This window comes from Kribbella sp. NPDC058693, assembly GCF_042715335.1.
Lineage (GTDB): Bacteria > Actinomycetota > Actinomycetes > Propionibacteriales > Kribbellaceae > Kribbella > Kribbella jiaozuonensis.
In genome coordinates, this window is sequence record NZ_JBHXSQ010000003.1 from 111081 (window position 1) to 221308 (window position 110228).

The following is a 110228-nucleotide window of genomic DNA, read 5'->3' on the forward strand; positions in this document are numbered from 1 at the left end:
CACACGCAGACCATACCATACGGTTTGGTATGGTCATCAGGCGTCGGCGACGGTGAGGGCTTCGGCTTCGGTCTCGGAGTGGTTGGTGGGGACTCGTAGGTGGGAGAGGGGCTTCCAGCCGGAGGCCAGGACGCCGACGGCCAGGAGGACGGCGATTGCGCCTACGTAGAACGGGAGTTGGATGTTGAACTCCTCGCCGAGCTTGCCGGCCAGCCATGGTGCGACGGCGCCGCCGGAGAAGCGGACGAAGGAGTAGGCCGCGGAGGCGGTGCCGCGCTCGACCGGAGCGGCGGACATGACGGCCTCGGTGATCAGAGTGTTGTTGATGCCGAGGAACAGCCCGGCCACGACCACGCCGATCGCCAGGACCGCCTTGTGGTGGGCGAAGAGGCCCATCACCGCGAGGTCCGCGCTGAACAGCAGCAGCACGGTCATCGCGACCGGCAGCGTGCCGAACCGGCGCTGCAGCCGCGGCGCCACGAAGACCGAGGTGAATGCGAGACACAGACCCCAGCCGAAGAAGATCAGGCCGATCTGCCGCGCCGACATCGCCAGCGGGAACGGGGTGAACGCGAGCAGCGTGAAGAAGCCGAAGTTGTAGAGAAGCGCGGTGACAGCCACAGTCGCCAGCGACCGGTGCCGCAATGCCTTCAGCGGCTCGAGGATCGACGTACGGCGGGCTTCCGGTGGCGAGGCGGGTAGCAGGAATGCGGTCGCGGCGAGCGCGATCGTCATCAGTACGGCGACGCCGAAGAACGGGCCGCGCCAGGAGATCGTGCCGAGCTCACCGCCGACGAGCGGGCCGGCCGCGATGCCGACGCCGAGGGCGGCCTCGTACAGGATGATCGCCTCGGCGACCGAACCGGCGGCCGAGTTCACGATCGTGGCGAGGGCGGTCGCGATGAAGAGCGCGTTACCGAGGCCCCAGCCGGCCCGGAAGGCGACGATCATGCCGATGCTGTTGGATGCGCCGGCCAGCGCGCTGAAGACGACGATGATCGCCAGGCCGATCAGCAGCGTGCGCTTGGCGCCGATCCGGCTCGAGACCGCGCCGGTGATCAGCATCGCGACACCGATGACCGCCATGTAACTGGTGAACAGCAGCGAGACCTGGGACGGGCTCGCGTGCAACTGCTCGGCGATCGGCTTGAGGATCGGGTCCACCAGGCCGATGCCCATGAATGCGATCACGCAGGCGAACGCGACCGCCCAGACGGACTTGGGCTGCTTCAGGAACGATGAGTTGCTCACCGGGGCGTGTCCTCCAGAGGTTCGAGGGTGAGGAGTTTGTGGATGACGGCGACCGCGGCCTGCAGTGTGGTGAGGTCCGTCGCGGAGAGTTGATGAAGCCGGGAGGCCAGGGCGACCCCGGCCTGCCGCCGGGCGCTGTTCAGTTCGGCGAGGCCGGCATCGGTGAGGCTGATCAGGCTGGCGCGGGAGTCGGCCGGGTCGGCCGCGCGACGGACCGAGCCCTGCTCCTCCAGGCGTTGGACGAGATTGGACATCGTCGGCTGGGAGCATCGGTCGGCCTTGGCCAGCTCGCTGATCCGGGCCTGGCCCAGCTCGTCCAGCCGGCCGAGCACGCGCATCGCGGCATGCGGCAGCGTGTTCACGTCCCGGGTCGCCATCCGGGTCAGTCGCGACGACGCGACGACGACATCCTCGCCGAGCCGAGTCAGATCCGTAGCAATCACACTGACAAATATACATAGGAATGCTATGTATATCCACAGGAGTGAACGAGATCACCCCGCAGCCCGAACTCAGGCGACGGCGGGCGCCGCGGCGCGGGCGAAGAGGCGGTCGAACACCGCGACCCGGTCGAACTGCAACGCGTACGCCCGTGCGCGCCGCTCGGCCGCCGCCCGCTGCTCGTGGGTCCAGTCGCACACGACCTCGTCGAGCACGGTCCGCAGCGTGGCCGGGTCGTGCTGCGGCACCAGCAGAGCCGTATCGCCGACGGCCTCGGGTACGCCGCCCGTCGCGCAGGTGATGATCGGCCCGCCGCCGGCGAGGGCCTTCTCGACCAGCGCGATCCCGAACGTCTCCACGAACTCCGGCTGCTCGCGGGTCGGCAGCACGAACGCCGCGCTCCCCGCCATCAGCGCCGGCTTCTCCGCGTCGTCCACGTCGGTCAGCACCCGCACCCGCTCGCCCAAGCCCAAGGCCGCCACCCGCGCCACTACCGCAGCTTCGTGCGGACCGCGCCCGGCCAGGACCAGCGGCATCCGGTCGGCCGACCGTGAGCCGGCGTACGCGTCGATCAGGTCGTCGATGCCCTTCGCCGAGGCGATCCGGGACAGGAACAGCACGTACCCGTCCCTCGAAAGGCCCCGGCGGGTAAGGGTTTCGGCGATCCTGTCGTCCGTGAGTGACAGGTAGGTCCAGGAGTCGACGGCCGGGTAGGAGATGGCGATCCGCTCACGGCACCGCTGCGCGAACGTCGTACCGTGCATGTCGTCGAGGGTCGCCGCCGAGGCCACGATCAGGTCCTTGGTGTACTCCGACACCGCCACGCAATGGTCGGCCGCCAGGTAGACCGACAGGATGTGCGCGGCCGCCCCGAACCTGCCGCTGGACACGCAGTCGCGCACCACGTTGGTGATGTCGGAGCCAACCGCCTCAGCCACTGTGACGACCTGTGCGGGCCCGATCAGGCGCGCCACCTGGACGGCCTCCTGTACGGCGATCGTGTGCGGGCTCAGGTACAGCGACATCGCTACCGTCGGCACTCCGTCGCTGAACAGCTCGATCAGCCGCCCGATCAGCCCGGACAAGTAGCGCCCGTCCGGCACCCGGTAGTCGCCAACCGGCGAGGGCCGCTCCACCGTGATGCCGGGGCTGTACGGCAGCACGCGATCGAGTGGTTTCAGCGGCAGCCCGGCCGCCTCCAGCGCATCCAGCGGCCAGGTGACGATCCGTACGTCGTCGAACCCGCGGGTGAGCGCCACCTCCGCGAGGCACCGTGCCTCACCGGAGTGCCCGCAGATCACCGGGTCGGCGCGGACCACGATGACCAGCCGCCGGTTGGGTGTGGACGAAACGAGTGTGTTGTCAGCGATGTTCATGCCCACCTCCAGTGGTGTGCAGCGGGTCGGATGTTGATGGTGGCCGGACCCGGGAGCCCCAGCGGGACGGCTGAGGGCCGAGCTCGATGTGCAGGTTGCGGATGTGCCGTAGTTCCCGGCCGGAGATCCAGGGGCGCTCGAGGGTCTTGCCGTCCACCGCGACGGACTGGACGTAGGAGACCGGTCCGCCTGCCTCGACCGGCTCGAATCCTGTGGTGGTGATCGACAGCTCGCCGTCCGGCAGCCGGCTGGTGGACTCCGCCACGGCCGGCGCGCTCAGCAGGAACAGGTTCTGCCCGGCCACCGGGAACAGCCCGAGCGTCGCCCACACGTACCAGGCGGACAGGCCGCCGGAGTCGTCGTTCCCCGGCAGCCCGCCCCGGCCGGTGCCGAACTGGTTGGCGACCGCGGCATGCACCACCTCGGCGGTCCGGTCCGGGCGGCCGGCGTAGTGGTAGGACCACGGCGCCTCGTAGTCAGGCTCGTTGTTCAATCCCTCGAACCGGCTCAGTCCGTACCCGGTGTTCATCTCACCCACGCTCGGCGCCACACCCGGCTGAGTGACCGGACCGGCGTCGTACCCGAAGAAGCGGTCGAGCAGCCCCACGAATGCCCCATCGCCGCCGGCGAGCGCGATCCGGGCGCGCATGTCGTGCAGCAGCCGGAAGGAGTAGTTCCACCGGCCGCCCTCGTAGAACGTCGAGTCGCGCAGTAGGCCGGTGTCCGGGTCGTACGCCGCCTGCCAGCCCTGGGCGAGGTCGCCCATCTGCTGCGCCAGCGTCCGGTCGCGTACCTTGCGGGCGATCGCCGCGGTGCAGTGGTAGGCGTACGCCAGATCGAGCGTGTGGCTGATCGGATGCGCCACACCGTGCACCAGGTAGTCCTCGCCGTACGTCCGGCGCAGGTCCATCTCCAGGTGCACCATGGCCCAGTCCCAATCGATACCGGGAAGATCCAGCTGGCACAGGTCGGCGAAGAAGGTGTGGGCGAGGGCGCTGCCCTGCCGGGAGAACCGGTCGGCACCCTTGGCCATCCGGTAGCCGATCGGCAGATTGCCCTCCTGCTCGCAGATCGACAGCAGCGCCCCGGCCAGCTCTACGGAACGCTGTGGGAACAAGGTGTTCATCAGCGGCAGTTGGGTGCGGTAGATGTCCCACATCGTGCAGATGTCGAACGCGTAGGGACCCTCGGTCGTCCACGACGGGCTCTCGTCCGGGGCGAAGCACGGCTTGACCAGCGAGTGGTATAGCGCCGTACCGAAAACCGTTGCCTGGTCGTCGGACTCGGCCTTGATCGCCACCTTGCCGAGGTGGTCGCGCCAGGTGGCTGCCGTCTGATCGCGCCGCCCGTCGAACGTGACCTGGGTACGGCCGACGTCCGCGTGCAGGTTGTCGCGGGCCTTCTCACACCCGCGCAGGGAGAACCCCAGCCGCACCTCGACGGTCTGCTCGGCCCGCGAGGGACCCATGAACATCAGCCCGAACGGCCGCAGTGTGGTCGGCCGGATGTAGTCGAAGTCGAGGCGGGTACCGCCGGGCATCAGGCGCCGGTCGTACCACAGCAGCTGCCGCCAGCCGGGGGCGTCGACCTCGAGGTGTACGGCGAGCGGCACCCCCTCGACGTGGATCTCGCCCTGGGCCACGCCAGGCTCGAGCATCGCCAGGTGCGCCTTCAGTGGCACGGTCCGGCTGTGCGGGATGGCCAGGCCGCCGGTCGAGGCGTCGATGACGATCCGGGCGGCGTCATCCGCCGGGAACGTGTACCGGTGGACGGCCGACTTGGGGCCGACCGTCACCTCGCAGTGCACCCCCGAGCTCAGCGTTGCCGCGTAGTAGCCGGGCTCGGCCACCTCCTCAAGCAGGTCCCAGGTGGTGCCCAGGTCGTCGAGCGGCCCGAGCATCGGCGTGACACGGAAGTAGTTGTAGTACTTGCGGATCGCGCCGGTGCCGGATTGCTGGAAGTGCGTGAAGCCGGAGGCGACCGGGCGGTCGTACAACAGGTCGGGCACGCCCTCGGTGTTGAAGTCGTACTGCCCGTATCCGGTCGGGTAGGCGCCGGAGTACGGGCAGGCCGACACCATCCCGAAGGGGTGCATGGCACCCGGGTGGGTGTTGCCGACCTGGGGTTTTGGCCACCACCAGGTTGCCGCCAGACCCTGAGGCGTCGGCAGATCGGTGGCGCCGGTCCCGATGAACGGGTCGACGTGCTCGTACATCGGCTCACCGCCTCGCGCGGCTGTCGTGGACTCTCAAAGTAGGAAGCGCATGTTTCAGCCGCATGACCGAACGAGACGCGCAGGTTACGACCGCGCCGCCGCGATCCGCGCCCCCGGCCGAGGAAGCTGGGGGATACTGGTGATTCCGGCCGGTTGGAGGGGGAGGACATGAGCTCGCTCCGGATCGACGCGGAAACCGCGATCATCCTGCGCGAGGCGTTCCACAAGATCCAGGCGCTGGACCGGACCGATCATCACGGGCTGTACGACTACGTCCGCGGCGTTGCGTGCAAGCTCGCCCGCGTCGACACCTTCTACATCGGCTTCCTGCAGGGCTCGAACCGGGTGCGCTTCCCGTACGGGTACGACAGCGGCAAGTTCGACGATCCGGCCACGCACACGTACGGTCCGAACGGCCAGACGGCTTGGTTGCTCAAGCATCGCCAGACCTATCGCTTCGCGTACGACAACGGCGACGTGCTGAATGCGGGTGTGCCGTGCGGCGACACCAGCAAGCAGTCGGCCGACGCGGTCACGGTGCCACTGTTCCGCCAGACCGGCGAGCTGGTCGGCATGGTGTCGATGCAGAGCTACGCGCCGGACAGCTACGACGACAACGCGGTACGGGCGTTCGAATGGCTGGCCGAGATGGTCGCCCGGGTGCTGGGCCGTGAGGACGAGGACCGTCAAGCACTGCGTCTGCTCCCGGCCGGCGAGGACACCCCGAACGTGCTCACCTCCGACCACGTCATGGAGTACCTCTCCAATCGGATCGCTTCACTGCGCACGATCGCGGGCGATGCGCTGGACGCCGGAGTGATGGCGGATGCGGTCAGGGATCGTTTGGCCGAGTTGATCCTGACCGCGGAGCAGACGCAGTCCGAGCTGATCGAGATGATGCTGGACGTCGACGAAGGTCCGGAGCGACGTTTCACCAGTCTCACCCGTGCGCAGCAGGGCGTCGCGCTGCTGCTGGTCGAGGGCTACGACAACGACCAGCTCGCCACCGAGCTCGGCATCAGCCTGAACACGGTGAAGTCCCACCTCAGCACGATCCTGCGCAAATACGAGCTCGACAGTCGAATGCAGGTGGCTGACGACGTACGGCGGTATCTCGCCCGCTGAGTCCCGTCAGAGCTGCTCGGCGATGGCTTCGGCGGAGTCGGCCGGGCCGTTGGCGGCGGCGTACAGCTTCTGGATTCGTTCGGCGGCTTCGTGATGGGTCTCGGTGTCGAGCATCTGGGTAGCCAGCTCGGTGAGGGTGCCGGGGCGGGCGCGGCGGGCGGCGCCGAGGCGTTCGACCAGGGCGATGTTGAGGTCCTGCTCGATGTGCAGAGGGATGCCGAGGAGCGGAGTACCGCTGGCCATGGCGGTCTGGACGCTGCCCTGGCCGCCGGTGGTGACGGCGAGGTCGACCTGTGGCATGACGAGATGGCTGGGGAGGACGCCCTCGACGAGGATGCTGTCGGTGGCCAGATCGCCGAGGTCGTGGATGGTGCCGGCGACGAGGATTCGTACGTCGAGGCGGCTCAGCTCGGCGATCGCCGTACGGACCTGCGCGGGCGGGGTCGACGTCATGGCGAGGTAGACGGTCGGGCCGGGGCGGTCGAGGAACGACTGCACCCTGGCCGGCATCGGGAGGTCCAGTTGGGCGAACAGTGGTCCGACCGCGCGGAGTCGTGCGCCGGCTCGATAGCCCTTGCCGGGAGTCCATGCAGCCAGATCGGCGGCCGAGATCCCCAGCACTTCCGGAACCTCGGGCACCAGCGAGAGATCGCCGAGCAGGAGCGCTGCCAGGCTTGGGATCTGCTCGACGCCGAGCTCGGACGCGACGCGGTTGAAGCCACCGCAGTACGCCGTGATCCGGTTGGGCGACCTGTTGATCAGGAACCGGGCCAGCCAGTCCGGTGCGTGCTTCAACCGCGGAGCGACCGGGTGGGTCGGCGCCGGGAGCAGGCGACGCTCGAAGATCGGCGGCACGAAGCTTCCGGCGTGTTCGGTGATCACGCGTACGCCGGTCAGCCGCGACGACAGCAACGTGGTCAGCGTGAATCCCGTGACAGCGACCGTGATCCCGTGAGCGCGGAAGTACTCCGCCTCGGCCGCGACGTACCTCCGGATCTCGGCGTCGTCGTACATGCTCTGCCGGGGATCGCCGAGGCCGACGGCCGAACCGACGAAGGCGGCGGCGCGGGTGGCGGACAGTCCCGGACCGATGACGTCGTACTCGATCCCGGCCTCGGTCAGCAGGCGCTCGTGCGGACCGCCGTGGGTGGCGACCCGGACCTCGAGGCCGAGGGTGGTGAGGGCCCGGTGGAGCTCGAGCATCCGGGAGGTCTCGGACAGGTAGGCGCAGTGCGGCAGTAAGCAGATCACGGTTGCCCCCTTCGATGTTGATAGGTAATATATTGCCTATGTCCTCCAGGAGCAAGAAGCTGTTCGGGATCGGGGCGGGTTCGGAGTTGGCGCCGTCGGTGCGGGCTTTCCGGACGACGTTGGTGCTGGCGCAGAAGCTGCGGTACGAGATGGACGAGCGGCTGCGGGCGGACGGGTTGACCACGCAGCAGGCCGCGCTGATCACGGCCGTGAAGGCGATGGGGAAGCCGTCGCTCGCGGAGGCCGCGGCCGCGCTGGGGAGCACGCATCAGAACGTCGCGCAGATCGTCGCGGCCCTGCAGCGCAAGGAGTTGCTGGCGGTCGAGCCGGATCCTGCCGACAAGCGTCGCAAGTTGCTATCGGCAACTAACCACAGTTCGGCGTACTGGCGGCAGCGGGACGCGGGCGATGTCGCGGCGATCGACGACTGGTTCGCCGACCTGAGCCCGGCCGAGCTCGATACGTTCTGCGAGTTGGCCGAGCGTGTGATCGAAAGAGTCGGTCGTGATTAGGGCGGCGCTCGGCAGCACGGTGTTCTTCTTCGCTGCACCGTGCATGGTCGGCGGCGTGATCCCGTGGTGGGTGAGCGGCTGGGCGGCGCCGCGGTTCTGGCCGGGATTCGTCGTGGTGGCGATCGGGGCGTTCGTCGTACTGCGGGCGTTCGTGCGGTTCGTCCGGGAAGGTCGCGGGACGCCGGCGCCGGTCGCGCCGACCGAGGAGTTGGTGGTCGGCGGCGAGTATCGCTTCGTCCGCAACCCGATGTACGTCGGCGTCGTCACCGCGATCTTCGGCCAGGCGCTCGTCTTCCTCGACTGGCGAGTCGTTGTGTACGGCGTGATCGCGTGGGCCGTGATGGCCGCGTTCGTGAAGGGCTACGAGGAGCCGATCCTGCAGGAGCAGTACGGCCGGCGGTACGAGGAGTACCGCCAGGCCGTGCCTGCCTGGGTGCCTAGGTTCGCACCGCTCGGCCGCGGGCGTCGCGGAACAGGTTGACCGGGATCGGCCCGCGATGCAGGACATGCGGGATGTCCGCCCAGGGGAGCAAGGGCTCCGTGGCGTTGAGAGTGCGGAGTCGGTCAAGGGCCTTGGCTGACGGCGTGGACAGAGTGGCCACGGTCTCCGCGCTGTAAGGGATGTAGTCCTCGGCCGGTTGCGGACGGAACAGCGGGTCGTGCCGTTTGAGCAGGATGCAGGTCTGGCGCGGGTCGAGCAGGTCGGCGTCGATGGTCCAGTAGGGGAGCGAGCCGGGGCCGATCCGGCCGGACTCGCGAAGCGCGTCGAAGATCGGCGCCGGGTGGACCGGTGACAGGAAGACGACATCGGTCCAGGTGCAGTCGAGGAGCGGGATCGGACGGCTCAGCGCCTGCGGGCGATCGGCGTACTTCTTGGCGTGGCGTTCGTACAGGTCGGGATAGAGATCGCGGAGTTGGTTGAGCGGGAGGATGTCGTCGCCGCGGATGTCGCCCGCGGCCTTGTAGAGAAGTGTCGGCATACACAAAAGCCTCCGAACACAGGAAGTCTGCGTCAGAGGCTTGTATATATAGATTTTATCGGATGACAGGGCCAGGTACGTTGACCGGCATGGACAAGCGCTTCCTCGGCCGGACCGGCCTGCAGGTCACCGAGCTGTGCCTCGGCACGATGACGTTCGGCAGTGAGACGGACGAATCCACCGCCCACCGGATCATGGACGAGTACGTCGCCGCGGGCGGCACGATGATCGACACCGCCGACACGTACTCCGCCGGCTCCTCCGAGGAGATCATCGGCAGCTGGCTGAAGAAGCAGAACCGCGACGACCTGGTGATCGCCACCAAGGTGTACGGCGAAGCCGGGCCCGGACAGCCCGTTCGCGGCGCCGGGCGGAAGCACATCCTCGCCGGAGTCGAGGACAGTCTCCGGAGGCTGCAGACCGACTTCATCGACCTGTACCAGATTCACGTCTTCGACGACGCGACCCCGCTCGAGGAGACGCTCAGCACCCTCGACGCGCTGGTCACGAGCGGCAAGGTCCGCTTCATCGGCGCGAGCAACCTCACCGGCTGGCAGTTGCAGAAGGCGATCGACCTCTCCCGCGGGCACGGCTGGGAGCCGTACGTCTGCCTGCAGCCGCTCTACAACCTGCTCGACCGCGACGCCGAGCTCGACCTGATCCCGGTCTGTCTCGCCGAAGGCGCCGGGGTGATCGCCTGGAGTCCGCTGGCCGGCGGCTGGCTGTCCGGGAAGTACAGCAAGGACGCCGGCGGTCCGCCCGAGGGCAGCCGCAGCAACCAGGCCGACTGGGACGCCCACGACAACGACCGCACCTGGCGCGTCCTGGATGCGGTGCGGGCGGTGGCAGACGAAGTACGGCGTACTCCGGCTCAGGTCGCGCTGCGCTGGGTCGTGCAGCGGCCGGGGCTGACCGCACCGATCATCGGCGCCCGCACTCCGGAGCAGCTCGCCGACAACCTCGGCGCGACCGGCTGGAGCCTCACCGACGAGCAGATGGACCGGCTGACCGAGGCTGCCGACCGCCCGCTCCCGTACCCGCACAACATCCTGCAGCTGCCTCAGTTCGTCCGCGGTCAGGGCTGATATCTGCAGCTGTGCAAAGTTGCAGCATTAATAGTTTGCACTGACTGCAAGTTTTTCTTACCCTCGTTGTCATGGGGGCTGAGGGTGGGTTGCGCGAGCGCAAGAAGCTGCAGACACGCGCCGCGCTGGCCGACGCCGCATTGCGGCTGGCGTTGGAGAAGGGGCCGGACCACGTCACGGTCGAGGAGATCGCCGAGGCGGCAGACGTCTCGGTGCGGACCTTCTTCAACTACTTCCCGCACAAGGAGCACGCGATCCTCGGGCGCAATCCCGAGCACCTCGAGCGGGCGCTGGAACGGATGCGGACCGCGCCCGCCGAGGATTCGCCGCTGACCACGATGTGGTACGCCGTCCAGGACGTCCTGCGCGACCTGGAGAACGACGGCGAACTGTCCCGCCGGGGTGAGCTGATCATGAGCTCCCCGACCCTGCTGTACCAGCTGATGCTGTCGAGTATCGACGACGAGCGGCAACTCACCGCCGCCCTCGCGGAACGGATGGGCGAACCGGCCGGCTCCACCCGCCCGGCGCTGATCGTCAGCGCGGCCGGCGCCGCCTGCCGGGTGGCGATGGAGCTGCACAAGGCCGCGCCTGGCCGGCCGGTCCTCGAGCTCGTCCGCGAAGGCTTCCAACTACTTGCCCAAGGCATCGATCCTGCCTTCGACCAGAGAGGTATCTCATGACGACGACGTCTTCATCCACGCCGGAACCGGCGGCGGATGAGGTCACCGCCGCTGTTGCACTCACCCCGCGGCAGACCGTGCAGGCCATGTCCGGTCTGATGATGGGGCTGTTCGTGGCCATCCTGGCCGGCACGATCGTGTCGACCGCGTTGCCGCGGATCATCCACGACCTGGGCGCGAGCCAATCCTCCTACACCTGGGTCGTCACGCTCGAGCTGCTGACGATGACGGCCACGGTGCCGTTGTGGGGCAAGCTGGCCGACCTCTACAACAACAAGCTGCTCGTCCAGCTGTCGCTGAGCTTCTTCGTGGTCGGTTCGCTGGTCGCGGGCTTCGCACCGAACATCGAAGTGCTGCTCGGCAGCCGGGTCCTGCAGGGTCTGGGCGGCGGCGGTTTGACCGCGCTCGTGCAGATCGTGATGGCGGCGATCATCCCGCCGCGTGAGCTCGGCCGGTACTCCGGCATCTTCGGCGCGATCTTCGCGTCGGCGACCGTCGGCGGACCGTTGCTCGGTGGCTTCCTGGTCGACTCGCCGCTCGGCTGGCGGGCCTGCTTCCTGGTCGGCGTCCCGTTCGTGCTCGCGGCGATCATCCTGCTGCAGCGGACGTTGAAGCTGCCGACGGTACGGCGAGAAGTGAACATCGACTGGTGGGGCGCGGTCCTGATCATGGGCGGCGTGAGTACGTTGCTGGTCTGGTCCTCGTTCGCCGGCAACAAGTTCGACTGGGTCTCCGGCTGGAGCTTCGGGCTGGTCGGGGCGGCGCTGGTCGTGCTGGTCGCCGCGGTGCTGGTCGAGCGGCGGCACCCCGAGCCGATCATCCCGATGGACCTGTTCCGCAACCGCACAGTGACGCTGTCGATCATCGCCAGCGCGCTGGTCGGTGTGTCGATGTTCGGCGGTTCGGTGTTCCTCGCGCAGTACTTCCAGATCGCGCAGGGTTACTCACCGACCAAGGCCGGCCTGATGAGCCTGCCGCTGATCATCGGCATGATGGTCGCGTCGACGATCGCGGGTGGGCTGATCACGAAGTACGGCCGGTGGAAGATCTACCTGGTCATCGGCAGCGTGCTGCTGCCGATCGGGCTGGCGCTGTTCGGCACGATCGACGCGCACACGTCGAAGTACATGCTGTGGACGTTCATGCTCGTGCTCGGTGTCGGCATCGGCCTGGTCATGCAGAACCTGGTGCTTGCGGCGCAGAACGACGTACCTGCTCGTGAGTTGGGCGCGGCGACATCGGCGGTGAGCTTCTTCCGCAGCATGGGCGGCACCATCGGTGTCAGCGTGCTCGGCGCGATCCTGGCCAACAAGGTGACCGAGACACTCAACCCGGGCGGCGCGTCGTCCGGCGGCGGTAGCGCAGTACCGAACATCAAGGACCTGCCGGAGCAGGTGCGGACGGTCGTCGAGAATGCGTACGGCGACGCCACCGCGGATCTGTTCATGATGTCGGTGCCGTTCGCGATCCTCGCGCTGGTCGCGGTCCTCTTCATCAAGGAGAAGGCCCTGCTCACCACTTCGGGAGCCGAGCGCCGCGCTGCTGAGGAGCCTGACATCCTGGATGCATGATCGTCGCATTCAGCATCAGCCCGTCGGCCGGTGACGAGACCGGAGGTGTGAGCGAGGCGGTGGCCGAAGCCATCCGCGTCGTCCGCGCCTCCGGTCTTCCCAACGAGACCAACGCGATGTTCACGAACATCGAGGGCGAGTGGGACGAGGTGATGGCCGTCGTGAAACAGGCCGTCGACGCGGTCGCCGCCGTCTCGCCGCGCGTGAGTCTGGTTCTGAAGGCCGACATCCGGCCCGGGTACACCGGCCAGCTCACCGCCAAGGTCGAGCGGATCGAGCAGGCGTTAGTGGACTGAGTTCAGGACGCCGACCACGTCGTCGTAGCGGTTCTCGCGTTCGGCGTGGCGGAGGAAGCGGACCCGGTCCACCAGGACCTCGTCGGTGTCGGGCTGGTGCTGGAGGATGCTCATCGTCTCGTCGAGGTACTCGTCGAGGGGCATCGCGCGCTCGTCGTTCTCCTGGTTCATCAGCGTGGTCTGCACGGCCGGCGGGACGAGCTCGATCACCTGGATGCCGGTGTCGGCGAGCTGGATCCGCAGGCTCTGGGTGTAGCTGTGGATCGCGGCCTTGGTCGCGCTGTACGTCGGCGTGATCGTCAGCGGCACCGAGGCGAGACCGGAGGAAACGGTCAGGATCACCGGATCGGTCTGCTGCAGCAGGTACGGCGTGAAGGTCGCGATCGCCCGGATCGTGCCGAGCAGGTTGATGTCGATCGTCTGCTCCGCGGTCGGCAGGTGACCCGGATCGCGAAGGTCCTCGATCTGCATGATGCCGGCCATCGTGACCAGCACGTTGACGTCGTAGGTGCTCGTCACCTGCTCGAACGCGGCCGTGATCGAGGCGGGATCGGCGACGTCGAGGTAGATGCCCTCGATGCCCTCCTCGGCGGCGATCGTGTCGAGCAGGTCCTTGCGGCGGCCGCTGATGATCACGGTGTTGCCGAGGTCGCGGAACCTGCGGGCGAGCTCGAGGCCGATACCCGACGTACCGCCGGTCATGAAGATCGTGTTCCCGGTTGTTTTCATGGCTCCAGCCTGCGACCGGATGCCGATGGCAACCAGGCCGCGCTCAGCCACTGCTCCGCAAGCAGTGGATAACGCCCGTACGCCGTGGACACTGGACGTATGGAGTACGCCGAGCTGTCCGACTTCCTGCGCAAACGCCGGGAGGCCCTGCAACCCGAAGACGTGGGCATGCCCCGCGGACGCAGGCGCCGTACCCCCGGTCTCCGCCGCGAGGAGGTCGCCGCGCTGGCGTCGATGTCGGCCGACTACTACAGCCGGCTCGAGGGCGGACGCGGCCCGCAGCCGTCGGTCGACATGCTCGGCGCGATCGCCCGCGCGCTCCGGCTGACGCTCGAGGAGCGCGACCACCTGTTCCTGCTGGCAGGCCACGGTACGCCGCCGCGGACGACGCGGGCCTGCCACGTCGACCCCGGCATGCTGCGAATCCTCGACCGGCTGCACGACACCCCCGCGATGCTGCTGAACAGGTGCGGCGAGGTTCTCGCGCAGACGCCGGCGCACGTTGCGTTCGCCGGTGAGCTGACCAATTTCCAGGGCATGGAACGCAGCGAGGTCTACCGCTGGTTCGTGCATCCGGAGACCCGGGCGCTCTACGCGGAGCCCGAGCTGACCACCCACAGCAAGCTGCTCGTCTCGATGCTGCGCACGACCGCCACGATCGACGGCCCCAAGTCGTACGCCGCGTCGCTGGTGAAGGCCCTGCAGAAGCTGAGTCCGGAGTTCGTCGAGATCTGGGATGCGCACGAGGTCGTCGTCGCGCACAGTCAGACCAAGCGGTTCCGGCACCCGGCGGTCGGCGACCTCGAGCTGTACTGCGAGCTGATCGACAACCGGGACGGGCAGCAGACGCTGATCGTGTTCACCGCGGAACCGGGCAGCGAGAGCGCGGAGAAGCTGCAGTTGCTCAGCGTTCTGGGCAGTCAGGCGATGAACTCTGGACAGGGCTTTGATCGGGAGTTAATTTAAGTCCTGAAATTTCATAAGGTTCTGACGGAAAGGTCCGCCCCCATGCTTTCCGATCGATTTCGCCTGCCCGCATTCCTGCTCGCTCTGGTGCTGCTGATCAGCGGGCTCACCTCGACCGCGGTTGCCAAGGTCGAGGCGACCTTCAACGTGCTCGCGTTCTACAGCGGCACCTACGACGCCGCGCACATCGACTTCGAGAAGGAAGCGAATCAACGCTTCCCGCAGTTCGGTGCGCAGAACGGGTTCTCGTACACCTCGACCAACAACTGGGACCAGCTCAACAACCTGAGTGCATCGCAGTACCAGGTCGTCATGTTCCTCGACGACTCGCCGCATACCGATGCGCAGCGCAACGGGTTCAAGAACTACATGGACAACGGCGGCGCGTTCTTCGGCTTCCACGTGTCGGCGTACAACGACGCGAGCGGCGGCTGGCCGTGGTTCAACAACACGCTGCTCGGCACCGGCCGGTTCGTCTCGAACACCTGGGGACCGACCGCGGTCACGCTGAAGGCCGAGAACCGTTCGCACCCCGCGCTGGTCAACACCGGCGCGACGTTCCGCTCGTCGGTGAGCGAGTGGTACAGCTGGCAGAACGACCTGCGGAACAACCCCGACATCCAGATCCTGGCGTCGATCGACCCGTCCAGCTTCCCGGTCGGCACCGATCCCAACCAGACCTGGTACTCCGGCTACTACCCGATCATCTGGACCAACAAGAACTACAAGATGATCTACGCGAACTTCGGCCACAACGCGATGAACTACGACACCAACACCCGGCTCTCGTCGACCTTCGACAGCCCGGCGCAGAACCAGTTCATGATGGACGCGCTCAAGTGGCTCGGTGGTGGCGGTACGACGCCGCCGGTCGACCAGCCGTCGCCGACCGCGTGGTACCAGGTCGCCAACAAGGGCAACGGGAAGTGCGTCGACGCCCGCGCGGCCGGTGTCGCGAACGGCACGGTCATCCAGCAGTACACCTGCAACGGCACACAGGCGCAGCAGTTCCAGTTCCAGCCGACGTCCGGTGGGTTCACGCGGGTCAACAACCGCAACGACGCCACGAAGGTGATCGATGTGACCGGGGTGTCCGCCGCGGACAACGCCGGCCTGCAGCTGTGGACGTACAGCAATGGCAACAACCAGCAATGGCAGGCCGTGTCCGAAGGCAGCGGCTACTTCCACTTCGTCAGCCGCTTCAGCACCAAGTGCCTGACGGTCCCGGGCGGCTCCACGGCCGACAGCACCCAACTCGTCCAACTCACCTGCAACGGAAGTGCCGCGCAGTCCTTCAAGCTGACATGAACGGCGGTTAGATTGCCGCGCATGAGAATCCTGCGTGTGGCCGCTTTGGCGGCAGGAGGTTTGCTGTTGATGTCTCAGGTCATCCCCGCCCAGGCGCACGGCGGGCCGTCGTACCGCTGGGAGTTGACGCCGACCGGAAGTACGGCGCAGTTCCGCGGGCTGGCGGCGGTCAGCAAGGACGTCGCCTGGGTGGGCGGGACCGAAGGGACGGTACTGCGAACCGTCGACGGCGGGAGGCACTGGCAGAACGTCAGCCCGGCCGGCGCGTCGGCGCTGCAGTTCCGCGATGTGGAGGCGTTCGACGCGAAGCGCGCGGTCGCGTTGTCGATCGGGACCGGCGAGGACTCCCGGGTCTACCGCACCGCCGACGGCGGCAAGTCCTGGACCGAGACGTTCCGGAACACCGACCCGAACGCGTTCTACGACTGCTTTGCGTTCAACGACGACAAGCACGGGCTGGCGATGAGCGACCCGGTCGACGGGAAGTTCCGGATCGCGGCGACGTCGGACGGCGGCAAGTCGTGGAAGGTGCAGTCGAACGCCGGGATGCCGGCCGCTCTGCCCGGTGAGTTCGCGTTCGCGGCGAGCGGGACCTGCCTGGTCGCCGGACCTGGCCGTACTGCATGGTTCGCGACCGGTGGCGGCGATCGGCCGCGGGTGTTCCGGACGAACGACGGCGGCCGGCACTGGCGGGTCTCGGACTCGCCCATGGCCAGTGGCCTGGCGGCCGGCATCTTCAGCCTCGCGTTCCGGAACCCGCTGTTCGGCATCGCGGTCGGCGGTGACTTCGAGAAGCCGGACGAGGCGGTGAAGGCGGCCTCGATCACGTACGACGGCGGTCGGACCTGGAAGCTCGTGCCCGCGGACAAGGCGCCGAAGGGATACCGCAGCGGCTCGCACTTCGTGCCGTGGTCGCCGTCGACCGTTGTCGCGGTCGGACCGTCCGGGAGCGACGTGAGCTTCGACGGCGGGCGCAGCTGGAAGCAGTTCTACGACGGCAGCTTCGACAGCGTCGAATGCGCCGGCCACGGCTCCCACGCCGGCTGCTGGGCTTCAGGCGCGAAGGGCGCCGTTGGTCGCCTGGTGCACTGACCGTTCAGACCGGCGACACTCGCTCGTTGTGCGAGTGTCGCCGGTTTTCCGGAAGTATGAGCGCATGCGTAAATTGCTAACGGTCCTGGTGGGGTTCCTGATCGCGGTGCCGACCGTTGCCGCTGCCAATCCTGACGCCGCGCGGCCGGAGCGGCCGCTGACGGTGATGACCTACAACATCCATCACGGCGCGGGGATCGACGGGGTCCTCGATCTCGAGCGGATCGCCGTACTGATCGAGCAGTCCGGGGCCGACGTGATCGGGCTCCAGGAGGTCGACCGGCACTGGGACGTGCGCAGCAACTGGGTGGACCAGCCGGCCTGGTTCGCCGCACGGCTCAAGATGCACTACGCGTACGCCGCCAACCTCGACCTCCCGCCGGTGAACCCGGGCGAACCGCGGCGCCAGTACGGGACCGCGATCCTGTCGAAGTACCCGATCAAGGACTTCAAGAACACACTGCTGCCGCGGTACCCGACCGGCGAGCAGCGTGGTCTCGCGGTCGCGAAGATCAAGGTTCGTGGGGCCGACCTACGGTTCGCGAACACGCACCTGACCAGCAACAACAACGCCGAGCGGCTGGAGCAGGCGCAGAAGGTGGTCGAGCTGCTCGGCAAGTCGAAGACCCCGACGCTGCTCGTCGGCGACCTGAACGCGACGCCGGAAGCGCCGGAGATCAAGACCCTGACCGCCGTGTACGACGACACCTGGACCGAGGTCGGGGTCGGGCCGGGCTACACGATCGAGGCAGGCAACCCGACCAAGAGGATCGACTTCCAGCTGCACAGCGCCGGCCTGCGCGCGGTGAAGGCCGCCGTACCGGTCACGCCGGCGTCGGACCACCTCCCGGTGGTCGCCTCGTTCGCCCTCCGCTGAACCCCTGACGCGTCACAAAACGCCCTCCGGCTCCGGCCGGAGGGCGTTTTTGTGCGCCGACCTGCACCTTCGCGGAATTACAAGCTTGTAGTTTGTCAAGTCGACACACGGGTGAAACAAAGTTACTTGTGTGAAAGCTGTTCCCAATGGGGCTGTAGGCAACTAGTGTCACGTATGTGGTCCAGGAGGACCAAAAGTTCACGAACCCTGGGGAAGGGGTTCGTGACCGGCGGAAGGAACGATCCCGATGCGGACGCCCCTCAGGGCCACGTCCGGCGGACGGGTCGGGAGCACTGGGAAGACCGGTAGGGCACTGCTCTCCGGGGTGCTCGCGATCTGTCTGGCCGGCACGATGGTCATCCAGCCCCTTGCGGCCGAGGCTGCCAAGCCGAAGCCGCCGGTGATCCCGTCCAAGGCCGCGGTCGAACGGGCCAAGCAGGCCGCCGCCTCCAAGGCCGCCCAGGTCGCGACCATCGAGCGCCAGCTGGCCGCGGCGAACGCGCGCCTCGAGCAGCTGGGTATCGAGTCCGGCATCGCCGACGAGGCGTACAACGGCGCCGTCTACCGGCTCCAGCAGGCCAAGGCCGAGGCGGCTGCCGCCGCGGCCCGGGCGACCGAGGCAGAGAAGACGCTCGCCACCCAGCGGGCGCAGATCGGCCGCTTCGCCGCCGCGTCGTACCAGGGTGGTGGCGACGTGGCGAAGATTGCGCCGCTGTTCACCGCGAACGGTCCGCAGGATCTGCTCGACTCTGCAGGCGCGGCGCGCTCGGTGTCCGCCGCGATGCAGGGTTCGTACCTGCGGTTCTCGGCGACCCAGGTGATGACCAACCTGTTCAAGGTGCAGGCCGACCAGGCGGTCGTGAAGGTGAAGAAGGCGACCGACGAGGCGGCCAAGGCGAAGAAGGCCGCCGAGGACGCGGAGGCCGCTCAGTCCGCGGCCGTGACCGCGATCGGGGTGCAGCGCACGCAGTCGATCGCGCAGCTCGCCGTACTGCAGAACACGTCGGTGAAGGTGGCCGCCCAGCGGCAGCGGGGACTCGAGGAGCTTGCGCGACAACGAGCTGCCGCTCTCGCCGCGAAGAAGGCCGCCGAGCTGAAGCGCCGGATCGCCGCCCGTGAGGCCGCGGAACGCCGCGCCGAGGCCGCCGAACGGGCCCGGGAAGCAGCCGAGGAGGCTCGCCAGGAGAAGGAAGAGCGGAAGCAGAACCACGGCAAGAAGCCGCCGAAGCACCACAAGCCGAAGCCGAGCAACGACAACAACGGCGGTGGCGGCAATGGTGGCGGGCACAGCTCGGGCGGTAGCGCGCGGGACGCGATCAACTTCGCGCTGAGGCAGCTCGGCGACATGTACCTGTGGGGCGCGACCGGGCCGTCGCGCTGGGACTGCTCAGGTCTGACCCAGGGCGCCTGGGAGCGGGCCGGTGTCCAGCTCCCGCACTACAGCGTCGCGCAGTACGAACAGATCCAGCACATCGACGAGGACGAGCTGCGGCCGGGTGACCTGATCTTCTGGGCGACCAACCCGAGCGACCCGGGGACCATCCACCACGTCGCCATGTACCTCGGCAACGGGCAGATGATCCACGCGCCGCGGACCGGGAAGCCGGTGCAGATCGACAGCGTGTACTACTGGATCCCGCCGAACTTCTTCGGCCGTCCCTGACCACTTACTCCCTAGACCAGCCGGTGTCCGCCGTCGGCGTGAAGAACGGTGCCGGTGATGAAACCATTGCGCAGCAGGGCGATGATGGCGGCCGCGATGTCCTGGGTCCGGCCGATCCGGCCGACCGGGAGGCGGTCCGCCATCGCGGCCAAGGTGGCGGGCGCCGCGTCGCCGGCGACGTCCTGCCAGATCGGGGTGTCGACCCAGCCGGGGGACACCACGTTGACCCGGATCGGCGCGAGCTCGACCGCGAGCGCCGCGGCCAGTGAAGCAAGTGCGCCGTTGAGTGCCGCGAGCAACGATGCGCGCGGTCCGGGGCGGTACGCCGCGATCCCCGACGTGAACACGATGGAGCCGCCGGGTTCGAGTACCGACGCGCCGTGCTTGGCGAGCAGCAGCGGTCCGAGCAGCTTGGAGTCGACCGCGGAACGGGCCGCGTCGACGTCGTACTCGCTGATCGGCTGGTAGGCGCCGCCGACGTCCGCGGCGGTCGTGACGATGTGGTTCACCTTGCCGGTGGTGGCGAAGAGTCGTTCGATATCGCGCTCGATTCCGAGGTCCATGGCAACGGTCTGTACGCCGAGCTCCCGGCGTACGGCCTCGAGCTTGCCGGGTGAGCGGCCGGCGATCGTGACTTCGCTGCCTTGGGCAACGAGTTCGGCGGCGAGAGCGCGGCCCATGCCGGAGCTGCCGCCGACGATCACTACGTGTTCCTGCACTGAATCTCCTTCGGTGGTTGACGTTTCGAGCCAACCACCGGACGAGTCAGTCGACCACGACTTGTTGGCTAACGATCGTTAGGCCCGGGCTAACAGTCATCGCCTGGAGTACCGGGTTGCGCGAATCGGCGCGCCAGGCAGCGGCGTACCGGGCGATCAGCGGGCGGCCTTCGATGGGTCGCCAGACGACGTCCGGCGTCGCGGCGCGACGGGATCCGAGGCTGATCGCGGACCTCCGGACGAGCAGCGCCGAGCGGAGCTGCGAGTGGCTCATGCTGATGTCACTCAGCCGTATGCCGGGGCCGAGCCGGCGGAGCAGATCGTCGTGGAACTCCGGCGCCGCCGCGCGCGGGATCCAGATCAGCTCGAGCCCGGTCAGGTCGTCGAGGGTGAGCACCGGACGGGCGGCCAGTGGGTGGGTCGCAGTCAGCAGCACGCCGAGCTCCTCGACGGCGAGGTGTTCGGAAGTTATTGCCGGGGGCAAGGTTATCGGCGTACGGACCAGGCCGAGGTCGATCTCGCCGGCGGTCAGCATCCGGAGCTGATCGGTGGTGGTGCCGGCCTCGAGCGTGACCGTGCTGTTCGGGAAGCGTTCGGTGGCGAGCTGTTCGAGGGCGGCGGGGAGCCAGCCGGGGATGCCGTTCAGCAGGCCGAGCCGCAGGACCGGTTCGTCAAGGCCGGCGGCCCGGCGCGTGTCCTTCAGCGCCAGGCCGGCCGCCTGGATGGTTTCGCGGGCGCGGGCCAGGAAGACCTGGCCGGCCGGGGTGAGCTCGACGCCGCGGCTGTGCCGGATCAGCAGCGTCGTACCGACCTCGCGTTCGAGCTGCTTGATCTGCTGGCTCAGGGTCGGGGTGGAGATGTACAGGCGTTCCGCGGCCTTGCCGAAATGCAGCTCCTCGGCGACGCCCACGAAGTACCGCATCTGCCGAAGCTCCACCCGGTCATGGTTTCACGGGATGGCGATCAGGCGGCCGAGGTTTTCACGGGCGTCGAGGGCTTCGTGGATCCGGGCCACGTCGGTGAGTGGGTGGGTGGCGTGGACGACCGGGCGGAGGTCGCCGGACTGCCAGCGGCGGATGACCTCGGCGATGTCGGCGCGGGCCTCGTCGGGGCGAGCCTGCTGCCAGCCATACAGGGAGACGCCGGTGAGGGTCCGGAGCTGGAGACCGAGCACGGGGACGGCTGGGACCTCGGTGGTGATGGCGCCGTACGAGACCATCCTGCCGAGGGGCTTCACGAGTTCGAGGCCCTGGTCGAAGACCTTGCCGCCGACCGCGTCGAGGACGGTGTCGACGCCGTCCGGGGCGAGGGCGCGCACCTTTGCCGGCCAGTCGGGGTCGGTGAGGTCGACGGGCTCGGCGCCGAGGTCGCGGATGAAGTCGAGTTTCTTGGCGGAGGACGCCGTACCGATGATCGTCTTGGGGTCGTAGAAGCGGGCCAACTGAGTGGCGAGGTGGCCGATCGTGCCCGCGGCGGACTGGATCAGGACCGTGCCGCCGGCCGGGACGTGACCTGACTCGAGGACTCGGAGTGCGAGCGGGGCGGTCAGCGACATCATCGAGGCCTCGCCCGCGTCGGCATCGTCGGGGATCGACGCGAGGAACCCGGCGTCGGCGACGGTGTAGTCGGCGAAGGCGTCCACGGTGAGCGCCGAGACGCGCTGGCCGACGGCCACGCCGGGCGGGGTGTCCGCGCCGAGCTTGACGATCCGGCCGACGACGTCGCCGGTGAGGGTGCCGGGGAGCGGACGGTCCCAGGGTGAGCCGCCGCGACGGAGTACGGCGTCGATCGCGTTCGCGCCGATCGCCTCGGCCTTGATCAGGACCTGGCCGGTGCCGGGTTCGGGTACGTCGACCTCCTCGAGCTGGAGGACTTCGGGGCCGCCGTGGCGGTGGAAGCGCACTGCGCGCATTGTGGGATCTCCATATCGTGGGAGCTATAAATAATAGGAGACTCCCACGATAACGCCAAGGGTGAGCAATGCCAATAGAGTTGGGGGGTGAAGAAAGGGCCGACGCATCGGCTGGCCGACCGGGTGCTGTGGGCGCTGGGGAGGTCGAGTCAGCATGCCCAGCGGCTGGTCCGGCAGCACATGACCGAGGCCGGTGTCCGGACGCAGCACTATCACGTGCTCGCGAGCCTGGCCGACGACGGCGAGGCTGCTCAGGCGACGCTTGCCGACCGCATCGGCTTCGACCGAAGCGATCTGGTCACGCTGCTCGACGAGCTCGAGGAGCTGAAGTTGCTGGCGCGGCGGGTCGACCCGGCCGACCGGCGCCGCAAGATCGTTGCCATCACCCCGGCCGGCGAGAAGCAGCTGGACGCGATGGACGAACTCATCCTCGCCGCCGAGGCAGACCTGCTGGAGCCGTTGACGGCAGCGGAGCGCAAAACCCTGCTGGGCCTGCTCCGCCGCCTGTCAGGCGATTAGTGACCTTCGGTCTTCAGACGCTGGAAGGAGGCGGTGATCTCGGCCTCGGCGTCGGAGCGGCCGACCCAGGTGGCGCCTTCGACCGACTTGCCGGGCTCGAGGTCCTTGTAGACCTCGAAGAAGTGCTGGATCTCGAGCCGGTCGAACTCCGGCACGTGGTGGATGTCGCGCAGGTGCTCCTGGCGCGGGTCGCCGGCCGGGACGCAGAGCACCTTGTCGTCGGGGCCCTTCTCGTCGGTCATCCGGAACATGCCGATCGCCCGGGCCTTGATCAGGCAGCCGGGGAACGTCGGCTCGGTGAGCAGGACGAGCGCGTCCAGCGGGTCGCCGTCCTGACCGAGGGTGTCCTCGATGAACCCGTAGTCGGACGGATACTGGGTGGCCGTGAACAGCGTCCGGTCCAGTCGGAGCCGACCGGTCTTGTGGTCGAGCTCGTACTTGTTGCGGGTGCCCTTGGGGATCTCGATGAAGACGTCGAACTCCATACGGCAGATACTGTCACGGTTCCGACCGACCGAATGACAGGAGCAGCCAGGTGGCACGACCTGCCCGTGCGGCATTCGTCACGCTGCTCACCACGGCGCTGTGCACCAGCATGGGCGCCGGCCTGGTGAGTAGTGCAGACGCCGTACCCGGATCAGTCCGGACCACCCAGCAGGCACCGCCCGTTCTGGCACCCGCGACCACCGAGGGCGTCGCCCCGACGGCGGCCGGGGTCGGCAAGGCGCTGGCTGCTGTCCTCAAGGACCCGTCACTCGGCTCGCACCACGGTGTCTACGTGTACGACGCTTCCCGCGGCAAGCCGGTGTTCTCGGTCGGGGCGGCGACGCCGTACACGCCTGCGTCGACTCTGAAGCTCCTGACCACGGTCTCGGCGCTGGCGACGCTGGGGCCGGACCACACGTTCGCCACCAAGGTCGTGAGCGCGGGTAAGGGCTCGATCGTCCTGGTCGGCGGTGGCGACCCGCTGCTCGCGGTGAAGCAGGCAACCGACTACCCGACGCGCGCAACGCTGCAGACGCTCGCGGCGAGTACTGCGAAGGCGTTGAAGGCGCAAGGCGTCACGCGGGTCACCCTCGGGTACGACTCGTCGCTGTTCACCGGTCCGGCGGCCAATGCGAACTGGGAAGCCAACTACATCCCGGAGGGGATTGCCGCGCCGACGACGGCGCTGTGGGTGAACGAGGGCCGCATTTCACCAGGTATGGCCAAGCGGGCGACCTTGCCGGCTCAGGCCGCGGCCACCTCGTTCTCGAAGTTGCTGGGTACGTATGGGATCACGGTGGCGCCGACCGTGAAGGCCGCGACGGCTCAGGCCAAGGTGGCGCCGCTGGCGCAGGTGAAGTCGCCGACGCTCGGGCAGATCGTCGAGTACATCAACCAGCACAGCGACAACGACGGTGCCGAGGTGCTGCTGCGGCAGGTCGGCATCGCGACCGGCAACGGCGGTTCGTACGTCGGTGGGGTCAAGGGTGTGCGCGCCACGCTCACCAAACTCGGTCTGGATGTCAGCAAGGCCCGCATCTACGACGGCAGCGGTCTGACCCGGGCGAACAAGGTCCCGCTCGACCTGCTCGCCGGTGCGGTCCGGGTGGCGATCTCCAAGGACCACCCGGAGCTGCGGCATCTCCTGAGCGGACTCCCGATCGCGGGCTTCAACGGAAGCCTCAGGGAGCGGTTCACCACCGCTGGGACCGGCACGGGGACCGGACTGGTCCATGCGAAGACCGGCACGCTGACCGGTGTCCACAGCCTCGCTGGGTACGCCCGTGACCGCTCCGGCACGCTCCTGGTGTTCGCAGTCGCCAGCGACAGCGTCCCGGTCCCGAAGACCCTCGACGCCCGTGCGGCCCTCGACCGGACCACGGCTGCATTGGCCAACTGCGGCTGCTGATCAGCCCCACATGTTGGGACATAGCACTAGGGTCGTTGTATGAGTACGGCTGAAGGCGAGACCACGACCGAGATGGTCGACTGGCAGCTGGCGACCGGTGTGGCGCGGAAGTTGTTGCGCCCCGGGCCGGCGGTCAGCCGCGCGGAGGCGGACCAGGTGGTCGCGGAGCTGCGGCAGTTCGCGGCCGAGTCCGAGGGGCACGTACGCGAGTTCACCGGGCTGCAGGCCACGTCGGCCACCGCTCCGGTGGTCATCGTGGACCGGCCCGGCTGGGTGCAGGCGAACGCGGACGGCTTCCGGACCGTGCTGCAGCCGCTGGCGGACAAGCTGCGCGAGAAGGCGGACCGGACGGCCGGCCTGTCATCGGCGGTGGGCTCGCGGGTGACGGGGATCGAGGCCGGTGCGCTGCTGGCGTTCCTGTCGTCCCGGGTGCTCGGCCAGTTCGACCCGTTCTACCCGGCACAGCCGGACCCGGATCGGCCTCACCTGACCGGTCGGCTGCTGCTCGTGGCGCCCAACGTGATGCACGTGGAGACCGAGCTCGACGTCGTACCGCGGGACTTCCGGCTGTGGGTGTGTCTGCACGAGGAGACGCACCGGGTGCAGTTCACCGCCGTGCCGTGGCTGCGGGACCACCTGCGGTCGGAGATCGCCCTGTTCCTGGACCAGGCCGAGCTGGACGCGTCGGCGTACGCCGCGATGTTCCGGGAGGCTGTGCAGCGGCTGGGACGGTCGGTGCGCGGTGAGGCTGAGCTGAGCCTGGTGGACCTGATGCAGTCTCCGGAGCAGCGTGCCGTCCTGGACCGGCTGACAGCGGTCATGTCGTTGCTGGAGGGCCATGCGGACTTCGTGATGGACGGAGTCGGCCCGTCGGTCATCCCGACCGTCGAGCACATCCGGTCCAAGTTCACGTCCCGCCGGCAGAGCGGCAACCCGGTGGACCAGCTGCTGAAGCGGCTACTCGGGCTGGACGCCAAGCTGCGGCAGTACAAGGACGGTGCGGCGTTCGTACGCCGCGTGGTCGACCAGGTCGGTATGGAGGGCTTCAACCGGGTCTGGACCGGCCCGAACACGCTGCCGACCAAGAACGAGATCGCGAACCCCGATGCCTGGGTCGCCCGACTCCACGGCTGAGTCAGGCGTGGAGGAGCTGGTCGAGCGCAGACGAGGGAAGCTGCACCCGGCCATAGCTCGCGCCCGGGAGGCCGTCCGGGCGACGCTGGCCGAGCTGCCGCAGGGGACCACGGTTCTGGTCGCCTGCTCCGGCGGCACGGATTCACTCGCTCTTGCGGCCGCGACCGCCTTCGAGGCGCCCAAGCTGGGCCTGCGCGCCGGAGCGGTCGTCGTCGACCACGGCCTACAGCCGGACTCCGCGCACGTTGCCGCGACCGCAGCTGAGCAGTGCCGGACGCTAGGGCTCGACCCCGTCCAGGTGCGCGCGGTGGAGGTCGGCAGCGACGGCGGTCCGGAGGCTGCGGCTAGGGCTGCGCGGTACGACGCTCTGCGGGACGCGGCGGACGAGTTGGCAGCGGACGTCGTACTGCTGGCTCACACTCGTGATGACCAGGCCGAGACTGTTCTGCTCGGGCTCGGGCGTGGCTCCGGGGGTCGGTCGCTGGCGGGGATGGCTCCGGCGGTCGGCCGGCTGCGCAGGCCGTTCCTGGAGGTACCGCGGGCCACTACCGCGGCGGCGTGCATCGCGTCAGGGCTCCGGCCGTGGCATGACCCGCACAACGACGACCCGCAGTACACGCGGGTGCGGGTGCGGCACGAGGTGCTGCCGGTGCTGGAGGAGGCACTGGGGCCTGGCGTGGTCGAGGCGCTGGCCCGTACGGCCGGACTGCTCCGGGCAGACGCCGATGCGCTCGACCTACTCGCTGCGGACGTTGCCGAGACCGCACTGAGCCGTGCCGAGGGCGAGGTACGCGCGGACGTCGGCGTACTGACTGATGAGCCCACTGCGATCCGGACGCGGGTACTGCGGCAGGCCGCGCTGGAAGCCGGTTGCCGGGCCACTGACCTGACCGCGGGGCACGTCGCCGCGGTCGACGCGTTGGTGACCGACTGGCGCGGCCAGCGCTGGATCGACCTACCACAGGGCGTCCGCGCGATCCGCAAGGGCGGATTCATCATCCTCGGCCCGGATGTGACAGGCTGACGGCTGTGGATGCGGCGGACATCGAGAAGGACCTGACCAAGATCCATTACACCGAGGACCAGATCCTCGCGAAGCTGCGGGAGCTGGCAGCGCGGATCGAGGCCGACTACGAGGGCAAGGACCTGTTGCTGGTCGGTGTCCTGCGTGGTGCGGTGATGGTGATGGCCGACCTGGCCAGGTCGTTCAGCCGGCACGTGGAGATGGACTGGATGGCCATCTCGTCGTACGGCTCGGGCACCAAGTCGTCGGGTGTGGTGCGGATCCAGAAGGACCTCGACACCGACATCACCAACCGGCACGTGCTGATCGTCGAGGACATCATCGACACCGGGCTCACGCTGAGCTGGCTGGTCAGCAACCTGGAGTCACGCAAACCCGCCTCGCTCGAGCTGTGCACCGCGTTCGTGAAGCCGGACGCCGCCAAGATGCGGGTCCCGGTCAAGTACGTCGGCCTGGAGCTGCCGGACGAGTTCGTCGTCGGCTACGGTCTGGACTACGCCGAGAAGTACCGGAACCTGCGCTGTGTGGCCACGCTGGCCCCGCACGTCTACTCCTGACCGGCTCCCACAAGGCAGACTTGGTGACGGCCTGTACAACGGGTCGTACTGTCCTTTGGTGACCCTCGTGCTGTGTTGTCTTGTGCGACACGAGACACTTGGACTGGTATTACCGTCACAAGCCCGCCACACCCGGGCCTGCCGAGCTAGGAGGGACGGGGCCTAGGCCCCGATCATGGACGTGAAGCGCATCTTCCGCGGACCCCTGTTCTGGATCGTCGTCGCCTTCCTGGGCGTTCTGGTGATCGGGCAGCTCCTGACCGGCTCGACCGGGTACAAGACCGAAGCCACCGGCCAGGTCGTCCAGCTGATCCAGCAGGCCAAGTCGTCGAGCGACAAGACGATCAAGTCGGTGACGCTGATCGACCCCGACCAGGAGATCCGGGTCGAGAAGACCGACGGCACCAAGCTCCGGGCGCACTGGGTCGACGGCCAGGCCGAGACGCTGGGCACCGACCTGCAGTCCCTGTTCCAGGACGGCAAGATCGAGCGGTACGACGTCGAGAACCCGAAGCCGAGCTTCATCGGCCAGGTGTTCTCCACGCTGATCCCGTTCCTGCTGATCGCGGTGGTCTTCATCTTCTTGATGAACTCGATGCAGGGCGGCGGCTCGCGGGTGATGAGCTTCGCCAAGTCGAAGGCCAAGCTGATCACCAAGGACACCCCGAAGACCACGTTCGCCGACGTCGCCGGCTGTGACGAGGCGGTCGAGGAGCTCGGCGAGATCAAGGAGTTCCTGCAGGAGCCCGGCAAGTTCCAGGCGGTCGGCGCGAAGATCCCGAAGGGCGTGCTGCTCTACGGCCAGCCGGGTACCGGTAAGACGCTGCTGGCCCGCGCGGTCGCCGGCGAGGCGGGTGTGCCGTTCTACTCGATCTCCGGTTCGGACTTCGTCGAGATGTTCGTCGGTGTCGGCGCCTCGCGCGTCCGCGACCTGTTCGAGCAGGCCAAGACGAACGCCCCGGCGATCGTGTTCATCGACGAGATCGACGCCGTCGGCCGGCACCGTGGTGCGGGCCTCGGCGGTGGTCACGACGAGCGCGAGCAGACGCTGAACCAGCTGCTGGTCGAGATGGACGGCTTCGACGTCCGCGGCGGTGTGATCCTGATCGCGGCCACCAACCGGCCCGACGTGCTCGACCCGGCGCTGCTGCGCCCGGGCCGGTTCGACCGGCAGATCGCCGTCGACGCGCCGGACCTGCCCGGTCGGACGCAGATCCTCAAGGTCCACTCCCGCGGCAAGCCGATGGCGCCCGACGTCGACCTGACCGCGGTCGCCCGCCGTACTCCGGGTATGACCGGTGCCGACCTGGCCAACGTGCTGAACGAGGCGGCCCTGCTGACCGCCCGGTCGAACGCGCAGGTCATCGACAACCGCGCGCTGGACGAGGCGATCGACCGCGTGATCGCCGGCCCGCAGCGCCGTACCCGCCTGATGTCGGACAAGGAGAAGGTGCTCACCGCGTACCACGAAGGTGGACACGCGCTGGTCGCCGCGGCCCTGCCGCACTCCGACCCGGTGCAGAAGGTGACGATCCTGCCGCGTGGCCGCGCGCTCGGCTACACGATGGTGATGCCGGACGAGGACAAGTACTCGACCACCCGGTCGGAGATGCTGGACAAGCTGGCCTACATGCTCGGTGGCCGTGCGGCCGAGGAGATGGTCTTCCACGACCCGACCACCGGCGCGAGCAACGACATCGAGAAGGCGTCGGCGCTGGCCCGGGCGATGGTCACGCAGTACGGCATGACCGAGCGGCTGGGTGCGATCAAGTTCGGCCAGGACAGCAGCGAGCCGTTCCTGGGCCGTGACTTCGGCAGCCAGCGGAACTACTCCGAGGAGATCGCGGCCGCGGTCGACGAGGAGGTCGGCAAGCTGATCCTGAACGCGCACCAGGAGGCCTTCGACATCCTGGTCGAGAACCGCGCGGTCCTGGACCACCTGGTCGAGGAGCTGCTCGAGAAGGAGACGCTGGACAAGCACCAGATCGCCCGGATCTTCGAGCCGGTGATCATGCGGGAGCGGCGGCCGGCCTGGACCGGCTCGTCCACCCGGGTGCCGTCCGACCAGCCGCCGGTGATGCCGACCGGCAGCAACGGCCGCGCCGAGCAGAACGGTTCGCTGCACGACGTACTGCCGGGCGGCTCGGTCGGTCCGGACGAGGCCATCCGGCCGACGGACTACGGCAGCGGGCCGACCCCGCCGAACAAGCAGTAGCAACAACTCGAGCGCCGCCACCCATCGGGTGGCGGCGCTGCTGTTTACAGTGGCCGGATGACCTCACCGAATTTCGACCACGAGCGGGCGGCACGCGCCGTACGGGAGCTGCTGTTCGCGATCGGGGAGGACCCGGACCGCGAAGGGCTGCGGGACACGCCGGACCGGGTGGCCCGCTCGTACGCCGAGATCACCGCGGGGCTCGGTCAGACCGCCGAGGACGTGCTGACGACCACGTTCGCGCTCGAGCACGACGAGATGGTGCTGGTGAAGGACATCGAGGTCTGGAGCCTGTGTGAGCACCACCTGGTCCCGTTCACCGGCGTCGCGCACGTCGGCTACATCCCGAGCCGGGACGGCCGCATCACCGGACTGTCGAAGCTGGCCCGACTGGTCGACGTGTACGCGAAACGACCGCAGATCCAGGAACGGCTGACCACTCAGGTCGCCGAATCGCTGGTCGAGATCCTCGAGCCGCGCGGCGTGATCGTGGTGATCGAGTGCGAACACCTGTGCATGACCATGCGCGGTGTCCGGAAACCGGGCGCGAAGACGATCACCTCCGCGGTCCGCGGCCAGCTGCGCAACCCGGTCACCCGCGCGGAGGCGATGAGCCTGATCGTCGGCTGAGCCGTAGCCCCGGGCCCCCTGACTTCGTTGGAGTTTAGGAGTCCGGCACTATGGACATTCTGTCGCTGAGCGTTTACTTTCCGTAGTGGCACTCGGCCAACGGGGACCAGAGTGCCGGTGTGAGGAGGACAGGATGTCGGGGCGTTTCCGGGTCGGCGCCGCATTGGCCGGGGTCGTCGTCCTGACGGCCGGCGGGCTGGTCGCGGCCAACTGGGCCACCGCGGACACGCGGACCAAGACCCCCCAGAAAACCACCCAGAAGCAGACCGAGGATCCCCTGGTCGCGGAGACCCTGGAGTCGCAGCTCGGGTCCGACTCGGGTGTGGTGGGCAGCTACTACGACAACGGCGAGCTGATCGTCGCCGTGTCCGATCTCGCGACGGCCCAGCTGGTCCGCCAGATCGGTGCGATCCCGCGCCTGGTCCGCTTCACAGCCCGCCAGTTGAACGCCGTGCAGGGCGAGCTGAACAAGCTGGCCATGACGTCCAGCGCGGGCAAGGTGCGCTCGTGGTACGTCGATCCCGTCTCGGGGACCGTGGTCGTCTCGGTGCCGAAGGGCGCGCACGATTCGATCACCAACCGGTTCCTGTCCCGCGCCGTGGCGAACGGCGAGCGGGTGACGGTCCGCCAGGTGGTCGGGACGATCCGCCCGACCGCGGACGACTTCAGCCTGCGCGGCGGCGTACAGGTCGACAAGAACACCGGGTACGTCTGCTCGCTCGGCTTCAACGCCCGGACCCGCAAGGGCAACCGGATCTTCCTGACCGCGGGCCACTGCACGGCGGGCAAGCCGTCGTTCTCCCGGAACGGATACATCCTCGGCAACACGTACACGTCGAGCTTCCCGGGCAACGACTTCGGCTCGGTCGGCGTGATCGAAGGCTGGGACCAGCAGGGGTACGTCGAGGGCTGGGGCGCCGGCAACGTCGCGGTCAAGGGGCTCGCGGACGCCACGGTCGGATCGACGCTGTGCAAGTCCGGGAAGAGCACCGGCTGGACCTGCGGACGGATCGTCGCGAAGAACGTCACGGTGAACTACGGCAACAACCGGATCGTCCGCGGCCTGTTCCAGCACACCGCCTGCGTGGAGGCGGGCGACTCCGGCGGCGCGAACATGACCGGCAACTATGCGCAGGGCATCACCAGCGGCGCGGCCCTGCTCAACGGCCAGTGCCTGGAGAAGTCAGGCCAGACCAACGAGTCGTACTCGCAGCCCATCGCCGAGGTTCTGCAGTCCACCCAGTCCCGCCTGATCCTCGCCAACTGAGCCCGGCCGAGCTGCTGCCGGCAGAAATGTGCGGCTGGTTGCTGGACTGGGGGATGCGCCTACTACGGTGTGTGGGTGGGAAACGGATCGCGGGTTCACGTGGACGGGTTGCCGGGCGTCGACCGGTGTCTGGTCATGGGCGTTGTGAACGTGACGCCGGACTCGTTCTCGGACGGGGGCGAGTGGTTCGAGCCGGCCGCGGCGATCAAGCACGGGCGCGAGTTGCTGGCCGAAGGCGCCGACCTGCTGGACGTCGGCGGCGAGTCGACCCGGCCGGGTGCCGTCCGGCCGTCGCCGGAGGAAGAGATCCGTCGCGTCCTCCCGGTGATCGAGACGCTCGCGGCCGAAGGCGCGATCATCTCCGTCGACACGATGCGGGCCGGGGTCGCGGAGCTGATGCTCGACGCCGGCGCCACGATGATCAACGACGTCTCCGGCGGGCAGGCCGATCCGGACATGCTGGCGCTGGTGGCCGAGCGCAGGACGCCGTACCTGTGCATGCACTGGCGCGGGCACTCGATCGACATGCAGAACCGGGCCGAGTACGACGACGTGGTCGCCGAGGTCATCGCCGAACTGGGCGAGCGGCTCGACGTACTGCGGCAGGCCGGCATCGACCTGAACCGGGTCGCGCTCGACCCCGGGCTCGGTTTCGCGAAGAACGCGGACCACAACTGGGAGATCCTTCGCCGGTTGCGGGAATTCGCCGTACTGGAAAGACCGTTGCTCATCGGTGCGTCCCGGAAGACGTTCCTCGGTAGGCTGCTCGCCGACGAGCAGACCGGCGAACCCAGACCGGCCGTACGACGAGACGATGCGAGCGTGGCCGTGACCGCCCTGGCCGCCGCAGCTGGTGCCTGGTGTGTCCGGGCGCACGCGGTGGCGCCGAACGCGGACGCGGTCCGGGTGGCGAAGAGATGGGGAACGGTATGACGGACGGACCGCGGCAGGGCACCGGTGGCGATGGTGCACGCGGTGCCACCGTCGAGGACGTCGTACTGAATGCGAACACCGCGTTCTACAACGCGTTCGAGGCCGGCGACCTGGACCTGATGGCGGCCGTCTGGCTGCCGGAGCCGGATCCGGTCTGCATCCACCCCGGCAACGCGGCGATCTCGGGGTATGCCGAGATGATGCGGGCCTGGGCGATGATCTTCGCGAACACGCCGTACATCCAGTTCTTCCTGACCGATGTGCAGGTCCGGGTAGATGAAGACGTGGCATACGTCACGTGTACGGAGAATGTCCTGTCCTCGGGTGAAGGTGCCCCCGAGGACGGCTTCGCCGGTGGCAAGGCGCTCGCCACGAACGTTTTCCGTCGAACTTCTAGCGGCTGGCGGTTGTGGATCCACCATGCCTCCCCGGTACTGTCGTCGTCTGGGGGCCGACAGGAGGAGGCGGAATGAGCGGTCCCGTTGTGATTCCTCCTGATGTGATCGAGATCCGGGGCATCCGCGGTTTCGGGCGCCACGGGGTGTTCGAGCACGAGCGGGCCGACGGACAGGAGTTCGTCGTGGATGTCCGGCTGGAGCTGGACACCCGGGCCGCTGCGGCCTCCGACGACCTGGCCGACACCGTGAACTACGGGGTGGTGGCCGAGCAGGTGCACGCCGCGATCGAGACCGACCCGGTAGACCTGATCGAGACCCTCGCCCAGCGCATCGCCGATCTCTGCCTCGCCGACAAGCGGGTGACAGCGACGGCGGTCACCATCCACAAACCCTCGGCGCCGATCTCGGTGCCGTTCGACGACGTTGTCCTGACCGTGCAGCGCAGAGCCGGAGAATCCTCGTGACTGAGACCCCTAGTCCCCACGTCATCGACGCGGACACCCTGAGCGGTGGTCTGAAGCCGATCCGTCAGCTGATCCTGTCGCTCGGCAGCAACCTCGGCGACCGTGAGGCGAACCTGCAGGGCGCGGTCGATGCGCTGCGGGACACCCCGGACGTCGTGGTGGTCGAGGTCTCACCGGTGTACGAGACCCAGCCGATCGGCGGTCCGGACGAGTCCGGCCCGTACCTGAACATCGTCCTGCTCGCCGACACCACGCTGAACGTCGACCTGCTGCTCGAGCGGGCGCAGGCGATCGAGCAGGCGTTCGGCCGGGAGCGCAGCGTGCCGGGCGCGCCGCGGACCCTCGACGTCGACCTGATCACCTACGGGCAGAAGACGATCGAGACCGAGGAGCTGACGATCCCGCACCCGCGGGCGCACGAGCGTGCGTTCGTCCTCGCGCCCTGGCTCGACATCGAGCGGGACGCCGTCCTCCCGGGCCACGGCCCGGTCTCTGAGCTGCTGGCCAAGGTCGGGACCGACGGCGTGACCAAGCTCGACATCGAGCTGCAGTAGTGGTGTCCGGCGGTACCGAGCCGGGGCAGGCACCCCGGGACAAGCAGCAGCCGCCACGTCCGGGCTCGGTGCGGCCGACGTCACGCCGGCTGCTGGTCGCGATCGCCGTACTCGGGGTCGCGATCGGCGTCACGATGGTGAAGGCGATCGAGGCCGGTGGTGGAGTGGCGCCGGCGGTGTCGTGGCTGACGCTGGTCGCCTGGGCGTTCCTGGCCGCGTTGCTGTTCGCCGCGGCCCGCAACACCCACCAGCGGATCCAGGTACGCCGGGAGCGGGTCGAGCCGTCCCGTGCGGTGTTCCTGCTGATGATCGGGAAGGCGAGTGCGTTCGTCGGCGCGTTATGTGCCGGTGTTTACGCAGGGTTCGCGTTAAGCTTCCTGCAGGCGATGGGCTCTTCGGGCCCTCGTAACCGTGTGATCATGGCCGCTGCGGCGGCGGTGATCTCTGTGCTGGTCGTCACGGCCGGATTGTTGCTCGAACGCGCGTGTCGTATTCCCGAGGACCCCGACGAGACCCCCTAACATGTCGGTCCATGGGGTCAAGGGGTAGCCGCCGTCGAACCAGGACCACCGTTCTCACCGTTGCCAACGCATCTCTGATCGTTGTCTGCCTGGGCGTGAGTGTCGCGCTGTTCTCGCAGAATGCCTGGATTCTCCGGGCCGCCGCGGTCGGTGCGGCTCTGGTCGCGATCGCCGGCGCCGTCCTGTTCCGCCATCAGCTGCTGGTCGAGCGGCTGGCCCATTCCGACGAGCGCGCGCAGGTCGCGCAGGAGTACTCGCGGATCACCAGCGCCCGCGTGGTCGAGAACGCGGAGTTCGTCGACCTGATGCAGCGGCGGCTGGACAAGATCGACCAGCGCCTGGACAAGATCGACGAAGAGGTCGCCACGGTCGTTGCCGCCGGCGACAAGCACTCGCAGGCCGACGCGCCGACCGTCGTGGACCTGAAGCTCCGAGGTCTGGCCGCCTCCTGAGCCGAGGCCCATACTGCGGTAATGGGGCTGGATGCGAACTACCCGGCTGTGACGATGAACGATCCGAACGGCCATGTCACGGTCTACAACGAGGACCATCTGCCGATCGGTCAACTCGGTCCGACGCCGTACGAGTCACCGTCGGTAAACGTCACCTGCCGCCGCAAGGCGTGGGACGACCTCTACTGGTACCGCCTGCTGAACCCCGAGGGCTTCCCGTTCCCGGCGACCGAGGCCTACGTATCAGCCGACGAAACGCATGACTTGAACCCCGGCCAGCCGTATCCCATCCCGGAGTGCGCCTCCGGGTGCCCGATCAAGATCGGGCAAGCAGCAGCCGTCGGCGCACTGGCCATCGGTGGAGTCGCAGCGGCCGCCGCCTGGCGCCGCAGGCGCCGCGAGGTGGGGCTCGCCTGAGCCCCCCACCCCGCGCGGGGCGCGGCGCCGATCGCTTCGTGGACGGATGCGAGCGGCGTGTGGGTGCTTGCACGTAGGTTCTGTGGTGTGGATCTTACGAAGCTGCTGAAGGTTGCTGAGGCTGCGGTCCAGCGTGGGCGGGTGGTTACGCAGACGCGGGCGGTGGGGGAGTTGACGTCCAAGGGGGATCGGGACATGGCCTCCGAGGTGGACTTCGCCGTTGAGCGGGAGGTGCGTGCGTTCCTCGAGCGGGAGACGCCGGAGATCGGGGTGCTCGGTGAGGAGGAGGGCGGTGCGACCGACGGGACCCGCTGGGTGCTCGACCCGGTCGACGGCACGGTCAACTTCATCCACGGCGTACCGCTGTGGGCGATCTCGCTCGGACTCATCCACGAAGGACGGGCCGTCGCGGGCGTGATCGACCACCCCGCCCTCGGTACGACGTACGCCGCCGCCGAAGGCCTGGGCGCCACCTGCAACGGGAAGACGATCCGGGGCAGTGAGTGCACCGACCTGGCCGACGCATTGGTTGCCGTAGGCGACTATGCCGTCGGGCCGAACGCCGAAGCGGTGAACGCCGACCGCCTCGCCCTGACCCAGCGCCTCTACCCGCGCGCCCAACGCCTGCGGATGATCGGTACGGCGGCGACCGCGCTCACCTGGACCGCGAACGGGTTCTTCGACGCCCTGATCATGTTCTCCAACAAGCCCTGGGACACGATGGCCGGCGTGGCGATCTGCCGCGAGGCCGGCGTCACGGTCCTGGACCTCGACGGCACCGACCACGCGCCGGAGTCCCGCGGCGTCTTCGCCGTCGCCGACGGCATCCGCGAACCGCTCCAGGAACTGCTCAGCTAAGGGTTATCGATGTCGACACTCGGAATCATCGGCAGCGGCAACATCGGGTCCGTGGTCGCATGGCTCGCGGTCGACGCGGGCATCGACGTGGTGATGGCGAACTCTCGCGGCCCCGAGAGCCTGGCCGACAAGGTCCGCGACCTCGGCGTCCAGGCCGGCACTGTCGAGGAGGCCGTGCGGGCCGGGGACTGGGTCCTCGTGACGATCCCGCTCGGCCGGTACGCCGACCTGCCGGTCGAACCGTTCGCGGGCAAGGTCGTGCTGGACACGATGAACTACTACCCGCACCGCGACGGCCGGATCGATCGGCTCGACCGCGAGGAGGTGACGACCGCGCAGCTGCTCCAGGAACACTTGCCCGAGGCCCACACCGTGAAGGCGTTCAACAACATCAGCGCCCGCAACATCGTCACGCTCGCCCGGCCCGCCGACGCCACCGATCGCAGCGCGCTGCCGATCGCCGGCGACGACGCGGACGCGAAGGCCGCAGCCACGGCGCTGATCCAGACCCTCGGGTACGACGTGGTCGATGTCGGCCCGCTGAGCGAGAGCTGGCGGTTCGAGCCGGAGACCGCGGCGTACGTGACGCCGTACCTGTCGAAGGCGAGTACGGCGAAGCAGCGCGCCGCCGGGCACGCCGACCCGGGGAAGCCGCTGCCGGTGGCCGCGCTCGTACAGCTGATCGCCGGCGCACACCGCCCGCCGGTGGCCGGGCGCGAGTTCTGACCTGCTACTTGTCGATGTCGCCGACGACGAAGAACATGCTGCCGAGGATCGCGATCATGTCCGGGATCATCGTGCCGGGCAGCAGGGCCGGCAGCGCGGAGATGTTGTTGAAGCTGGCCGAGCGGAGTTTCAGCCGCCAGGGCGTCTTGTCGCCGCGCGAGACCAGGTAGTAGCCGTTGATCCCGAGCGGGCTCTCGGTCCACGCGTAGGTCTGGCCCTCGGGGACCTTGAGGATCTTCGGCAGCCGGACGTTCACCGGCCCGGCCGGCATCGTGGAGAGCTTGTCGAGGCAGGCGTCGACCAGGTCGAGCGAGACCTTCACCTGCTCGAGGAGGACCGAGAAGCGGGCGTAGCAGTCGCCGTCGGGCCGTGTCACCACGCGGAGTACGTCCTGGAGTTCGCCGTACGCGAGGTAGGGCTCGTCGCGGCGGAGGTCCGCGTCCACGCCGGACGCGCGGGCGATCGGGCCGGAGACGCCGTACTGCGCGATGAGTTCGGGAGCGAGCTTGCCGACGCCGATCGTGCGGGCGCGGAAGATCTCGTTGCCGAGGATGATGTCCTCGATATCGGGCAGCCGCTTGCGGACCGCCGCGGACGCTGCGGACGCGCGACCGAGCCAGCCGTACGGGAGGTCCTCCTTGAGGCCGCCGACCCGGTTGAACATGTAGTGCATCCGGCCGCCGGACAGCTCCTCCATCACCGCCTGAATCGTCTCGCGCTCGCGGAACGCGTAGAACACCGGCGTGATCGCGCCGAGCTCCAGCGGGTACGAGCCGAGGAACATCAGGTGGTTCAGCACCCGGTTCAGCTCGGCCAGCAGGGTCCGCAGCCAGACCGCCCGGTCCGGTACCTCGAGGCCCATCATCCGCTCGACCGCGATCACCACGCCGAGCTCGTTCGCGAACGCCGACAGCCAGTCGTGCCGGTTCGCGAGCACGATGATCTGCCGGTAGTCGCGGACCTCGAACAGCTTCTCCGCGCCGCGGTGCATGTAGCCGATGATCGGCTCGCAGCTGACGATCCGCTCGCCGTCCAGCGTCAGTCGCAGCCGGAGTACGCCGTGGGTCGCCGGGTGCTGCGGACCGATGTTGAGCACCATGTCGGTGGTCGGCAGGTCCGATCCGGCTCCACCACGCTCGTAAGCAGGGTCGAATCCGGCGGCCCCAGCCCCGACTCCAACGACTCTTTCGGTACTCATGCCCCCTATCGTGACAGGCTGGGTACGTGGATGACCTCTTCGCACCCTCGGATGTCAGCTGGACGCCGGTGTCGCCCAAGCTGGCCACGCTGCGCCGGCTGAACGCGTCGATCGTGGCTGGGCTGGCCGCGATCGTGGCCCTGCTCGTGCTCGGACTGACGCTCGGCTGGCTGTACGGCGTCCTCGCGGTGGTCGTGATCGCGCTGGTACTGGGCTGGGCGTGGATCCTGATCGGCCGCAACCAGCGGTCCTGGAAGTACGCCGAGCGCGAGGACGAGCTGCTGGTCAGTCACGGGATCATGTTCCGCGAGCTGGTCGTCGTACCGTACGGCCGGATGCAGTTCGTCGACGTGACGGCCGGGCCGCTGGAGCGCGCGTACGGGATGGCCACGGTCGAGCTGCACACCGCCACGCCGGCCACCGACGCCAAGATCCCGGGGCTGCACCCGGATGAGGCCGGCCGGCTGCGTGACCGGCTGTCGGCCCTCGGCCAGGCGCAGGCGTGGGGCCTGTGACCACACAGACTCCCGAGCTGGTGGGGCAGCGGCTGCACCCCCTGACCCCGTTCGTCAAAGGCTGGGGGTACTTCGTCGTTGCCGCCGTCGCTCTGGTCAACAACGAGGGCCTGCGGCAGAACCTGACGTTCGCCGGCATCGGACTGGCCGCCGTACTCGTCGGCGGCATCCTGCTCGGCACATTGTCCTGGTGGTTCACCAAGTGGCAGCTGACCGGCGATGCGATCCGGGTGGACAGCGGGTTCCTGTTCCGGCGTACCAGGATCATCCGGTTCGACCGGATCCAGGCGATCGACGTCGCGCAGCCGTTCGTGGCCCGGCTGTTCGGTATGGCCGAGCTGCGGATGGATGTGGCCGGTGGAGGTAAAAGCGACGGCAAGCTGAGCTACTTCAGGTACGACGAGGCGCAGAACCTCCGTACGACGCTGCTGGTCCGCGCGAAGGGCCAGCAGGCCGCCGAGCAGCAGGAGAGCGAGCAGCAGGCCGAGGCCGAGGCTCCGCCGCTGCTGACGGTTCCGACCAGCCGCCTGCTCGGTGCGACCCTGCTGTCGTCCACCGTCGTCGGTAGTGCCGGCGCACTGATCTGGTTGATCGTCGCGACGATGGTGCTGAACTTCCACATCGGTCTGTTCGCCGGTCTGCCGCTGCTGCTCGGTGTGGTGCAGCCGATCTGGAAGCAGGTCGTCGGCAACCACGGGTTCACGCTGTCCGAGACCCGCCACGGACTGCGGACCAAGCGCGGGCTGTTCGACGTACAGCGGCAGACGATCCCGCCGGGCCGGGTGCAGGGTCTGCTGATCACCGAGCCGCTGATCTGGCGGCTGATCGGCTGGTCCCGGGTCGAGCTGGACATCGCCGGTGTGGCTGGTCAGAAGGAGGACGGGGACAACGAGCGCGAGGGCGCCCAGCTGCTACCGGTCGGTGAGCGCAGCGAGGTCGCCTATGTGCTCTCCCAGGTGCTGCCTGGGTTCGACCTGGCCGGCATCCAGATGCACATGGCACCAGAGCGGGCCAAGCGCCTCCGGCCAATCGGCTGGCGCTATCTGTCGTACGGCGTCGACGATCAGGTGATGGTCACCACGCGGGGCTGGGTGAGCCGCCGTACGTCGATCGTGCTGCACCACAAGACGCAGTCGGTACGGATGGAGCAGGGACCGCTGCAGCGGCGGCTGGGGCTGGCCAATGTGCATGTGGACACCCCGCTCGGCCCGACCGATGCCATTGCCTTGCACCGCGACCAGGCCGAGGCCGCGGCGCTCGTGCAGGCTCAGGCGGACAGGGCGCGCGAGGCACGGCGTACGGTGTCGGCGCCTCTCGCGGTCCAGACCCAGCCGAACCCGCCAAGGCCGGTGGATTCGAGCAGCTCGGCGGCTTCACCGGCCGAGGACAGCTCGGACAGGTAGCGCATCGGCTCCGTCTGCGCGAGGTGGAGGGGTGGTCTGGTTGCGCTGACGCCCAGGGCTTTCAGCGCGTCACGCTGGCTGAGGATCGTGCCGCCGAGGGAGTCCAGGGCTACGTGTGCGGTGATGTCACAGGTGCCGTCCGGTGTCGGGTCACACTCGCGGCCGTTGCGGAAGCCGGTCAGGGTTCCGTACGGCGGCCTGCTGTCGCGGACGTGGCCGTAGTCGATGGCGATCGCGACGCTGTCGTCGGTCAACCGCCGGACCACGTCCTGCCAGGCGGTGTCGCGGGTGATGCCGACCTCGGCGCGGTCACCGGGCTCGCCGGGCCGCCACTCCCGCAGCCAGTCGAGATCGTTGCCCTCGACAACATCACCCGGAGTCAGGTCGGCCGACAGATAGTGCGGCACGCCTTCGTCGTCCCACTCGACGATCTCGCACGGGATGTTGTCGAGCCACTCGTTCGCGATCACCAGCCCGGTCAGACGGTCGGGGAGTTCGTCGTCCAGCTCGACATCCAGGACGGACAGCCCCTCGGCGCGTAGCACTTTGCCCAGCTCGCCTGACCCGGCGCCGATGTCGACGACCGTAGACAGCTCGAGAAGGTGCGCGAGGCGGGCGATGGCCTGACCGAAGAGCGGGGACGCGTGCACCGACGTACGGAAGTGCTCGGACGGGCGTTGACGGCGGTAGAAGCCGTCGACGCCGTACAGCGCCTGCTGCCAGGCGTCTCGGAAGGTCATCCGAGCGGTACGGCGCCGAACTGGTGCCACGCCCCGTCCGCGTCCTCACGCCACAACCCCAGCTCGGTCAGCTGCACTGTCGGGGCCGGCGTCGCGGCCAGAGCGGCCTGCGCCTCGGCGACCACGGCCGGACCGCCCTCCGTGGACGACGAGATGGTCAGGTGCGGCTGCGCGTCCGGGAACTCACCGCCGTACGGCGGGCACTCCGGGAAAGCCGCGAACACGCTCTGGAGCAGAGAGCGCACGGTGTCGAACGGCTCCGGCTTCAACCAGGCCGTGCCGTTCGGAAACTGACCGGCTGTCGGGAAGCTGAGTTCAAACGGCTGCACGGACGAGACAGCAGACCGTAGCCGAGCGACGTCGGCGTCAGTGGGCTCCGCGACCCACGGGACCAGCACGGTCACATGCGGTGGGATCAGCTCGGTCAACGGCACCTGTGGCCGCGCACTCGACCGGGACACCGCACGCCAGCGGTCCGTGTACGCCGCCAACTCGGGAACTGTGATCAGAATCGCGGTCAATCCACTCCGCTCTGCCCACGCATCACTCACCCGCACATGCTCTCATCACCTACCCTGACAAGTAGATCGTCTGGTACCCCGCCGTGGGACTGGAACGAGAAGAGAGTGAGTGATGGAACGGATCGGCTTGATCGGAGCCGGCCGGGCCGGGACCGCCGTGGGAGCAGCCTTGGCGGCAGCCGGACATCGGTTGGTGGGAGTCACCGCGCGTTCGGACGCGTCCCGGGACCGCGCTGCCCACCTTCTGCCCGCAGTACCGGTGCTGCCCGCCGATGCGGTCACGGCACTCGCTGACGTCGTACTGGTCGCAGTACCGGACGATCTGATCCATGACGTGGCGCAGACGCTGCCGTTGACGAGTGCGCAGTACGTCGTGCACCTGTCCGGCGCGCACGGGTTGAGCCCGTTCAAGGGACTGGCTGCGACACCGGTCGCGCTGCATCCCTCGATGACCTTTCCGGGCGGCCTGGTGCCGCTGGACGACGTCATGTTCACCGCGACCGCCCCGGACGCAGCTCGTTCGGTTGTGGAGCGGCTGGTGAAGTCGCTCGGCGCACAGGTCCAGTGGGTGGCCGACGAGCAGCGGGCGAAGTACCACGCCGGTCTCGTGCACGGCGCGAACCACCTGACCACGTTGGTCTCCCAGGCGATCGCCGTACTGCGGGAGGCCGGCGTGGCGGATCCGGTGGCGACACTGCAGCCGTTGCTGGCCGCAACCCTCGACAACACGCTGCGATCCGGTCATCATGCGCTCACCGGGCCGATCGCCCGCGGCGATGTCGACACGGTGGCAGCACATCTGACAGCACTACAGGGACTGCGGGACCGGACGGCGACGACGTACGCCGAGCTGGCCCGCGCGACGGTGGAGATGGTGGTGGCGGACGGGCGGCTGGACGCGGAGACGGGCCGCCGGTTCATCGAGGTGCTGGACGGGCACCGGGCAGGAGTCCCAGGGCAGGATCGGACAGGGGAGACACCGGGATGAGACTCACCCAGACCAAGGCCGAACTGCGAGCAGCGGCCGCGATCCGGCCCCGGGCGGTTGTGATGACGATGGGGGCCCTGCACGAAGGCCATGCGGCGTTGCTGGCCGAGGCCCGCGAGCGGGTCGGACCGGACGGCAGCGTGGTGCTGACGATCTTCGTGAACCCCTTGCAGTTCGGGCCGTCGGAGGACTTCGACCGGTACCCGCGGACGCTGGCCAGCGACCTGGCGATCGCCAAGAACGAAGGTGTCGACCTGGTCTTCAACCCGTCGCGTGACGAGCTGTACCCGAACGAGCCGTCGATCACCGTGCATCCGGGCCCGTTGGCGGACGAGCTCGAAGGGGTGTTCCGGCCCGGGCACTTCTCCGGCGTACTCACCGTGGTGTCGAAGCTGCTGCACCTGACCGCGCCGGATCTCGCGCTGTACGGCGAGAAGGACTACCAGCAGCTCACGCTGATCCGCGAGATGGTCTGCGACCTGGACATGGACGTCGACATCGTGCCGGTGCCGACCGTACGTGAGCCGGACGGACTCGCGATGTCCTCACGCAACCGGTACCTGAGCGAGACCGAGCGTGACGAGGCGCTGGTGCTGTACCGCGCACTGAGCGCCGGCGCGAAGGCCGGGATGAACGGCCCGGACGCGGTCATGGCCGCGGCCCAGGCCGAGCTGGAGGCCGTTCCATCGGTGAAGATCGACTATCTGGCCCTCCGCGCACCCGATCTGGGCCCGGTCATCGGCCCCGGCGAGGCCCGGATGCTGATCGCCGCCCGCGTGGGTCTGACCCGTCTCATTGACAACATTTCCATCACCCTGCGATGAAATCCGTTGATACGGTCCCGGAATGACCGCACCCGCAGTCCCACAACGGTTGGCCGCGCCTGAACCCGGCTGGACCGACTCAGTTGACGTGGTGGTGATCGGTTCTGGCGTTGCTGGGCTGTCCGCTGCGCTGAAGGCGCGTGAGCTGGGCACCGTGCTGGTGGTGACCAAGGACGTTGTCGCGTCCGGCTCGACGCAGTGGGCGCAGGGTGGCGTTGCCGCCGCGCTCGACCCGGAGGACTCGCCCGAGGAACATCTGCAGGACACGCTCGTCGCAGGCGCCGGGCTCAGCGACCCCGAGGCCGTCCGGGTGCTCGTCACCGAAGGCCCCGACGCGGTGCGCGACCTGATCGAGCTCGGCGCACGCTTCGACACCATGGCCGACGGCGAGATCTCGCTCGGCCGTGAAGGCGGGCACCACCGCAACCGGATCGCGCACGCCGGCGGCGACGCGACCGGCGCGGAGATCGAGCGAGCCCTGGTCGCCGCGGTCAAGCGGGCCAAGGACATCCGGCTGATCGAGCACGCCCTCGTCCTCGACCTGCTCACCGCCGAGGACGGCGGGGTCGCCGGCGTCACGCTGCACGTGATGGGTGAGGGCCAACTGGACGGCGTCGGGGCGATCCGCGCCCGGGCCGTGATCCTCGCCTCCGGCGGTCTCGGACAGTTGTACGCGGCAACGACCAACCCGAGCGTGTCGACCGGTGACGGAATGGCGCTGGCGTTGCGGGCCGGGGCGAAGGTGCGGGACCTGGAGTTCATCCAGTTCCATCCGACCGTGCTCTGGCTGGGCAAGAGCGCGAAAGGCCAGCAACCGTTGGTATCTGAGGCCGTTCGCGGCGAGGGTGCGTTCCTGGTCGACGACACCGGCAAACGGTTCATGCAGGGCCAGCACGAGCTCGCCGACCTCGCGCCGCGGGACATCGTGGCGAAGGCGATCATGCGCCAGATGATTGCCACCGGCAAGGATCACGTCTACCTGGACGCCCGGCACTTCGGCGACGAGAAGTGGCGGGTGCGGTTCCCGACGATCCTGGCATCCTGCCGGTCGCACGGTATCGACCCGGTGCGTGAGCTGATCCCGGTCGCACCGGCCTGCCACTACTCGTCCGGCGGCGTGTGGACCGACCTCAACGGTCAGACCTCGGTGCCCGGCCTGTACGCATGCGGTGAGGTGGCCTGCACCGGCGTACACGGCGCCAACCGCCTCGCCTCCAACTCCTTGCTCGAAGGGCTCGTGTTCGCCCGCCGGATCTCCGCGCACCTCGCAAACGGTCTGCCCGAACGGCGTGAGCCGGTCGTCGACGTCCGTACGCCGGGCCTCGTCGACGCGGACGTCGTACCCGAGCTGCAGCGAGCGATGACCGTCGGCGCCGGCGTGATCCGGAGCGCGACCGGTCTGTCCGAGGCGGGTGCGGCGATCGGCAAGCTGATCGAGCAGCCGGCCGACGAGCCGGGTACGCCGGGATGGGAGGCGACGAACCTGGTCACCGTGGCGTCCGCGCTGCTGGCCGCCGCGACCGCCCGGGAAGAAAGCCGTGGCGCGCACTGGCGCGAGGACCACCCGGATCGGGATGATCTGCACTGGTCCGGCAGTCTGGACCTGACGCTGCCTGCCGTGGCCGAGCGGGCTGTGCCCCAGGCCACGTTCGTTCCCCACGTTTCCGAGGAGAATCACCGGCATGGATGAGACAGTCGACCGGGATTGGGTCGTTGACCTCGTGCAGGCAACCATCGAGGAGGACCTGGCCGGGGGTGTTGACGTGACCACCACGGCCACCGTCGACCCGGACCAGATCTCGGTTGCCGAGCTGGTCGCGCGCGCGGACGGCGTGGTCGCCGGTCTGGAGATCGCGGAGCTCGTATTGCGACTGGTCGCCGCCCCGGACGAGCTCGAGATCGAGCACTCCGTGCGTGACGGCGCGTCCGTGCAGGCCGGTGCCGTCCTGATGACGGTCCGCGGCAAGACCCGGCAGCTGCTCACCGCCGAACGCACCACGCTGAACCTGCTGTGCCACCTCAGCGGTGTCGCCACGCTGACCCGGCGCTGGGTGGACGCGGTCGCGGGCACCGGTGCGGTCATCCGCGACACCCGCAAGACCATGCCGCTGCTGCGGTCGTTGGAGAAGTACGCCGTCCGCTGCGGTGGCGGCAAGAACCATCGGATGGGCCTGTCCGACGCCGCGCTGATCAAGGACAACCACGTGATCGCCGCCGGCGGGGTCGCGGAGGCGTACCGGCTCGTGCGCAAGGCGTACCCGGACATCTCGATCGAGGTCGAGGTCGACTCGGTCGACGACGCGCTGATCGCGGTCGAGTCCGGCGCCGAGCTGATCCTGCTCGACAACATGGACGTCCCGCAGCTACGCGAAGCGGTCGAGAAGGTCGGCGGCCGGGCGCGGCTCGAGGCCTCCGGCGGACTGACCCTGGACAAGGCCCGCGCGGTTGCCGAGACCGGGGTCGACTTCCTCGCGGTCGGCGCGCTGACGCACTCGGCGCCGGTGCTCGACATCGCGCTGGACCTCAGGGAGGGCTGATGTTGCTGGCCGTCGCCGTCGAGAACACCAGGACGCTGGTCGGCCTGGTGTTCGAAGGCACGGTCAAGCGGCATTGGTGGGTCGGTACGGACCCCCGGCGTACGGCGGACGAATGGGCCGTGCTGCTGCAGGGCCTGCTCGCCGGTGAGTCGCCGGTGTCCGGGATCGCCGTGTGTTCCGCCGTACCGCATGTGCTGCACGAGCTGCGGGACGTCGTCTCGCGGTACTACCAGGACGTGCCGAGCGTGGTGGTCGAGCCGGGCGTGAAGACCGGGCTGCCCGTACTCGTCGACAACCCGCGTGAGGTCGGCACGGACCGGATCGCGAACGCGCTCGCCGCGGTGCACAAGTACGGCGCGCCCTGCCTGATCGTCGATGTCGGCACGGCGATCACGATCGACGTGGTCAACCCGGCCGGCGCCTTCATCGGCGGAGTGATTGCCCCAGGCATCGAAACCGCGACCGACGCGCTCGGGTACGCGGCCGCGCAGTTGCGCCGGGTCGAGCTGGTCCGGCCGCGGTCGGTGGTCGCGAAGAACACCGTCGAAGCCCTGCAATCCGGTGCGATCAACGGCTTCGCCGCACTCGTCGACGGCCTGGTCGCACGGATCCGGACCGAGCAGTCTCTGAACGCGGAGAGTCCCGTCGTGCTCACCGGCGCGCTGGCTCCGCTCCTGATCGACCAGCTGACGACGCCGGTCCGCGACGAACCGTTGCTGACGCTGCACGGTCTGTACCAGGCGTACGCCCGCAACCACGGCTGAGGTTTTACCCTCTTGTGCCCTTGAGGTGATCTGCATCACCATGAGGACAGCCATATTGGGGGGAAACCATGAGAGCTACGTATCGGGTACTCGCAGGTCTTATTTCGATCGGCGTTCTGGTTCAGGCGATGGCCATCGCGGTCGCCTGGTTCACCGCACTGAAGGATGTCGACGGCGGTCTGGTGATCGACAAGAACTACGACGGCAACTGGGGTCACAGCCTGCACGGGATCGTCGGGTCGATGATCATCCCACTGCTCGCGATCCTGCTGCTGATCGTCTCGTTCTTCGCGAAGGTCGACGGCGGCGTCAAATGGGCGTTGTACGTGTTCGGTCTGGTCGCGCTGCAGATCGCGTTCGCCTTCGCGGCCTTCGCCGCGCCGGTGATCGGCGCGCTGCACGGGGCCAACGCGCTGGCGCTGCTGGCGGTGGCAGGTATGGCCGCCCGGCGAGCCGCCGGTGCACCGGCCACGGCAGCGGCTCCGTCCACCGAGGCGACCGCTTAGATGCCTTTGGCAACTGACAGGCGGTGGCCGTGAAGTTGCGGCTGCCGCCTCGCCGGGTGCTGGTCGGGCTGCTCGCGACAATCGTCGTATTGACGCCGATCGTGTTCTTCTGGGCGCGGAGCCTGGTCCCGAACGACCTCTCGCCGATGTCGATGGGGTACGCCGACTACGGCGGCGGGCCGGCGTCGGAGCATGAGCACCACGGGGTCGACGTCAGCGAGCTCACCGGGCCGCCCGACCAGAAGCCCGATGTCGCCGTGGATCTGGTCGCGCGCAAGGAGCACTTCGACATTCCCGGCCGAGGTTCATTCGACGGGTACACGCTGAACCACACCTCGCCCGGGCCCCGGATCGTCGCAAAACAAGGCGATCTGATCCAGGTCACGCTGCACAACGACAACCTGCCCGACGGCGTCACCCTGCATTGGCACGGTGTCGACGTACCGAACGCCGAGGACGGTGTCGCGGGCGTCACGCAGGACGCGGTCCAGCCGGGGCAGTCGTACGTGTACCGCTTCGTGGCGAAGGACGTCGGCACATACTGGTACCACTCGCACCAGATCGCGCACGAGCAGGTGCAGAAGGGCTTGTACGGCGTACTGATCGTCCAGCCCGCACCCGGTGACGTGATCGCCGCCGTGCACACGTACGACAAGATCCGCACGGTCAACGGCGAGTACGGCGAACGCCGGGCAAAGGCACCGGGTCCGACGGCTCGCGTGCGGGTGATCAACACCGACAACGGACCGATGTCGATCTGGGTCGACGGGGCGTCGTACAAGGTGGTCGCGGTCGACGGGACCGACGTGAACGCGCCGACCGAGGTGAGCGGGAAGAAGGTGCTCGTGACCGCCGGCGGGCGGGTCGATCTGGAGCTCCGTACGGACAAGCCGGTGCGGATCGGGCTCGGCGGTGGACCGACGACGCTGGTGATCGGGGACGGCGACGCGCCGACCGGGACCGAGCCGACGGACCGCGTCGATCTGCTGACGTACGGGTCACCGAAGGCGATCGGCTTCGACCCGTCGAAGGCGACGCGGGTGTTCCGGTACGACATCGGCCGGCGGATCGGCTTCTTCGACGGCAAGCCCGGGCTGCGGTGGTGGACGATCAACGGGCAGCAGTACCCGGACGTGCCGATGTTCGTGGTGGACGAGGGCGATGTCGTCCGGATGACGATCAAGAACACCTCGGGGCAGGTCCATCCGATGCACCTGCACGGCCACCACCTCGTCGTACTCAGCCGGAACGGAGTGAAGGCGACCGGGAGCCCGTGGTGGACGGACTCCCTCAACGTCGAGGACAAGGAGTCCTACGAGGTGGCCTTCGTCGCGAACAACCCGGGCATCTGGATGGACCACTGCCACAACCTGCCGCACGCCTCACAGGGCCTGATCACACACCTGATGTACAACGGCGTCAGCACGAAGTTCCACCTCGGCGGCGGGACGGACAATCACCCCGAGTAGATCGGCCGGCCGACGATCAGCGCAGTACGGAGGGTTTCGGGCAGGTCGTTGAACGCCGAGTCGGGCTGCGTGCCGGTGGCGTCCAGGGTCTTGGAGAAGAACGCCCGCGCCGCGGCGGCCAGCGCGACGTCGAGTACGTCGGCGTCGGTCAGACCGACCGCTTTCAGTCCGTCGACGTCCGCCTGGGTGACGGTGTCGGCTCCCAGTGCGACCTTCCGGGCGAAGGCCATCACGGCCTGGTCGACCGGGTTGTTCGGCGGCTCGTCGACGAGCGCCGCTACCTCTTCGGCGGTGTAGAACTTGTCGGCCAGTACCTGTCCGTGCGCGAGGCTGCAGTAGCTCGACTTCAACGCGGTCGCGGCGGCAAGCGTGGCCAGCTCGTAGCGGCGCAGGTCCATGGACTCCTTGATCGCGCCGTTCAGCTGCTTCCACGCGTCGTACACGGCAGGTCGGGCCGCGAACGTCCGGACGAAGTTCGGCACGTGCCCGGCCGGCGCACGGTTCGCCTCGAAGAACTCCGGTTCTTTCGGTGTGTCGATGAATGCCATCGTGGTTCCCCCCTCTGTGGCTCCTCTCACGGTAGGAGCGTGATACCGATCCGGCAACGGCGATGGGAATCCGGTACTCCTGACTGGGTATGGTTCACGAGGTTCGGTTGTGAGGCAGCCTGAGACGAGGTGGTACGGGTGCGGCGGGTGTTTGCCGTGGCGCTGGCAGTGGTCGCCAGTGCGACCTTGCTGACCGCGTGTGCCTCGGATCCGGCGCCGACCGATGTGGCGGTCGCCTGGGCGCCCAACGGCCGGGCGGCGGTGCTGGTGACCTGGAAGGACGCCGGCCAGCCGAACCGGATCACGATCGAGGGTGTGCTCAGCGAGAGCCCGTCGTACGTGAAGTACATCCCGGCCGGTGACCCGAACCGCTGGGAGATCCCGACCTCGGCGTTCCCGCCGGACGGGAACTACAAGGTCGCGGTGGCGACCGGGACGTCGCAGGGCGGCGTGACCAGCAAGCTCACCAAGTCGCCGGTGTTCGACACCGACGGGCCGGTGCGGCCGAGCGCGGCCGCGGTGGCTCCGCAGGGCCGCGGCGTACTGATCAGGTGGTCGGTGCCGGTCGCGCCCCAGGACTTCACCCCGAACGATCCGCTCGACATCAAGGGCAAGAAGACGCAGCGGTACGTGCCGATGATCGGTCGGCCCGGCCAGATGCTGAAGGTGATCGGCCCGGCGACGACGTCGAACCGGCAGGTGATCAAGAGCATCAAGCCGCCGTACGTCTTCCAGCTCCGCACGGGGAACGAGTGGAGCACGCAGATCGGTGGACAGGTCCTCGGTCTGACCAGCTCGATCAGCGGCGCGGTGCCGCCGCTGGCCCAGTTCAGCGTGCCGATCCGGGTTCGCGGCCGCGTCATCCTCCGGACCGCCGGCTGCGAGCTCGAGAGCCCGTGCACGAGCCAGCGCGCGACACCGGCCGGCGTGCCGGTGGTGGTGCTGACCCAGGTCACTCCGGGCGCCCGGTGGACCCCGGCGGCACGCGGTACGACGACGGGCGGTGGGTACTACGACATCGCCGTACCGACCGGTGGGAGTCGGCCGTACAAGATCACCGTGCCGGTGTACTCGAAGGCGGGCATGATCACCGGGACGTCGACGAGCAGACCGGCGTACACGAAGAGTGTTGTCCGGGTGGCGTCGGCCGGGTTCGCCGGTGGGGACACGGCGAAGAAGGCCGGGTCGATGGTGACGATCTCGGCGACGGTCAAGCCGGCCATGAACACGACGGTGATGCTGCAGGCCTGGAACCGGCAGACCCGCACCTGGGCGAACCTCAAGGCGATGGCGATGCGGCAGGGCCAGACCGCACTGGCGTTCAAGGCCGGGCAGCCGGGCGACTTCGTCTACCGGTTCGTGATCCCGGGCGCGATGATGTTCGGTCGTCCGATGCAGGGCATCACCACGGCGGGTCTGCAGCTACACGTCCGCTGACTCCGCCGGCGTCGGCGCCGGTACTTCGGTGTGCTTGCTCCGCTTGCGGACCTTGTGGACGACGTAGAACGCGACCACGACGACCGCGATCCCGACCAGCGCCCACAGCGACACCCGGCCGAAGATCTTGTCGGCGTTGTCACCGATCTTGTAGGCGACGATGCCGATGGTCGCGGACCAGGCGATACCGCCGGCGGCGTTGGCGGCCAGGAAGCGCGGGTAGTGCATCCGCAGCATGCCGGCCATCGGGCCCGCGAAGATCCGCAGCAGCGCGACGAACCGGCCGAAGAACACCGTCCAGACGCCGTACTTGTGGAAGTACTTCTCGGCGCGGACGATCCGGTCCTCGGAGAAGTGGTGGAACCGGCGGCCGAGTCGTTCGAACAGCCGGCGGCCGGCCTTGCGGCCGACGAAGTACCCGATCGAGTCGCCGATGATCGCACCGGCGGCCGCCGCCAGGATCACGAACTCGATCCGCAGATGGTGCTGTGAGGCGAGCAGTGCGGCCGCTACCAGGGTGGTCTCACCCGGCAGCGGCACCCCCATGCTCTCGACGCCGATGACGAGTCCGACCACCAGGTACGCAAGGACCGCCACTCCGGTCGGGATGGCGATCGCCTGCGCGAGCAACAGAGGTTCCCCCATGCACCCATAGTGACATCGAGGGACAACCGATTTGGTGACGGGGCAACTATGTCCGGGGAATCTCAGGGTTGTGCCCGTTCCCCGACGGGATCGGCGGCGGCGGGATCGAGGGGATCGGCGGTATCGGCGGTATCGGCGGGATCGAAGGGGTGGCGGGCGTCGTCTCACCGGTGAACGCCTTGGTGACGTTCTGCAATGCCGTGGTGACCTCGGACGGGATGACCCAGAACGTGTTGCCGGGTCCCTTGGCGAGTTCGGGCAGCATCTGCAGGTACTGGTACGCGAGCAGCTTCGGGTCCGGGTCGTTGCGGTGGATCGCGTCGAACACGGTGTCGATCGCCTTCGCCTGACCCTCGGCGCGGAGGATCGCGGCCTGCCGGTCACCCTCGGCGGTCAGGATCCGGGACTGGCGCTGGCCCTCGGCGTTCAGGATCGCGGCCCGCTTCTCCCGCTCGGCCCGCATCTGCTTCTCCATCGACTCCTTGATCGAGGCCGGCGGCTCGATCGCCTTCAGCTCGACCCGGTTGACCCGGATACCCCACTTGCCGGATGCCTCGTCGAGGACCCCGCGGAGGATCGAGTTGATGTGCTCGCGCGATGTCAGCGTCTTCTCCAGGTCCAGCGCGCCGATCACGTTCCGCAGGGTGGTCACAGTCAGCTGCTCGATCGCCTGGATGTAGTTCTGGATCTCGTACGCCGCCGCGCGCGGATCGGTGACCTGGAAGTAGAGCACGGTGTCGATGTGGACGACCAGGTTGTCCTCGGTGATGACGGAGTTCGGCTGGAACGAGACCACCTGCTCGCGCAGGTCGATCAGTTGCCGGGGCCGGTCGATGAACGGGATCACGATGTTCAGCCCGGGCTCCAGCGTGCGCAGGTACCGGCCGAGGCGCTCGACGTTGCTCGCCCTGGCCTGCGGGACGATCCGGACGGTCCGCAGTACCAGCACGACCGCGAGCAGTGCGACGACGATTCCGATGATCAGTTCGGCCATGGCTCCTCCTGAGGATGGACGAGGGCGGTGGCCCCCTCGATGGCGAAAACGTCGACCCGGGTGCCCGCGGGGATGTGCAGGTGGGGGTCGTACGAACGGGCGCTCCACTCCTCGCCGCCGATCCGGACGCGGCCCGCGTCCCGATCGCAAGGAGCGAGCACCACGGCCTCTCGTCCGATCAGGGCGGCCACCCCGGTGCGCAGATGGGGGTGTCCGGTCAGGTGCCGACGCGCTACCGGCCGGACCAGAACGGCCAGCGTGGCGGCGGTGACTGCGAAGGCGAGCACCTGGAAGCCGATGCCGAGTCCGATCCCGGCGATCGCGCCCGCGGCCAGCGCCGCGAGGGCGAGCAGGAGCAGGTCGAAAGTCGCAGCCATCAACTCAGCCGTGCCGAGGACGGCGGCGACGATCACCCATAGGACCCAGGACTGCATCACAAGTACCTCTACTTCGAAGGTACTCCTGGATACGTGGTTGTGTAGCTAACGGTTCAGCTCTGTTCGGGCGGCTTCCCGGTCGGCACGATGGCCACCAACGTGCTCACCGTCCGGGTGCCGGCCGGACGCTCGGTCGCACTCCTGCCCTTGCGGTACTTGTCGATCAGCGCCGTGACCTCATTGGCGAGGTCGGTCGCCTCGTCGTGGGTCAGCCACAGCCTGCTGCGACTGAGCGAGCTGAGCTCCTCCCACGGGTCGTCGGCCGGCAGTTCCTCGAACTGCTCGATCAGCCGGTCGACGTAGCCCCGCATCATCGCCTGGGTCGCCAGCCGGCCCGCACCCTCGGACTGCGAGGCGATCTTCAGTCCCGTGCCCAGCGCCCGCCACGGGCGCTCGCGGCCGTCCTCGGAGCTCTCGGCCCGCTCGATCAGACCCCAGCGTTCCAAGGCGCGCAGGTGATAGCTGGTCGCCGACGGGGTCAGCCCGGCCAGCTCGGCACACTCCGTCGCGGTCAGCACCCGGCCGCTGTAGAGCTCGTCGATGATCAGCTGCCGCGCCGGGTGAGCGAGTGCCCGGATCGCCCGCGGGTCCGAGATCTCCACCCGTTTCTGCTTCGCCACGATCGTCACCCTACCTGTTGACGACGGTAGATGTGAAGCATTAACTTCATATCTATGAAGCAAACCCTTCAGACTTCGATCTGGTCGCACCGCGACATCCGCCTGGTGCTGCCGGCCCGTGCGCTCTCCTATGCAGGTGACTCGATCGCCCTGATCGCGTTGATGCTGCGCGTGTCCGACGGCCACGGCCCGGCCGCGATCACCGCTCTCCTGCTCGCGTTCGCCGTACCGACCGTCGCGATGATCCCGTTCGCCGGGCGGATCGTGGACGGGTTCGATTCGCGTACGGTCCTGGTCTGGTCGGGTCTGCTCCAGGTCGCCGCGGGCGTCGGTCTCGCCTTCGTGCACGACCTGATCAACACCCTGCTTCTGGTCTGCGTTCTTCAAGTAGGACAGGCCGTTGCCGGTCCTGCGTGGGGAGCGCTGATCCCGCGGATCGTCGGCGAGGAGCTCGTCGGCCGGACCACTGGTACCAGCCAGGCGCTGATCGGTGTTGCGACGCTGGCGGGCTCCGCGGCCGGTGGCGTGCTGGTCGGAGCGGCCGGGACCCGTGGCGCTCTGCTCGTCGATGCCGGGACCTTCCTCGTCCTGGTCCTTGTCGCACAGCTGGTTCGGACTCGCCGTCGGCCGGAGCCGACCGCTCCGCACGAGCGTGGGGGAGTGTCTGCCGGGCTGCGTGCCATCTTCGGCGACGACGTACTGCGGATCCTGGTGCCGGCGCTCTGGGTGTTCGTCCTCGCCGGCGAGGCTGTGAATGTCGTGGAGGTCTTCCTGATCACCGGCGAACTCGGCCTCGGCCCCGGCCTGTACGGCGCTGCGGGCGCGGCCACCGGCGCCGGTGCGATCCTCGGCGCCTGGTACAGCGGCCGGCTGCGTGACGACCGGGCCCGGTCCCTGGCGGTGGTCGCCGGGATGGCGGCGATCGGCGGGTCCAGTGTGCTGATGGGTCTGGCCGGGAACTTCGTGACGCTGATGATCGGGGCCACCACGATCGGCATCGGCAGCGGGCTGCTGAACGCGGCGACCAGCGCGCTGGTGGTGATGCGGTCGTCCGAGTCGGTCCGCGGCCGGGTGCTCGCGGCCCTGAACGGGACGGTCCGCTCGTTCAGCATCCTCGCGATGCTGCTGGGCGGTCTGGCCGGTGCGCTGCTCGGTCCGCGCGGGACGTTCGTGACCGGCGGGGTGGCGTGTGCGGTGGCGTCCGTTGTCGTCGGAGCGCTGGTCCTGAGGATCAAGCACGGAACAAAGGATTCGGAGCTGGAGGTGGTCAGTCACTAGCCTTAAGCTATGACTGATACGCACGTGGACCCGGTGAACCCCGACAACGGGCAGGACGACCTGCCCGAGCAGATGCGGGTTCGCCGGGAGAAGCGTGACCGGCTAGTGGCCGAAGGCGTCCCGCCGTACCCGATCTCGGTGCCGCGGACGCACCTGCTGAAGGACCTGCGGGCGAAGTACGACAGCCAGGACCTGGAGCCCGACACCCGGACCGGCGAGCAGGTCGCCGTGGTCGGCCGGGTGATCTTCCTGCGCAACACCGGCAAGCTCTGCTTCGTCCGGCTCCGGGAGGGCGACGGGACCGAGCTGCAGGTGATGCTGTCGCTGGCCGACCTGGGCGAGGAGGGGCTGGCCCGGTTCAAGCAGCTCGTCGACATCGGCGACCTGCTGGCCGTTCAGGGCGAGGTCATCACCAGCCGGCGCGGCGAGCTGTCGGTGCAGGTGACCGGGTGGCAGCTGGCCGCCAAGACCCTGCGCCCGCTACCGAACGAACACAAGCCGCTCAGCGAAGAGGCCCGCGTCCGGATGCGGTACGTCGACCTGATCGTCCGGCCCGAGGCCCGCGAGATGGTCCGCGCGAAGGCAGCCGTGCTGAAGGCGCTGCGCGCGACGTACGACGAGCACGGCTTCGTCGAGGTCGAGACGCCGGTGCTGCAGCTGACCAACGGCGGCGCCGCGGCCCGTCCGTTCAGCACGCACCTGAACGCGTTCGACCAGGAGATGAAGCTGCGGATCGCGCTCGAGCTCGACCTGAAGCGGGCGATGATCGGCGGCGTCGACCGGGTCTACGAGATCGGCCGCACGTTCCGCAACGAGGGGCTGGACTCCACCCACTCGGCGGAATTCTCGATGATCGAGGCCTATCAGGCGTACGGCGATTACGACTCGATGGCCGAACTCATCCAGGAGCTGATCCGGAACGCCGGCCGTGCGATCGGTCGTACGACGATCACTGCGCGCGACGGTTCGACCATCGACGTCGAGCAGCCGTTCCGGCACGCGACGCTTTTCGGGCTGCTCTCCGAAGCGGTCGGCGAGAGCGTCGACGTGACCACCGACCTGGCCACTCTGACCAAGTTGGCCGAGCAGCACGACGTCGAGCTGCAGCCGGGCCGGAATGTCGGTGAGATCGCCGTCGACTTGTTCGAGAAGCTGTGCGAGCACACGCTGATCCAGCCCACCTTTGTCCGCGACTATCCGGAGTCGGCACGGCCGTTGGCCAAGCCGCACCGCGAAATTCCGGGCCTGGTCGAGGCCTGGGACCTGTTCGTCAACGGCGTCGAGCTCGGGGTCGCGTACTCCGAGCTGAACGACCCGGTGATCCAGCGCGATCGCCTGGTGGCACAGTCGTTGCAGGCCGCGGCCGGTGACCCCGAGGCAATGGAGCTGGACGAGGACTTCCTCCGCGCGATGGAATTCGGGATGCCGCCGGCCGGTGGCATGGGGATGGGCTTGGACCGGTTGGTGATGCTTCTCACCGGGACCGGTATCCGGGAGACCATTCTCTTCCCGTTGCTCCGGCCGGAATGACGGTCCGAATCCCCCGTCAGATCGTTGCATAGCACAACGGACTGGTTCCGCAAATCCGGGGTCGAATGCATTCCGGTCCAGCCGCTTACGAGTGGGATGAATACTCAAAGTTACGATGGCTGTGCGGCGTCGATGAATGACACGAACCCGGTTTGTGCGGTACAAATCAGGTGCTAACAATTCGGCAGGGGGATTGTGCCCGATGGCGGGCGCGGAAAGGTTGTCATCGATGGCGCAAAGGGTTCAGGTGGTTCTCGAGGACGATCTCGACGGCGGTAAGGCCGACGAGACCGTCACCTTCGGGCTGGACGGAACGACGTACGAGATCGACCTGTCCAAGAAGAACGCCGCAAAACTGCGGGACGCACTGGCCGCTTATGTCGGCTCGGGGCGCCGGGTCTCCGGCCGCCGCGGCGGCGCGGGCCGGACGCGGGGCCGGGGCCGCTCGGCGTCGGACTCCGCCGACATCCGGGCCTGGGCCAAGGAGAACGGCTACGAGGTCAGCGAGCGAGGCCGGATCTCCGCCGAGGTGCGCGCGGCGTACAACGAAGCCAAGTAACTTTTCGACCGCCGGTCCCGGCTCCCTTCATTGGGATGCCGGGACCGTCCGCATTCCGGTTGTTTCACAGAGTGGGACACGGCGTGTCGGATCTGGTGACTGACCGGACAGGTAGTTGGGGAAATTCGCTGGTGGCGAACACGCTGTCTGATCGGGTCGGAGTGGGAACACGCTGGTGATCAGTGCGGTTGTTCCCTTGTGATGCCACCCGGGCAGTCGATGGAAGCGTGATCGGATGTTCGCCGAGAGCGAGCCTGTCGGCGCCGGGGACTAGCATGCATGTACGGGGGTCGGCCAACACGGCACGTCCGACTCCTCTGAGGCAAGGAGCGCTTTGGCGATGTTTGAACGATTTACGGACCGCGCCCGTCGGGTAGTCGTCCTGGCTCAGGAAGAGGCCAGGATGCTCAGCCACAACTACATCGGGACCGAGCACATCCTGCTCGGCCTGATCCACGAGGGTGAAGGGGTCGCCGCCAAGGCTCTCGAGAGCCTGGGTATCTCGCTCGAGGCCGTTCGTTCCCAGGTCGAGGAGATCATCGGCCAGGGGCAGCAGGCCCCGAGCGGGCACATCCCGTTCACCCCCCGCGCCAAGAAGGTGCTGGAGCTCTCCCTGCGCGAGGCCCTGCAACTGGGCCACAACTACATCGGCACCGAGCACATCCTGCTCGGCCTCATCCGCGAGGGTGAGGGTGTCGCAGCGCAGGTCCTGGTCAAGCTCGGTGCGGACCTGAACAAGGTCCGGCAGCAGGTCATCCAGCTGCTGAGCGGTTACCAGGGCAAGGAGACCTCGACAGCCGGTGCGCCCACCGAGGGTGCGCCGAGCAGCTCCCTGGTGCTCGACCAGTTCGGCCGGAACTACACCCAGTCCGCTCGTGAGGCGAAGCTCGACCCGGTGATCGGGCGCGAGATGGAGATCGAGCGGGTCATGCAGGTGCTGTCCCGGCGGACCAAGAACAACCCTGTCCTGATCGGTGAGCCGGGTGTCGGCAAGACCGCCATCGTGGAAGGTCTGGCCCAGCAGATCGTCCGTGGCGACGTCCCGGAGACGCTGAAGGACAAGCAGATCTACTCCCTCGACCTGGGTGCCCTGGTGGCCGGTTCGCGCTACCGCGGTGACTTCGAGGAACGCCTGAAGAAGGTGCTCAAGGAGATCCGCACCCGCGGCGACATCGTGCTGTTCATCGACGAGATCCACACCCTCGTCGGGGCCGGTGCGGCCGAGGGCGCGATCGACGCCGCGAGCATCCTGAAGCCGATGCTGGCCCGTGGTGAGCTGCAGACCATCGGCGCGACCACCCTCGACGAGTACCGCAAGTACGTCGAGAAGGACGCCGCGCTGGAGCGCCGGTTCCAGCCGATCCAGGTGGCCGAGCCCTCGATCGCACACACGATCGAGATCCTCAAGGGCCTCCGCGACCGGTACGAGGCGCACCACCGGGTGACGATCACCGATGCCGCGCTGGTCAACGCCGCGCAGATGGCCGACCGGTACATCTCGGACCGGTTCCTGCCGGACAAGGCGATCGACCTGATCGACGAGGCCGGGGCCCGGTTGCGGATCCGCCGGATGACGGCTCCGCCGGACCTGCGCGAGTTCGACGAGAAGATCGCGACCGTTCGCCGGGAGAAGGAGTCGGCGATCGACGCGCAGGACTTCGAGCGCGCCGCGCGGCTGCGCGACGACGAGAAGAAGCTCATCAACGCGAAGTCCGAGCGGGAGAAGCAGTGGAAGGCCGGCGACATGGATGTCGTCGCCGAGGTCGACGAGGAGCTGATCGCCGAGGTGCTCAGCACCGCGACGGGCATCCCCGTGTTCAAGCTGACCGAGGAGGAGTCCTCCCGGCTGCTCGACATGGAGAAGGAACTCCACAAGCGCTACATCGGCCAGGAAGACGCGGTCAAGGCGCTGTCCCGCTCGATCCGGCGTACTCGCGCCGGCCTGAAGGACCCGCGTCGCCCGAGCGGCTCGTTCATCTTCGCCGGCCCGTCCGGTGTCGGTAAGACCGAGCTGTCGAAGGCGCTGACCGAGTTCCTGTTCGGCGACGAGAACGCGCTGATCAGCCTCGACATGTCGGAGTACTCGGAGAAGCACACGGCCTCCCGGCTGTTCGGCTCGCCTCCGGGGTACGTCGGCTACGAAGAGGGTGGCCAGCTGACCGAGAAGGTCCGCCGCAAGCCGTTCTCCGTGGTGCTGTTCGACGAGGTGGAGAAGGCCCACCCGGACATCTTCAACTCGTTGCTGCAGATCCTGGACGAGGGTCGTCTGACCGACGCCCAGGGCCGCGTGGTCGACTTCAAGAACACCGTCATCATCATGACCACGAACCTGGGTACCAAGGACATCGCCAAGTCGGTGAGCCTCGGCTTCTCCCAGGCCAACGATGTCGGCGGCTCGTACGAGAAGATGAAGGCGAAGGTCACCGAGGAGCTCAAGCAGCACTTCCGGCCCGAGTTCCTGAACCGTGTCGACGAGATCGTGGTCTTCCACCAGCACACGATGGAGGACATCGTCCGGATCGTGGACCTGATGGTCGCCCAGATCGAGCAGCGGCTGAAGGACAAGGACATGGGGATCGAGCTCACCCCGGCGGCGAAGAAGCTGGCCGCCGAGCGTGGCTTCGACCCGGTCCTGGGTGCCCGTCCGTTGCGTCGCGCCCTGCAGCGTGACATCGAGGACGTGCTGGCCGAGAAGATCCTGTTCGGGGAGCTGCGTCCCGGCCAGATCGTCCTGGTCGACGCGATCCCCGAGGGCAAGGTCAACGACGACGGCGTGACCGAGTTCTTCACCTTCAAGGGCAACGAGAAGTCCTCGGCGTCCGACCTGGAGCTGACCGACCTGACCGCCGGCGGCGGCACCGGTCCGGCGTCCGGAGTGCAGGACTCGTAACCACGGCGAACCCAGAAGGCCCCGCTCCGGCGGGGCCTTCTGCATGTCCGGCGACACGCTCGATTTGCGCGGATGCTACTGATTGGTCGTATCGTCCTGCGGAGCGTGACCACTTCGATACAGGAGTGGGTCGCGCCCGCCAACGTATCGATGGGAAGATCGCGCAACTGCTGATGAAGCAGTTACCTACCGCCTGTCTACCGCGTTGTTAACCCTGTGAGCACGCTGTTCGGACCCGGACTGTCGGAAAGGGGGCCGGGGATGGAATCATCTCGTCGCATGGACGCTCCGCGTCTGCCCCTGACCCAGGAACCGGTCGCTGACACCGGTTCCTTTGGCGTGCGGCAGGCCGGCGGCGTACTGGAGCGGGCCCAGCGGATCGCGGACACGTTGCGCGAGCAGGCCGAGCACGAGAACGACCTGGCCCGCGACGAGGCCGGCCGGATCCGCGCCGAGAACGAGCGCCTGAAGGCCGAGGCCGAGGCCGCCGCCCGCAAGCTCCGGACCGACGCGATGACGGCCGCCCAGCGGGTCCTGAACGACGCGGAGCGGGCCGCCGAACAACTCCGTACCGACTCCGAGGCCGAGGCCGAGCGGGTCCGCTCCGAGGCCGAGGAAGCCGCCGACCGGCTGCGCGCCGAGTCCACCGCCGACGCCGATCGGGTCCGGCGGGATGCTGCCGCGGCGGCCGACAAGCTGACCGCCGATGCGAACGCGGAGGCCGAGCGGGTCCGTTCCGAAGCTACCGCGATCGCGGAGCGGCTGAAGACCGAGTCGGAGTCCGCCGCCGAGCAGCTCCGCGCCGCCGTCGCCGACGAGGTCGCGAAGCGCCGGTCGGAATCGGAGGCAGCGGCCGAGAAGCTGCAGATCGAGAGCCAGGCGAGCGCCGACCAGCTGCGCGCCGAGTCGCAGGCCGCGGCGCAGCGCCGGATCGCCGCTGCCGAGAGCGAAGCGGCTCGCGTCAAGGAAGAGGCCGACGAGCTGCTCGAAGAGGCCCAGCTGGCCCGCGAGTCGGCGCAGTCCACCGTCGAACGGGCCGGCAAGGAAGCGCAGCAGCTGGTCTCCGACGCCGGCGAGCAGGCCGCGCTGGTGTCGCAGGCCGCCGCGCGCAACGAGGCCGCCCTGATCGCCCGGGCCGAGTCCGAGGCCGGCGACCTGCGGGCCGCGGTCGAGCGCGAGGTCGAGGTGGCCCGGGAGAAGTCCCGGCGCGAGATCGGCGAGGCGCATGCCGAGATCGAGCGGCTGCGCGGCGAGAACCGGACCGAGCTGGAACGCCGTACGGCGGAGCTCGAGGAGACCGAGCGGGCCAAGCTGGCCGCGATCTCGCTGGAGATCGACAAGCTGCGGGCCGAGGCCGTCGCCGAGATCGCCGAGCGCAAGGCCGAGGCCGAGGCCGGCAACGAGCGGCTGATGGCCGACGCGAGGGCCCAGGCCAAGCTCGTCGTCGACTCGATCGAGGCGGACCGCCGGACCGCGTCGGGCGAGGCGCAGCGGATCGTCGAGGACGCGAACAAGGTGGCCGAGGCGGCGATGGCCGAGGCCGAGAAGCAGACGCTGTGGAGCAAGAAGACCGTCGACGACCTGATCGGCGCCGCGGAGACCGAGGCGCAGTCGATCCGCGACGCGGCCGCCGCCGACGCCACCGAGCTGATGCGGCAGAAGCGGGCGCACCTGCGTCGCGTCGTCGGCCGCTCGACCAGCCGCCTGAAGCAGACCCAGGACGCGATCGCCAAGGAGAACGCCGAGCTGACCGCGCTCGCCGAGACCACGCTGTACTCCGCCGGCGAGCAGGCCGAGGCGACGCTGGCCGCCGCCAAGCAGGAGGCCGAGAAGGTCACCGCCCAGGCGCAGGCCCGGGCCGACCGGCTCAAGGGCGCGGCCGCGAACGACGCCCGCGAGATCATCGAGCGGGCCAACCGCCGCGAGGCCGAGGCGGAGGCCGCGACCCAGCATCTGCGCGAGCGCGCGGCCAACGACCTGGCCGAGGCACAGCGCCAGTCGCACGAGCTGATCCGCAGGTCGCGGGGCGAAGCCCAGCAACTCGAGGCCCAGGCCCGCGACCACGCCGATAGTCTTCGGGCACAGGCACGAAAACTTCTCGCCGAAGCCGAGGCGAGGGTCGCGGCGTTGAACCAGCGCCGTGATGAGATCACCAAGGAGCTCACCCAGCTTTCGGGTGTGATCGAGGCACTCGCTGTACCGGGGTTCCGCCCAGGTGGTGGAATGTCCTCCAGTGAGGGTTCCACGGGGGAATCAGGATGAGGACGTGACAGTCAGATCCTTGTCAGTGACAATGTGTGATCCACCCACCCATCGAAGTGAGCATCGGAAAACATGAGCAGTGAAAGCCCAACCCCGTTCCGTACCGTTCTGCGTGGCTACGAGCCTGCCCAGGTGGACCAGCACATCCGTGAGCTGACCACCTCTCTGACTGCGCTGCAGCAGCAGTCCGAGCAGCTGCAGCGTCATGTACAGGAGCTGCAGTCCCGCACGGACGCAGCGGAAGCGGCCGTCATCTCCGCCCAGGAGGACTCCAAGGACCGCACGCCGACCTTCACCGAGTTCGGTGAGCGCGTCGCGAAGATCCTGTCGCTGGCCGATGACGAGGCCCGTGACCTGGTGACCCGCGCCCGCACCGACGCGGAGGCGATCGTCGCCGACGGTGAGTCGCACGCGAAGAAGGTCCGCAAGGAGGCCGAGCAGTACTCCCTGGACTGGAAGAGCGAGGTCGACGCCGAGGCCGCCCGGATCCTCGAAGAGGCCCGGACCCAGGCCGACGACATGCGCGACGAGGCCGAGCGCGACGCCACTGCGCGCCGCAGCGAGGCCCAGGCGCTGTACGAGCAGGAGCGGGCCAAGTCCGCTCAGGCCGCGGCTGCCTTCGAGACCACCCTGGCCGAGCGCCGGGGCAAGGTCGAGCAGGAGTTCGCTGCCCGCACCGCGCTGGCCGAGCAGCAGCTGGCCGCCGTCACCGACCGCGCTGCCCAGGTGCAGCGGGAGGCCGACCGGTCGCGTTCCGAGGCCGAGCGGTTGTCGCAGCAGCAGCTGGCCGACGCCAACCGGCAGGCCCAGGAGATCGTCGCCGCCGCGAAGGACAAGTCCGAGCGGATCCGCGCCGAGTCCGAGCGTGAGCTCGCCGCCGCGACCCAGCGTCGCGACAGCATCAACGCGCAGCTGACCAACGTCCGCCAGATGCTGGCGACGCTGTCCGGCAGCCCGGCGATGCCGCTCGACCTGCTCGCCGACGACGAAGAAGAAGCCGCCGGCAAGAAGAACTGAAGCAGGATCGAAGAGGCCGGCTCGAGTCGTCGAGCCGGCCTCTTGCTATTCGGGCAGCCGGTAACGCTTGCGGGCCAGCGGTTCTACGAGGCCGTCGGCAACTAATCCGTCCAGCGCACGTTCGCGTTGGACGGCGTCGGGCCAGGACGCGTCCAGCTTGTCCTTCGGCACCGGCGTCGACGCGGCACGCAGTACGGCGAGCAGGCGGCCGCGGGCTTGGCGGTCGGTGCCCTCGTACGTCTGGCCGCGGCGCGGCGGGCCGTCGTACGGCGGACTGCCGGCGCGGACCCAGGCGCACTGCGAGCGGATCGGGCAGTCGGCGCAGTTCGGCGTACGGGCGGTGCAGATGAGGGCACCGAGCTCCATCGAGGCGACGGCCCAGCGGGCTGCTGTTGCCTCGTCAGCGGGGAGCGCACTGACGGCCAGGCGCTGGTCTGCTGCGGTGGGGGAGATGGTCGGCTGAGCGACACCGGTCAGGGCTCGGGCGAGGACCCGGCGGACGTTGGTGTCGACGACCGCGTGACGCCGGCCGAAGGCAAACGATGCGATCGCGGCGGCGGTGTAGGTGCCCACCCCGGGCAGTGCGAGCAGTGCGGCGTGGTCGTCCGGTACTTCGCCGCCGTGGCGCTCCACAATCGCCTGAGCCGCCGCGTGCAGCCGCAGGGCGCGTCTGGGGTACCCGAGCCGGTCCCAGGCCCTTACAGCCTCACCAGGGGCCGCTGCGGCCAGGTCCACCGGCTTCGGCCACCGCTCCAACCAGCTCCGGTACGCCGGCAGCACCCGATTCACCGGCGTCTGCTGCAGCATGAACTCACTCACCATCACCGCCCACGCCCCGGCATCCGCCTCCCGCCACGGCAGCACGCGAGCGTTGGCGTCGTACCAACGCAGGACTGGCTCGTGGAGAGCAGTGGCCCCGGTCATGGGGCCTCCCGGCCTGGACTGAGGAGCGGAGGGAGCGAAGCGACCGGAGCGACGAGGGAAGGCCGGGAGTCACAGCCCCATGACCCACCGCGACGGAGTCGCGGCCAACAGCACAGCGGCGAGCCTGAGTGGTCCAGCACAGTGCCGATATTAGAGTGCGCTTCATGAGCAGCCTGCTCCGTCCGGTCGGGCACCTGCCCGCCAGCGTGTACTGGTTCCGCCGGGGACTGGTGCTCGCGGTCGTAGTCGTGCTGGTCTTTCTGATCTCCCGGCTCTTCTCCGGCGCCGGCGACGCGCAGAACACCGCCGCGACCGACCCGCAGCCGAACCCGTCCGGCGCCCCGCCGGCCTCGGCCCCGAGCACCTCGTCGAGCACGACGCCGTCCCGGACGCCGACTCCGAAGCCGACGAAGACCACGCCGCCCGCGGACCTCGCCTGCAAGGGTTCCGACGTACGCATCGACGCACTGCCGGGGAACCGGAAGATCGTGTCCGGCTCGGTGCTGAACTTCGTCGTCCAGCTGGCCCCGGTCGACGACGAGTGCAAGGCAACGATCAGCAACGACAAGCTGACCGTGACCGTGACGTCGGGCAACGACCTGATCTGGAGCACCAGCCAATGCAGCAAGGTGATCCAGACCGCGATGCTGGTTGTTGCCAAGGGCAAGCAGGCGGCCGTCACGGTGCCGTGGAACGGGCGCCGTTCCGGGCCTGGCTGTCTACCGGGTCAACCGGTCGCCAAGCCCGGAACGTACGTCGTCAAGGCCGAGTACGACGGCCACCTGTCGAGCGCACAAGCCTTCCAGGTCGTCTGATCAGGCCGCTTCGGCCGGCTGCGTCGCGGCGTCCGGCTTCTTCTGCAGATGCGACGGCGCCACGAACAGCAGTGCCGCAACCAACCCGATCAGCAGTACTGCGGCCGGCAACAGCAGCGACTGTGCCATCGAGTCACTGAACCCCTGCCGCACCGCCTCCGGCAGCTTGCCGCCGGCAAAACCTTCAGCCGCGGCACCACCCGGCATAGCCGGTAGGTTGTGCGCCAGCCGCGACTCCATCAGTACGGCGATGCTCGCACTGCCCAGCACCGCGCCGACCTGGCGAGTCGTGTTGTAAACACCAGCACCGGCGCCGGCCTGATGCATCGGCAGGTTCCGCGTGGCGGTGGTGCCGATCGGCGCCCACATGAAGCCGTTGGCCACACCAAGCAACGCGATCGGCAGCAGCAGCTCCCAGATCGCCACGTCCGGCTCGATCACCTGGCTCATCCAGAACATCGACACCGAGCAGCACAGCAGACCGAACCCGGCGATGAACCGCGGCGGCGTACGGTCGACCAGCCGGCCGACGAACGGCGCCAGCGCACCGGAGATGACCGCCATCGGCACCAGCAGCAAGGCCGACCTGGTCGGCGACAGACCGCGGACCGCCTGCGCGTACAGCATCAGCGGGAACGCCATCGCGGTGATCGCGAACCCGACCGTGGTGATCGCGACGTTCGCCAGCGAGAAGTTTCGGTCCTTGAACAGGCCCAGCGGCAGCAACGGCTCGCCGCGGTTACGGGACTGCCAGACGACGAAGATCGCCAGTACGACGATCCCGGAGATGATCAGACCCCAGACCGTGATCGGGCCCTTGATCTGGCCCCAGTTGTACTTCTGCCCCTCCTGGATGCCGAAGACCAGCAGGAACAACCCGAGCGCGCTCAGCACGACACCGATCAGGTCGAACTTGTGCTCGTGCGTCGGGAGGTCCGGCACCAGCCGCAGCGCCAGGAAGAAGCCGACCACGCCGACCGGGGCGTTGATGAAGAAGATCCACTGCCAGCCGAGCCCGTCGACGAGCACACCGCCGAGGATCGGGCCGACCAGCGTCGCCACGCCGGCCGTCGCGCCCCACAGGCTCATCGCCCGGCCGCGCTGGTCCGGCGGGAAGATTCGGGTGATGACGGCCATCGTCTGCGGCGTCATCATCGAGGCGCCGAGACCCTGGAAGACCCGGGCCACGATCAGCATCTCGATCGAGTTGGTGAGCCCGCACCAGACCGATGCGAGCGTGAACAACGCCAGTCCGGCCAGGTAGAGCTTCTTCGGTCCGATCCGGTCACCGAGGCGTCCGGTGATCAGCAGCGGTACGGCGTAGGCCAGCAGGTAGGCGCTCGTCACCCAGACCACGGTGCCGACGTCCGACCCGAGGTCCTCGAGGATCGCGGGGGTCGCGACCGAGACGATGGTCGAGTCGACCAGGATCATGAAGAAGCCGAGCACCAGCGCCCACAGTGCGGGCCACGGCCGCACCTCGGGCCTCACTGCGTCTTGTCGGGTTGCCATTCCAGGTCCTTGCTCTCGATACGTTCGATGGTGGTGGTGAGCCAGTCGCGTTCCGCCCTGACCTGCGCGCGGATGTAGCCGGCGGCGAGCCAGTACGGCTCGGGCACGTCCCGGGCCTGGGCGCCGGCCACAGCCTTTTCCACGTCGGCCAGCCAGAAGTCCAGATCCTCGATCCGGCGGCGGAACCGCAGTACGGCGTCCTCGGCGTCGAGGTTGTGCGCCTCGGCCAGGAACACCGGGAAGACCGGGTACTCGTAGGCGAAGGTCTCGATCCCGCTCTCGACCCGGCGGACCAGCGCCTCGCTGCCGGCCGGGGTGATCTCGTACGTCGTCCGCTCGGGCCGGTTGCCGGCCCGCTCGGTGCCGATCGCACGGACGTACTCCTGCCCGGCCAGCCGCTCGACCGTGTGGTAGAGCGAACCGGGCCGGACCTTGACGATCCGGTGGTTGTGCCGGCTGACGAGCAGTTGGTACATCTCGTAGGCGTGCATCGGCTTCTCCTCGAGCAGCGCCAGCACCGAGATTGCCAGCGGGGTGAGGTCGGCCATGATCCTCCAGTCGGATTGTTCCGCGCCAAATGTTCCATGTGGAGTATTCGCCTGAGCGGGCGGAAATGCAAGACGCCTCCGGTTCTTTCACGAACCGGAGGCGTCGGGTGACTGAGAGTCGTCAGACGTAGCGTTCCAGGATGCTGGACTCAGCCAGCCGGGACAGGCCTTCGCGGACCGTGCGGGCGCGGTTCTCGCCGACGCCCTCGACCGTCTGCAGGTCGTCGATGCTTGCCGCGAGCAACTTCTGCAGGTGGCCGAAGTGGTCGATCAGCCGGTCGATCACGGCACCCGGGAGCCGCGGCACCTTGGCCAGCAGCCGGTACCCGCGCGGGGTGACCGCGGCGTCGAGCTGCTCGGCGCCGCCGAGCTGCAGGGCGCGGGCGACCTGGCCGATGTCGAGCAGGTCGGTCGGGCTGACCGCGTCCAGCTCGAGCAGTACGTCGTCCGCCGTCTTGGCCCGGCGACCCGTGGCCGGCGGGAGGTAGTCGCGGACGACCAGCTCGCGTTCGCCGGCGACACCGGCGACGAGCTCGTTCAGCTGGAGGGTGAGCAGCCGGCCGTCGGTGCCGAGCTCGACGACGTACCCGTCGATCTCGGTGGCGATCCGGCGGACCATCTCCAGTCGTTGCGCGACCGCGGCCACGTCCCGGACCGTGACCAGGTCCTCGATCTCGAGCGCGGACAGCGTGCCGGACACCTCGTCGAGGCGCAGCTTGTACCGCTCGAGGGTGGCGAGGGCCTGGTTCGCTCGGGACAGGATCGCGCCGGAGTCCTCGAGCACGTACCGCTGGTCGTCGACGTACAGCGCGATGATGTGCATCGACTGCGAGACCGAGATCACCGGGAACCCGGTCTGCCGCGCGACCCGGTCGGCGGTCCGGTGCCGGGTGCCGGTCTCCTGGGTGACGATCGACGGATCCGGCATCAGGTGTACGGCGGCCTGGATCAGCCGGGTCGCCTCGCGGTCGAGGACGATCGCGCCGTCCATCTTGCTGAGTTCGCGCAGTCCGGTCGCGGTGAACTCGACGTCGATCTCGAAGCCGCCGGTGGAGATCGCGTCGACGGCCTTGTCGTGACCGAGCACGATCAGTGCGCCGGTCCGGCCGCGCAGGATCCGTTCCAGGCCTTCGCGCAGTTCGGTGCCGGGCGCGACCGCCGCGAGCGTCGCGCGCAGGCGGGCGCCGGTGCTGTTCTTGTCCGTGTTCGGTGCCACGGAACCTGAGTCTATGCGGTTACGCGGACGCAGTTGTGCGGATATCTGCCGCTCGGCCGGACGCACGCGGTGTGACGCGGTCCGCAGTTGCGGTTGCGCGTGCACCCGCCCGTGCATCCGGACCGTGCAGTACTCGTTTCCCGCGTGATCACGCGCAACCGGCGTACGACGCTTGTCGCGTCAGGGGCAGCGGATGACCTGACCGGCGTACGACAGACCGCCGCCGAATCCGAACAGCAGCACCGGCGCGCCGGACGGGATCTCGCGCTTCTCGACCAGTTTCGACAACGCGATCGGGATGCTCGCGGCCGAGGTGTTGCCGGACTCCACGACGTCCTTGGCGACCACCGCGTTGGTCGCGCCGAGCCGCTTCGCGAGCGGCTCGATGATGCGCAGGTTCGCCTGGTGCAGCACGACGCCGCCGAGGTCCTCCGGCTTCAGCCCGGCCTTCTCGCAGACCTGCTGGGCGATCTCGGGCAGCTGCGTGGTGGCCCAGCGGAAGACGCTCAGGCCCTCCTGCTGGAACGGGCCCTCGCGACCCTCGATCCGGACCGCGTCGGACATCTCCGGCACCGAGCCCCAGACCACCGGGCTGATCCCGGGGTCCTCGTCGGCGACCACGACGGCAGCGCCGGCGCCGTCGCCGATCAGTACGCAGGTGGTGCGGTCGGTCCAGTCGGTCCAGTCGCTGAGCTTCTCGACGCCGATCACCACGGCCTTCGACGCGGCGCCGGCCCGGATCGCCTGGTCGGCGGTGGCCAGTGCGTACGCGAACCCGGAGCACGCGGTGTTCAGGTCGATCGCGGCCGGGTTGCCGAGGCCGAGCCGGGCGGCGACGCGGGCGGCGATGTTCGGCGAGCGGTCGATCGCGGTACAGGTCGCGACGACCACGTAGTCGATCTCGGCGATGTCCAGGCCGGCGTTCGCGATCGCCTTGTCGGCGGCGCGCCAGGCCATCTCGTCGACGGACTCGTCCGGGGCTGCGATCCGGCGCTCACGGATACCGACCCGGCTCTGGATCCACTCGTCGTTGGTCTCGACCATGGTGGCGAGCTCGTCGTTGGTGAGCACCCGTTCCGGCTGGTAGTGGCCGAGCGCGACAACTCTTGATCCGGTCATCAGGTGCTCCTGCAGTCATCCGGGGGGCTATCCAGGTCCGACGACGAACCCGGCGTGGGGGCGCCCCCAGGGTACGTTCCCGATTGCGGGTCTGTTGATCCCCCTGTCCACCCTGTGGCGGGGAACACAGCCGTCAGGCGAGACCCGCGGCCATCAGTGCGGAGGGCAGATCCGGGGCGGCGAACGTGCGCAGGCCGTACTTCTTCTGGATGTCCATCGGCTTGAGATCCTTGCTCCGGTTCGGGACGTCGGCCGGGACGATCGCCTTGGTGAACCCGAGCCGGGCCGCCTCCGCGAGCCGCTTCTCCAGACCGCCGACGCGCCGGACCTCGCCGGCCAGGCCGACCTCACCGATCGCGATCAGCCCGGGGTGGATCGGCTTGTCCATCACCGAGGACGCGACCGCGATCGCGACGGACAGGTCCGCGACCGGCTCGGTGATCTTCACGCCGCCGACCGTCGCGACGTACACCTCTTTGTCGGTCAGCTTCAGCCCGGCGCGATTCCCGAGTACGGCGAGGACCATCGCGACTCGCGACGACTCCAACCCGGACGTGGTCCGGCGCGGCTGTGGTGCGGCGGACGGTCCGACCAACGCTTGTACTTCGGCCAGCAGCGGCCGCCGGCCCTCCATCATCACCGTCACGCACGTCCCCGCGACGGGCTCGGCGTGCTCGGACACGAACAGCCCGGTCGGGTCCGTCACCTCGACGATCCCGGTGTCGACCATGTCGAAGCAGCCGACCTCGTCGGACGGGCCGAACCGGTTCTTCGTCGCGCGCACCATCCGGAACCCGGAGTGCCGGTCGCCGTCGAACGCCAGTACGACGTCGACCAGGTGCTCGAGCATCCGCGGACCGGCGATCGCGCCGTCCTTGGTGACGTGGCCGACGAGCACGACCGCGATGTGCCGCTCCTTCGCGAGCCGGACCAGCGCACCGGTCACCTCGCGGACCTGCGTCACTCCACCCGGAGCGCCGTCGACCTCGGGATGCGCCATCGTCTGCACCGAGTCGATCACCAGGAACGACGGCTCCACCGCGTCGATCTGCCCGACCACGGCAGACAGGTCGGTCTCCGCGGCGAGGAACAGTTCGTCGACGAGCGCGTCGGTCCGGCCGGCGCGCAGCCGCACCTGGGCAGCTGACTCTTCGCCGGAGACGTAGAGAGTCCGCTGGCCGCCGCGTGCCGATTGCGCCGCGACCTCCAGCAGCAGAGTGGACTTGCCGACACCGGGCTCACCGGCCAGCAGGATCACCGCACCCGGGACGACGCCGCCGCCGAGCACGCGGTCGAGCTCGCCGATGCCGGTCGGGCGCGACTCGGCCTCGATCGCGGAGACCTTGGCGATCGGCATCGCGGGCGACGACACCGGACCCGCGGTGATCCGCGCGGCCTTCGGCGCCCCGACCTCGGCGACCGTGCCCCAGGCCTGGCACTCACCACACCGCCCGATCCAGCGCGCCGACGTCCATCCGCACTCAGAGCACGCGTATGCCGACTTGCCCTTCGCCTGTGTCGCCGCCTTCGCCATGGCACCAACCTAGACGGAGGGTCGGACAAATCCCTTCAACGTCGTGAGGACCCGCCCCAACCAGCCGACTGTGCGGTGCGGTGCATCGTCCGCGACGACCGGCAGGTCTGCGGTCTGGCGGGCGGCGTCGAGGTACTTGGCGAGGATCTCGCTCTCGGTCCTGCGCAGCATCGCGCTCTGCTCGAGGAGTTCGAGAGCGTCGGTCAGATGACCGGCGGCAACTTCTGCCGAGCCGAGGTGTTGCAGGCAGCGGGCGTGACCTTCGACCTCGTCGATCTCGGCGTACAGGTGAGCGGCGTGGTCCCAGCGACCGACGGCCTCGTGCTTGTTGCCTTGCATCCATGCGGCCACACCCATCAGCTCGAGTGCGTGTGCCTGGCCGCTCAGGTCGCTTGCGGCTGTTGCTCGGGCGACAGCAGGTCGCAGGTGGTCCAGCGCGCCCTCGGCGTCCTGCTGGTAGAGGTGCACGACGGCGAGGTTGATGGCGATCGCCACGTCGGCCGCGAGGTCCGGACCGGGCCGTTTGAGCCGTGCCTCATCGAGCCGGTCGCGTGCGTTGAGGACGGCCTCGTCACGGTCGTTGCCCGCAGGAGAGCGGTCCGCGCGAGCCAGTGACAGCAGTGCTCGCTCGACCTGCCGTCGTGTGGTCATCGCGGCGGCAGTCCGGGTGTGGGTGGCGATGTTGTCGGAGATGCCCAGCCGGGTGCTGGCCGTGTCCAGGTCGCCCAGCATCCGGTACGCCGTTGCCGCGCGCGCCGCGGCGAGCTCAGCGAGATCACGGCGACCGCACACCTCGGCCGCGGCATTCAGCAGGTCGCTGAGCTGGAGTAGTGCATCCGGATCGGCACGCCGTACGTACCAGGCCTCGAGGGCGTCGCAGATGCGGGCGAAGTCGTCGATGGTGTCGACGTGCGGCTTCTCGGCCATCAGCAGTTCGCGGAGCCACTCCTCGTGCAAGGCGTACCACTCGGCAGCCGCCATACCGCCGCCGTGGGAGCCGAGCGCGATCATCCACTGCTCGGCCTCCTCGGCGGTCGCGTGCAGTTCCGGAGCGCTGTCGCCGCTGTGCTGCCAGGAGCGTCGGATCGCCGGCCCGTACTGGATGATCGTGATCGCTCCGAGCAGCACGGTCACCCCGAGACCGATCAACTGCACCCAGCCGCCGCTGTCGAGGCTCTGGTTGAGCATCTCCGACGCCAGCCCGGTGAGCAGCGCGGACGCCACTGTGCCGATGACGAAGCGGAATCCGCGCGTCTGGTACGGCGACTCCTGCTTCTCCGCCGCCTTCTCTTCCTCCTCGCTCATGGCCGACTGCCTGTCGTCAGCCCGCGTACGACGGTCCGCCAGAACGACAGCATCAGAACCGCGGGCACGATCGACGCGACCACGGCCGCGGCGGCGACCGGTCCGCTCGATGCCGAGAACTGGCGCGCCTCACCCCACAGCACCAGCGACAACGGCGTCGTGCCCGGTCCGCTGATCAGGAACCCGACGATGAAGTCGTTCCACACCAGTGCAAACTCCAACACCGCAACGGCAATCAGTGCGGGACGGTACGTCCGCTGCACAGTCGCCAGTACGGCGCTCTGCCGCACCGGACCCTGCAACGCCTCGGACACCAGCGCGGGTGGAGCAGATGCAAACGCAGACCGCAGCAGCAGCACAGCAAATGGGAGACCAGCAGCTGCATGCACCAGTGCGAGTGCCATCCGGGAGCCGGCCAGTCCGGCGGCGTCGATCGCATCGCGCAGGGGAGCGGCGTACATCTGCACTGGAGTCACGGCGAGTACTACGAACACCGCCATCACGGTCCGGCCGACGCGCATCGGCAGACCGCCCCACGCGACCAGATAGGCCGTCGGTACGGCGATCACCAGCAGCACGGCCGTGGCGGCGCTTGCGATGATCAGCGTGGACAGGAGAGCTCGAAACAATCCGACATTCGCCGCGGCGGCGAAGGACGAGAAGCCCAGTCCCGACGCAGACCACCAGCCACGCACGCCTGCTTCTTCCGGCGAGTGCAGCGCGGTGATGACGAGTACTACGGCCGGGAAGATCCACACCAGCGCCACTGCGAGCCCGATCAGCCAGCCGAACCGCCGTACCGAGCGTCGAGGCTTCGGCCGCCCCAGTGACGGGTCCGGTCGTACTACGGTCACCGGCATCGCCCATCGCCGCCGGCGCAGTCCGCGTACGCCGATCAGCCCGACCGCCGCGACGATCGCGAACAGTACGACGCCGAGTGCCGCCGTACGGCCGCTGTCGTCACCACTGGTCGTCGCTCGCCACCAGTTCAGCCCGAGTACGTCGGCGGATCGCTGCATCGACCCCGGTACGACGATCAGCACGAGATCGAAGACCCGCACTGCCGCGATCACCACCGTCAGCGTGACCACTCCGGCGATCGGCCGCAGCAGCGGGATCTCCAACGCACGCAGTCGCCGCCAGCCCCGGACGCCTTCTGCAGTGAGGGTTCTGGTCACGTCGTCCGGTATCGCGTCCAGACCGGCGCGGAAGAGCGACACGACGTACCCCAGCCAGGTCCAGCCGAACGCGGACACCAGCACGAGCCAGAACAGCCCCGGTCCGAGCCACACCGGACTCGACCCGAAGAGTCGCGTCCAGACAGCCGTGACCGTCCCACGCTCCGGCGTCGGGTCGAACAGCAGCCGGAACGTCGCACCGGACACCAGCACCGACACGGCGAACGGAATGACCAGCGCGGGCTGCAGGAATGTCGTCACCGCAGGCAGCCGATAACTCAACAGGGCAAGGAAGAACCCGACCACGACGATCCCGAAGGCGACCAGCACCCAGAGCAGACTGTTGCCCACAGCACGCAATGCACCCTGGTCGGTCATCACCGCGAAGTTGCCGAACCCGAACCCGCCCGGCGTCCGGAACGCCGCCACCACGGTCACTCCGATCGGGATCAGCAGCAGACAGCTGAGCAGCAACGCCGGCAGCCCCAGCAAGTACGGTCCGGCCGGTCGGCGCGGCTTGCCAGGGACCGGGCGACCGGTGATCTCGCGTCCGACGATCTCCAGGGACAAGCCGTTGGTCTGCAGCCCCATCAGCTCTCCTCCACCTTGCGCATCTGGTCGATCGCGTCGTCCACAGCCCCTGGTACGTCGGCAGCGTGGCCATCACCGACCTGGATCAGGAAGTCGGTCAGCACCCGCCACAGGCCGTTGATGTCGCCGAGCCGACCGAGCTGGTCGGACAGGTCGAACTGCAGTTGCTCACCGGGCTTGGTGAGCTGGACAGCCAGTCGGGTGAGCTCAGGCGTGTACCCGGAGACCCGTCCGTCGACCAGGAACCCGCCCTCCTTGATCCACGGGTCCGCGGCGGTCGGTGCGGACAGGCGGCGTACCAGATCGCGTGCGTCGTCCCTGGTCGGCTTCGGCAGCACCATCACGTCACCGCCGACCACCACAGGCGCTGCAGCTCCCGGACCCATCGGCGGGAACGTGAAGAGGCCGATGTCGTTAGGGTCTGCGGCGAACGAGCGGACAACCGGCTCCGCGAAGTCGGATGCCAGCACCATGGCCGCTCTGCGATGGCCGAACACCTCGATCAGCGCATCCGGGAACTGCTGAACGAGTGACTCCTTCACTCCGCCCGCGAGCACTCCAGGCGCCGACCACATGGACCCCAGCAACCGGAGTGCAGCCGCGAACTGCGGCTGTTGCGAAGGACGCGGATCGGTCGCTGCTGCGAGACCTACGTAGACGCTGGGCGCGATACCGAGCAGAACGTTCTCCAGGAAGTCGGTGAGCACCCAGCCGTCACCTGCGGCCAGCGACAACGGTGTGATGCCCGCCTGTGTCAGCGTCCGGTTCAGCCTCAGCCAGTCCGACCACAGCTGCGGCGGTTGTATGCCGGCTTGCTCGAACACCGACGGCCGATACCAGACCGCCGACTTGTGTGCCGTCTTGAACGGCACGCCGTACGTCGTCCCGTTGTGGGTCAGCAGGTCCTTCCACAGTCGGGCTTGTCCGAGCGGGGCGAGGTCGTCGGGCATCGGCTCGAGGTCACCGAGATGACGGGGGACCAGTCCGGGCTGCGGGAGCATGACGATGTCCGGTCGGCGGGTTGACCGGGCACCGAACGCGGTCGAGATGTCGTCGCCGAGCGGTACGACCTCGACCGGGTAGTCCAGCGTGCCCAGGCCATCGAGGACCTTGTGGAACGCGCGCAGCTCCTGCCCGCTCCAGCTGACGGCCACCCTGACGGCACGGCGCAGTCCCAGCACGTCACTTGAGCAGCCGGTCAGCAGGAGGGCTCCTGCGGCGCCGAGGAACGCTCTGCGGCTACTCGGCATCGTCGAACCCGGTAGTGCGTGTCGTGCTGGTCGTGATGAGCAGCAAGGCGACCGAGGACAGGTCGGGGTTGGGGCGGATCGACAGGAGCGATCCCCACGTAGGCAGGCCGGTCGCGTCCTCCAGCACGATCGCTCGCGGATACGCGCCGAGTGCCCGGGCCACACCGGCGAGTCGGCGTCGGCCCGGGGTGATCTCGTGCGGGTAGCGGTCCTGGACGTCTTCGAGACCACAGCCGATCACCTTGACCAGGCTCTCGTCCCGGGCGGCCTGTTTGGTCACCTGATGCGTGGTGCGGTGGCCGTGCAGGACGTTGCCGAGGACGGTCAGGTGGGGGAGCAGCCCGCCCTCCGCCGGTACCAGCCGGACCGGTCCGCCCTTCAGTACGACCGCACCGGGCGGCGGGTCCTCCAGTCCGGTCAGTACGTCGGCCAGCCGTCGACGATCGGCGGCCTGCGGTACGACGACCGCACGCTGCTCACCTACGTCGATCCGGAGCCGCGCCGGCAGCCCCGGTACGCGTTCGAGCAGCAGACCGTCCATTGTCCGTCAACCCTATGAGTACAGCGGGTCGGCCTGCAGATCCCAGAGTGTCGTTAGGCCCTGTCTGGTAACCCGACAGGACCTAGAAACTCCTGCTCCAGAGGTTGATCGCGTAGTCGACCTCGGAGCCCACGTGCGAGTCGATGATCCGCTTGGCGTCCTTCGGGGTGAACTCGATCTTCACGACGGCCTCGAAGTCCTTGCGTGATTCGAACCGCCAGCCCATGTCCAGCGGCGTCCGGTGCCATCCGCGGTCGGTCCAGAACCGCTCCACCTCGGCCGGCTTGATCATCGGGTACGACGTACTGAACCAGCCGCCGAACGTCGACCGGCTGCCGTCGTTGTCGATCACGAACGCCGTCCCGCCGTGGCGCATCACCCGGTCCAGCTCGACCAGCCCGGGTTCGCAGCCCGGTCCGAAGAAGTACGCCCAGCGCGCATGCATCACGTCGATCGACGAGTCCGGCACCGGCAACCGCTGCGCCGTACCCTGGCGTACTTCGACGTTCGGCAACGCCTGCGTCCGTCGACGGGCGGCGTCGGCCAACGCGCCATGCGGCTCCACGCCGATCACTCGCGCGGCCGTCGCGGCGAACCTCGGCAGATGGAATCCGGTACCGCAGCCGATGTCGAGCACCGTCGCGCCGGCCCAGTCCCGGATCGCCCGCATCGCCGGCTCGATCACGCCGTCCGGGTCCACCGCCCGGTTCTCGATCTCGTACACCTTCGGGTGGTGCCAGATGTTGGGACTCGGGATCCCACCTTCTGCGATGCTCACGACGTTCGAGCCTAATGCAGTTGAGTCGGCCCGCAGGCACTGCGATGCTGCGCTCCGTGCAGATGACCGAGTACGCCGGCCGTGACGGCCTCAGTGACATGCAGGAGCTCGTCCAGCGGACCTGGAGCCCGGCGTCCCGGCTGCACCTCGGGGACGTCGCCTGGGAGCGCAGCGTGAACGCCCGCCGGTCTGCGGACAGCTGGCGTACGGCGGTCTGGCGTGACGGCGATGACGTGGTGGCCTGGGGGTGGCTGGCGCAGCCGAGCCATCTGCTGATGACCGTGGACCCGGACCGGCCGGAGCTCGCCGCTACCGTCGTCGAGTGGTTCCAGACGACAGCGGACGGGCCGAAGTTGGCCGTCGGCGTACTGGAGACCGAGAAGCACCTGTTGACCGCGCTGGAGTCGGCCGGCTTCCGGCGTGACGACGATGCGCCGTACTTCACTCACCACTGGATCTCGCTGGACGCACTGACCGAACCAGTCGTGCCTGAAGGATTCACGCTGCGGCACGTACGGCAGGACGAGGTGGCGAAGCGGGGTGCCGTACACCGGGTGGCCTGGTCCGACCTAGGGCCGTCGAACGTGACCGACGACGACATGGCTGAGGTGATGTCCACCTGGCCCTACCGTCCCGAGCTGGACTGGGTGGTGGAGAACGAGGCAGGCGAGTTCGTTGCCTCGGCGCTGATCTGGCTGGACGAACAGCACCAGGTCGGACTGGTCGAGCCCGTCGGGTGTGCTCCGGCGTACCGACGGCGTGGACTCGGTGCGGCGGTCAATCTGGCCGCATTGCACGCATTGCGAGAAGCAGGCGGCACCAAAGCCGTCGTCTGTCCGCGAGGTGACGACGGCTACCCGCAGGCGCGGGCGCTCTACCAGAGCTTCGGCTTCCGGCCGGGCTCACGCACGCTGCATCTGCTGCTTGGTTAGCGCAGCGGTCAGCGCGGCCGGGATCAGGAGCAGCCCGCAGAAGACCGCCAGCCAGTGGAAGCCGAGATAGGCGAGGACCGGTCCGGCAGCGGTGCCCGAAAGGGAAGCCAGGACGCCCATGGTGAGGTCGGACAGGCCTTGAGCTGAGGTGCGGATGCCGTCCGGGACGGACCGGGACAGCAGAGTCGACCCGGCGACCAGACAGGCCGACCAACCGAGGCCCAGCGTGAACAGCGCGAGCCCGGTGAGCGCATGCGCGTCGTCCGGCGCGACAGCGGCCAGCGTCATCGCAATCGCGAGTACTCCGAGGCCGATGCCGATCGTGGGGATGCGGCCGAGCCGGTCCGCCATCCAACCCGTCACCGGGGACAGGGCGTACATGCCGGCGACGTGACCACTGATGACGAACCCGACGATGGTCAGGGACGCGCCGTGGTGCCGCAGGTGTACCGACGTCATCGACATGACCCCGACCATCACCGCGTGCGCAGTCGCGATGGCCAGCAGCCCCAACCGGGCATGCGGGATGGCGATCACCTGGCGAAAGGTCTGCGCGAGCGGCTGGCGCTCCACCCTCGTCGGCCGTACCTGACTGCGCATTCCGACCCAGACCGTGGCTGCGCTGAGGCCGAAGGCGACGACCGAGAAGACGTACGGCCCGGCCAGAGCCAGGATGCCGAGCGACGACCCGACCGAGCCGCCCACGCCGGTCAGGTTCGGGCCGACGATCACGCCGATCGTGGTGGCCCACACGACGAGCCCGAGTGACCGCGCGACGCGGCTGGGCTCGGCGGCGTCCGTGGCGGCGTACCGCGACTGCAGGTTGGAGGCGGAGCCGCTGCCGAACAGACAGCCGGCGGCGAGGAGCAGCGCGAGTGAGCCGATCTGGGCAGCGACGATCGTGAGTACGGCGCCGGCGAACGCGATCAGATAGCCGAGGCTCAGCGAGACCCTTCGACCGTGGGACCGAGCGAGGCCTGCCAGAGGTACGGCGAGGGCGGCAGCGCCCAGCGTTGTGGACGTGGCGACCAGACCGGCCAACGAGGTGGAGCCGGAGACGTTCTCGGCGAGGAGGGCGGCTACTGCGAAGCCGCTGGCGGTGGCGACTCCGCCGAGCGCGTTGCTGGCGACCAGCACCCGTAATGTCGTCCGCTGCTGCTCGCTGGTCACGGGCAAACCCTCTCATGAACCTGACAGGGAAGCTGCTTATATGATCGGTCCCGACATAAATCGATCCACTCCCTGGGAGTTCGGAATGTCCGATATCGCGATCGTCCCTGCCCCGCGAGAACTCACCGTCGACGAGGGCCGGTGGATCACCGCCGATCCGCTCGGGGAGGCCGTCCGGGACGTGGTCGAGAACCTCGAACCGAACGAGTACCGCATCGACGTCGGCCTCGACGGCGCCCGGCTGACGGCCGGCTCCGAGGACGCGCTCCGGCACGCGGAGACGACGTACGCGCAGTTGATCGAGGCCGCCGAGCCGACCGACGAGTTCGGCAAGGTCGCCGTCCCGCTGGCCCGGATCGCGGACGCGCCGCGGTTCGCCTGGCGCGGGATGATGCTCGACGTCGCCCGGCACTTCATGCCGAAGGACTTCGTCCTGAAGATCATCGACGTGCTCGCCCTGCACCGGCTGAACGTGCTGCACTTCCACCTCACCGACGACCAGGGCTGGCGGGTCGAGATCGAGGCCTACCCCCGCTTGACCGAGGTCGGCGCGTGGCGGGCCGAGACGATGGTCGGCAAGATGACCCGCGGCCAGAAGGAGTTCGAGTACGACGGTCAGCGGCACGGCGGTTTCTACACCAAGGACGACCTCCGCGAGATCGTCGCGTACGCCGCGGACCGCGGGATCACCGTCGTACCGGAGATCGACCTGCCGGGGCACATGCAGGCCGCGATCGCGGCGTACCCGGAGCTGGGGAACCACCCGGACCAGCAGCTGACGGTCCGCCAGTACTGGGGCATCAGCGAGGACGTGCTGAACGTCAACGACGCGACGGTCGAGTTCGTGAAGACCGTGCTGCGTGAGGTGCTGGACATCTTCCCCTCGCCGTACGTGCACCTCGGTGGTGACGAGTGCCCGTCGGTGCAGTGGGGCGAGTCGGAGGCGGCGCAGAAGCGGCAGGCCGAGCTGGGGCTGGACGAGCCCGGGCAGTTGCAGGGCTGGTTCACCGCGCAGGTCGCGGAGGTGCTGGCCGAGCAGGGCCGCCGGCTGGTCGGCTGGGACGAGATGGTCGACACCGACTGCCCCGACGACGCCGTGATCATGGCGTGGCGAAGTGCCCAGCGCGGCGAGATCGCGGTCAAGGCCGGCCACGAGACCGTGATGGCGCCGTGCGAGTCGGTGTACTTCGACTACTACCAGGGCGACCCGGCCACCGAACCGCTTGCCATCGGCAACTTCATCCCGCTGGAGAAGGTGTACGACTTCGAGGTGATCCCGGAGTCGCTGACCGACGACGAGAAGCGGTTGATCGTCGGCACCCAGTGCCAGATCTGGACCGAGTACATGGAGGGTCCGGAGCAGGTCGGCTACATGCTGCTGCCGCGGCTGTCCGCGTTCGCCGAGCGCGCCTGGGGCTCGGAGAAGGTCTCGTACGACGAGTTCCTCGGCCGGCTCCGCCCGCACCTGGCCCGGATCGAGCGGATCGGCGTGAACTACCGCCCGCTCGATAGCTGAGGGGATAACAAAATCTCCGTTAGCCCTGTTAGCAGGGGTAGACGACCCGGCCTTATCTGGCAACGATGAAACGTCAGAGGGCCGGGTCGGGAAGCGGAGGAGCCATGGCCGCGGTGGGGCCGCTGGACGCGATGTTCTTGGGTGGCGAGACTCGCGAGCAGCCGATGCATGTCGGTGGGTTGATGTTGTTCGAGCTCCCGGAGGGGGCCGGGCGGGATCATGTTTTTCCCGAGAGCTCGCGGGATTTCGTCTCCCGGCTGTACCACGAGATGGTCGCGGCGCCGGCGGTGAATCCGCTGTTCGCGCGGCGGGTGCGGAACCGGCCGGTCGACCTCGGGTACTGGTCCTGGGAGCAGGACGACGAGATCGACCTCGAGTACCACGTCCGGCTGTCGGCGCTGCCGCGTCCCGGGCGGTTCCGCGAACTGTTCGAGCTGACCAGCCGTCTGCACGGCACGCTGCTAGACCGTCACCGTCCGCTGTGGGAGATGCACCTGATCGAAGGCGTCGAGGGCCGCCGCTTCGCCCTCTACAGCAAGATCCACCACTCGATGATCGACGGCGTCACCGCCCTCCGCTGGATGCAGGACACCCTCACCACCGATCCCACCAGAACCAACATGCCCGCCACCTTCGCCCTGCCGGGCGGAGTTGAAGGCGAAGCCGGGGCGGGAGGTGGTGGTATGCCGACCGCGGCGGAGGTGCTGGCGGCTGTGGGGCGCGTGCCCGTGAAGACCGCGCACGCGGTTGGCGGAGCCGGGCGGCTGTTGGCGGATCTTGCTGGGCTGACGCCTGTCGGGCTCAAGGGGCTGGTGCACTCGACGATGCCGTTTCAGGCGCCTCGGACGATCTTCAATCAGGGGGTCACGGGGGCTCGGCGGTTCGCGGCTCAGTCCTGGGCTATCGAGCGGTTGGAGAAGGTACGGGCGATCACCGGCGCGACGTTGAACGACGTACTGCTGGCGATGTGTTCAGGGGCCTTGCGCAACTATCTGCTCGAGCTGAATGCCCTGCCGGACAAGGCGTTGACGGCCATGGTCCCGGTCTCACTGCGTGATCGCGACGGTGCACCCGGTGGCGGCAACTCGCTCGCCACACTCATCGCCGACCTCGCCACGGACCAGGCAGATCCCGAACGCCGGATCCGCCGCATCATGGCCTCGACCGCCCACGGCAAAGGCGTCCTCTCCGAGCTCAGCCCGCTCCAGAACCTGATCGTCGGCGCGCTCGGCTTCGGCGTGGCCGGACCGGCTGCAGTACTCCCAGGCGTGGCAGGCCGTACGACGCCGCCGTACAACGTGGTGATCTCGAACGTGCCGGGCCCCACCGAGAGCCCGCTGTACTGGAACCGCTCGCGGCTGCTCGGGATGTATCCGGCCAGCATCGTGCTCAACGGTCAGGCGCTGAACATCAGCGTCACCAGCTACGACCACCAGCTTCACTTCGGCCTGATCGGCGACCGCCGTACCGTCCCGCACCTGCAGCGCATGCTCGGCCACCTCGAGACCTCACTGGCCGACCTCGAGAACATCCACTAAATGCGGACGATGCCGTTCGGAGTGTCGAAGAGGGCAGCGTTGAGACCGGGCTGACCGTTGGGGCCGACCCAGGCGACGTCGAGGTCGTTCAGCAGGTGGTCGGCCGGGTGGCCGATCCAGTCGGTGACGCGGACCGGGTCGCCGGCGATCTCGAGCGCGGTCAGCTTGACGCCCTTGCCGCCGACCGACGGGTGCTCGTCGAGGTCGTCCCAGTGGATGAAGAACGGCAGCTGCGGGTCGGCGATCAGACCCTTGACGCCGATCTGCCGCCAGGTCAGGTTCACCCCGTCGGGCCGGTGCCGGTTGCCGGGCACCGCCTGCCGGCCGAGGCGCTGCTCCATCCGCTCCATGTCGCGGACGGCAACCACCCAGCCCAGCCAGCCGCCGCCGAGCTCCTTACGAGCCCGCACCGCCTGACCGAACGGAGCCTTGTCGGAAGCCGGGTGGTCGAGTACGTCGACCACCTCGATGTAGCGGTCGTTCTCCAACGGGAGGATGTGGTTCACCGTGCCGAAGCGCGGGTGCACCCCACCGTCGACGAACTCCGCTCCGAGCAGCGTGGACAACCGCTCGACGGTCGCACGGCACCCCTCGGGCCCGCACGCGTACGACAGATGATCCAGACGCATGCCAGTCATTGTGTCCTCACCCACCGACAGTTGCCGCCACCGGGTGTGTCGTTAGGCTCTGGAGCATGCGCACGGTCGTTATCGGAGGCACCGGTCATATCGGCACGTACCTGGTCCCGGCGCTGGTTCGCCTCGGTCATCAGGTCACGGTGCTCAGTCGCGGCGAACGTACGCCGTACCAGTCGGACGGAGCCTGGCAGCAGGTCGAGCTCGTCCAGGTGGACCGGGCGGCCGAGGACGCTGCGGGGACCTTCGGACAGCGGGTCGCCGAGCTGAGCCCTGACGTGGTGATCGACCTGATCTGCTTCACCGAGGACAGCGCACGGCAGCTCGCCGAGGCGGTGCAGGGAAGGATCCAGCACCTCCTGCACTGCGGCACGATCTGGGTACACGGGCCGAGCATGGTCGTCCCGACCCGCGAGGACACGCCGCGCAGGCCGTTCGGCGACTACGGAGTACAGAAGGCCGCGATCGAGACCTACCTACTCGGCAAGGCGCGCCGCGACGGACTGCCGGTCACGATCGTCCACCCCGGCCACATCTGCGGCCCCGGCTGGACGCCGGTCAACCCGGCCGGCAACTTCGATCTCGGCGTTTACGACAAGCTTGCCCAGGGCGCCGACGTACTGCTCCCGAACCTCGGCCTCGAAACCCTCAACCCCGTGCACGCCGACGACGTGGCCGGGGTGTTCCTCGCGGCGATCGCCAGCCGGTCCACCGCGATCGGCGAGAGTTTCCACGCGGTGGCGAGCGACGCGGTGACCCTTCGCGGGTACGCCGAGGCCGTCGCCACGCGGTTCGGTCAGAAAGCGCGGCTCGGCTTCCTGCCGATCGGGCAGCTGCAGGACCGGCTGCCGAAGCCGGACGGCCAAGCGACCTGGGACCACGTCCTACACAGCCCCAACTGCTCGATGGCGAAGGCTGAGCGCCTCCTCGGCTTCCGGCCGCGTTACTCCGCCGTCGAGGCCGCGCTGGCCGGCATCGACTGGCTCGTCGACAACGGCAAGATCGCGACTACTTAGACGCCGGGTGCGGCAGCAGCGGTCGCGCTGCCTCCAGGTGCTGACGGCACATCTCGGCGAGTACGTCGTACGCCTTGTGGCCCATCAGGGTCTGCAGCTCGACCTTGCTCGACTCGAAGACCGCCTCGACGCCGATATGCGCCTCGGTGTTGCCGGTGCAGTACCAGTCGAGGTCGTGCCCGCCCGGGCCCCAGCCGCGCCGGTCGTACTCAGCGATGCCGACCTCGGTGTACGTCGTACCGTCGGGGCGCTCGACCTCGCGGAAGGTCCGCCGGATCGGCAACTGCCAGCACACGTCGGGCTTGGTCTCGACGAAGTGGATGTCACGCTTCAGCGCCAAACCGTGCAGTGCACAGCCCGCGCCGCCTTCGAAACCCGGACGGTTCAGGAAGATGCACGCGCCGTCCCACACGCGGGTCTTGCGCTCACCCTCGTCGTCGGTCTCGACCCAGCCGTTGGCCCGGCCTTCCTTGCGGAACTGCCAGTCCTCCTTGCCGAGCTCCTTGACCCACTTCTTCACACGCTTCTCGTCGTCGGAGTCGGAGAAGTGCGCGCCGAGCGTGCAGCAGCCGTCGTTCGGCCGGCCCTTGTAGATCCCCTGGCAGCCACCGCCGAAGATGCAGGTCCAGTTGGACGTCAGCCAGGTCAGGTCACAGCGGAACACCTGGTCGGAGTCGTCGGGGTCGATGAACTCGACCCAGGCACGGGGGAAATCGAGAGAAACCTCAGGCACTCAGAAAGCGTACGCGCCTTCGCGTCCTAAGCGTGAACCCCGACTCCCGACCCGCCGTTACTCCGCGAGTCCAGTAGCGTGGGGGAATGCGGCTCGGCGTACTCGACGTGGGATCAAACACCGTCCACCTGCTCGTGGTGGACGCACATCGCGGTGCCGCGCCGCTCCCGGCGTACTCACACAAGACCGAGCTGCGGCTGGCCGAGCACCTCGACGAAGCCGGGAAGATCGACCAGTCCGGCGCCGACGGGCTGATCGCGTTCACCAAGGACGCGGTGCAGCTGGCCGAGGACAAGGGTTGCGAGTCGCTGCTCGCGTTCGCGACGTCCGCTCTGCGCGAGGCCCCGAACGGCGAGAAGGTGCTCGACCGGGTCCGGTCCGAGACCGGCGTCGACCTCGAGGTGCTCAGCGGCGACGACGAGGCCCGGCTGACGTTCCTCGCCGTACGGCGTTGGTTCGGCTGGTCGTCCGGCCGCCTGGCGGTGTTCGACATCGGCGGCGGCTCGCTGGAGATCGCGGCCGGATCCGATGAGCAGCCGACTGTGGCGGTCTCCGTCCAGCTCGGCGCCGGCCGGTTGACTCGCGAGGCCCTGACTGCGGACCCGCCGGACAAGGATCAGGTCCGCGAGCTGCGCAGGCGGATCCGCCTGGAGATGGCGGCCGTCGCAGGTCCGGTGCTGCGAGCCGGCCGGCCCCAGCGTTCGGTGGCTACGAGCAAGACGTTCCGCTCCCTGGCCCGGATTGCCGGAGCGGCGCCGTCCGCCGACGGACCCTACGTAGCGCGCACGCTGAACCGCGACGACCTGAGCGAATGGATCCCGAAGCTGACCAAGATGACGGCCGCCGAGCGGGCCGCGCTGCCGGGGGTGTCGGCCGGCCGCGCGTCGCAGCTGGTCGCGGGCGCGCTGGTGGCGGACGCCGTGATGGACCTGTTCGACCTGACCGCGCTCGAGGTCTGCCCGTGGGCGCTCCGCGAGGGCGTCATCTTGTCCCGGCTCGACCAGCTGCAACCCCGGTGAACCAATGAACCCCCGCACAACCGCGAAGATCGGTCTGTCCACAGCCTCCGTCTACCCAGAGTCGACCGCGAGCGGCTTCGAGCTCGCCGCCCGGCTCGGGTACGACGGTGTCGAGGTGATGATCGGGATCGATCCGCTCAGCACCCAGATCGACGCGATCAAGCGACTCGTCGACTACCACCAGCTCCCGGTGCTGGCGCTGCACGCGCCGACGCTGCTGATCATGCAGCGGGTCTGGGGGACCGACCCGTGGAGCAAGCTCGAGCGCAGTGCCGAGGCCGCGAAGGAGCTGGGCGCGGACGTGGTCGTCGTACACCCGCCGTTCCGTTGGCAGCGCGACTATGCCCGCGGGTTCGTCGAGGGGATCGCCCGGCTGGAGGCCGAGACCGGCGTGACGCTCGCGGTGGAGAACATGTACCCGTGGCGCGCGCCCGGTCGCGACCTGCAGGCGTACGCGCCGAGCTGGGACCCGACCGAGCAGTCGTACGCGCACACCACCCTCGACCTGTCGCACGCTTCGACGGCCGAGCAGGACTGCGTCGAGCTGGCCTCGACGATGGGCACGAGCCTCACCCACGTCCACCTCACCGACGGGACCGGGTCCGCCAAGGACGAGCACCTGGTGCCGGGCCGCGGGACGCAGCGTGCGGCGGATCTGCTGGGCACGCTGGCGAACCAGGACTTCCGCGGGCACATCATCATCGAGATCAACACCCGCCGCGCGACCAGCCGGTCCGAGCGTGAGGTCGACCTGGTTGAGTCGCTCGAGTTCACCCGCAAGCACTTCGTCCGGAGTACGTCGCGCCGTACGTCGTTCGCGGTCACCCCGGAAGGTGAGATCTCGGAGCTGACGCCGTGACCGCTTCCCGACGTACGCCGGGACGCCGCCCCGGCGGACCGGACACGCGGGGAGAGATCCTGCAAGCAGCCCGGGAATCCTTTGCGGACAAGGGATTCGCGGCCACCTCGATCCGCGCGGTCGCGCGGCACGCCGAGGTCGACGCGGCGTTGGTGCACCACTACTTCGACAGCAAGGAAGAGCTGTTCATCGAGGCGATGGCGATCCCGGTCGACCCGCGCCTGATCGCCGCGAATATCGTCGGCGGACCGCGTGAGGAGACCGGCCGGCGGATCGCGACCGCGTTCCTCGGGGTCTGGGAGTCGCCGGAGGGACAGCAGCGGATGAAGGCGCTGTTCCGCAGCGTCGTCAGCAGCGACGAGGTGGCCCGGATGATGCGGGAAGGCATCACCCAGATGATCGTCCAGCCGGTCTCGCAGATGCTCGACGTACCTGACGCGCAGTTGCGGGTCTCTCTCGTCGCCACTCAGTTGGTCGGGGTCGCGGTCGTTCGCTACCTGGTCGGGCTCGAGCCGGTCGCGTCGGTCGACGTCGGTGTGCTCATCGATCGGCTGGCGCCCGTTCTCCAGCAGTATCTGACCGGCTGATGCAGATCCCGACCGACGCCGAGATCCATGCGCTGCACCGGGAGTACGCGCCGACGCCGGATGCTTTCGACCTCGTCTTCGAACATTGCCGGTTGGTCTGCACGGTGGCGGAGCAGTTCTTCGGCGGGATGGACGTCGACACAGATCTCGTGCGGGCCGGCGCCTTGCTGCACGACATCGGGGTCTATCGGCTCGAGTCGTCGGCTTATGTCCGGCACGGCGTTCTCGGGCATGAATTGCTTGCGTCGTTGGGGTTTCCGGTCGAGATCTGCCGGTTCGCCTCGTGCCACACCGGGGTCGGGATCACCCGGGACGACGTAATGCGGCAGGCGCTGCCGATCCCGGTCGACGACTACCTGCCGCGGACGCCGGAGGAGGAGCTGGTCCTGTACGCGGACAAGTTCCACAGCAAGCGCACGCCGCCGGTGTTCCTGACCGGCGACACGTACGCCGCGGAGGTCGCGCGGTTCGGGCCGGACAAGGTTCGTGCTTTTGGCATGCTGCGTCAGCGCTACGGCGACCCGTCGTTGGACGCATTGAGTGCCGCCACGGGGTACGCCGTTATCTGACAGGTCACAGGCTGTTGCCACGGGTCGTCGTACCCGCTAAATTCATCACATGGTGAAAAACGCGGTGAGTTGCCGTGAGGTCGTCGTAGTGCGCGGCGACCGGGAGGTGCTGCACGGGGTCGGGTTCGACCTCCGGGCCGGGTCGGTGACCGGGCTGCTCGGGCCGTCCGGTTGTGGCAAGACGACGCTGATCCGCGCGATCGTCGGCCTGCAGGCGCGGGTGACCGGTGATGTGACGGTGCTCGGGCTGCCGGCCGGTGCGCCGAAGCTGCGCGGCCGGATCGGGTACGTGACCCAGGAGCCCAGTGTGTACGGCGATCTGACCGTCGCGGAGAACCTCCGCTTCTTCGCCGCGGTGCTCGGCGTCGCGTCGTCCGACGTGGAGCGGGTGATCGAGGCGGTCGACCTGACGAGTCACGCCAACGCCCGCGTCGACCGGCTCTCCGGCGGTCAACGTTCGCGCGCATCCCTGGCCGCTGCGCTTCTCGGCAGCCCTGAGTTGTTGGTGTTGGACGAACCAACGGTCGGGCTCGATCCGGTACTGCGTCGCGATCTCTGGGAGCTGTTCCACAAGCTGGCCGACGACGGCGCGACGCTGCTGGTCTCGAGTCACGTGATGGACGAGGCCTCGCGCTGCGACCGCTTGCTGCTGATGCGGGACGGCGACTTGTTGGCCGACGACACTCCTCGGGCGCTGCTCGACTCGGTCGGCACCGAAGACATCGAGCAGGCGTTCCTCACCCTGATCGACCGGAAGGCAGGTGCGCGATGACTCCGCGCGTGACGTTTGCGGTGGCGGCTCGGGTGCTGGCCCAGTTGCGGCGGGACCACCGGACGGTGGCGATGCTGATCGTGCTGCCGGCGTTGCTGGTCAGCCTGATGTGGTGGATGTTCCACGACTCGCCGGGGACGTTCGACCGGATCGGCGGGCCGCTGCTGGCGGTGTTCCCGGCGATCATCATGTTCGTCGTCACGTCGGTCGCGACGCTGCGCGAGCGGTCGAGCGGGACGCTGTCGCGGCTGTTCACGATGCCGATGGCGAAGCTGGATTTCCTGCTCGGGTACGCGCTCGCGTTCGCGCTGATCGCCGTCGTACAGGCGCTCGTGGTCGTCTCGATCGCCTTGTATCTCTTGGATCTGAACATCCAGGGCGATGCTTGGCAGTTGGGCGTGGTCGCTGTGCTGGACGGCGTGCTCGGTGCCGCGTTGGGGTTGTTCGCCAGCGCGTTCGCGGCGACCGAGTTCCAGGCTGTGCAGATGATGCCGGCGGTGATGATCCCGCAGATCCTGCTGTGCGGTCTGCTCGTCCCGCGCGACCAGTTGCCCACGGTCCTGCACGCGGTCAGCGACGTACTGCCGCTGTCCTACGCCGTCGACGCCGTCATCGGAGTTGCCAACGGCAACGGCCTCACCACCGGCACCGGCAGCGACGCCCTGGTCGTGGTCGCATTCGTCCTCGCAGCCCTCGGCCTGGGCGCCGCCACCTTGAAACGGCGTACCGCTTAGCTCACTCGCCGAAGAGCCAGTCGGACTTGACGGGTGGTGCGAAGCGGAAGTAGGTCGGGTCGGCGAAGGTGCCGGGGATCTTGCCGTGGCCGGTGATCGACGTCTTTGCGCCGTTCGCGTGGCCGAACGTGTAGAGGTACGCCGACTTCGTTTCCTTGTCGATGCCTACGACAACGGTTCCGTAGTTGCCGCAGCCGCCCGCGACCAGCGTCTCGAATCCCTGCCAGGTACCGGCGCGGACCTTGGTGACGACCGGCTTCATCGCGGTGTTGACCGGGATGTGGATGGTGTACAGCGCGCCGCCCCGGGTGTTCGCGAGGAACGTGTCGTACGCCGCGGCCTTGCTGATCAGCGTCATCGACTTGACCGACGCAAACCCAGGCGCCGATCCGTACGCCTTCCAGGCGCCGGTGTCGCCGACGACCCACCGGAACAGCACGCCGTCCGACCGCAGTCCGTACTCGTAGGTCCGCGGGTGGGTCGGGTCGTCGTTGAACGTGGACGTCTCGTGGTCGATGAACTTGCTCCACCCGCCGCCGATCCGGGCCAGCTGCGACTCCGTCACCTTGCCGCTCTTGTCGAGCGTGATCCAGTGCTGGTACATCGCGTCCCCGAGCACGACCCGCCCGTACCGCGAGGTACCGGCGGCAGTCGGCTCGTTGACGAACGATGCGCTCATCCGCACCGGGCCATCGGCGTACAGACCGGGTACGACGCTCTTCGCCCCCGCCGTCGGCGGCGTCACCCCGGTCACCCGCTGCATCGTCTGGTCCCCGCCGGCCGTCACCGAACCGAGGTTCAGCGCGCACCCCGCCGTCGGGCTCGCTGTTGCTGTTGTGGACGCGGTCGCTGTTGTCGTGGCAGCGGCGACCATCCCGGCCGCCGCCGCCACCATCGTCACGATCTTGTGCAGTTTCCTCATATCTCCCCCTTCGCAATCAACCCCTTGCGATGGGTGAGACTCCGGCCGGATCCCTTTGGTTGATCACGATCCGAAGACTTTGACGACCTTCCCGTTCTTGTCGAACGCCGCGACCTTCGGCTGGTCGTGGATCTTGTACTTCGTCTTGGTCGTCCAGGTGAACGCGAACCAACCGCCCTGACCGACCGGGACCTGGTACACCGGTCCGGATCCGATCCGCAGCCGGACCGTGACGGCGGCCGTCGACTTCACCCGGCCCCAGCCGGTCATGCCGTACGTCGTGCAGATCCCGTTCGTGCAGCCCCCGCCGCCACCGCCGGCGGCGTACATGTCCGCTCGTACCGACTTGTCGGACGGATCGAGCACCGGGTCGCTTCCGGTCAGATTGGTCAGGGTGGCGAACGAGGTGTTGGCCTCGACCTCGCCCGCGAATCCCTTCTCCGAGGACAGTTCGCACTCGACAACCTTGTGGCCCGAAGGTGAGATCGCCACCAGCTCTGCCTGCTTGAGAGCCTTCGACTGGTCGGATGCCACCACCTGCCAATCGGTGATGTCGATCCAGGCGAGCACCGAGCAGTTCCGCAGCTTGTCCGCGGTGCTGGCCGGCAGCGGATCCTTCGCCGCGGCCGCGACGATCGCGGCCTTGGGCTTGTCGCCGCCGGGGACGATGCATTGCGCGTGTTTCTCGCCGGTCTTGATGTCGTACAACATCAAGTGCCCGGACCGGATCCCCGGGCCGCTGCCCTGGAGCGGCCGCTTCTCATCCGGGTTCCGCAGGGCGCAGCGGCGGGTGGCCTCTTCCTTCGTGATCCGCTGGTCGGCGCCGGCCTCACCGCTGGGTACGCCGGGAACCGGATCGAACTGCGGGTTCTGTGGCTTGTGCTCCGCGACGCCCGGCGTCGAGTCCGCGGAGTTCAGGTTGGGCAACAGGCTCGCGGCGACGGCGATCGCGGCGACGCCGACGACCGTTCCACCCACGCCGATGAGCTTCCGGCGACGCCGGCCGCGCTGTCCACGTCGTAGTACCTGTGTCGTGTCGAAGGGGTCGAGCGGCTCCGACTCGGCAAGCCGGTGGAGCTCGGCGCTGACCTCACGTACGTCTTCCATCTCGTTCTCCTTCACAGCGCCCGGCTCGTCCGCCGGCGGTCGATGGCTCGTCGGAGAGTGTCGAGACCACGTGCCGCCTGGCTTTTCACGGTTCCCGCCGTACAACCGAGGATCTCCGCGGTCTGCTCGACGGACAGGTCCTCGTAGTACCGCAGTACGACGCAGGCCCGCTGCCGCGGCCCGAGCGATCGCAACGCCTCGAGTACTTCGTCCCGGTCGGCATACCCCGCCGCGAAATCCTCGCGATCGACCCGATCCGGTACGTCGCCGATCGCAACCTCCCGCCGCCACGGCCGCCGCCCACCGTCATGCGCGGCATTGACCACCATCCGGCGGGCGTAAGCGAGCGGATTCCCCACCCGCCGCACTTTCGGCCAGGCAAGGTACAGCTTGTAGAGCGCGTCCTGAACGACGTCATCGGCCCGATGCCGATCCCCCACCACCAGAAACGCCGTCCGCCGCAAGGAAGCACTGGCCCCCTCGACAAACTCGACAAACTCCCGATCCCGCTCCGCCATCGGCCCCTCCACTCTCCATCTCCCCCTCAAGACGGAACCCCAGAACCTCCAGGTTGCACCCACCGGGGATCAGCCCACCGGGGATCAGCCCAACGGGGATCAGCCCATCGCGGTGCTACGCGCGGCTCGTTCCTCGCCGGGCTACGCGCCGCACCCTCCCACCCCCGGGCTCATCGCCCGGAGCATCCTTTCCGGCTATCGCCGGACTGGCGGGCTACCGCCCGCACCCGTGCGCGCTGCCGCGCGTGCGACCGCTCCCGTGATGCGGCCGGTTCGTACTCGTCGAGCTGGCTGCGGACAGCCCATCGCGGTGCTACGCGCGGCTCGTTCCTCGCCGTGCTCCGCGCCGCACCCGCCCACCCCCGGGCTTATCGCCCGGAGCATCCCATCCGGCTGCCGCCGGGACCTTCCGGCTATCGCCGGATCTGCGGGCTACCGCCCGCACCCGTGCGCGCTACCGCGCGATCGACCGCCTCGTGGTCCGGCCGGTTCGTACCCGTCGAGGCGGCTGTTGTCACCCACGCCCCACGCACCGCCTCGTAGCCGCGTGGGGCTCGTGCTCGGTGTGGCGGAGTGTGGTCAGCTGGCGCTGTAGCGGGCACGGTATGGGTACTGGCAGAGTCTGGTTGTCCGGTCGAAGGAGTAGGGATTGATGAGTAGTTGGACTGCGGAAGAACTGGATGCCCTGGATCGGATCGATGAGATCCGCGTCGCCGGGCGCCGGCAGGACGGATCGCTGCGGACGCTCACGATCGTGTGGCACGTCGTCGTCGACGGGAGCCTCTACGTCCGCTCGGTGCGCGGTGCTGAAGGCGCTTGGTACAAGGGCGTGCTCCACCACCACGAGGGCGCGATCTCGTGGGACGGCACGACTCGCGAGGTCACCTACATCGCTGACAGCACAGTCGACGACCAACTCGACGAGGCCTACTACAAGAAGTACGGCAACGGCCCAGACACCGACGCAATCGTCAACAGCAAGGCCAGACCGACAACCCTCCGCATCGAACCCAGGTAGGCGGCGGCAGCTCGAACCCAGGCCCGAGCGTCATCCACAACCACCTCGGAGCCCGGGCGACTCGCCGGGGAGTCAGGCGCCGGGGTCCACGATCGCCTCGACGACAACGGCCCAGCGGCACCACGAGGCGGTCACACGCGCGGCAGCGCGCACGGGTGCGGGCGGCAGCCCGCAGATCCGGCGATAGCCGGAAGGCCCCGGCGGCAGCCGGAAGGTCCCGCGATAGCCGGAAGGTGCCGGCGATAGCCGGAAGGGATGCTCCGGGCGATGAGCCCGGGGGTGGGCGGGTGCGGCGCGGAGCACGGCGAGGAACGAGGCGCGCGTAGCCCCGCGATGGGCCGACTGCAGCCAGCCCGACGAGTACGAACCAGCCGGACCACGGGGCGGTCGATCGCGCGGTAGCGCGCACGGGTGCGGGCGGTAGCCCGCAGGTTCGGCGATAGCCGGAAGGGATGCTCCGGGCGATGAGCCCGGGGGTGGGCGGGGCGGCGCGGAGGACGGCGACGAAGGAGCCGCCCGTAGCACCGCGATGGGCTGACCTCAGCCCGACAGATGCGCGACGTTGTGCCACGCCGGGTCCGGCTCCACCGTCAGAGTTACCTTGCCGTGGGGCCAGCCGGTGGTGGCGGCTTGGAGTTGGGCGTCGGCGGGGGTGGTGCCGTCGGTGTAGTAGTGCAGGATGCGGGTGCCGGCCGAGGTCTCGTGCGCGAGGAGGTTGCCCGAGCCGCCCAGCCGATCGGTCAGGTGGTCTTCGAAGGCCCGCAGCTCATCCAGCATCTCCGACTCCGGCAGCCCGTCCTCCCGCACCACCGGATAGTGGATCGCCACCGCCACATGCGTATCCAGGTGAGGCCGCCGGATCGACCGCAACGGGTACTCCGCCGTCGCGATCACCCGCTGCCCGTCCCGCGTACCCTCCAGCATCTTCCACGCCGGGCTCCCGTCCTCCAGCGTGTGCTCCGCCGCAAACCCCGCCACCGCAGGCAGCAAAGAATCGATCGGTACGGCGCCAACCGGCGGCGCCGGCAACGTGTCGATCGCGCCCACCCACGTCTCCACCATCTCCTCGCCCAGCACCAGATCCAGAATCAGGAACGTCACCCGCCGCTGAGCGTCCACCGACAGCGACGCGAACACCGGATGATGTACGCCGACATGCACCGAAGCCGTATCGGGCTCGATCGACACCACCGACTCATCCGTCGCAACGGGAGGCAGTCCGTCGAACTGGATCGTCACCGCAGGCCCTGGCCGGCGCAGATCGGCGTACTCCCAGATCTGGTCGGACGGCGGCGCGGCCCGCAGCCAGCGCCGGGCGACCGCCCGCTGGGCCGGATTCCCCGCCGCGGTGACGATCAGCACGTGCGACGCGTGCAGCCCAGGGCCCAGCTCCCACTCCAGGTCGGGGTTGATCCGCGAGATCCGTTCGTTCAGCTCCACGTTCACGTCAGTCGGCTGCTGGCGGGCGATCGCGTCCGCCACGGCCGTGGCGCCGGAGGCGGACCACCAGGACCAGAACGCGCCGATCGGGTCGGCCTCCGCGGCGTTCCGGCGTCGACGCTTGAAGATGGGCATGACCGCATCCTCTCCCAACCAGGGGTGCGACCATCGAACCAGTGGGCTCGCTGGTGTGGCCCCCGCCACATGATTAGGGAGCGCCAGGTTCAGGCGCGTAACCTGCTGACACCACTGGCAGATGAGTGGGTTGATGAGGAGGAACACGTAGTGCTTCGGCGAGTCCTGCTGGGCATGTCCCGCAGCCCCCAGATCAAGAAAGCGGTGTCGTCGCTCCCGGTGTCCAGTGGCATCGTGGCGCGGTTCGTCGCCGGTGAGACCGCTCCGGAGGCCGTGCTGGCCACCGAGAAGCTGGTCAGCAACGGGCTGAACGTCACCCTCGACCACCTCGGCGAGGACGTCACCGACCTGGCCGCCGCGCAGGCCACCGCCGACGCGTACCTCGACCTGCTGAAGAAGCTCGCCGCCGCCGGCTTGACCAAGAACGCCGAGGTCTCGGTCAAGCTCTCCGCGGTCGGCCAGGCGCTCCCGGGCGACGGCGAGAAGATCGCGCTCGAGAACGCCCGGACCATCTGCCTCGCGGCCCGCAACGCCGGTACGACGGTGACCCTCGACATGGAGGACCACACCACCACCGACTCCACGCTGGGCATCCTGCGCGAGCTTCGGCAGGACTTCCCCGAGACCGGCGCGGTCCTGCAGGCGTACCTCCGCCGTACCGAGGCCGACTGCCGCGACCTCGCCCACGCCGGGTCCCGTGTCCGCCTCTGCAAGGGTGCGTACAAGGAGCCGGAGTCGGTCGCGTTCCAGGAGAAGCGCCAGGTCGACAAGGCGTACGTCCGGGCGATGAAGGTCCTGATGAACGGCGCCGGCTACCCGATGATCGCCTCGCACGACCCACGGCTGATCGCGATCGCCGGTGCGCTCGCGGAGCGCGCGAACCGCCGGCCGGGCAGCTTCGAGTACCAGATGCTCTTCGGCATCCGCCCCGAGGAGCAGCTCCGCCTGGCCGGCCTCGGTCACACCATGCGGATCTACATCCCGTACGGCGAGGACTGGTACGGCTACCTCGTCCGCCGCCTCGCCGAGCGCCCCGCCAACCTGCAGTTCTTCGCCCGCTCCTTGATCAGCAAGAAGTAGCCGCAGCCCTCAGCAGTAACCTGTGCACCATGAGTGCAAAGGTGGCCGTTCTCGGGGCCGGAGTGATGGGGGAGACGTTGCTGTCCGGGCTGATTCGGGCCGGGCGGCGACCGGAGGACCTCCTGATCACCGAGCGCCGGGAGGAGCGTGCCGCCGAGCTGCGGGAGCGGTACGGCGTTGACGTCGTCTCCAACCTGGACGCGGCGAAGCAGGCGGAGACGCTGGTCCTGGTGGTCAAGCCGCAGGACATGCCGGATCTACTCGCCGAGATCGCCCCTGCGGTCCAGCCATCCCAGACCGTGATCTCGCTGGCCGCCGGCATCACCACCAAGTTCGTGGAGTCCCGCCTGCCCGAAGGCGTCGCCGTCGTACGCGTCATGCCGAACACGCCGGCCCTGGTCGACGAGGGCATGGCGGCGATCTCCCGCGGTGCGCACTGCGACGAGAGCCACCTCGAGCTGGCCGAGAGCCTGCTGGCCGCGACCGGTCGCGTCGTGCGCGTGCCCGAGAAGCAGCAGGATGCGGTGACCGCGATCTCCGGCTCGGGTCCGGCGTACATCTTCTTCGTGGTCGAGTCGATGATCGAGGCCGGCGTCCACATGGGCCTCCCACGCGGTACGGCGACCGACCTCGTCATCCAAACCGTTGTCGGTTCGGCGAAGCTGCTCCGCGAGACCGGCGAGCACCCGACGGTACTGCGGGAGCGCGTCACCTCTCCGGGCGGTACGACGGCCGCCGCCGTCCGCGAGCTGGAGGACCACAAGGTCCGCGCCGCGTTCCTGTCGGCGATCGAGGCCGCACGCAACCGTTCCCGCGACCTGGCCGCCGAATAACACCTGCCGAATAACACCTCTCGCACTGCTGGCGTTATGGTTGTGCGCCGCAGTTCCTTCCTTGTTCAAGGGTTGAGTCGCTATGGTCCCGCCCATGGGAAATGGTTCGGTCGAGCCGGACACCGCGCCTGCGCAGCAGCAACACGAGGTCGCGCAGCGAGCCGACGTGCCCCAGTTGCCGTGGCGTGTGCCGCTGGATCCGGCGCCGTGGTGGGCCTGGGCGCTGTTCATCCTGCCGTTCATCGTCGTGCCGGGGCTGAACTCGTGGCTCTGGATGGGCGCCCGCGACATGCTCGCGGTCGGCCTGCTGACGATCATCGGCGCGTCGGTCGTCCGCGTCGCCGGCGGCGTCGTGCTGTACCGGGTGGAGCTGACCGAGACCGCGCTGAAGGCCCGCACCAGCATGCTGATCCGCAGCCTGGCCTGGCAGGACGTCGACTCGATCGAGGTCGGCGACGACAACGTCGTACTCACCCGCGGCCAGGACGAGAACGAGATCAACGGCATCCCCAAGGACCGCACCGCCGAGGTCGGCGCCGTCATGGAGGCGATCCGGGCTCAGGCCGCGGACACGCCCGTACGCCGCCACCGCCCGCGCCCGGGTATCGGCGCCGCGCTCGTCCTGCTGTACCTGGTGCTGTCGATCGGCGCCTTCCTGCTCCGCTGGCACATCGTCATCTGACGCTCCACGGTCCTTCGCCGGCGATCCGCTCGACGGTGACGCGGGCGACCACGCCGGTGTCCCAGATCCCTTCGCCGAACGGGAACTCCGGCAGCCCGAGGTAGCGCTGGGTCTCGCGATCCATCAACGCCTTGTACTCGTCCGGGATCCCGGGCCCGTCGAGCTTCACGGTGCCTCGCACAACGAGGTACTGCGTGATACCTCGCGCGCTGACCTGGTCGTCCTGGATCAGCAGCGTCACCCGCGGATCCCGGAACAGGTTGCGGGTCTTGCGGTGCGGCGCCTGGAGACCGATCAGGAGGTCGTCGCCATCGCGCTCGACCCATACCAGCGAGGCCTGTGGCGACCCGTCCGGGTCGATGGTGATGATCGTGACGTCCTTCGGCTCCTCGAAGAGCCGGTAGCTGGATTCGGGAATCATGACGTCGACGCTAGCCAGCCCCGTGGGAACCTCTGGGTACCCTGAGCGCTGTGTACGGAGTGGAACCCGGTGACATCTTCCTGGCCGATTGCCCTGCCCGCCTGGCGGTCGAGGTGATCGCGGACAAGTGGGCGGTCGTCGTCCTCTGGGGGCTCAACGATCACGCCCGACGCCACTCGGAGCTGATCGATCTCATCGGCGGCATCTCGAAGAAGGTGCTCACCCAGACGCTCCGGCGCCTGCAGACGAACGGCCTGGTCACGCGCACCGATCACGGCGGCGTCCCGCCCCGCGTCGAGTACGAGCTGACCGCCCTCGGCCGCACGCTGATGGGCCCGATCCGGATGCTCACAGAGTGGGCAAAACAGAACGGAGACGCAGTCCTCGCGGCCCAAGAGGCAGGATGACCGCATGGACTTCTCTCTGTGGCCCGCAGCCTCCCGGACCTGGAACGGCGTACTCGAAGGTGCCGAGTACGCCGAGCGCACCGGCTGGCACGGCGTTTGGATAGCTGATCACTTCATGCAGAACAGCGACGACCTGACCGTCCCGGTCAACGAGGCTCTCGCGCTGCTGGCCGGCATCGCCGCACGCACCTCGCGGGTGCGGGTGGGCTCGATGGTGCTCGGCAATACGTACCGGCACCCGGCGGTGGTCGCCAACGCGGCCGCGACGATCGACCAGATCGCGAACGGACGGTTCGTGCTCGGGATCGGCGCGGGGTGGCAGGTCAACGAACACGAGGTGTACGGGATCGAGCTGCCGGCGATCGGTCCGCGGCTGAAGCGGTTCGAGGAAGCCTGTCAGGTGATCAAGGGCCTGCTGACGCAGGAGCGGACGACGTTCGACGGAAAGTACTACCAGCTCACTGATGCGCCGTGTGAGCCGAAGCCGGCGCAGCTCCCGATCCTGATCGGCGCCTCGGGGGAGAAGGTTGCCCTGGGCATCGTTGCGAAATACGCCGACGAATGGAACCACTGGGGGCGTCCGGAGCTGGCGGCGCAGAAGGGCGTGGTGTTTGCCCAGCACTGTGAGCGAGTCGGGCGGGATCCGCAGAGCATCAGGCGGTCGGCGCAGACGTTCCTGGAGGTCGTCGTACCGGGTGATGCCGAGGCGGCGGAGCGGAAGGAAAGGCTCGAGAGTCGCGGCGCGCACGTGATCATGGGATCGGCGCAGGAGGTGCTCGACGTGGTCGCGCAGTACCCGGCGGCCGGGATCGACGAGCTGCTCGTGCCGGACGCGTTCCTCGGCGACGGCAACCGGCGTTTCGATGCGTTGGAGCGTCTCCGCGAGGAAGTGCTACAGAAGATCTAGCGTCGCGACCACGGGCCAGTGGTCGCTGGGTACGCGCCCGTCCGGGCGGTAGTGCGAGACGGCCGCGTCGGTCACCGTCCACGTCGGTGTGACGAGGATGTGGTCGATGCGGTCGTCGTCCTCAGTGCCGGTGAAGTTGTGCCAGCTGCCCCCGGCTTCGAGCGGTACGGCGAGGGACAGGCCGGACTCCACGAGCGACTTCACCGGCGGAGAGTCAGGCGTGGCGTTGAGGTCGCCCATCACGATCCACGGCAGCGATCCGCTGATCCAGCGGGCGATCAGCCGCGACGACTGCAGTTGCGCGACCTCGCCGGCGTGGTCGTAGTGCGTGTTGACGACGCCGACCGTCGTACCGTTGCGGTGCCGCAGCCAGACCAGCGTCGCGATCCGGGTCAGGTCCGCGTCCCAGCCGACGGATCCCGGCGTACCCGGGTCGTCGGACAGCCAGCGGGTCTCGTGCCGCTCGATCCGCCAGTCGCCGGGCCGGACCAGGACGACGGAGTGCTCACCCGCGCTCATCCCGTCGTCCCGGCCGGCGCCGACGATCTCGTACTTCGGGAACCGCCAGCGCAGGTACTCGAGCTGGTCGGGCAGCACTTCCTGCAGCCCGACCACGTCCGCGTCCAGGTGCTCGATCGCCGCCACGGTCGCTTTCCGCCGTACCGGCCAGGCGTTGTCGCCGTCCGGTGCGGAGGAGTTGCGGATGTTGAAGGTGGCGGCACGGAGCTTCATGGTGCCGATCCTGCCAAACCCATGGCTCGCGTCGCTGCTTGGAGTCGGGGAGTGCTCGCGTCGAGCGCCCGGTCCCGGCCCTGCGCGAGCAGCTGGTCGATCGCTCCCGGGTCGGTCGTCAGCCGCGCGTACTCCTTCTGCAGCGGGTCGATCACCGCGAGAACGGCATCCGCCACATCCTGCTTGAGAGCGCCGTACGTCGCGTACGACTTCGCCAGCTCGACCGGGTCGCCGTCGGTGCACGCGGCCAGGATGTCCAGCAGGTTGGTGACGCCCGGCTTGTTCGCCTCGTCGTGCCGGACCTCGTTCTCCGAGTCCGTGACCGCGCGCATGATCTGCCGGCGGATCACGTCCGGCGGGTCGAGCAGCCGGATCGTGCCGATCGCGTCGTCGGCCGCAGACTTGCTCATCTTCGCGGTCGGGTTGGCCAGATCCTTGACCCGGGTCGCCAGCGCCGCCTTGTTCAGCTGCGGTACGACGAACGTCTCGCCGTACTCGCGGTTGAAGCGGATCGCGATGTCGCGGGCGAGCTCGACATGCTGGTCCTGGTCGCCGCCGACCGGGACCCGCTCCGCGCCGTACAGCAGGATGTCCGCGGCCATCAGGCACGGGTACGTGAACAGCGAGGCCCGGGTCATCGGGCGGTTGCCCTTCTCCTTGTACTGGATCATCCGCGACAGCTCACCGACGTACGACGTGCACTCGAGCAGGTACGCGAGCTGGGCATGTGTGGGGACGTCGGACTGGATGAAGACCGTGCCTTCGGGTACTCCGGCCGCGAGCATCAGCGTCGCGAACTCGCGGGTGAGCGCGGCGAGTCTTCGAGGGTCGTGCTTGGTCGTCATCGCGTGCAGGTTCGCGACGAAGTAGAAGCCGTCCGGGTCGGTGAACCGGCGCAGCGCGCCGAGGTGGTTGCCGAGCGTCAGCCGGCCGGACGGGGTGATGCCGGACAGTGCAGTCATGATCGTTGCCTTTCGGTGTGTGGGCCCCACCGAGGGCAACGAAAAAGGCCGCCTCGGAGAGGCGGCCTTGGTGGCTGCGTGCGAACACGCCGGGTGGACCGCCCTAGGCGGCCCACCACAGCTGCAAGTTCGTGTTCACGGATCGAGCGTACCTCATCGTGCGGTCAGCGACTGGACGATCAATTCGTTGCGGGCGTCCTGGCCCAACGGCACCGACGGGTGGACTCCGTCGCGCAGGTAGTTCAGCAACCGGTACGGCTTGACCCAGAGCCACTCGGCCCAGCGGATGATGCGCAGGTTCGAGTACCTCTCCTGCGCGTCGTACATCTGCATGTTCAGCCACGAGCTGTTGCGCTGGTCCGCGAGCTGAATCGTCGCGCCGACGCTCTTGCGGACGGCCTGGATGTTGACCCAGTACACGATCCGGTTGCGGCCGACGATGCTCATCGCCCGGTCGAGCTGGACGGCGAACTTCGGCGGGTCGAAGATGTCGTTCGACCCGCTCGCCATCAGGACCCGTCGCGGCAGGCCGTACGCCGCTGCCCACTGCTGCAGCGCGTCAACGGCGCCGGAGGTGGGCCGGCTGGACCAGTTGTTTACGGCCATCTGGCTGCCGTCGCGACCGAGCAGCCGGGTCGCGAGCGACTTCCCGTCCTGGACCGAGATGCTGTCGCCGAACATGTAGACGCCGTCGGTGTCGAGGACGCGGTGGATCTGCGCGGTGGTCGAGATGGCGCGCGTACCGTTCGCCCAGGAGCCGAGCACGCCCGAGCCGTACGGGCCGGTGGTCGTGGTGGTGGCGGCCGCGAAGCCGTCGATCGTATCGGCAGAGGTGGACGCCGTGGTGGCGGATGCGATTTCGGTAGAGACAGCCGCAGAGACGGCGGCTGCCGCTCCGACTGTGAAGATCTGCCGCCGGTTGGGTTTCATTTGCCTCACGGGAGGTACTGTGCGGCCTGCTCCGCGGCCCCCGCAAGTCCGAATCTCACTGTCCGCAGTCGAAGCACACCGAAAACGGCGCGAAAAGGGCCCATTCGAGCGCTTGCTCAGGCGTAGATCTGCAGGAACCTGCAAATTCTGTAACGCTTTGCAGTCCGCTGCCGATGAATCGACTGTTGGACCACCGACGAGCCGGCGCAACCAGGGAGGGGTGTTGCGCCGGCTCGTCGCTCTTGCCTCAGGTTCCTGTCGTCAGCTCCTCGATGAACGGCCCGACGACAGCCATCAATTCCTCCGGCGACGCATCCAGCCCGTCCAGCCGGACCAGGTGCCGACTGATCACCAGCCCGAGCGTCAGTGCCCCGATCACCCCGGACCGCAGTACGGCGTCATCCCCGGGCAACTGCGCCGCGATCTGCCGCTGCTGCGAGGTCATCGCCGCCCGCACCTCTTCGGCCGCCTCGGGATGACTGAACATCGCGCGGAGAGCAGCTAGCGAGGCCGCGGGCTCGTCGGTCAGCTTCTCGGTCAGCGCGGCCGTGAGTAGCTGCGCGATCTGCTCAGGCGTGCCTTCGATCGGACCGTCTGCGGGGATCGCGGCTGCCTGCGCGAACAGCTTCTCCTTGGACCCGAAGTACCGCATCACCAGGCCGGGGTCGCTGCCGGCCTCGGTCGCGATCGCGCGGATCGTCGTCCGATCGAAGCCGTGCTCGCCGAACAGTTGCCGCGCGGCGGTGAGGATCCGCGCCTCGGTCGCCTGCCGCTGTTCCACCCTGGTCGCCATGGAGTTCAGTCTACGCATGTTGACTCAGCAAGGTGTGCCGGTCTACGGTTCAGTCAACACATGTAGACCGAATGAGGAGTTTCGATGATCCAGGCGATTCTGCTGACGTTCCTGGCCGGGCTGATGATGTTCAACGGCATGCCGCATTTCGTGCAGGGCATCAGTGCCCGCGAGTACCCGAATCTGACCGGCAATTCCCCGATGAGGAACGCGGTCGGCGGCCTTGTCGCCTTCGTGATCGCCGGCGCGCTGATCGTCCCGGCGCACGTCGCCGCTCATCCCTGGCCGGCCGCGATCGCCGGGGTGCTGGGCGCCGCCGTGATGACCGTCTTCCATGCAGGCGGCGGCGCTTTCCGCCTGAACAGAAGATTCGGGAAACCCATGCCCAAGGCCTGACGGTTATCGTCGGGGCATGAGTGGTGAGGCGTTGCTGGTCTTCGACGACGGATTGACGGCGTACGACTTCGGCCGGGGGCACCCGATGAGTCCGATCCGGGTCGAGCTGACGATCAAGCTGGCGCGGGCGCTCGGCGTACTCGATCAACTGAAGGTCGTGCCCGCGCCGACGGCGGACGATGCGTTGCTCGAGACCGTGCACACCCCGGAGTACGTCGCCGCGGTGAAGAACGCCGGGGACCACCCCGACGAGGCGGATCCGATCCACGGGCTCGGCACGTCCGACACCTACTGCTTCCCGCGGATGCACGAGGTCTCGGCGCAGATCGTCGGCGCCTCGGTCGAGGCGGCGCGGGCGGTGTGGGAGGGCGACGTACTGCACGCCGCGAACATCGCCGGCGGTCTACATCACGCAATGCCCAACCAGGCCAGCGGTTTCTGCGTGTACAACGATCCGGCGATCGCGATCCAGTGGCTGCTCGACCACGGCGCCGAGCGGGTCGCGTACGTCGACGTCGACGTGCACCACGGGGACGGCGTACAGGCCGTCTTCTACGACGATCCGCGGGTGTTGACCGTCAGCCTGCACGAGTCGCCGACCACGCTGTTCCCGGGGACGGGCAGTCCCGGCGAGACCGGCGGGCCAGGCGCGGAGGGTACGGCGGTCAACGTCGCGCTGCCGCCGGGGACCGGCGATGCGGGCTGGTTGCGGGCGTTCCACGCGATCGTGCCGGACGTGGTGAAGGCGTTCCGGCCGAGCGTGCTCGTGACGCAGCACGGGTGCGACTCGCACGTCGAGGATCCGCTGGCTCACTTGACGAAGACCATCGACGGACAGCGGGCGGCGTACGTGGCCTTGCACGACCTCGCGCACGAGGTAGCGGGCGGGAAGTGGGTCGCTACCGGCGGCGGTGGGTACGCGATCATCGACGTCGTACCGCGGGCCTGGACGCACCTGCTCGCGATCGTCGCGGGTGACCCGATCGACCCGCTGACGCCGGTGCCGGAGGGGTGGCGCGAGGAGATCCAGATCCGGTTCGGCCGGGTCGCGCCGATGCGGATGACCGACGGCCAGGACGCGAAGTACGTCGACTGGTCGACCGGCTACAACCCCAACACCTGGCTCGACCGCTCGATCAAGGCGACACGCGACGCCAGCTTCCCTTTGTTAGGTCTTGATACAACGTATTGAGTCACAGGAGTCCCCCTCTTTCCCATTCGTACCAACAGCCACTACGCTCGTTGCATGCACGGACGGAGGTGCCGGAGGGGAAGCCGGCGCACGATCCGTGCTGGAAGTGCGGTGCGCAATGGCATCAAAGAAGTCCGGTGGTGAGCAGCCGCTCGCCGAGGTGAAGTTCCTGACCGTGGCGGAAGTCGCCACGGCCATGCGCGTGTCCAAGATGACTGTGTACCGCTTGGTGCACTCCGGAGAGCTGCCCGCGGTGCGGGTAGGTCGTTCGTTCCGGGTGTCGGAGGACGCCGTGCACGACTACCTCAAAGGCGCCTTCTTCCAAGCCGGATAACAACGAGAGTCGAAGGGGCCGGATCCATTGGACCGGCCCCTTCGTCATGCTCTGAACAGCGCCCGGAGCGCCTTGGCGGCCTGAGCGACGGTCTCGTCCGGCAGGTCGGCCCAGAGCTCGTGGTGCGCGGCCGAGCTCGCCTTCACCGCCTGCTCCGCCAGGCTGATCCCCTCGGGGGTGAGACGGATCTGCGTGCCGCGGCCGTCGTCCGGATCCGGTTCGCGGGTGACGAGGCCTCGGCGTACCAACTGGTTGGTGACGTTGCTGGTGCCCCCGGAGGACAGGAGGAGGTTCCGGCTCAGGTCCGACGGCTTCTGACGGTACGGCGTGCCGCCGCGACGCAGGGACACGATCACGTCGTACTCCGCGGTGGTCAGGCCGAGGTCGCGGAGGATCTGCCGGGTCGACTCGCTCAGCTCCGCTGCCAGCACCATGATCCGTTTCGCGAGCTCGCTGGTCGGGTGCAGGACCTCGGGCAACTCCTGCTGCCACGAAGCGATCAGCTGGTCCACCGGGTCGTCGTTCACGGTTGACAGTCTAAATCCCTTTGGTGATAGCTTTTAAGAAAGCTTTCTACTGAGGGAGATGTTTGTGAGGCTGTTGCTCAAGGGTGGGACCGTGATCGACACCTTCCCGGAGGTGGTCGTACGCCGGGGGGCCGACGTACTGATCGAGGACAGGCGGATCGCCGCGGTCGGGCCCGAGCTGGACGTGGATGCCGAGGTGATCGACGCGAGTGAACGGATCGTGTTGCCGGGGTTCGTGGACACGCATCGGCATCTGTGGCAGACCGCTTTGCGCGGGATCACGGTCGACGACGATCTCGGGACGTACTTCGAGCGGGTGCTCGGTGCTTATGGTTCCCGGTTCCGCGCCGAAGATGTTGCAGCAGGCAACCTTGTCGGTGCATTGGAGTGCTTGAACGCCGGAATCACGACGGTTCAGGACTACTCACATGTCCAGCGGACGCCCGAGCATGCCGACGCGGCTCTGGATGCGTTGGAGCGTAGCGGGATCCGGGCCGTCTTCGGGTACGGTCCCTCGCCGCTCGGCGGTGGCGCTGTCAATCCGGCGGAGATGCGGCGCATCATGGCGCGGCAGTCCGAGCGCCTTGGTCTTGCGGTCGCCGCGATCGGGCCTTCGTTCGTGCCGTTCGAGACTGTCCAGGCGGACTGGGAGCTCGCGGACTCGCTGGGTGTGCCGGTTGTGGTGCATATCAGCAGCAGTTCGCAGACACCGGATCCGATCACGCAACTACGCGACGCCGGCCTGGCTCGGCCGAACACCCTGTACGTGCACGGGAACAACCTGCCCGACTCTGAGCTGAAGGTGATCGCCGAGACCGGCGCGGCCGTCTCGGTCACGCCAACGGTCGAGGCGCGGATGGAGATGGGGCAACCGCTGGCCGGTCGACTCCGCGCAGCCGGGGTTGACTTCAGCCTCGGGATCGACGTTGTGACCACCTCCGGCGGCGACATGTTCCGCGCGATGCACGAGGTGCTTGCCCTTGGCTACAAGGCGTTCTCCGCCGCAGAGGTGCTGCAGCTGGCCACGCTCGGTGGTGCTCGTGCACTCGGGTTGGCCGAGGTCGGTTCGCTTGCTATTGGCAACAAGGCTGATGTGATCCTGTTGCGCAGTACGGACATCAACCTGGTCGGCGGACTGCACGATCCGGTAGCGACGGTGGTGACCGCAGCGCATCCCGGCAACGTGGACACGGTCCTCGTCGGAGGTACGCCGGTGAAGCGCGACGGCCGCCTGGTCAGTACGTCGTTGGATCAGGCTCTCGGTGCGCTGGCCGAGTCGACGGCGTACCTCACCGCTTGAGGAGTGCGCGGATCGCAGTACTGATCTCGTCCGGTGCTTCCTCGGCCATGAAGTGGCCGGCGGTCGTGGTCTGGTGGTGGAGGTCGGTCGTCCAGGCCTTCCAGCGCGCGGCGGCGTCGAAGCCGAGCGCCGCACCCCAGTCCTGCTGGATCACCGTCACCGGCATCCGCAGCTTGTTGCCCTGAGCAAGATCTTCCGAATCGTGCGTGACGTCGATCGTCGCCGAGGCTCGATAGTCCGCGACGATCGACGGGATCGCCCGCCGCGACGCCTCCAGGTAGACGGACCGCACCTCGGGCGGGATCGCCGCGGGATCCTTCACCCAGAGATCCAGGAAGTACCCGAAGAACTCGTCGGACGCCGCCGCAATCATCCGCTCCGGCAGCCCGGCCGGCTGCGCCATCAGATACAGATGGAACCCGACCGCCGCACTCGTACCGTGCATCACCTCCCACATGTCGAGCGTGGGCAACACGTCCAAGCACATCAGGTGCGACACCACATCCGGATGATCAAGCCCAGCCCGAAAAGCCACCAAAGCCCCCCGGTCATGCCCCACCAACCCAAACCGCGAGTACCCCAACTCCCGAGCCACCGCGACAGCATCCGCCGCCATAGTCCGCTTCGAGTAGTCCCCGTCAGGCTTGTCGCTCTCGCCATACCCGCGCAGATCGGGACAGATCACCGTGTGCTCACCCGCCAACTCACGAGCGACCTTCCGCCACATCAGGTGCGTCTGTGGGAACCCGTGGAGCAGGACAACCGGAGTGCCGGACCCGGCAACGGCGACGTTGAGTGTCACGCCGTTCGCGTGGATGCGGTGGTAGGCGAATTCGTTCACGCCGATCAGCTTGCTGGATGCCGATGAGCGTTCGATGAGCACGCTACGGTGGCTGGGTGGAGTTCGGGGTGCTTGGGCCGGTCGAGGCCTGGGACGGGGAGCCGGTTGATTTGAAGGGCCCTCGGCATCGGGCGGTGTTGGGGCGATTGGTGGTGGCGCGGGGGCGGGTTGTGCCGGCTGGGGTTCTGGTGGATGACCTGTGGGTGGATCCGCCGGCGGGGGCGTTGAGTGCGTTGCGGACGTTTGTGGCTGCGTTGCGGCGGGCGATCGAGCCGGAGCGGGCGCCGAGGGAGCCGGCTCGGTTGCTCGTGACCGAGGGGCCTGGTTATGCGTTGCGGACCGAGGCTGTGGATGCGTGGAGGTTCGAGGCGGCGGTGGCGGCGTCGTTGCCGCCGGGGGAGCTGCTGCCGGGACTGCTTACGGGGTTGGCGTTGTGGCGGGGTCCGGCGTACGCGGAGTTTGCGGATGAAGGGTGGGCGCTGGCCGAGCGTTCGCGGCTGAGCGAGTTGCGGCTGCGGGCCGTGGAGCGGGTCGGGGAGGCGCGGCTGGCGTTGGGGCTCGCGGCGGAGGCAGTGCCGGACCTGGACGCACATGTGACTGAGCATCCGTGGCGTGAGGACGCCTGGCGGTTGCTCGCGCTGGCCTTGTACCGGAGCGAGCGGCAGGGCGACGCTCTCGCCGTACTGCGTCGCGCCCGGGAGACTCTGGTCGGTCAGCTCGGTGTCGATCCCGGCCCGGCGCTCAGCCGGTTGGAGACCGACATCCTCAACCAGGCCGCCCATCTCACGCCGGCCGGCAGCGTCTGGGCGGAGACGGCCGCGGCGTACGACCGCGTGGTCGGCGGGACACGCGCCCGGATCGAGTCGACAGTCGGACTACTCCGCAACCTCGCGGTCACCGGTGGCGGCGGCTTGGAGGCCGCGCGTGGACATCGCCTCGCTGCCATCACGGCTGCCGAGGAACCCGGCGATCCCGATCTGACGGCGCGAGTGATCGGCGCGTACGACGTACCTGCCATCTGGACGCGCTCCGACGACGAGACCCAGGCCGCGGCGATCGTGGCTGCGGCTGAACGGGTCCTGCCGACGCAGCACCACCCGAGCATCCGCGCCCGCCTGCTCGCGACCATCGCACTGGAATCGCGTGGCTCCCGCTCATCGCGCCCTCACGAGGCAGCGCTCGAGGCCGAGGAGCTCGCACGCGGTCTGGACGATCCCGCACTGCTGGCCTTCACGCTCAACGGCGTCTTCATGCAGACCTGCTACCGAGCCGGCCTCGCTCCAGCCCGCGACGCGATCGGCGCCGAGCTCGTCACCCTCTCGCAACGCCACAACCTCTTTACCTATGAGGTTCTGGGCCACCTGATCCGGCTCCAGTCCGCGTGCGCACGAGCCGACCACACAGCCGCGGACGAACACGCCGCGGCCGCCGACGCGTTGGCCGCCCGCCACGAACTTCCGCTCGTCGAGGTCTTCACCCGCTGGTACGCCGCCCTCCGCGCCGACACCCCCGAGTCCTACCGCGCGGCAGCGGCCTTGCTGGACGGCGCCGGCATGCCCGGCCTGAGCGAAGGCCTTCTCCCGCTTGCGTTGGCCGCGCACGCGATCCGCCACGGCGAGCCCATCCCCGAGGCGGACTATGGCCCGCACGCTCCGTGGGTGAAGGGATCGCCGAACCCGCCGCCTGGGCTGTTACTCGAGACCTACTGGGCGCTAACTGCTCACGCGGCCCGGCAGTCAGGCGACGCCCAACTGTTGGAGAAAGCGCAGACCGCCCTGGCGCCTGCGGCAGAAGAGCACGCGGCCGGCAGCGGCCTGCTCACACTTGGCCCGGTTGCCGACTTCCTGCGTTAGAGATCGTCCGGGGAGCCACTCTCGGACTTGCGATCAGCCTGCTGGCGCAACTCGTGGTGTGACTGGTGCGCGGTCGTCCGATACGCCTCCTCGTACGCCGCCAACGCGCCGGCCACCCCGGACCCGCGACCCCGCCGCTTCGCCCACGAGGCGAACCAGGTCAGCCCCGCGAGCACCACCACGAGTCCACCGACAAAGACGACGTACGCCATGCGACCACCGTACTGCGCCATTCCCAGCAGGCTGCCAGGTTCCTTCCAGGACCGTCGCAGCCCGCGCGACCAGGATGGAACCACCAACCAGAAGGAGGCTCCCGATGCCGATCCGAATCGTCAAAACAGTTGCCGTAGGCACCATCGCCACCCTGGGCCTGGCCGCCGTCGCCTTCACCCCCGCCGCCTACGCGAGCACCACCAAGAGCACCGCCACCCCGCACCTGGCAGTCCTCACCAAGCCCGTCGCCGAGGTCACGGTCCGCAAAGCCGCCTAGTTGGTACGACGCGCGCGAAACGCCAACGCGTGCGGGATGTCGGGGCCGGTCGGCTCCTCGAAGCGCTCGACCGTCAGGCCGGACTCGACGATCGCGTTCAGATACTCCGCCAGGGGCACGTGGCGCATACCGATCCGGCGACGGATACCTTCCGCGCTCCACCACGGCGACTCGTCGTGCCAGCCGGACTGCCGGTACGTCGGGTGGGCGGTCCGGCGGCCGTCCTCCTCGTACACGACGTGCGGTCCGTTGAAGCAGGGGTGCACGCCGTACGCGACCAGCACCCCGCCCGGGCGCAGCACCCGCGCCGCCTCGAGGAGGACCGCGCCGAAGTCGTCGACGTCCGTCGAGATCCACATCGTGATCGCGGTGTCGAAGGACGCGTCGGCGAACGGAAGCACGGCAGCATCGCCGTGCACGAGGGGTCCGTCGGTGCGGGTCCGGGCCAGGCTCAGCTGGTCCTTCGAGAAGTCCAGCCCGACGACGCTGCGTCCGCTGGCCCGGATCGATTCGAAGTTCCGCCCGGTGCCGCAGCCGATGTCGAGACACGGTCCTGAACCGGGGCCGAGCAGCTCCAGGACGCCGGGTGATGCGGCTCCGAACCCTCCACGAACCGCTCTTCGTACCAGTCCGCCAAACCGTCGTACCGAGCCCTCAAAACGGCCTCCCCAGGTCATGTCAAGTTTAGTCGAGGAGGCTGCTTTAGGTCGGGACAGTGACCTACGGGTAAGCTTTGCCGACGTTCTCTTTGAGTTTGGATGGTCAGACGTGGGTTCCGTAATCAAGAAGCGCCGCAAGCGTATGGCGAAGAAGAAGCACCGCAAGCTGCTGAAGAAGACGCGGGTGCAGCGCCGCAAGCTCGGCAAGTAGCCGGCAGGTACTGTTCCGCCGCGCCCGGTCCGGCTGGGGGTAGCTCGTGGCACAGGTAGTGATGGTTACCGGCGTCTCGCGGGACGCCGGTGCTCGCTGTGCCCGAAGGCTGGCCGATGACCCGGCGATCGGCACCGTGCTCGGGGTCGATGTGGTCCCGCCACGGGCCGAGCTCGGGCGGGTCCGGTTCGTCCGGGCAGACATCCGCAATCCCGTGATCGCGAAGGTGATCGCGGCCGAAGGCGTGGATACGGTCGTCCATACGGGCGTCGTGGCGACCCCGGGTAGCGCCGGTGGTCGTTCGTCGATGAAGGAGATCAACGTCATCGGCACCATGCAGCTGCTCGCCGCCTGCCAGAAGGCGTCCGGCGTGGCCAAGCTGGTGGTCAAGTCCTCCACCACGGTGTACGGCGCCGGCCCGCGCGATCCGGCCATGTTCACCGAGGAGATGGCGCCGCGCGCGATCCACCACCACGGGCTGAGCAAGGACGCGGTCGAGGTCGAGGGGTACGTGCGCGGGTTCGCCCGGCGCCGCCCCGACGTCTGCGTCACCACACTCCGGATGGCGAACTGGATCGGCCCCAAGACCGATTCCCCGATGACGCGGTACTTCGCTCTGCCGGTCGTGCCGACCGTTTTCGGGTACGACGCGCGCCTGCAGTTCCTGCACGAGGACGACGGCGTCGAGGCGATCCTGCGCGCGACCGTCAACGACCTTCCCGGGACCTTCAACCTGGCCGGCGACGGCATGCTCTCGCTGTCCCAGGCGATCCGCCGGCTCGGCCGGCCGACGCTGCGGCTGCCGTCGTTCACGGCGTCCAGCACAGCTGCCGCCGTACGGCGCGCGCGACTGGCGGACTTCTCGCCTGACCAGATCACCTTTCTTACTTATGGGCGCGGTGTGGACACGACCCGGATGCGGACCGAGTTCGGGTTCGAGCCGAAGTACACGACCGCGGAGGCGTTCGACGACTTCCGGACCTCGCTCGGGGTCGGCGCGATGACGCGGGTCGCGGGCGTGCTCGGCGCCGGGCTGGGAGCGCTGCGTGGCTGACGCGGATGTGATCCCGATCGGCTCCGGCGGCCGGCCCGGCCGCGGGAGCGGACGTCGTACGACGCCCTCCGCCGCCGCTCGTGCGCTCGCGGGGCCGAACAAGAAGAAGAACAACCGCGCCGGAACCGACCAGTCCGCCGACGGGAAGGCCGCCGGGCGTGGACGGGCGGTTGACCCGCGGAGCGCGGCGGGGCCGGATGAGGCGGGCGCTGAGGCTCTGGGGATCGTGCCGGATGTGGATGGGCCCGATCTGTCGGGGCTGGACCTGAGCGGGCTCGACTTCGGGCGGCTCGAGCGGATGGTGCGGGAGCTGTTCGGGGAGGACGGCGAGCGCCGGGTCGCCGAGTGGCTGGCGTTCCTGCGGCGGCGGCTGAGCGGCGACTACGAGCTCGACGAGTTCGGGTACGACTCCGATCTGACCGACCAGGTGCTGCTGCCGATGCTGCGCCCGATGGTGGAGAAATGGTTCCGCGTCGAGGTGCGGGGCATCGAGAACATCCCGACCGACGGCAGTGCGTTGATCGTCGCGAACCACTCGGGCACGATGCCGATCGACGGACTGGTGACCCAGGTCGTCGTCAACGACCACACCGGCCGGCCGCTGCGCACGCTGGCGGCGGACCTGGTGTTCCAGACGCCGTTCGTCGGCGAGCTGTCCCGCAAGGGCGGCGCCACCCTGGCGAACAACGACGACGCCGAACGCCTCCTCCGGCAGGGCAACCTGGTCGGGGTCTGGCCCGAAGGGTTCAAGGGTCTCGGCAAGCCGTTCTCCGAGCGGTACAAACTGCAGCGCTTC

General features: G+C 68.5%; 117 protein-coding genes and 1 pseudogene (2 of these 118 cut by a window edge). 71 read left to right on the top strand and 47 right to left on the bottom strand.

Translation table 11 applies throughout. From position 1 onward, the window contains the following. From ACFWUU_RS18315 to ACFWUU_RS18335, 5 genes are all read right to left on the bottom strand, one after another. Positions 1-3, bottom strand: partial view of a TetR/AcrR family transcriptional regulator gene (locus tag ACFWUU_RS18315; RefSeq protein ID WP_380176998.1) — the 5' portion only. It extends 528 nt beyond the left edge of the window; only the first 3 of its 531 coding nucleotides appear in the window; the start codon lies at positions 1-3; its stop codon lies beyond the left edge, outside the window. Between the two features lie 33 nt (positions 4-36). Further along, positions 37-1251: an MFS transporter gene (locus tag ACFWUU_RS18320; RefSeq protein WP_380176999.1), complete on the bottom strand. Its 1215-nt coding sequence runs from the start codon at positions 1249-1251 to the stop codon at positions 37-39. Beyond that, a complete protein-coding gene (locus ACFWUU_RS18325; RefSeq protein ID WP_137256444.1) occupies positions 1248-1694 on the bottom strand; it encodes a MarR family winged helix-turn-helix transcriptional regulator in 447 nt (148 codons plus the stop codon). The genes ACFWUU_RS18320 and ACFWUU_RS18325 overlap by 4 nt, the downstream gene beginning before the upstream one ends. A 69-nt stretch (positions 1695-1763) precedes the next feature. After that, entirely contained in the window at positions 1764-3068 is a 1305-nt protein-coding gene (locus ACFWUU_RS18330) for a glycosyltransferase (RefSeq protein WP_380177000.1), read from the bottom strand. After that, positions 3055-5283, bottom strand: coding sequence for a glycoside hydrolase domain-containing protein (locus tag ACFWUU_RS18335; RefSeq protein ID WP_380177002.1), 2229 nt, complete (start codon positions 5281-5283; stop codon positions 3055-3057). Before ACFWUU_RS18335 ends, ACFWUU_RS18330 begins: the two co-directional genes overlap by 14 nt. A 168-nt stretch (positions 5284-5451) precedes the next feature. Between ACFWUU_RS18335 and ACFWUU_RS18340 the strand changes: the two genes are divergently transcribed. After that, positions 5452-6408, top strand: a complete 957-nt coding sequence (locus tag ACFWUU_RS18340) for a LuxR C-terminal-related transcriptional regulator (protein WP_380177004.1) — start codon at positions 5452-5454, stop codon at positions 6406-6408. Between the two features lie 6 nt (positions 6409-6414). On the opposite strand, the gene ACFWUU_RS18345 is transcribed toward ACFWUU_RS18340, so the two are convergent. Continuing rightward, the gene (locus ACFWUU_RS18345; protein ID WP_380177006.1) at positions 6415-7659 is read right to left on the bottom strand and encodes a glycosyltransferase; all 1245 of its coding nucleotides are present in this window, start codon (positions 7657-7659) and stop codon (positions 6415-6417) included. Positions 7660-7697: 38 nt separating this feature from the next. Between ACFWUU_RS18345 and ACFWUU_RS18350 the strand changes: the two genes are divergently transcribed. Together ACFWUU_RS18350 and ACFWUU_RS18355 are read left to right on the top strand one after the other, a co-directional pair. After that, positions 7698-8171, top strand: a complete 474-nt coding sequence (locus ACFWUU_RS18350) for a MarR family winged helix-turn-helix transcriptional regulator (protein WP_380177008.1) — start codon at positions 7698-7700, stop codon at positions 8169-8171. Next, on the top strand, positions 8164-8652 hold the full coding sequence (locus ACFWUU_RS18355; RefSeq protein WP_202877802.1) for an isoprenylcysteine carboxylmethyltransferase family protein: 489 nt from the start codon (positions 8164-8166) through the stop codon (positions 8650-8652). Before ACFWUU_RS18350 ends, ACFWUU_RS18355 begins: the two co-directional genes overlap by 8 nt. On the opposite strand, the gene ACFWUU_RS18360 is transcribed toward ACFWUU_RS18355, so the two are convergent. Beyond that, positions 8609-9151, bottom strand: coding sequence for a hypothetical protein (locus ACFWUU_RS18360; protein WP_380177010.1), 543 nt, complete (start codon positions 9149-9151; stop codon positions 8609-8611). The two genes, ACFWUU_RS18355 and ACFWUU_RS18360, sit on opposite strands and share 44 nt — an antisense overlap. 62 nt (positions 9152-9213) lie before the next feature. Between ACFWUU_RS18360 and ACFWUU_RS18365 the strand changes: the two genes are divergently transcribed. The 4 genes from ACFWUU_RS18365 to ACFWUU_RS18380 all read left to right on the top strand — a co-directional run bounded on the left by ACFWUU_RS18365 (position 9214) and on the right by ACFWUU_RS18380 (position 12786). Further along, positions 9214-10236, top strand: a complete 1023-nt coding sequence (locus ACFWUU_RS18365) for an aldo/keto reductase (RefSeq protein ID WP_380177012.1) — start codon at positions 9214-9216, stop codon at positions 10234-10236. Positions 10237-10307: 71 nt separating this feature from the next. Then, entirely contained in the window at positions 10308-10919 is a 612-nt protein-coding gene (locus ACFWUU_RS18370) for a TetR family transcriptional regulator (RefSeq protein WP_380177014.1), read from the top strand. Next, entirely contained in the window at positions 10916-12490 is a 1575-nt protein-coding gene (locus tag ACFWUU_RS18375) for an MDR family MFS transporter (protein ID WP_380177016.1), read from the top strand. Before ACFWUU_RS18370 ends, ACFWUU_RS18375 begins: the two co-directional genes overlap by 4 nt. After that, on the top strand, positions 12487-12786 hold the full coding sequence (locus tag ACFWUU_RS18380) for a thiamine-binding protein (protein ID WP_137256453.1): 300 nt from the start codon (positions 12487-12489) through the stop codon (positions 12784-12786). The genes ACFWUU_RS18375 and ACFWUU_RS18380 overlap by 4 nt, the downstream gene beginning before the upstream one ends. On the opposite strand, the gene ACFWUU_RS18385 is transcribed toward ACFWUU_RS18380, so the two are convergent. After that, positions 12775-13515 carry an SDR family oxidoreductase gene (locus ACFWUU_RS18385; protein WP_380177017.1) on the bottom strand — a complete coding sequence of 247 codons (741 nt, stop codon included), beginning with the start codon at positions 13513-13515 and terminating at the stop codon, positions 12775-12777. The two genes, ACFWUU_RS18380 and ACFWUU_RS18385, sit on opposite strands and share 12 nt — an antisense overlap. Before the next feature lie 99 nt (positions 13516-13614). Here ACFWUU_RS18385 and ACFWUU_RS18390 point away from each other — a divergent pair, with 99 nt between their 5' ends. The 5 genes from ACFWUU_RS18390 to ACFWUU_RS18410 all read left to right on the top strand — a co-directional run bounded on the left by ACFWUU_RS18390 (position 13615) and on the right by ACFWUU_RS18410 (position 19421). Next, positions 13615-14481: a helix-turn-helix transcriptional regulator gene (locus ACFWUU_RS18390; protein WP_380177018.1), complete on the top strand. Its 867-nt coding sequence runs from the start codon at positions 13615-13617 to the stop codon at positions 14479-14481. Positions 14482-14523: 42 nt separating this feature from the next. Beyond that, the gene (locus ACFWUU_RS18395) at positions 14524-15789 is read left to right on the top strand and encodes an RICIN domain-containing protein (protein ID WP_380177019.1); all 1266 of its coding nucleotides are present in this window, start codon (positions 14524-14526) and stop codon (positions 15787-15789) included. Between the two features lie 21 nt (positions 15790-15810). Further along, positions 15811-16881, top strand: coding sequence for a WD40/YVTN/BNR-like repeat-containing protein (locus ACFWUU_RS18400; protein ID WP_380177020.1), 1071 nt, complete (start codon positions 15811-15813; stop codon positions 16879-16881). Positions 16882-16945: 64 nt separating this feature from the next. After that, entirely contained in the window at positions 16946-17758 is an 813-nt protein-coding gene (locus tag ACFWUU_RS18405) for an endonuclease/exonuclease/phosphatase family protein (protein ID WP_380177021.1), read from the top strand. A gap of 247 nt (positions 17759-18005) precedes the next feature. Next, complete coding sequence (locus tag ACFWUU_RS18410) at positions 18006-19421, top strand: NlpC/P60 family protein (RefSeq protein WP_380177022.1); 1416 nt, start codon at positions 18006-18008, stop codon at positions 19419-19421. A gap of 11 nt (positions 19422-19432) precedes the next feature. Here ACFWUU_RS18410 and ACFWUU_RS18415 read toward each other — a convergent pair whose 3' ends face one another. The 3 genes from ACFWUU_RS18415 to ACFWUU_RS18425 are packed head-to-tail and all read right to left on the bottom strand — an operon-like array spanning position 19433 to position 22052. Continuing rightward, the gene (locus ACFWUU_RS18415) at positions 19433-20140 is read right to left on the bottom strand and encodes an SDR family oxidoreductase (RefSeq protein ID WP_380177023.1); all 708 of its coding nucleotides are present in this window, start codon (positions 20138-20140) and stop codon (positions 19433-19435) included. A 46-nt stretch (positions 20141-20186) separates the two neighbouring features. Next, complete coding sequence (locus ACFWUU_RS18420) at positions 20187-21077, bottom strand: LysR family transcriptional regulator (RefSeq protein WP_380177024.1); 891 nt, start codon at positions 21075-21077, stop codon at positions 20187-20189. A 12-nt stretch (positions 21078-21089) separates the two neighbouring features. After that, positions 21090-22052 (bottom strand): zinc-binding alcohol dehydrogenase family protein, encoded by a 963-nt coding sequence (locus ACFWUU_RS18425; RefSeq protein WP_380177025.1) that lies wholly within the window; start codon positions 22050-22052, stop codon positions 21090-21092. Between the two features lie 87 nt (positions 22053-22139). Between ACFWUU_RS18425 and ACFWUU_RS18430 the strand changes: the two genes are divergently transcribed. Then, positions 22140-22571: a MarR family winged helix-turn-helix transcriptional regulator gene (locus ACFWUU_RS18430; RefSeq protein ID WP_380177026.1), complete on the top strand. Its 432-nt coding sequence runs from the start codon at positions 22140-22142 to the stop codon at positions 22569-22571. Here ACFWUU_RS18430 and ACFWUU_RS18435 read toward each other — a convergent pair. Continuing rightward, positions 22568-23056 carry an inorganic diphosphatase gene (locus ACFWUU_RS18435; RefSeq protein WP_130442133.1) on the bottom strand — a complete coding sequence of 163 codons (489 nt, stop codon included), beginning with the start codon at positions 23054-23056 and terminating at the stop codon, positions 22568-22570. The genes ACFWUU_RS18430 and ACFWUU_RS18435 overlap by 4 nt on opposite strands. Positions 23057-23106: 50 nt before the next feature. Here ACFWUU_RS18435 and dacB point away from each other — a divergent pair, with 50 nt between their 5' ends. The 16 genes from dacB to ACFWUU_RS18515 all read left to right on the top strand — a co-directional run bounded on the left by dacB (position 23107) and on the right by ACFWUU_RS18515 (position 36615). Next, a complete protein-coding gene (gene dacB, locus ACFWUU_RS18440; RefSeq protein ID WP_380177027.1) occupies positions 23107-24465 on the top strand; it encodes a D-alanyl-D-alanine carboxypeptidase/D-alanyl-D-alanine-endopeptidase in 1359 nt (452 codons plus the stop codon). A gap of 39 nt (positions 24466-24504) precedes the next feature. Then, complete coding sequence (locus tag ACFWUU_RS18445) at positions 24505-25599, top strand: zinc-dependent metalloprotease (RefSeq protein ID WP_380177028.1); 1095 nt, start codon at positions 24505-24507, stop codon at positions 25597-25599. A 7-nt stretch (positions 25600-25606) separates the two neighbouring features. Beyond that, on the top strand, positions 25607-26623 hold the full coding sequence (gene tilS, locus ACFWUU_RS18450; RefSeq protein ID WP_380177029.1) for a tRNA lysidine(34) synthetase TilS: 1017 nt from the start codon (positions 25607-25609) through the stop codon (positions 26621-26623). Positions 26624-26628: 5 nt separating this feature from the next. Further along, the gene (gene hpt, locus ACFWUU_RS18455; RefSeq protein ID WP_130443709.1) at positions 26629-27180 is read left to right on the top strand and encodes a hypoxanthine phosphoribosyltransferase; all 552 of its coding nucleotides are present in this window, start codon (positions 26629-26631) and stop codon (positions 27178-27180) included. A 175-nt stretch (positions 27181-27355) separates the two neighbouring features. Then, entirely contained in the window at positions 27356-29395 is a 2040-nt protein-coding gene (ftsH, locus tag ACFWUU_RS18460; protein WP_137256466.1) for an ATP-dependent zinc metalloprotease FtsH, read from the top strand. 57 nt (positions 29396-29452) lie between these two features. After that, entirely contained in the window at positions 29453-30025 is a 573-nt protein-coding gene (gene folE, locus ACFWUU_RS18465) for a GTP cyclohydrolase I FolE (RefSeq protein ID WP_137256467.1), read from the top strand. Positions 30026-30158: 133 nt separating this feature from the next. Continuing rightward, positions 30159-31292, top strand: a complete 1134-nt coding sequence (locus tag ACFWUU_RS18470) for a S1 family peptidase (protein ID WP_137256468.1) — start codon at positions 30159-30161, stop codon at positions 31290-31292. 135 nt (positions 31293-31427) lie between these two features. Further along, complete coding sequence (gene folP / locus ACFWUU_RS18475; RefSeq protein WP_380179029.1) at positions 31428-32225, top strand: dihydropteroate synthase; 798 nt, start codon at positions 31428-31430, stop codon at positions 32223-32225. Continuing rightward, on the top strand, positions 32222-32698 hold the full coding sequence (locus ACFWUU_RS18480; RefSeq protein ID WP_233714907.1) for a nuclear transport factor 2 family protein: 477 nt from the start codon (positions 32222-32224) through the stop codon (positions 32696-32698). Before folP ends, ACFWUU_RS18480 begins: the two co-directional genes overlap by 4 nt. Beyond that, the gene (folB, locus tag ACFWUU_RS18485; RefSeq protein WP_137256469.1) at positions 32695-33087 is read left to right on the top strand and encodes a dihydroneopterin aldolase; all 393 of its coding nucleotides are present in this window, start codon (positions 32695-32697) and stop codon (positions 33085-33087) included. Before ACFWUU_RS18480 ends, folB begins: the two co-directional genes overlap by 4 nt. Continuing rightward, positions 33084-33641 (top strand): 2-amino-4-hydroxy-6-hydroxymethyldihydropteridine diphosphokinase, encoded by a 558-nt coding sequence (gene folK, locus ACFWUU_RS18490; RefSeq protein WP_137256470.1) that lies wholly within the window; start codon positions 33084-33086, stop codon positions 33639-33641. The genes folB and folK overlap by 4 nt, the downstream gene beginning before the upstream one ends. Before the next feature lie 2 nt (positions 33642-33643). Next, positions 33644-34162: a DUF3180 domain-containing protein gene (locus tag ACFWUU_RS18495; protein WP_233714908.1), complete on the top strand. Its 519-nt coding sequence runs from the start codon at positions 33644-33646 to the stop codon at positions 34160-34162. A gap of 95 nt (positions 34163-34257) precedes the next feature. Beyond that, positions 34258-34614, top strand: a complete 357-nt coding sequence (locus ACFWUU_RS18500) for a hypothetical protein (RefSeq protein ID WP_233714909.1) — start codon at positions 34258-34260, stop codon at positions 34612-34614. 21 nt (positions 34615-34635) lie between these two features. Then, complete coding sequence (locus ACFWUU_RS18505; RefSeq protein WP_380177030.1) at positions 34636-35031, top strand: hypothetical protein; 396 nt, start codon at positions 34636-34638, stop codon at positions 35029-35031. 87 nt (positions 35032-35118) lie between these two features. Next, on the top strand, positions 35119-35889 hold the full coding sequence (locus tag ACFWUU_RS18510; protein WP_380177031.1) for an inositol monophosphatase family protein: 771 nt from the start codon (positions 35119-35121) through the stop codon (positions 35887-35889). Between the two features lie 9 nt (positions 35890-35898). Then, positions 35899-36615, top strand: a complete 717-nt coding sequence (locus tag ACFWUU_RS18515) for an NADPH-dependent F420 reductase (RefSeq protein ID WP_380177032.1) — start codon at positions 35899-35901, stop codon at positions 36613-36615. 4 nt (positions 36616-36619) lie between these two features. Here ACFWUU_RS18515 and ACFWUU_RS18520 read toward each other — a convergent pair whose 3' ends face one another. Next, a complete protein-coding gene (locus ACFWUU_RS18520) occupies positions 36620-37813 on the bottom strand; it encodes an NADH-quinone oxidoreductase subunit D (RefSeq protein WP_380177033.1) in 1194 nt (397 codons plus the stop codon). A gap of 26 nt (positions 37814-37839) precedes the next feature. On the opposite strand from ACFWUU_RS18520, the gene ACFWUU_RS18525 reads away from it, so the two are divergent. Both ACFWUU_RS18525 and ACFWUU_RS18530 read left to right on the top strand, forming a co-directional pair. Next, positions 37840-38328 (top strand): PH domain-containing protein, encoded by a 489-nt coding sequence (locus ACFWUU_RS18525; RefSeq protein WP_137256477.1) that lies wholly within the window; start codon positions 37840-37842, stop codon positions 38326-38328. After that, positions 38325-39731 (top strand): PH domain-containing protein, encoded by a 1407-nt coding sequence (locus ACFWUU_RS18530; protein ID WP_380177034.1) that lies wholly within the window; start codon positions 38325-38327, stop codon positions 39729-39731. Before ACFWUU_RS18525 ends, ACFWUU_RS18530 begins: the two co-directional genes overlap by 4 nt. A 104-nt stretch (positions 39732-39835) precedes the next feature. Here the strand turns inward: ACFWUU_RS18530 and ACFWUU_RS18535 are convergent. Beyond that, positions 39836-40471: pseudogene (locus ACFWUU_RS18535) on the bottom strand (SAM-dependent methyltransferase); the annotation flags it as partial. Then, complete coding sequence (locus tag ACFWUU_RS18540; RefSeq protein WP_380177035.1) at positions 40468-41022, bottom strand: 2'-5' RNA ligase family protein; 555 nt, start codon at positions 41020-41022, stop codon at positions 40468-40470. The pseudogene ACFWUU_RS18535 and the gene ACFWUU_RS18540, both read right to left, overlap by 4 nt. Before the next feature lie 82 nt (positions 41023-41104). Here ACFWUU_RS18540 and ACFWUU_RS18545 point away from each other — a divergent pair, with 82 nt between their 5' ends. The 7 genes from ACFWUU_RS18545 to ACFWUU_RS18575 all read left to right on the top strand — a co-directional run bounded on the left by ACFWUU_RS18545 (position 41105) and on the right by ACFWUU_RS18575 (position 48080). Next, positions 41105-41980 carry a Rossmann-like and DUF2520 domain-containing protein gene (locus ACFWUU_RS18545; protein ID WP_380177036.1) on the top strand — a complete coding sequence of 292 codons (876 nt, stop codon included), beginning with the start codon at positions 41105-41107 and terminating at the stop codon, positions 41978-41980. Then, entirely contained in the window at positions 41977-42804 is an 828-nt protein-coding gene (gene panC / locus ACFWUU_RS18550; protein WP_137256481.1) for a pantoate--beta-alanine ligase, read from the top strand. The genes ACFWUU_RS18545 and panC overlap by 4 nt, the downstream gene beginning before the upstream one ends. A gap of 22 nt (positions 42805-42826) precedes the next feature. After that, entirely contained in the window at positions 42827-44494 is a 1668-nt protein-coding gene (locus ACFWUU_RS18555) for an L-aspartate oxidase (RefSeq protein ID WP_380177037.1), read from the top strand. Then, positions 44487-45341, top strand: a complete 855-nt coding sequence (gene nadC / locus ACFWUU_RS18560; RefSeq protein ID WP_380177038.1) for a carboxylating nicotinate-nucleotide diphosphorylase — start codon at positions 44487-44489, stop codon at positions 45339-45341. Before ACFWUU_RS18555 ends, nadC begins: the two co-directional genes overlap by 8 nt. Next, entirely contained in the window at positions 45341-46105 is a 765-nt protein-coding gene (locus ACFWUU_RS18565; RefSeq protein WP_137256484.1) for a type III pantothenate kinase, read from the top strand. Before nadC ends, ACFWUU_RS18565 begins: the two co-directional genes overlap by 1 nt. Positions 46106-46173: 68 nt before the next feature. After that, positions 46174-46611 carry a hypothetical protein gene (locus tag ACFWUU_RS18570; RefSeq protein ID WP_137256485.1) on the top strand — a complete coding sequence of 146 codons (438 nt, stop codon included), beginning with the start codon at positions 46174-46176 and terminating at the stop codon, positions 46609-46611. Positions 46612-46640: 29 nt separating this feature from the next. Beyond that, complete coding sequence (locus ACFWUU_RS18575) at positions 46641-48080, top strand: multicopper oxidase family protein (RefSeq protein WP_380177039.1); 1440 nt, start codon at positions 46641-46643, stop codon at positions 48078-48080. Here ACFWUU_RS18575 and ACFWUU_RS18580 read toward each other — a convergent pair. Continuing rightward, the gene (locus ACFWUU_RS18580; protein WP_380177040.1) at positions 48068-48628 is read right to left on the bottom strand and encodes a carboxymuconolactone decarboxylase family protein; all 561 of its coding nucleotides are present in this window, start codon (positions 48626-48628) and stop codon (positions 48068-48070) included. The genes ACFWUU_RS18575 and ACFWUU_RS18580 overlap by 13 nt on opposite strands. A gap of 138 nt (positions 48629-48766) precedes the next feature. Here ACFWUU_RS18580 and ACFWUU_RS18585 point away from each other — a divergent pair, with 138 nt between their 5' ends. Continuing rightward, positions 48767-50065, top strand: coding sequence for a hypothetical protein (locus ACFWUU_RS18585; RefSeq protein ID WP_380177041.1), 1299 nt, complete (start codon positions 48767-48769; stop codon positions 50063-50065). Here ACFWUU_RS18585 and ACFWUU_RS18590 read toward each other — a convergent pair. Genes ACFWUU_RS18590 through ACFWUU_RS18605 form a run of 4 tightly spaced genes read right to left on the bottom strand, consistent with a single transcriptional unit; the run spans position 50051 to position 52761 of the window. Beyond that, positions 50051-50710: a DedA family protein gene (locus ACFWUU_RS18590; RefSeq protein ID WP_380177042.1), complete on the bottom strand. Its 660-nt coding sequence runs from the start codon at positions 50708-50710 to the stop codon at positions 50051-50053. The two genes, ACFWUU_RS18585 and ACFWUU_RS18590, sit on opposite strands and share 15 nt — an antisense overlap. A gap of 46 nt (positions 50711-50756) precedes the next feature. Next, a complete protein-coding gene (locus ACFWUU_RS18595; protein WP_380177043.1) occupies positions 50757-51704 on the bottom strand; it encodes an SPFH domain-containing protein in 948 nt (315 codons plus the stop codon). Continuing rightward, complete coding sequence (locus tag ACFWUU_RS18600; RefSeq protein ID WP_137256489.1) at positions 51692-52138, bottom strand: NfeD family protein; 447 nt, start codon at positions 52136-52138, stop codon at positions 51692-51694. Before ACFWUU_RS18600 ends, ACFWUU_RS18595 begins: the two co-directional genes overlap by 13 nt. 56 nt (positions 52139-52194) lie before the next feature. After that, positions 52195-52761, bottom strand: coding sequence for a helix-turn-helix domain-containing protein (locus ACFWUU_RS18605; protein WP_380177044.1), 567 nt, complete (start codon positions 52759-52761; stop codon positions 52195-52197). Positions 52762-52815: 54 nt separating this feature from the next. Between ACFWUU_RS18605 and ACFWUU_RS18610 the strand changes: the two genes are divergently transcribed. From ACFWUU_RS18610 to ACFWUU_RS18635, 6 genes are all read left to right on the top strand, one after another. Continuing rightward, positions 52816-54039, top strand: coding sequence for an MFS transporter (locus ACFWUU_RS18610; protein WP_380177045.1), 1224 nt, complete (start codon positions 52816-52818; stop codon positions 54037-54039). Positions 54040-54048: 9 nt separating this feature from the next. Further along, positions 54049-55569, top strand: a complete 1521-nt coding sequence (gene lysS / locus ACFWUU_RS18615) for a lysine--tRNA ligase (RefSeq protein WP_380177046.1) — start codon at positions 54049-54051, stop codon at positions 55567-55569. Positions 55570-55798: 229 nt separating this feature from the next. Next, positions 55799-56128: an Lsr2 family protein gene (locus ACFWUU_RS18620; protein ID WP_134109801.1), complete on the top strand. Its 330-nt coding sequence runs from the start codon at positions 55799-55801 to the stop codon at positions 56126-56128. Between the two features lie 340 nt (positions 56129-56468). Further along, complete coding sequence (locus ACFWUU_RS18625) at positions 56469-59018, top strand: ATP-dependent Clp protease ATP-binding subunit (RefSeq protein ID WP_137256493.1); 2550 nt, start codon at positions 56469-56471, stop codon at positions 59016-59018. Between the two features lie 279 nt (positions 59019-59297). Next, positions 59298-61280, top strand: coding sequence for a kinetoplast-associated-like protein (locus tag ACFWUU_RS18630; protein WP_380177047.1), 1983 nt, complete (start codon positions 59298-59300; stop codon positions 61278-61280). 72 nt (positions 61281-61352) lie between these two features. Further along, positions 61353-62297 (top strand): DivIVA domain-containing protein, encoded by a 945-nt coding sequence (locus ACFWUU_RS18635; protein ID WP_137256495.1) that lies wholly within the window; start codon positions 61353-61355, stop codon positions 62295-62297. A 45-nt stretch (positions 62298-62342) separates the two neighbouring features. Here the strand turns inward: ACFWUU_RS18635 and ACFWUU_RS18640 are convergent, their stop codons facing one another. Then, positions 62343-63221: an A/G-specific adenine glycosylase gene (locus ACFWUU_RS18640; RefSeq protein WP_380177048.1), complete on the bottom strand. Its 879-nt coding sequence runs from the start codon at positions 63219-63221 to the stop codon at positions 62343-62345. 164 nt (positions 63222-63385) lie between these two features. On the opposite strand from ACFWUU_RS18640, the gene ACFWUU_RS18645 reads away from it, so the two are divergent. Beyond that, positions 63386-64036, top strand: coding sequence for a hypothetical protein (locus ACFWUU_RS18645; RefSeq protein WP_380177049.1), 651 nt, complete (start codon positions 63386-63388; stop codon positions 64034-64036). On the opposite strand, the gene ACFWUU_RS18650 is transcribed toward ACFWUU_RS18645, so the two are convergent. The 10 genes from ACFWUU_RS18650 to ACFWUU_RS18695 form a co-directional block, all read right to left on the bottom strand. Further along, complete coding sequence (locus ACFWUU_RS18650) at positions 64037-65548, bottom strand: DHA2 family efflux MFS transporter permease subunit (protein WP_137256497.1); 1512 nt, start codon at positions 65546-65548, stop codon at positions 64037-64039. It lies immediately after the preceding gene. Then, a complete protein-coding gene (locus tag ACFWUU_RS18655; protein ID WP_380177050.1) occupies positions 65524-66096 on the bottom strand; it encodes a PadR family transcriptional regulator in 573 nt (190 codons plus the stop codon). Before ACFWUU_RS18655 ends, ACFWUU_RS18650 begins: the two co-directional genes overlap by 25 nt. A 121-nt stretch (positions 66097-66217) precedes the next feature. Next, positions 66218-67312 carry a DNA integrity scanning diadenylate cyclase DisA gene (disA, locus tag ACFWUU_RS18660; RefSeq protein WP_202877807.1) on the bottom strand — a complete coding sequence of 365 codons (1095 nt, stop codon included), beginning with the start codon at positions 67310-67312 and terminating at the stop codon, positions 66218-66220. A gap of 180 nt (positions 67313-67492) precedes the next feature. Then, a complete protein-coding gene (locus tag ACFWUU_RS18665; RefSeq protein ID WP_380177051.1) occupies positions 67493-68431 on the bottom strand; it encodes a beta-ketoacyl-ACP synthase III in 939 nt (312 codons plus the stop codon). Positions 68432-68564: 133 nt separating this feature from the next. Further along, positions 68565-69965, bottom strand: a complete 1401-nt coding sequence (gene radA / locus ACFWUU_RS18670; protein WP_380177052.1) for a DNA repair protein RadA — start codon at positions 69963-69965, stop codon at positions 68565-68567. A gap of 9 nt (positions 69966-69974) precedes the next feature. After that, the gene (locus tag ACFWUU_RS18675) at positions 69975-71270 is read right to left on the bottom strand and encodes a hypothetical protein (protein ID WP_380177053.1); all 1296 of its coding nucleotides are present in this window, start codon (positions 71268-71270) and stop codon (positions 69975-69977) included. Then, on the bottom strand, positions 71267-73039 hold the full coding sequence (locus ACFWUU_RS18680) for an ABC transporter permease subunit (RefSeq protein WP_380177054.1): 1773 nt from the start codon (positions 73037-73039) through the stop codon (positions 71267-71269). Before ACFWUU_RS18680 ends, ACFWUU_RS18675 begins: the two co-directional genes overlap by 4 nt. After that, a complete protein-coding gene (locus ACFWUU_RS18685) occupies positions 73039-74289 on the bottom strand; it encodes an ABC transporter substrate-binding protein (protein ID WP_380177055.1) in 1251 nt (416 codons plus the stop codon). Before ACFWUU_RS18685 ends, ACFWUU_RS18680 begins: the two co-directional genes overlap by 1 nt. Next, entirely contained in the window at positions 74279-74830 is a 552-nt protein-coding gene (locus ACFWUU_RS18690) for a hypothetical protein (protein ID WP_380177056.1), read from the bottom strand. The genes ACFWUU_RS18685 and ACFWUU_RS18690 overlap by 11 nt, the downstream gene beginning before the upstream one ends. 82 nt (positions 74831-74912) lie before the next feature. Beyond that, on the bottom strand, positions 74913-75608 hold the full coding sequence (locus ACFWUU_RS18695; protein WP_380177057.1) for a class I SAM-dependent methyltransferase: 696 nt from the start codon (positions 75606-75608) through the stop codon (positions 74913-74915). 62 nt (positions 75609-75670) lie between these two features. On the opposite strand from ACFWUU_RS18695, the gene ACFWUU_RS18700 reads away from it, so the two are divergent. Next, entirely contained in the window at positions 75671-76540 is an 870-nt protein-coding gene (locus ACFWUU_RS18700; RefSeq protein ID WP_380179031.1) for a GNAT family N-acetyltransferase, read from the top strand. Here ACFWUU_RS18700 and ACFWUU_RS18705 read toward each other — a convergent pair. After that, entirely contained in the window at positions 76511-77710 is a 1200-nt protein-coding gene (locus ACFWUU_RS18705; protein ID WP_380177058.1) for an MFS transporter, read from the bottom strand. The genes ACFWUU_RS18700 and ACFWUU_RS18705 overlap by 30 nt on opposite strands. Positions 77711-77795: 85 nt before the next feature. Here ACFWUU_RS18705 and ACFWUU_RS18710 point away from each other — a divergent pair, with 85 nt between their 5' ends. Together ACFWUU_RS18710 and ACFWUU_RS18715 are read left to right on the top strand one after the other, a co-directional pair. Next, positions 77796-79226 carry a beta-N-acetylhexosaminidase gene (locus ACFWUU_RS18710; protein ID WP_380177059.1) on the top strand — a complete coding sequence of 477 codons (1431 nt, stop codon included), beginning with the start codon at positions 77796-77798 and terminating at the stop codon, positions 79224-79226. 104 nt (positions 79227-79330) lie between these two features. Beyond that, positions 79331-80764 (top strand): wax ester/triacylglycerol synthase family O-acyltransferase, encoded by a 1434-nt coding sequence (locus ACFWUU_RS18715; protein WP_380177060.1) that lies wholly within the window; start codon positions 79331-79333, stop codon positions 80762-80764. Here the strand turns inward: ACFWUU_RS18715 and ACFWUU_RS18720 are convergent. Then, the gene (locus tag ACFWUU_RS18720) at positions 80761-81393 is read right to left on the bottom strand and encodes a VOC family protein (protein ID WP_137256510.1); all 633 of its coding nucleotides are present in this window, start codon (positions 81391-81393) and stop codon (positions 80761-80763) included. The two genes, ACFWUU_RS18715 and ACFWUU_RS18720, sit on opposite strands and share 4 nt — an antisense overlap. Positions 81394-81458: 65 nt before the next feature. Here ACFWUU_RS18720 and ACFWUU_RS18725 point away from each other — a divergent pair, with 65 nt between their 5' ends. Further along, on the top strand, positions 81459-82415 hold the full coding sequence (locus ACFWUU_RS18725) for an NAD-dependent epimerase/dehydratase family protein (protein ID WP_380177061.1): 957 nt from the start codon (positions 81459-81461) through the stop codon (positions 82413-82415). Here ACFWUU_RS18725 and ACFWUU_RS18730 read toward each other — a convergent pair. Then, on the bottom strand, positions 82408-83148 hold the full coding sequence (locus tag ACFWUU_RS18730) for a hypothetical protein (RefSeq protein WP_137256512.1): 741 nt from the start codon (positions 83146-83148) through the stop codon (positions 82408-82410). The two genes, ACFWUU_RS18725 and ACFWUU_RS18730, sit on opposite strands and share 8 nt — an antisense overlap. An 86-nt stretch (positions 83149-83234) precedes the next feature. Between ACFWUU_RS18730 and ACFWUU_RS18735 the strand changes: the two genes are divergently transcribed. From ACFWUU_RS18735 to ACFWUU_RS18760, 6 genes are read left to right on the top strand one after another with little or no spacing between them, the layout of a single operon-like run. Beyond that, entirely contained in the window at positions 83235-84167 is a 933-nt protein-coding gene (locus tag ACFWUU_RS18735; protein ID WP_380177062.1) for a Ppx/GppA family phosphatase, read from the top strand. Between the two features lie 4 nt (positions 84168-84171). Continuing rightward, a complete protein-coding gene (locus ACFWUU_RS18740; protein WP_137256514.1) occupies positions 84172-85026 on the top strand; it encodes a sugar phosphate isomerase/epimerase in 855 nt (284 codons plus the stop codon). Continuing rightward, complete coding sequence (locus tag ACFWUU_RS18745) at positions 85023-85613, top strand: TetR family transcriptional regulator (protein WP_380177063.1); 591 nt, start codon at positions 85023-85025, stop codon at positions 85611-85613. Before ACFWUU_RS18740 ends, ACFWUU_RS18745 begins: the two co-directional genes overlap by 4 nt. Then, positions 85613-86182, top strand: a complete 570-nt coding sequence (locus ACFWUU_RS18750) for an HDIG domain-containing metalloprotein (RefSeq protein ID WP_380177064.1) — start codon at positions 85613-85615, stop codon at positions 86180-86182. Before ACFWUU_RS18745 ends, ACFWUU_RS18750 begins: the two co-directional genes overlap by 1 nt. Positions 86183-86231: 49 nt before the next feature. Next, positions 86232-86954 (top strand): ABC transporter ATP-binding protein, encoded by a 723-nt coding sequence (locus ACFWUU_RS18755; protein WP_380177065.1) that lies wholly within the window; start codon positions 86232-86234, stop codon positions 86952-86954. Next, positions 86951-87688 (top strand): ABC transporter permease, encoded by a 738-nt coding sequence (locus tag ACFWUU_RS18760; RefSeq protein ID WP_371405421.1) that lies wholly within the window; start codon positions 86951-86953, stop codon positions 87686-87688. Before ACFWUU_RS18755 ends, ACFWUU_RS18760 begins: the two co-directional genes overlap by 4 nt. 1 nt (position 87689) lies before the next feature. Here ACFWUU_RS18760 and ACFWUU_RS18765 read toward each other — a convergent pair whose 3' ends face one another. From ACFWUU_RS18765 to ACFWUU_RS18775, 3 genes are all read right to left on the bottom strand, one after another. Then, the gene (locus ACFWUU_RS18765; protein WP_380177066.1) at positions 87690-88610 is read right to left on the bottom strand and encodes a hypothetical protein; all 921 of its coding nucleotides are present in this window, start codon (positions 88608-88610) and stop codon (positions 87690-87692) included. Positions 88611-88673: 63 nt separating this feature from the next. After that, entirely contained in the window at positions 88674-89717 is a 1044-nt protein-coding gene (locus ACFWUU_RS18770) for a hypothetical protein (protein ID WP_380177067.1), read from the bottom strand. An 11-nt stretch (positions 89718-89728) separates the two neighbouring features. Beyond that, the gene (locus tag ACFWUU_RS18775; protein WP_137256520.1) at positions 89729-90235 is read right to left on the bottom strand and encodes a SigE family RNA polymerase sigma factor; all 507 of its coding nucleotides are present in this window, start codon (positions 90233-90235) and stop codon (positions 89729-89731) included. Between the two features lie 652 nt (positions 90236-90887). On the opposite strand from ACFWUU_RS18775, the gene ACFWUU_RS18780 reads away from it, so the two are divergent. After that, on the top strand, positions 90888-91253 hold the full coding sequence (locus ACFWUU_RS18780) for a DUF2255 family protein (RefSeq protein WP_380177068.1): 366 nt from the start codon (positions 90888-90890) through the stop codon (positions 91251-91253). A gap of 540 nt (positions 91254-91793) precedes the next feature. Here ACFWUU_RS18780 and ACFWUU_RS18785 read toward each other — a convergent pair. Further along, positions 91794-92828, bottom strand: a complete 1035-nt coding sequence (locus tag ACFWUU_RS18785) for a DUF695 domain-containing protein (protein WP_380177069.1) — start codon at positions 92826-92828, stop codon at positions 91794-91796. A gap of 150 nt (positions 92829-92978) precedes the next feature. On the opposite strand from ACFWUU_RS18785, the gene ACFWUU_RS18790 reads away from it, so the two are divergent. The 3 genes from ACFWUU_RS18790 (at position 92979) to ACFWUU_RS18800 (ending at position 95423) form a co-directional block, all read left to right on the top strand. Further along, complete coding sequence (locus ACFWUU_RS18790; RefSeq protein WP_137256523.1) at positions 92979-93908, top strand: proline dehydrogenase family protein; 930 nt, start codon at positions 92979-92981, stop codon at positions 93906-93908. Between the two features lie 29 nt (positions 93909-93937). After that, positions 93938-94741, top strand: coding sequence for a pyrroline-5-carboxylate reductase (proC, locus tag ACFWUU_RS18795; RefSeq protein WP_137256524.1), 804 nt, complete (start codon positions 93938-93940; stop codon positions 94739-94741). A gap of 94 nt (positions 94742-94835) precedes the next feature. After that, on the top strand, positions 94836-95423 hold the full coding sequence (locus ACFWUU_RS18800) for a hypothetical protein (protein WP_233714916.1): 588 nt from the start codon (positions 94836-94838) through the stop codon (positions 95421-95423). Here the strand turns inward: ACFWUU_RS18800 and ACFWUU_RS18805 are convergent. Next, positions 95416-95844: a TIGR03618 family F420-dependent PPOX class oxidoreductase gene (locus ACFWUU_RS18805; RefSeq protein WP_380177070.1), complete on the bottom strand. Its 429-nt coding sequence runs from the start codon at positions 95842-95844 to the stop codon at positions 95416-95418. The genes ACFWUU_RS18800 and ACFWUU_RS18805 overlap by 8 nt on opposite strands. Before the next feature lie 50 nt (positions 95845-95894). On the opposite strand from ACFWUU_RS18805, the gene ACFWUU_RS18810 reads away from it, so the two are divergent. Beyond that, positions 95895-96251, top strand: coding sequence for a winged helix-turn-helix transcriptional regulator (locus ACFWUU_RS18810; RefSeq protein ID WP_380177071.1), 357 nt, complete (start codon positions 95895-95897; stop codon positions 96249-96251). A gap of 4 nt (positions 96252-96255) precedes the next feature. Beyond that, positions 96256-97158, top strand: a complete 903-nt coding sequence (locus ACFWUU_RS18815; protein WP_380177072.1) for a TIGR03560 family F420-dependent LLM class oxidoreductase — start codon at positions 96256-96258, stop codon at positions 97156-97158. On the opposite strand, the gene ACFWUU_RS18820 is transcribed toward ACFWUU_RS18815, so the two are convergent. From ACFWUU_RS18820 to ACFWUU_RS18835, 4 genes are all read right to left on the bottom strand, one after another. Next, entirely contained in the window at positions 97144-97890 is a 747-nt protein-coding gene (locus ACFWUU_RS18820) for an endonuclease/exonuclease/phosphatase family protein (protein WP_380177073.1), read from the bottom strand. The two genes, ACFWUU_RS18815 and ACFWUU_RS18820, sit on opposite strands and share 15 nt — an antisense overlap. Continuing rightward, on the bottom strand, positions 97887-98852 hold the full coding sequence (gene trpS / locus ACFWUU_RS18825; protein WP_137256530.1) for a tryptophan--tRNA ligase: 966 nt from the start codon (positions 98850-98852) through the stop codon (positions 97887-97889). Before trpS ends, ACFWUU_RS18820 begins: the two co-directional genes overlap by 4 nt. 153 nt (positions 98853-99005) lie before the next feature. Continuing rightward, positions 99006-99782, bottom strand: coding sequence for a hypothetical protein (locus ACFWUU_RS18830; protein ID WP_380177074.1), 777 nt, complete (start codon positions 99780-99782; stop codon positions 99006-99008). A gap of 247 nt (positions 99783-100029) precedes the next feature. Next, positions 100030-100575 (bottom strand): TetR/AcrR family transcriptional regulator, encoded by a 546-nt coding sequence (locus ACFWUU_RS18835; protein WP_380177075.1) that lies wholly within the window; start codon positions 100573-100575, stop codon positions 100030-100032. A gap of 84 nt (positions 100576-100659) precedes the next feature. Here ACFWUU_RS18835 and ACFWUU_RS18840 point away from each other — a divergent pair, with 84 nt between their 5' ends. The 3 genes from ACFWUU_RS18840 to ACFWUU_RS18850 all read left to right on the top strand — a co-directional run bounded on the left by ACFWUU_RS18840 (position 100660) and on the right by ACFWUU_RS18850 (position 102497). Continuing rightward, the gene (locus ACFWUU_RS18840) at positions 100660-100971 is read left to right on the top strand and encodes a hypothetical protein (RefSeq protein ID WP_380177076.1); all 312 of its coding nucleotides are present in this window, start codon (positions 100660-100662) and stop codon (positions 100969-100971) included. 16 nt (positions 100972-100987) lie between these two features. Then, positions 100988-102163, top strand: a complete 1176-nt coding sequence (locus tag ACFWUU_RS18845) for an acetoin utilization protein AcuC (protein WP_137256533.1) — start codon at positions 100988-100990, stop codon at positions 102161-102163. A gap of 118 nt (positions 102164-102281) precedes the next feature. Beyond that, complete coding sequence (locus tag ACFWUU_RS18850) at positions 102282-102497, top strand: helix-turn-helix domain-containing protein (RefSeq protein WP_012923942.1); 216 nt, start codon at positions 102282-102284, stop codon at positions 102495-102497. Between the two features lie 44 nt (positions 102498-102541). Here the strand turns inward: ACFWUU_RS18850 and ACFWUU_RS18855 are convergent, their stop codons facing one another. Then, positions 102542-103024 (bottom strand): MarR family winged helix-turn-helix transcriptional regulator, encoded by a 483-nt coding sequence (locus tag ACFWUU_RS18855; RefSeq protein WP_137256534.1) that lies wholly within the window; start codon positions 103022-103024, stop codon positions 102542-102544. A gap of 64 nt (positions 103025-103088) precedes the next feature. Here ACFWUU_RS18855 and ACFWUU_RS18860 point away from each other — a divergent pair, with 64 nt between their 5' ends. Beyond that, positions 103089-104324 carry an amidohydrolase family protein gene (locus ACFWUU_RS18860; protein ID WP_380177077.1) on the top strand — a complete coding sequence of 412 codons (1236 nt, stop codon included), beginning with the start codon at positions 103089-103091 and terminating at the stop codon, positions 104322-104324. Here ACFWUU_RS18860 and ACFWUU_RS18865 read toward each other — a convergent pair. Beyond that, a complete protein-coding gene (locus ACFWUU_RS18865; protein WP_380177078.1) occupies positions 104314-105165 on the bottom strand; it encodes an alpha/beta fold hydrolase in 852 nt (283 codons plus the stop codon). The two genes, ACFWUU_RS18860 and ACFWUU_RS18865, sit on opposite strands and share 11 nt — an antisense overlap. Positions 105166-105221: 56 nt before the next feature. Here ACFWUU_RS18865 and ACFWUU_RS18870 point away from each other — a divergent pair, with 56 nt between their 5' ends. Next, entirely contained in the window at positions 105222-107018 is a 1797-nt protein-coding gene (locus ACFWUU_RS18870; protein ID WP_380177079.1) for a BTAD domain-containing putative transcriptional regulator, read from the top strand. On the opposite strand, the gene ACFWUU_RS18875 is transcribed toward ACFWUU_RS18870, so the two are convergent. After that, a complete protein-coding gene (locus tag ACFWUU_RS18875; RefSeq protein ID WP_137256536.1) occupies positions 107015-107230 on the bottom strand; it encodes a hypothetical protein in 216 nt (71 codons plus the stop codon). The two genes, ACFWUU_RS18870 and ACFWUU_RS18875, sit on opposite strands and share 4 nt — an antisense overlap. Positions 107231-107334: 104 nt before the next feature. Here ACFWUU_RS18875 and ACFWUU_RS18880 point away from each other — a divergent pair, with 104 nt between their 5' ends. Further along, complete coding sequence (locus ACFWUU_RS18880) at positions 107335-107508, top strand: hypothetical protein (protein WP_380177080.1); 174 nt, start codon at positions 107335-107337, stop codon at positions 107506-107508. Here the strand turns inward: ACFWUU_RS18880 and ACFWUU_RS18885 are convergent. Continuing rightward, entirely contained in the window at positions 107505-108185 is a 681-nt protein-coding gene (locus ACFWUU_RS18885) for a class I SAM-dependent methyltransferase (RefSeq protein ID WP_380177081.1), read from the bottom strand. The genes ACFWUU_RS18880 and ACFWUU_RS18885 overlap by 4 nt on opposite strands. A gap of 91 nt (positions 108186-108276) precedes the next feature. On the opposite strand from ACFWUU_RS18885, the gene ACFWUU_RS18890 reads away from it, so the two are divergent. The 3 genes from ACFWUU_RS18890 to ACFWUU_RS18900 all read left to right on the top strand — a co-directional run. After that, positions 108277-108378 (top strand): 30S ribosomal protein bS22, encoded by a 102-nt coding sequence (locus tag ACFWUU_RS18890; protein WP_008356322.1) that lies wholly within the window; start codon positions 108277-108279, stop codon positions 108376-108378. Positions 108379-108439: 61 nt separating this feature from the next. Then, the gene (locus ACFWUU_RS18895; RefSeq protein ID WP_137256776.1) at positions 108440-109432 is read left to right on the top strand and encodes an NAD-dependent epimerase/dehydratase family protein; all 993 of its coding nucleotides are present in this window, start codon (positions 108440-108442) and stop codon (positions 109430-109432) included. After that, positions 109425-110228 carry the 5' portion of a lysophospholipid acyltransferase family protein gene (locus ACFWUU_RS18900; protein WP_380177082.1) on the top strand. 357 nt of this gene lie beyond the right edge of the window, so 804 of the gene's 1161 nt are visible here — the first part of the coding sequence; its start codon is at positions 109425-109427; its stop codon lies beyond the right edge, outside the window. The genes ACFWUU_RS18895 and ACFWUU_RS18900 overlap by 8 nt, the downstream gene beginning before the upstream one ends.

Bases quoted from the DNA above. Each gene is read 5' to 3' on its own strand.
- ACFWUU_RS18330 (WP_380177000.1), bottom strand. From the start codon at position 3,068: ATGAACATCGCTGACAACACACTCGTTTCGTCCACACCCAACCGGCGG.
- ACFWUU_RS18335 (WP_380177002.1), bottom strand. From the start codon at position 5,283: ATGTACGAGCACGTCGACCCGTTCATCGGGACCGGCGCCACCGATCTG.
- ACFWUU_RS18340 (WP_380177004.1), top strand. From the start codon at position 5,452: ATGAGCTCGCTCCGGATCGACGCGGAAACCGCGATCATCCTGCGCGAG.
- ACFWUU_RS18350 (WP_380177008.1), top strand. From the start codon at position 7,698: ATGTCCTCCAGGAGCAAGAAGCTGTTCGGGATCGGGGCGGGTTCGGAG.
- ACFWUU_RS18360 (WP_380177010.1), bottom strand. From the start codon at position 9,151: ATGCCGACACTTCTCTACAAGGCCGCGGGCGACATCCGCGGCGACGAC.
- ACFWUU_RS18365 (WP_380177012.1), top strand. From the start codon at position 9,214: ATGACAGGGCCAGGTACGTTGACCGGCATGGACAAGCGCTTCCTCGGC.
- ACFWUU_RS18370 (WP_380177014.1), top strand. From the start codon at position 10,308: ATGGGGGCTGAGGGTGGGTTGCGCGAGCGCAAGAAGCTGCAGACACGC.
- ACFWUU_RS18375 (WP_380177016.1), top strand. From the start codon at position 10,916: ATGACGACGACGTCTTCATCCACGCCGGAACCGGCGGCGGATGAGGTC.
- ACFWUU_RS18380 (WP_137256453.1), top strand. From the start codon at position 12,487: ATGATCGTCGCATTCAGCATCAGCCCGTCGGCCGGTGACGAGACCGGA.
- ACFWUU_RS18385 (WP_380177017.1), bottom strand. From the start codon at position 13,515: ATGAAAACAACCGGGAACACGATCTTCATGACCGGCGGTACGTCGGGT.
- ACFWUU_RS18390 (WP_380177018.1), top strand. From the start codon at position 13,615: ATGGAGTACGCCGAGCTGTCCGACTTCCTGCGCAAACGCCGGGAGGCC.
- ACFWUU_RS18395 (WP_380177019.1), top strand. From the start codon at position 14,524: ATGCTTTCCGATCGATTTCGCCTGCCCGCATTCCTGCTCGCTCTGGTG.
- ACFWUU_RS18400 (WP_380177020.1), top strand. From the start codon at position 15,811: ATGAGAATCCTGCGTGTGGCCGCTTTGGCGGCAGGAGGTTTGCTGTTG.
- ACFWUU_RS18405 (WP_380177021.1), top strand. From the start codon at position 16,946: ATGCGTAAATTGCTAACGGTCCTGGTGGGGTTCCTGATCGCGGTGCCG.
- ACFWUU_RS18410 (WP_380177022.1), top strand. From the start codon at position 18,006: ATGCGGACGCCCCTCAGGGCCACGTCCGGCGGACGGGTCGGGAGCACT.
- ACFWUU_RS18425 (WP_380177025.1), bottom strand. From the start codon at position 22,052: ATGCGCGCAGTGCGCTTCCACCGCCACGGCGGCCCCGAAGTCCTCCAG.
- ACFWUU_RS18435 (WP_130442133.1), bottom strand. From the start codon at position 23,056: ATGGAGTTCGACGTCTTCATCGAGATCCCCAAGGGCACCCGCAACAAG.
- ACFWUU_RS18445 (WP_380177028.1), top strand. From the start codon at position 24,505: ATGAGTACGGCTGAAGGCGAGACCACGACCGAGATGGTCGACTGGCAG.
- ftsH (WP_137256466.1), top strand. From the start codon at position 27,356: ATGGACGTGAAGCGCATCTTCCGCGGACCCCTGTTCTGGATCGTCGTC.
- folE (WP_137256467.1), top strand. From the start codon at position 29,453: ATGACCTCACCGAATTTCGACCACGAGCGGGCGGCACGCGCCGTACGG.
- ACFWUU_RS18470 (WP_137256468.1), top strand. From the start codon at position 30,159: ATGTCGGGGCGTTTCCGGGTCGGCGCCGCATTGGCCGGGGTCGTCGTC.
- folP (WP_380179029.1), top strand. From the start codon at position 31,428: ATGGGCGTTGTGAACGTGACGCCGGACTCGTTCTCGGACGGGGGCGAG.
- ACFWUU_RS18480 (WP_233714907.1), top strand. From the start codon at position 32,222: ATGACGGACGGACCGCGGCAGGGCACCGGTGGCGATGGTGCACGCGGT.
- folB (WP_137256469.1), top strand. From the start codon at position 32,695: ATGAGCGGTCCCGTTGTGATTCCTCCTGATGTGATCGAGATCCGGGGC.
- ACFWUU_RS18505 (WP_380177030.1), top strand. From the start codon at position 34,636: ATGGGGCTGGATGCGAACTACCCGGCTGTGACGATGAACGATCCGAAC.
- ACFWUU_RS18515 (WP_380177032.1), top strand. From the start codon at position 35,899: ATGTCGACACTCGGAATCATCGGCAGCGGCAACATCGGGTCCGTGGTC.
- ACFWUU_RS18520 (WP_380177033.1), bottom strand. From the start codon at position 37,813: ATGAGTACCGAAAGAGTCGTTGGAGTCGGGGCTGGGGCCGCCGGATTC.
- ACFWUU_RS18545 (WP_380177036.1), top strand. From the start codon at position 41,105: ATGGAACGGATCGGCTTGATCGGAGCCGGCCGGGCCGGGACCGCCGTG.
- panC (WP_137256481.1), top strand. From the start codon at position 41,977: ATGAGACTCACCCAGACCAAGGCCGAACTGCGAGCAGCGGCCGCGATC.
- ACFWUU_RS18555 (WP_380177037.1), top strand. From the start codon at position 42,827: ATGACCGCACCCGCAGTCCCACAACGGTTGGCCGCGCCTGAACCCGGC.
- nadC (WP_380177038.1), top strand. From the start codon at position 44,487: ATGGATGAGACAGTCGACCGGGATTGGGTCGTTGACCTCGTGCAGGCA.
- ACFWUU_RS18565 (WP_137256484.1), top strand. From the start codon at position 45,341: ATGTTGCTGGCCGTCGCCGTCGAGAACACCAGGACGCTGGTCGGCCTG.
- ACFWUU_RS18570 (WP_137256485.1), top strand. From the start codon at position 46,174: ATGAGAGCTACGTATCGGGTACTCGCAGGTCTTATTTCGATCGGCGTT.
- ACFWUU_RS18580 (WP_380177040.1), bottom strand. From the start codon at position 48,628: ATGGCATTCATCGACACACCGAAAGAACCGGAGTTCTTCGAGGCGAAC.
- ACFWUU_RS18590 (WP_380177042.1), bottom strand. From the start codon at position 50,710: ATGGGGGAACCTCTGTTGCTCGCGCAGGCGATCGCCATCCCGACCGGA.
- ACFWUU_RS18595 (WP_380177043.1), bottom strand. From the start codon at position 51,704: ATGGCCGAACTGATCATCGGAATCGTCGTCGCACTGCTCGCGGTCGTG.
- ACFWUU_RS18600 (WP_137256489.1), bottom strand. From the start codon at position 52,138: ATGCAGTCCTGGGTCCTATGGGTGATCGTCGCCGCCGTCCTCGGCACG.
- ACFWUU_RS18610 (WP_380177045.1), top strand. From the start codon at position 52,816: ATGAAGCAAACCCTTCAGACTTCGATCTGGTCGCACCGCGACATCCGC.
- lysS (WP_380177046.1), top strand. From the start codon at position 54,049: ATGACTGATACGCACGTGGACCCGGTGAACCCCGACAACGGGCAGGAC.
- ACFWUU_RS18620 (WP_134109801.1), top strand. From the start codon at position 55,799: ATGGCGCAAAGGGTTCAGGTGGTTCTCGAGGACGATCTCGACGGCGGT.
- ACFWUU_RS18625 (WP_137256493.1), top strand. From the start codon at position 56,469: ATGTTTGAACGATTTACGGACCGCGCCCGTCGGGTAGTCGTCCTGGCT.
- ACFWUU_RS18630 (WP_380177047.1), top strand. From the start codon at position 59,298: ATGGACGCTCCGCGTCTGCCCCTGACCCAGGAACCGGTCGCTGACACC.
- ACFWUU_RS18635 (WP_137256495.1), top strand. From the start codon at position 61,353: ATGAGCAGTGAAAGCCCAACCCCGTTCCGTACCGTTCTGCGTGGCTAC.
- ACFWUU_RS18640 (WP_380177048.1), bottom strand. From the start codon at position 63,221: ATGACCGGGGCCACTGCTCTCCACGAGCCAGTCCTGCGTTGGTACGAC.
- ACFWUU_RS18645 (WP_380177049.1), top strand. From the start codon at position 63,386: ATGAGCAGCCTGCTCCGTCCGGTCGGGCACCTGCCCGCCAGCGTGTAC.
- ACFWUU_RS18650 (WP_137256497.1), bottom strand. From the start codon at position 65,548: ATGGCAACCCGACAAGACGCAGTGAGGCCCGAGGTGCGGCCGTGGCCC.
- ACFWUU_RS18655 (WP_380177050.1), bottom strand. From the start codon at position 66,096: ATGGCCGACCTCACCCCGCTGGCAATCTCGGTGCTGGCGCTGCTCGAG.
- ACFWUU_RS18665 (WP_380177051.1), bottom strand. From the start codon at position 68,431: ATGACCGGATCAAGAGTTGTCGCGCTCGGCCACTACCAGCCGGAACGG.
- radA (WP_380177052.1), bottom strand. From the start codon at position 69,965: ATGGCGAAGGCGGCGACACAGGCGAAGGGCAAGTCGGCATACGCGTGC.
- ACFWUU_RS18675 (WP_380177053.1), bottom strand. From the start codon at position 71,270: ATGAGCGAGGAGGAAGAGAAGGCGGCGGAGAAGCAGGAGTCGCCGTAC.
- ACFWUU_RS18680 (WP_380177054.1), bottom strand. From the start codon at position 73,039: ATGGGGCTGCAGACCAACGGCTTGTCCCTGGAGATCGTCGGACGCGAG.
- ACFWUU_RS18685 (WP_380177055.1), bottom strand. From the start codon at position 74,289: ATGCCGAGTAGCCGCAGAGCGTTCCTCGGCGCCGCAGGAGCCCTCCTG.
- ACFWUU_RS18690 (WP_380177056.1), bottom strand. From the start codon at position 74,830: ATGGACGGTCTGCTGCTCGAACGCGTACCGGGGCTGCCGGCGCGGCTC.
- ACFWUU_RS18700 (WP_380179031.1), top strand. From the start codon at position 75,671: ATGACCGAGTACGCCGGCCGTGACGGCCTCAGTGACATGCAGGAGCTC.
- ACFWUU_RS18710 (WP_380177059.1), top strand. From the start codon at position 77,796: ATGTCCGATATCGCGATCGTCCCTGCCCCGCGAGAACTCACCGTCGAC.
- ACFWUU_RS18715 (WP_380177060.1), top strand. From the start codon at position 79,331: ATGGCCGCGGTGGGGCCGCTGGACGCGATGTTCTTGGGTGGCGAGACT.
- ACFWUU_RS18720 (WP_137256510.1), bottom strand. From the start codon at position 81,393: ATGCGTCTGGATCATCTGTCGTACGCGTGCGGGCCCGAGGGGTGCCGT.
- ACFWUU_RS18725 (WP_380177061.1), top strand. From the start codon at position 81,459: ATGCGCACGGTCGTTATCGGAGGCACCGGTCATATCGGCACGTACCTG.
- ACFWUU_RS18735 (WP_380177062.1), top strand. From the start codon at position 83,235: ATGCGGCTCGGCGTACTCGACGTGGGATCAAACACCGTCCACCTGCTC.
- ACFWUU_RS18740 (WP_137256514.1), top strand. From the start codon at position 84,172: ATGAACCCCCGCACAACCGCGAAGATCGGTCTGTCCACAGCCTCCGTC.
- ACFWUU_RS18750 (WP_380177064.1), top strand. From the start codon at position 85,613: ATGCAGATCCCGACCGACGCCGAGATCCATGCGCTGCACCGGGAGTAC.
- ACFWUU_RS18755 (WP_380177065.1), top strand. From the start codon at position 86,232: ATGGTGAAAAACGCGGTGAGTTGCCGTGAGGTCGTCGTAGTGCGCGGC.
- ACFWUU_RS18760 (WP_371405421.1), top strand. From the start codon at position 86,951: ATGACTCCGCGCGTGACGTTTGCGGTGGCGGCTCGGGTGCTGGCCCAG.
- ACFWUU_RS18765 (WP_380177066.1), bottom strand. From the start codon at position 88,610: ATGAGGAAACTGCACAAGATCGTGACGATGGTGGCGGCGGCGGCCGGG.
- ACFWUU_RS18770 (WP_380177067.1), bottom strand. From the start codon at position 89,717: ATGGAAGACGTACGTGAGGTCAGCGCCGAGCTCCACCGGCTTGCCGAG.
- ACFWUU_RS18775 (WP_137256520.1), bottom strand. From the start codon at position 90,235: ATGGCGGAGCGGGATCGGGAGTTTGTCGAGTTTGTCGAGGGGGCCAGT.
- ACFWUU_RS18780 (WP_380177068.1), top strand. From the start codon at position 90,888: ATGAGTAGTTGGACTGCGGAAGAACTGGATGCCCTGGATCGGATCGAT.
- ACFWUU_RS18785 (WP_380177069.1), bottom strand. From the start codon at position 92,828: ATGCCCATCTTCAAGCGTCGACGCCGGAACGCCGCGGAGGCCGACCCG.
- proC (WP_137256524.1), top strand. From the start codon at position 93,938: ATGAGTGCAAAGGTGGCCGTTCTCGGGGCCGGAGTGATGGGGGAGACG.
- ACFWUU_RS18800 (WP_233714916.1), top strand. From the start codon at position 94,836: ATGGGAAATGGTTCGGTCGAGCCGGACACCGCGCCTGCGCAGCAGCAA.
- ACFWUU_RS18805 (WP_380177070.1), bottom strand. From the start codon at position 95,844: ATGATTCCCGAATCCAGCTACCGGCTCTTCGAGGAGCCGAAGGACGTC.
- ACFWUU_RS18815 (WP_380177072.1), top strand. From the start codon at position 96,256: ATGGACTTCTCTCTGTGGCCCGCAGCCTCCCGGACCTGGAACGGCGTA.
- ACFWUU_RS18820 (WP_380177073.1), bottom strand. From the start codon at position 97,890: ATGAAGCTCCGTGCCGCCACCTTCAACATCCGCAACTCCTCCGCACCG.
- trpS (WP_137256530.1), bottom strand. From the start codon at position 98,852: ATGACTGCACTGTCCGGCATCACCCCGTCCGGCCGGCTGACGCTCGGC.
- ACFWUU_RS18830 (WP_380177074.1), bottom strand. From the start codon at position 99,782: ATGAAACCCAACCGGCGGCAGATCTTCACAGTCGGAGCGGCAGCCGCC.
- ACFWUU_RS18835 (WP_380177075.1), bottom strand. From the start codon at position 100,575: ATGGCGACCAGGGTGGAACAGCGGCAGGCGACCGAGGCGCGGATCCTC.
- ACFWUU_RS18840 (WP_380177076.1), top strand. From the start codon at position 100,660: ATGATCCAGGCGATTCTGCTGACGTTCCTGGCCGGGCTGATGATGTTC.
- ACFWUU_RS18845 (WP_137256533.1), top strand. From the start codon at position 100,988: ATGAGTGGTGAGGCGTTGCTGGTCTTCGACGACGGATTGACGGCGTAC.
- ACFWUU_RS18850 (WP_012923942.1), top strand. From the start codon at position 102,282: ATGGCATCAAAGAAGTCCGGTGGTGAGCAGCCGCTCGCCGAGGTGAAG.
- ACFWUU_RS18875 (WP_137256536.1), bottom strand. From the start codon at position 107,230: ATGGCGTACGTCGTCTTTGTCGGTGGACTCGTGGTGGTGCTCGCGGGG.
- ACFWUU_RS18880 (WP_380177080.1), top strand. From the start codon at position 107,335: ATGCCGATCCGAATCGTCAAAACAGTTGCCGTAGGCACCATCGCCACC.
- ACFWUU_RS18885 (WP_380177081.1), bottom strand. From the start codon at position 108,185: ATGACCTGGGGAGGCCGTTTTGAGGGCTCGGTACGACGGTTTGGCGGA.
- ACFWUU_RS18895 (WP_137256776.1), top strand. From the start codon at position 108,440: ATGGTTACCGGCGTCTCGCGGGACGCCGGTGCTCGCTGTGCCCGAAGG.